The organism is Flavobacterium coralii, assembly GCF_019891545.1.
GTDB lineage: Bacteria > Bacteroidota > Bacteroidia > Flavobacteriales > Flavobacteriaceae > Flavobacterium > Flavobacterium coralii.
In genome coordinates this window covers 173,015-288,357 of sequence record NZ_JAHDIU010000002.1, presented here as the reverse complement: position 1 = coordinate 288,357, position 115,343 = coordinate 173,015, and the positions used below count along the sequence as shown (strand labels likewise).

106 protein-coding genes, 1 other RNA gene and 2 pseudogenes (1 of these 109 cut by a window edge) are annotated in these 115,343 nt (G+C 42.2%); 56 read left to right on the top strand and 53 right to left on the bottom strand.

The features are described from left to right. The 5 genes from KJK34_RS04055 to KJK34_RS04035 all read left to right on the top strand — a co-directional run. Positions 1–1,718 carry the 3' portion of an ATP-dependent Clp protease ATP-binding subunit gene (locus KJK34_RS04055; RefSeq protein ID WP_223052573.1) on the top strand. The gene continues 829 nt to the left of window position 1, outside the view, so only the last 1,718 of its 2,547 coding nucleotides appear in the window; the start codon falls outside the window, past its left edge; it ends in the stop codon at positions 1,716–1,718. A gap of 133 nt (positions 1,719–1,851) precedes the next feature. After that, entirely contained in the window at positions 1,852–3,243 is a 1,392-nt protein-coding gene (gene rimK / locus KJK34_RS04050) for a 30S ribosomal protein S6--L-glutamate ligase (protein ID WP_223052572.1), read from the top strand. Continuing rightward, positions 3,243–3,431 (top strand): GldL-related protein, encoded by a 189-nt coding sequence (locus tag KJK34_RS04045; RefSeq protein ID WP_223052571.1) that lies wholly within the window; start codon positions 3,243–3,245, stop codon positions 3,429–3,431. Before rimK ends, KJK34_RS04045 begins: the two co-directional genes overlap by 1 nt. Then, on the top strand, positions 3,428–3,820 hold the full coding sequence (locus tag KJK34_RS04040; RefSeq protein WP_223052570.1) for a hypothetical protein: 393 nt from the start codon (positions 3,428–3,430) through the stop codon (positions 3,818–3,820). The genes KJK34_RS04045 and KJK34_RS04040 overlap by 4 nt, the downstream gene beginning before the upstream one ends. A gap of 9 nt (positions 3,821–3,829) precedes the next feature. Then, positions 3,830–4,372, top strand: coding sequence for a GNAT family N-acetyltransferase (locus KJK34_RS04035; RefSeq protein ID WP_223052569.1), 543 nt, complete (start codon positions 3,830–3,832; stop codon positions 4,370–4,372). Between the two features lie 44 nt (positions 4,373–4,416). On the opposite strand, the gene KJK34_RS04030 is transcribed toward KJK34_RS04035, so the two are convergent. After that, positions 4,417–6,042 carry an ABC-F family ATP-binding cassette domain-containing protein gene (locus KJK34_RS04030; protein ID WP_223052568.1) on the bottom strand — a complete coding sequence of 542 codons (1,626 nt, stop codon included), beginning with the start codon at positions 6,040–6,042 and terminating at the stop codon, positions 4,417–4,419. A gap of 151 nt (positions 6,043–6,193) precedes the next feature. On the opposite strand from KJK34_RS04030, the gene KJK34_RS04025 reads away from it, so the two are divergent. Next, on the top strand, positions 6,194–7,582 hold the full coding sequence (locus KJK34_RS04025) for a TlpA family protein disulfide reductase (protein WP_223052567.1): 1,389 nt from the start codon (positions 6,194–6,196) through the stop codon (positions 7,580–7,582). An 89-nt stretch (positions 7,583–7,671) separates the two neighbouring features. Beyond that, a complete protein-coding gene (locus tag KJK34_RS04020; RefSeq protein WP_223052566.1) occupies positions 7,672–8,682 on the top strand; it encodes an aldo/keto reductase in 1,011 nt (336 codons plus the stop codon). 162 nt (positions 8,683–8,844) lie between these two features. Here the strand turns inward: KJK34_RS04020 and KJK34_RS04015 are convergent, their stop codons facing one another. Further along, entirely contained in the window at positions 8,845–9,546 is a 702-nt protein-coding gene (locus KJK34_RS04015; protein WP_223052565.1) for an SDR family oxidoreductase, read from the bottom strand. A 4-nt stretch (positions 9,547–9,550) separates the two neighbouring features. Next, on the bottom strand, positions 9,551–10,231 hold the full coding sequence (locus KJK34_RS04010) for a hypothetical protein (RefSeq protein WP_223052564.1): 681 nt from the start codon (positions 10,229–10,231) through the stop codon (positions 9,551–9,553). 188 nt (positions 10,232–10,419) lie between these two features. Here KJK34_RS04010 and KJK34_RS04005 point away from each other — a divergent pair, with 188 nt between their 5' ends. After that, the gene (locus KJK34_RS04005; protein ID WP_223052563.1) at positions 10,420–10,977 is read left to right on the top strand and encodes a helix-turn-helix domain-containing protein; all 558 of its coding nucleotides are present in this window, start codon (positions 10,420–10,422) and stop codon (positions 10,975–10,977) included. 12 nt (positions 10,978–10,989) lie between these two features. Further along, on the top strand, positions 10,990–11,436 hold the full coding sequence (locus tag KJK34_RS04000) for a response regulator (RefSeq protein WP_223052562.1): 447 nt from the start codon (positions 10,990–10,992) through the stop codon (positions 11,434–11,436). On the opposite strand, the gene KJK34_RS03995 is transcribed toward KJK34_RS04000, so the two are convergent. Continuing rightward, positions 11,437–11,673, bottom strand: a complete 237-nt coding sequence (locus KJK34_RS03995) for a hypothetical protein (RefSeq protein WP_223052561.1) — start codon at positions 11,671–11,673, stop codon at positions 11,437–11,439. It abuts the gene before it with no gap. Positions 11,674–11,900: 227 nt separating this feature from the next. Between KJK34_RS03995 and KJK34_RS03990 the strand changes: the two genes are divergently transcribed. The 5 genes from KJK34_RS03990 to KJK34_RS03970 are packed head-to-tail and all read left to right on the top strand — an operon-like array spanning position 11,901 to position 16,369. Next, positions 11,901–12,338, top strand: a complete 438-nt coding sequence (locus tag KJK34_RS03990) for a response regulator (protein ID WP_223052560.1) — start codon at positions 11,901–11,903, stop codon at positions 12,336–12,338. 5 nt (positions 12,339–12,343) lie between these two features. Continuing rightward, entirely contained in the window at positions 12,344–12,931 is a 588-nt protein-coding gene (locus KJK34_RS03985; protein ID WP_223052559.1) for a biliverdin-producing heme oxygenase, read from the top strand. 28 nt (positions 12,932–12,959) lie between these two features. After that, on the top strand, positions 12,960–15,230 hold the full coding sequence (locus KJK34_RS03980; protein ID WP_223052558.1) for an ATP-binding protein: 2,271 nt from the start codon (positions 12,960–12,962) through the stop codon (positions 15,228–15,230). After that, positions 15,230–15,775, top strand: a complete 546-nt coding sequence (locus KJK34_RS03975; RefSeq protein ID WP_223052557.1) for a Crp/Fnr family transcriptional regulator — start codon at positions 15,230–15,232, stop codon at positions 15,773–15,775. Before KJK34_RS03980 ends, KJK34_RS03975 begins: the two co-directional genes overlap by 1 nt. 57 nt (positions 15,776–15,832) lie before the next feature. Further along, positions 15,833–16,369 (top strand): DinB family protein, encoded by a 537-nt coding sequence (locus KJK34_RS03970; protein ID WP_223052556.1) that lies wholly within the window; start codon positions 15,833–15,835, stop codon positions 16,367–16,369. A 34-nt stretch (positions 16,370–16,403) separates the two neighbouring features. On the opposite strand, the gene KJK34_RS03965 is transcribed toward KJK34_RS03970, so the two are convergent. Continuing rightward, entirely contained in the window at positions 16,404–16,565 is a 162-nt protein-coding gene (locus KJK34_RS03965; protein ID WP_223052555.1) for a hypothetical protein, read from the bottom strand. A 210-nt stretch (positions 16,566–16,775) separates the two neighbouring features. On the opposite strand from KJK34_RS03965, the gene fumC reads away from it, so the two are divergent. Together fumC and KJK34_RS03955 are read left to right on the top strand one after the other, a co-directional pair. Beyond that, positions 16,776–18,176: a class II fumarate hydratase gene (gene fumC, locus KJK34_RS03960; RefSeq protein WP_223052554.1), complete on the top strand. Its 1,401-nt coding sequence runs from the start codon at positions 16,776–16,778 to the stop codon at positions 18,174–18,176. Between the two features lie 76 nt (positions 18,177–18,252). Then, positions 18,253–18,750, top strand: coding sequence for a GNAT family N-acetyltransferase (locus tag KJK34_RS03955; RefSeq protein ID WP_223052553.1), 498 nt, complete (start codon positions 18,253–18,255; stop codon positions 18,748–18,750). Here KJK34_RS03955 and KJK34_RS03950 read toward each other — a convergent pair. Further along, complete coding sequence (locus KJK34_RS03950) at positions 18,747–19,445, bottom strand: DUF1003 domain-containing protein (protein WP_223052552.1); 699 nt, start codon at positions 19,443–19,445, stop codon at positions 18,747–18,749. The genes KJK34_RS03955 and KJK34_RS03950 overlap by 4 nt on opposite strands. Further along, positions 19,446–20,528 (bottom strand): magnesium/cobalt transporter CorA, encoded by a 1,083-nt coding sequence (corA, locus tag KJK34_RS03945; RefSeq protein ID WP_223052551.1) that lies wholly within the window; start codon positions 20,526–20,528, stop codon positions 19,446–19,448. 71 nt (positions 20,529–20,599) lie between these two features. On the opposite strand from corA, the gene hutI reads away from it, so the two are divergent. Next, on the top strand, positions 20,600–21,835 hold the full coding sequence (gene hutI, locus KJK34_RS03940) for an imidazolonepropionase (RefSeq protein ID WP_223052550.1): 1,236 nt from the start codon (positions 20,600–20,602) through the stop codon (positions 21,833–21,835). A 192-nt stretch (positions 21,836–22,027) separates the two neighbouring features. Here the strand turns inward: hutI and KJK34_RS03935 are convergent, their stop codons facing one another. Next, complete coding sequence (locus KJK34_RS03935; RefSeq protein WP_223052549.1) at positions 22,028–22,381, bottom strand: hypothetical protein; 354 nt, start codon at positions 22,379–22,381, stop codon at positions 22,028–22,030. 249 nt (positions 22,382–22,630) lie between these two features. On the opposite strand from KJK34_RS03935, the gene KJK34_RS03930 reads away from it, so the two are divergent. From KJK34_RS03930 to KJK34_RS03915, 4 genes are all read left to right on the top strand, one after another. Then, entirely contained in the window at positions 22,631–23,812 is a 1,182-nt protein-coding gene (locus tag KJK34_RS03930; RefSeq protein ID WP_223052548.1) for an acetyl-CoA C-acyltransferase, read from the top strand. 22 nt (positions 23,813–23,834) lie between these two features. Next, positions 23,835–24,191: a DUF2200 domain-containing protein gene (locus KJK34_RS03925; RefSeq protein WP_223052547.1), complete on the top strand. Its 357-nt coding sequence runs from the start codon at positions 23,835–23,837 to the stop codon at positions 24,189–24,191. Between the two features lie 123 nt (positions 24,192–24,314). Then, complete coding sequence (locus tag KJK34_RS03920; RefSeq protein ID WP_223052546.1) at positions 24,315–25,076, top strand: C40 family peptidase; 762 nt, start codon at positions 24,315–24,317, stop codon at positions 25,074–25,076. Between the two features lie 79 nt (positions 25,077–25,155). Further along, on the top strand, positions 25,156–26,007 hold the full coding sequence (locus KJK34_RS03915; protein ID WP_223052545.1) for an alpha/beta hydrolase: 852 nt from the start codon (positions 25,156–25,158) through the stop codon (positions 26,005–26,007). 96 nt (positions 26,008–26,103) lie between these two features. Here the strand turns inward: KJK34_RS03915 and hutH are convergent, their stop codons facing one another. Both hutH and KJK34_RS03905 read right to left on the bottom strand, forming a co-directional pair. After that, a complete protein-coding gene (hutH, locus tag KJK34_RS03910) occupies positions 26,104–27,612 on the bottom strand; it encodes a histidine ammonia-lyase (protein WP_223052544.1) in 1,509 nt (502 codons plus the stop codon). A gap of 68 nt (positions 27,613–27,680) precedes the next feature. Beyond that, positions 27,681–29,180 carry an NAD(P)H-hydrate dehydratase gene (locus tag KJK34_RS03905; protein ID WP_223052543.1) on the bottom strand — a complete coding sequence of 500 codons (1,500 nt, stop codon included), beginning with the start codon at positions 29,178–29,180 and terminating at the stop codon, positions 27,681–27,683. Positions 29,181–29,333: 153 nt separating this feature from the next. Here KJK34_RS03905 and gcvT point away from each other — a divergent pair, with 153 nt between their 5' ends. The 7 genes from gcvT (at position 29,334) to KJK34_RS03870 (ending at position 36,360) form a co-directional block, all read left to right on the top strand. Beyond that, positions 29,334–30,416: a glycine cleavage system aminomethyltransferase GcvT gene (gene gcvT / locus KJK34_RS03900; protein ID WP_223052542.1), complete on the top strand. Its 1,083-nt coding sequence runs from the start codon at positions 29,334–29,336 to the stop codon at positions 30,414–30,416. Positions 30,417–30,421: 5 nt separating this feature from the next. Beyond that, positions 30,422–32,464: a S41 family peptidase gene (locus KJK34_RS03895; protein ID WP_223052541.1), complete on the top strand. Its 2,043-nt coding sequence runs from the start codon at positions 30,422–30,424 to the stop codon at positions 32,462–32,464. 66 nt (positions 32,465–32,530) lie between these two features. After that, positions 32,531–33,241, top strand: a complete 711-nt coding sequence (locus KJK34_RS03890) for a YebC/PmpR family DNA-binding transcriptional regulator (protein ID WP_223052540.1) — start codon at positions 32,531–32,533, stop codon at positions 33,239–33,241. 163 nt (positions 33,242–33,404) lie between these two features. Beyond that, positions 33,405–33,962 carry an RNA polymerase sigma factor gene (locus KJK34_RS03885; RefSeq protein WP_317196861.1) on the top strand — a complete coding sequence of 186 codons (558 nt, stop codon included), beginning with the start codon at positions 33,405–33,407 and terminating at the stop codon, positions 33,960–33,962. Next, positions 33,955–34,503 carry a hypothetical protein gene (locus KJK34_RS03880; protein ID WP_223052539.1) on the top strand — a complete coding sequence of 183 codons (549 nt, stop codon included), beginning with the start codon at positions 33,955–33,957 and terminating at the stop codon, positions 34,501–34,503. The genes KJK34_RS03885 and KJK34_RS03880 overlap by 8 nt, the downstream gene beginning before the upstream one ends. Further along, positions 34,484–35,536 (top strand): hypothetical protein, encoded by a 1,053-nt coding sequence (locus tag KJK34_RS03875; RefSeq protein ID WP_223052538.1) that lies wholly within the window; start codon positions 34,484–34,486, stop codon positions 35,534–35,536. The genes KJK34_RS03880 and KJK34_RS03875 overlap by 20 nt, the downstream gene beginning before the upstream one ends. Positions 35,537–35,637: 101 nt before the next feature. Next, positions 35,638–36,360 (top strand): head GIN domain-containing protein, encoded by a 723-nt coding sequence (locus KJK34_RS03870; protein WP_223052537.1) that lies wholly within the window; start codon positions 35,638–35,640, stop codon positions 36,358–36,360. Between the two features lie 232 nt (positions 36,361–36,592). On the opposite strand, the gene KJK34_RS03865 is transcribed toward KJK34_RS03870, so the two are convergent. From KJK34_RS03865 to KJK34_RS03855, 3 genes are all read right to left on the bottom strand, one after another. Then, entirely contained in the window at positions 36,593–37,897 is a 1,305-nt protein-coding gene (locus KJK34_RS03865; protein ID WP_236937582.1) for a glycosyltransferase family 4 protein, read from the bottom strand. Positions 37,898–37,900: 3 nt separating this feature from the next. Continuing rightward, positions 37,901–40,387 (bottom strand): YfhO family protein, encoded by a 2,487-nt coding sequence (locus KJK34_RS03860; RefSeq protein WP_223052536.1) that lies wholly within the window; start codon positions 40,385–40,387, stop codon positions 37,901–37,903. 136 nt (positions 40,388–40,523) lie between these two features. Next, the gene (locus KJK34_RS03855; protein WP_223052535.1) at positions 40,524–40,775 is read right to left on the bottom strand and encodes a DUF4834 domain-containing protein; all 252 of its coding nucleotides are present in this window, start codon (positions 40,773–40,775) and stop codon (positions 40,524–40,526) included. A gap of 125 nt (positions 40,776–40,900) precedes the next feature. Between KJK34_RS03855 and KJK34_RS03850 the strand changes: the two genes are divergently transcribed. Then, positions 40,901–41,899, top strand: a complete 999-nt coding sequence (locus KJK34_RS03850) for a transporter (protein ID WP_223052534.1) — start codon at positions 40,901–40,903, stop codon at positions 41,897–41,899. Positions 41,900–41,902: 3 nt separating this feature from the next. Then, on the top strand, positions 41,903–43,021 hold the full coding sequence (locus tag KJK34_RS03845; protein ID WP_223052533.1) for a GTP cyclohydrolase: 1,119 nt from the start codon (positions 41,903–41,905) through the stop codon (positions 43,019–43,021). Positions 43,022–43,074: 53 nt separating this feature from the next. On the opposite strand, the gene capB is transcribed toward KJK34_RS03845, so the two are convergent. Then, on the bottom strand, positions 43,075–44,340 hold the full coding sequence (gene capB, locus KJK34_RS03840; RefSeq protein ID WP_223052532.1) for a cysteate-C-fatty acyltransferase: 1,266 nt from the start codon (positions 44,338–44,340) through the stop codon (positions 43,075–43,077). Between the two features lie 249 nt (positions 44,341–44,589). On the opposite strand from capB, the gene KJK34_RS03835 reads away from it, so the two are divergent. The 6 genes from KJK34_RS03835 to KJK34_RS03810 all read left to right on the top strand — a co-directional run bounded on the left by KJK34_RS03835 (position 44,590) and on the right by KJK34_RS03810 (position 49,103). Beyond that, positions 44,590–44,934 (top strand): TM2 domain-containing protein, encoded by a 345-nt coding sequence (locus KJK34_RS03835; protein ID WP_223052531.1) that lies wholly within the window; start codon positions 44,590–44,592, stop codon positions 44,932–44,934. A gap of 4 nt (positions 44,935–44,938) precedes the next feature. Then, positions 44,939–45,349, top strand: a complete 411-nt coding sequence (locus tag KJK34_RS03830; protein ID WP_223052530.1) for a DUF2752 domain-containing protein — start codon at positions 44,939–44,941, stop codon at positions 45,347–45,349. Continuing rightward, positions 45,325–45,798: a magnetosome magnetite crystal formation protein family gene (locus KJK34_RS03825; RefSeq protein ID WP_223052529.1), complete on the top strand. Its 474-nt coding sequence runs from the start codon at positions 45,325–45,327 to the stop codon at positions 45,796–45,798. The genes KJK34_RS03830 and KJK34_RS03825 overlap by 25 nt, the downstream gene beginning before the upstream one ends. Then, the gene (locus tag KJK34_RS03820) at positions 45,799–46,371 is read left to right on the top strand and encodes a non-canonical purine NTP diphosphatase (protein WP_223052528.1); all 573 of its coding nucleotides are present in this window, start codon (positions 45,799–45,801) and stop codon (positions 46,369–46,371) included. 99 nt (positions 46,372–46,470) lie between these two features. Continuing rightward, a complete protein-coding gene (locus KJK34_RS03815) occupies positions 46,471–48,258 on the top strand; it encodes a DEAD/DEAH box helicase (protein ID WP_223052527.1) in 1,788 nt (595 codons plus the stop codon). Positions 48,259–48,338: 80 nt separating this feature from the next. Continuing rightward, positions 48,339–49,103, top strand: coding sequence for a carboxypeptidase-like regulatory domain-containing protein (locus KJK34_RS03810; protein WP_223052526.1), 765 nt, complete (start codon positions 48,339–48,341; stop codon positions 49,101–49,103). On the opposite strand, the gene KJK34_RS03805 is transcribed toward KJK34_RS03810, so the two are convergent. Further along, complete coding sequence (locus KJK34_RS03805) at positions 49,100–49,765, bottom strand: TrmH family RNA methyltransferase (RefSeq protein ID WP_223052525.1); 666 nt, start codon at positions 49,763–49,765, stop codon at positions 49,100–49,102. The two genes, KJK34_RS03810 and KJK34_RS03805, sit on opposite strands and share 4 nt — an antisense overlap. A 56-nt stretch (positions 49,766–49,821) precedes the next feature. On the opposite strand from KJK34_RS03805, the gene KJK34_RS03800 reads away from it, so the two are divergent. Genes KJK34_RS03800 through KJK34_RS03790 form a run of 3 tightly spaced genes read left to right on the top strand, consistent with a single transcriptional unit; the run spans position 49,822 to position 51,842 of the window. Next, positions 49,822–50,355 carry an RNA polymerase sigma factor gene (locus KJK34_RS03800; RefSeq protein ID WP_223052524.1) on the top strand — a complete coding sequence of 178 codons (534 nt, stop codon included), beginning with the start codon at positions 49,822–49,824 and terminating at the stop codon, positions 50,353–50,355. After that, the gene (locus tag KJK34_RS03795; protein WP_223052523.1) at positions 50,352–51,140 is read left to right on the top strand and encodes an anti-sigma factor; all 789 of its coding nucleotides are present in this window, start codon (positions 50,352–50,354) and stop codon (positions 51,138–51,140) included. The genes KJK34_RS03800 and KJK34_RS03795 overlap by 4 nt, the downstream gene beginning before the upstream one ends. A 6-nt stretch (positions 51,141–51,146) precedes the next feature. Next, entirely contained in the window at positions 51,147–51,842 is a 696-nt protein-coding gene (locus tag KJK34_RS03790; protein ID WP_223052522.1) for an SIR2 family NAD-dependent protein deacylase, read from the top strand. 63 nt (positions 51,843–51,905) lie between these two features. Here the strand turns inward: KJK34_RS03790 and yajC are convergent, their stop codons facing one another. The 4 genes from yajC to KJK34_RS03770 all read right to left on the bottom strand — a co-directional run bounded on the left by yajC (position 51,906) and on the right by KJK34_RS03770 (position 54,830). Further along, the gene (yajC, locus tag KJK34_RS03785; protein WP_223052521.1) at positions 51,906–52,193 is read right to left on the bottom strand and encodes a preprotein translocase subunit YajC; all 288 of its coding nucleotides are present in this window, start codon (positions 52,191–52,193) and stop codon (positions 51,906–51,908) included. A gap of 5 nt (positions 52,194–52,198) precedes the next feature. Further along, positions 52,199–52,681 carry a DUF1573 domain-containing protein gene (locus tag KJK34_RS03780; RefSeq protein ID WP_223052520.1) on the bottom strand — a complete coding sequence of 161 codons (483 nt, stop codon included), beginning with the start codon at positions 52,679–52,681 and terminating at the stop codon, positions 52,199–52,201. A 19-nt stretch (positions 52,682–52,700) separates the two neighbouring features. Further along, positions 52,701–53,606 carry a transcription antitermination factor NusB gene (gene nusB, locus KJK34_RS03775; RefSeq protein ID WP_223052788.1) on the bottom strand — a complete coding sequence of 302 codons (906 nt, stop codon included), beginning with the start codon at positions 53,604–53,606 and terminating at the stop codon, positions 52,701–52,703. 120 nt (positions 53,607–53,726) lie between these two features. Continuing rightward, a complete protein-coding gene (locus KJK34_RS03770; RefSeq protein WP_223052519.1) occupies positions 53,727–54,830 on the bottom strand; it encodes a Glu/Leu/Phe/Val dehydrogenase dimerization domain-containing protein in 1,104 nt (367 codons plus the stop codon). 194 nt (positions 54,831–55,024) lie between these two features. On the opposite strand from KJK34_RS03770, the gene KJK34_RS03765 reads away from it, so the two are divergent. Then, positions 55,025–56,785 carry an ABC transporter ATP-binding protein gene (locus KJK34_RS03765; RefSeq protein WP_223052518.1) on the top strand — a complete coding sequence of 587 codons (1,761 nt, stop codon included), beginning with the start codon at positions 55,025–55,027 and terminating at the stop codon, positions 56,783–56,785. A 71-nt stretch (positions 56,786–56,856) separates the two neighbouring features. Continuing rightward, complete coding sequence (locus KJK34_RS03760) at positions 56,857–57,228, top strand: PUR family DNA/RNA-binding protein (RefSeq protein WP_223052517.1); 372 nt, start codon at positions 56,857–56,859, stop codon at positions 57,226–57,228. Between the two features lie 72 nt (positions 57,229–57,300). On the opposite strand, the gene KJK34_RS03755 is transcribed toward KJK34_RS03760, so the two are convergent. Then, positions 57,301–57,837 carry a hypothetical protein gene (locus KJK34_RS03755; RefSeq protein WP_223052516.1) on the bottom strand — a complete coding sequence of 179 codons (537 nt, stop codon included), beginning with the start codon at positions 57,835–57,837 and terminating at the stop codon, positions 57,301–57,303. A 372-nt stretch (positions 57,838–58,209) separates the two neighbouring features. On the opposite strand from KJK34_RS03755, the gene KJK34_RS03750 reads away from it, so the two are divergent. From KJK34_RS03750 to KJK34_RS03715, 8 genes are all read left to right on the top strand, one after another. After that, positions 58,210–59,625 carry a T9SS type A sorting domain-containing protein gene (locus tag KJK34_RS03750; RefSeq protein ID WP_223052515.1) on the top strand — a complete coding sequence of 472 codons (1,416 nt, stop codon included), beginning with the start codon at positions 58,210–58,212 and terminating at the stop codon, positions 59,623–59,625. Between the two features lie 161 nt (positions 59,626–59,786). Continuing rightward, positions 59,787–62,591, top strand: coding sequence for a helix-turn-helix and ligand-binding sensor domain-containing protein (locus KJK34_RS03745; protein WP_317196860.1), 2,805 nt, complete (start codon positions 59,787–59,789; stop codon positions 62,589–62,591). A gap of 246 nt (positions 62,592–62,837) precedes the next feature. Continuing rightward, positions 62,838–65,894, top strand: coding sequence for a SusC/RagA family TonB-linked outer membrane protein (locus tag KJK34_RS03740; protein WP_223052514.1), 3,057 nt, complete (start codon positions 62,838–62,840; stop codon positions 65,892–65,894). 10 nt (positions 65,895–65,904) lie between these two features. Continuing rightward, positions 65,905–67,380, top strand: a complete 1,476-nt coding sequence (locus KJK34_RS03735) for a RagB/SusD family nutrient uptake outer membrane protein (RefSeq protein ID WP_223052513.1) — start codon at positions 65,905–65,907, stop codon at positions 67,378–67,380. Between the two features lie 14 nt (positions 67,381–67,394). Continuing rightward, positions 67,395–68,948, top strand: coding sequence for a PKD domain-containing protein (locus KJK34_RS03730; RefSeq protein WP_223052512.1), 1,554 nt, complete (start codon positions 67,395–67,397; stop codon positions 68,946–68,948). A gap of 7 nt (positions 68,949–68,955) precedes the next feature. Then, entirely contained in the window at positions 68,956–70,599 is a 1,644-nt protein-coding gene (locus KJK34_RS03725) for a glycoside hydrolase family 16 protein (protein WP_223052511.1), read from the top strand. Between the two features lie 89 nt (positions 70,600–70,688). Continuing rightward, positions 70,689–73,022, top strand: coding sequence for a beta-glucosidase BglX (gene bglX / locus KJK34_RS03720; RefSeq protein ID WP_223052510.1), 2,334 nt, complete (start codon positions 70,689–70,691; stop codon positions 73,020–73,022). After that, positions 73,000–73,767 carry a glycoside hydrolase family 16 protein gene (locus KJK34_RS03715; RefSeq protein ID WP_223052509.1) on the top strand — a complete coding sequence of 256 codons (768 nt, stop codon included), beginning with the start codon at positions 73,000–73,002 and terminating at the stop codon, positions 73,765–73,767. Before bglX (KJK34_RS03720) ends, KJK34_RS03715 begins: the two co-directional genes overlap by 23 nt. Positions 73,768–73,837: 70 nt before the next feature. On the opposite strand, the gene KJK34_RS03710 is transcribed toward KJK34_RS03715, so the two are convergent. Next, positions 73,838–74,251: a DUF6691 family protein gene (locus tag KJK34_RS03710; protein ID WP_223052508.1), complete on the bottom strand. Its 414-nt coding sequence runs from the start codon at positions 74,249–74,251 to the stop codon at positions 73,838–73,840. Positions 74,252–74,262: 11 nt separating this feature from the next. After that, a complete protein-coding gene (locus tag KJK34_RS03705) occupies positions 74,263–74,820 on the bottom strand; it encodes a YeeE/YedE family protein (protein WP_223052507.1) in 558 nt (185 codons plus the stop codon). 118 nt (positions 74,821–74,938) lie between these two features. On the opposite strand from KJK34_RS03705, the gene KJK34_RS03700 reads away from it, so the two are divergent. The 5 genes from KJK34_RS03700 to creD all read left to right on the top strand — a co-directional run bounded on the left by KJK34_RS03700 (position 74,939) and on the right by creD (position 79,009). Beyond that, positions 74,939–75,397 carry a 2-dehydro-3-deoxyphosphooctonate aldolase gene (locus KJK34_RS03700; protein WP_223052506.1) on the top strand — a complete coding sequence of 153 codons (459 nt, stop codon included), beginning with the start codon at positions 74,939–74,941 and terminating at the stop codon, positions 75,395–75,397. A 35-nt stretch (positions 75,398–75,432) separates the two neighbouring features. Next, positions 75,433–76,251 carry a 3-deoxy-8-phosphooctulonate synthase gene (gene kdsA, locus KJK34_RS03695; RefSeq protein ID WP_223052505.1) on the top strand — a complete coding sequence of 273 codons (819 nt, stop codon included), beginning with the start codon at positions 75,433–75,435 and terminating at the stop codon, positions 76,249–76,251. Positions 76,252–76,456: 205 nt separating this feature from the next. Beyond that, positions 76,457–77,104, top strand: a complete 648-nt coding sequence (locus KJK34_RS03690) for a DUF1361 domain-containing protein (RefSeq protein ID WP_223052504.1) — start codon at positions 76,457–76,459, stop codon at positions 77,102–77,104. Positions 77,105–77,128: 24 nt separating this feature from the next. Beyond that, on the top strand, positions 77,129–77,530 hold the full coding sequence (locus tag KJK34_RS03685) for a hypothetical protein (protein ID WP_223052503.1): 402 nt from the start codon (positions 77,129–77,131) through the stop codon (positions 77,528–77,530). Positions 77,531–77,635: 105 nt separating this feature from the next. Beyond that, complete coding sequence (gene creD / locus KJK34_RS03680; RefSeq protein ID WP_223052502.1) at positions 77,636–79,009, top strand: cell envelope integrity protein CreD; 1,374 nt, start codon at positions 77,636–77,638, stop codon at positions 79,007–79,009. A gap of 35 nt (positions 79,010–79,044) precedes the next feature. Here the strand turns inward: creD and KJK34_RS03675 are convergent, their stop codons facing one another. From KJK34_RS03675 to KJK34_RS03620, 12 genes are all read right to left on the bottom strand, one after another. Next, positions 79,045–79,452: a hypothetical protein gene (locus tag KJK34_RS03675; RefSeq protein ID WP_223052501.1), complete on the bottom strand. Its 408-nt coding sequence runs from the start codon at positions 79,450–79,452 to the stop codon at positions 79,045–79,047. 93 nt (positions 79,453–79,545) lie between these two features. After that, on the bottom strand, positions 79,546–81,207 hold the full coding sequence (locus KJK34_RS03670; protein ID WP_223052500.1) for an MFS transporter: 1,662 nt from the start codon (positions 81,205–81,207) through the stop codon (positions 79,546–79,548). A 52-nt stretch (positions 81,208–81,259) separates the two neighbouring features. Then, on the bottom strand, positions 81,260–83,020 hold the full coding sequence (locus KJK34_RS03665) for a family 43 glycosylhydrolase (protein WP_223052499.1): 1,761 nt from the start codon (positions 83,018–83,020) through the stop codon (positions 81,260–81,262). 9 nt (positions 83,021–83,029) lie between these two features. Then, positions 83,030–85,120: a glycoside hydrolase family 97 protein gene (locus KJK34_RS03660; RefSeq protein WP_223052498.1), complete on the bottom strand. Its 2,091-nt coding sequence runs from the start codon at positions 85,118–85,120 to the stop codon at positions 83,030–83,032. Between the two features lie 231 nt (positions 85,121–85,351). Beyond that, positions 85,352–87,592, bottom strand: a complete 2,241-nt coding sequence (bglX, locus tag KJK34_RS03655) for a beta-glucosidase BglX (RefSeq protein ID WP_223052497.1) — start codon at positions 87,590–87,592, stop codon at positions 85,352–85,354. A 6-nt stretch (positions 87,593–87,598) separates the two neighbouring features. Beyond that, positions 87,599–88,279, bottom strand: a complete 681-nt coding sequence (locus KJK34_RS03650) for a carboxylesterase family protein (protein ID WP_236937581.1) — start codon at positions 88,277–88,279, stop codon at positions 87,599–87,601. 29 nt (positions 88,280–88,308) lie between these two features. Then, positions 88,309–89,691 (bottom strand): glucoamylase family protein, encoded by a 1,383-nt coding sequence (locus KJK34_RS03645; RefSeq protein ID WP_317196859.1) that lies wholly within the window; start codon positions 89,689–89,691, stop codon positions 88,309–88,311. Positions 89,692–89,836: 145 nt separating this feature from the next. Beyond that, positions 89,837–90,775 (bottom strand): LamG-like jellyroll fold domain-containing protein, encoded by a 939-nt coding sequence (locus KJK34_RS03640; RefSeq protein ID WP_223052495.1) that lies wholly within the window; start codon positions 90,773–90,775, stop codon positions 89,837–89,839. Positions 90,776–90,802: 27 nt separating this feature from the next. After that, a complete protein-coding gene (locus KJK34_RS03635) occupies positions 90,803–92,263 on the bottom strand; it encodes a RagB/SusD family nutrient uptake outer membrane protein (RefSeq protein WP_236937580.1) in 1,461 nt (486 codons plus the stop codon). A gap of 27 nt (positions 92,264–92,290) precedes the next feature. Beyond that, positions 92,291–95,101, bottom strand: a complete 2,811-nt coding sequence (locus KJK34_RS03630) for a SusC/RagA family TonB-linked outer membrane protein (RefSeq protein WP_223052494.1) — start codon at positions 95,099–95,101, stop codon at positions 92,291–92,293. Between the two features lie 244 nt (positions 95,102–95,345). Next, positions 95,346–98,084 carry a helix-turn-helix and ligand-binding sensor domain-containing protein gene (locus tag KJK34_RS03625; RefSeq protein ID WP_223052493.1) on the bottom strand — a complete coding sequence of 913 codons (2,739 nt, stop codon included), beginning with the start codon at positions 98,082–98,084 and terminating at the stop codon, positions 95,346–95,348. Positions 98,085–98,156: 72 nt separating this feature from the next. Next, positions 98,157–99,371: an NAD(P)-dependent oxidoreductase gene (locus KJK34_RS03620; RefSeq protein ID WP_223052492.1), complete on the bottom strand. Its 1,215-nt coding sequence runs from the start codon at positions 99,369–99,371 to the stop codon at positions 98,157–98,159. A gap of 194 nt (positions 99,372–99,565) precedes the next feature. On the opposite strand from KJK34_RS03620, the gene ssrA reads away from it, so the two are divergent. Further along, positions 99,566–99,964, top strand: a transfer-messenger RNA (tmRNA) gene (gene ssrA, locus KJK34_RS03615). Positions 99,965–100,496: 532 nt separating this feature from the next. Here ssrA and KJK34_RS15365 read toward each other — a convergent pair. Next, positions 100,497–101,489 (bottom strand): annotated as a pseudogene (locus KJK34_RS15365) (recombinase family protein); the annotation flags it as partial. 26 nt (positions 101,490–101,515) lie between these two features. Next, on the bottom strand, positions 101,516–101,689 hold the full coding sequence (locus tag KJK34_RS03600) for a hypothetical protein (protein ID WP_223052490.1): 174 nt from the start codon (positions 101,687–101,689) through the stop codon (positions 101,516–101,518). Positions 101,690–101,797: 108 nt separating this feature from the next. On the opposite strand from KJK34_RS03600, the gene KJK34_RS15305 reads away from it, so the two are divergent. Then, positions 101,798–101,989 carry a hypothetical protein gene (locus KJK34_RS15305; RefSeq protein WP_223052489.1) on the top strand — a complete coding sequence of 64 codons (192 nt, stop codon included), beginning with the start codon at positions 101,798–101,800 and terminating at the stop codon, positions 101,987–101,989. An 18-nt stretch (positions 101,990–102,007) separates the two neighbouring features. On the opposite strand, the gene KJK34_RS03590 is transcribed toward KJK34_RS15305, so the two are convergent. From KJK34_RS03590 to KJK34_RS03515, 17 genes and pseudogenes are all read right to left on the bottom strand, one after another. Further along, a complete protein-coding gene (locus KJK34_RS03590; protein ID WP_223052488.1) occupies positions 102,008–102,805 on the bottom strand; it encodes a hypothetical protein in 798 nt (265 codons plus the stop codon). A 15-nt stretch (positions 102,806–102,820) separates the two neighbouring features. Further along, positions 102,821–103,615, bottom strand: a complete 795-nt coding sequence (gene traN / locus KJK34_RS03585; protein WP_236937588.1) for a conjugative transposon protein TraN — start codon at positions 103,613–103,615, stop codon at positions 102,821–102,823. 49 nt (positions 103,616–103,664) lie between these two features. Further along, positions 103,665–104,915 (bottom strand): conjugative transposon protein TraM, encoded by a 1,251-nt coding sequence (gene traM / locus KJK34_RS03580; RefSeq protein ID WP_223052486.1) that lies wholly within the window; start codon positions 104,913–104,915, stop codon positions 103,665–103,667. After that, positions 104,902–105,375 (bottom strand): hypothetical protein, encoded by a 474-nt coding sequence (locus KJK34_RS03575; protein ID WP_223052485.1) that lies wholly within the window; start codon positions 105,373–105,375, stop codon positions 104,902–104,904. Before KJK34_RS03575 ends, traM begins: the two co-directional genes overlap by 14 nt. Before the next feature lie 2 nt (positions 105,376–105,377). Then, complete coding sequence (gene traK / locus KJK34_RS03570; protein ID WP_236937578.1) at positions 105,378–106,001, bottom strand: conjugative transposon protein TraK; 624 nt, start codon at positions 105,999–106,001, stop codon at positions 105,378–105,380. Next, a complete protein-coding gene (traJ, locus tag KJK34_RS03565; RefSeq protein ID WP_262902042.1) occupies positions 105,998–107,164 on the bottom strand; it encodes a conjugative transposon protein TraJ in 1,167 nt (388 codons plus the stop codon). Before traJ ends, traK begins: the two co-directional genes overlap by 4 nt. Positions 107,165–107,207: 43 nt before the next feature. Next, positions 107,208–107,540, bottom strand: a complete 333-nt coding sequence (locus tag KJK34_RS15190; protein WP_236937577.1) for a hypothetical protein — start codon at positions 107,538–107,540, stop codon at positions 107,208–107,210. Next, entirely contained in the window at positions 107,541–107,837 is a 297-nt protein-coding gene (locus KJK34_RS15185; RefSeq protein ID WP_236937576.1) for a hypothetical protein, read from the bottom strand. Positions 107,838–107,839: 2 nt separating this feature from the next. Next, positions 107,840–108,451 carry a hypothetical protein gene (locus KJK34_RS03555; RefSeq protein ID WP_223052483.1) on the bottom strand — a complete coding sequence of 204 codons (612 nt, stop codon included), beginning with the start codon at positions 108,449–108,451 and terminating at the stop codon, positions 107,840–107,842. Positions 108,452–108,463: 12 nt separating this feature from the next. Continuing rightward, positions 108,464–109,144 (bottom strand): conjugal transfer protein TraI, encoded by a 681-nt coding sequence (locus tag KJK34_RS03550; protein WP_223052482.1) that lies wholly within the window; start codon positions 109,142–109,144, stop codon positions 108,464–108,466. Between the two features lie 6 nt (positions 109,145–109,150). Beyond that, positions 109,151–111,620, bottom strand: a pseudogene (locus KJK34_RS03545) (TraG family conjugative transposon ATPase). 6 nt (positions 111,621–111,626) lie between these two features. After that, on the bottom strand, positions 111,627–111,944 hold the full coding sequence (locus tag KJK34_RS03540) for a DUF4133 domain-containing protein (protein ID WP_236937575.1): 318 nt from the start codon (positions 111,942–111,944) through the stop codon (positions 111,627–111,629). 2 nt (positions 111,945–111,946) lie between these two features. Beyond that, positions 111,947–112,261, bottom strand: coding sequence for a DUF4134 domain-containing protein (locus KJK34_RS03535; RefSeq protein WP_223052481.1), 315 nt, complete (start codon positions 112,259–112,261; stop codon positions 111,947–111,949). A gap of 113 nt (positions 112,262–112,374) precedes the next feature. Next, on the bottom strand, positions 112,375–112,854 hold the full coding sequence (locus tag KJK34_RS03530; protein ID WP_223052480.1) for a hypothetical protein: 480 nt from the start codon (positions 112,852–112,854) through the stop codon (positions 112,375–112,377). Positions 112,855–112,988: 134 nt separating this feature from the next. Next, positions 112,989–113,678, bottom strand: coding sequence for a hypothetical protein (locus tag KJK34_RS03525; RefSeq protein WP_223052479.1), 690 nt, complete (start codon positions 113,676–113,678; stop codon positions 112,989–112,991). A 2-nt stretch (positions 113,679–113,680) separates the two neighbouring features. Beyond that, on the bottom strand, positions 113,681–114,535 hold the full coding sequence (locus KJK34_RS03520; protein ID WP_223052478.1) for an AraC family transcriptional regulator: 855 nt from the start codon (positions 114,533–114,535) through the stop codon (positions 113,681–113,683). Between the two features lie 51 nt (positions 114,536–114,586). Beyond that, a complete protein-coding gene (locus tag KJK34_RS03515) occupies positions 114,587–115,297 on the bottom strand; it encodes a hypothetical protein (RefSeq protein ID WP_223052477.1) in 711 nt (236 codons plus the stop codon). Positions 115,298–115,343: the final 46 nt, after the last annotated feature.

Here is a 115,343-nt window from a genome sequence, read left to right as displayed (position 1 = left end):
GCCTTGTAGCAGGCACTAAATACCGTGGCCAGTTTGAAGAGCGTATGAAAGCCGTTATGAACGAGCTTGAAAAGAATGACGATATTATTCTTTTTATAGATGAAATTCACACTATTGTAGGTGCAGGTGGCGCTACAGGCTCGCTGGATGCCAGCAATATGTTTAAGCCTGCTCTCGCACGTGGCGAAATACAATGCATTGGTGCCACAACGCTTGATGAGTACAGGCAGTATATAGAAAAAGACGGCGCGCTGGAGAGGCGTTTTCAGAAAGTGATGGTAGAACCTACATCGGTAGAAGAAACCATTACCATACTTAACAACATTAAGAATAAGTATGAAGACCACCACAACGTTATTTATACCGATGAGGCTATAGAGGCGTGTGTAAAGCTTACAAGCCGCTACATGAGCGACCGCTTTTTACCGGACAAGGCTATTGATGCGCTTGACGAAGCAGGTTCTCGTGTGCACATAACCAACATTAACGTGCCTAAGCAGATACTTGACCTTGAAAGGCAGCTTGAGGAAGTACGTGAGCTTAAAAACTCTGTAGTTAAGAAGCAGAAATATGAAGAGGCTGCCAAGCTTCGCGATGATGAAAAACGGATAGAGAAAGACCTTGCCATAGCCCAGGAGCAATGGGAAGAAGATTCTAAAAACAACCGCATTACCGTTACCGAAGATAACGTTGCCGATGTGGTAAGCATGATGACAGGCATACCGGTTAACCGTATTGCGCAGACAGAAAGCAACAAACTTGCAAAACTGCCTGATCTTATTAAAGGTAAGGTTATAGGACAGGATGAAGCGGTACTTAAAATTGCCCGCTCTATACAGCGTAACCGTGCAGGGCTTAAAGACCCTAACAAGCCGATAGGTTCCTTTATATTTTTAGGGCAAACCGGTGTGGGTAAAACACAGCTTGCCAAAGTAATAGCAAAAGAACTGTTTGACAGCGAAGATGCCCTTGTGCGTATTGATATGAGCGAGTATATGGAAAAATTTGCCATATCAAGGCTTGTGGGTGCGCCTCCGGGATATGTGGGCTATGAAGAAGGCGGACAGCTTACTGAAAAAGTTAGAAGGAAGCCATACAGTGTTGTACTGCTTGATGAAATTGAGAAAGCTCACCCTGATGTATTCAACATGATGCTTCAGGTGCTGGACGACGGTTACCTTACAGACAGCCTTGGCCGCAAGATAGACTTTAAGAATACCATCATTATAATGACATCAAACGTTGGTGCAAGGCAGCTTAAAGACTTTGGACAGGGTGTTGGTTTTGGTACATCTGCCAAAAAGTCACAGGCAAGCGAGCATGCAAAAGGTGTTATAGAAGCCGCGCTTAAAAAGACATTTGCACCCGAATTTCTTAACAGGGTTGATGATGTAATTGTATTTAACCCACTTGAAAAAGAAGATATTGATAAAATCATCAATATTGAGCTTGACAAGCTGTATGCAAGGATAAAAGAGCTCGGTTACAACATTACCCTATCTGATAAAGCAAAAGAATTTATTGCCGATAAAGGTTTTGATAAGCAATATGGTGCAAGGCCACTTAAGAGGGCGATACAGAAATATGTGGAAGATACCCTTGCGGAAGAGATAATTACATCTAAGATATCCAGCGGAGACGAAATTTTCATGGATCTTGATGAAGACAGCAAAGAACTTGTTGTTACTATTAAAAAAGCGCAAAACCCTGCGGAATAGTAACATAAGTTTTATTGATACTTTCTATCCCTGTGGCTTAAACACCACGGGGATTTTTTTTCTTATAAAATATTTAAAGCCCTTTTTTCATTAAAAAAAAGTAGTACTTTAGATTATATAATCTATTCTTAAAATGTTTGACAAAGTTATTGTAGGCAGCGAAGAGTGGTGCGCTTTTCCGCAATTAGGAATCCCCACCATTAAAGCCCGTGTAGATTCCGGCGCTAAAACATCAGCATTGCATGCCATCAACATTACACCCTTTCAGAAAGAAGGTGAAAACTGGGTTAAGTTTGATATTAACCCGATACAAAATAATACCAAAACGGTACTGCACTGCCAGGCTCCGCTTGTAGATAAACGTATCGTGAAGAGCTCCAGCGGCTATCGCGAAAAGCGATATGTTATAAAATCTGAAATACAGATTGGAGAGATACGCTGGGATATAGAGGTTACCCTTACCAACAGGGACTCTATGGGTTTCCGTATGCTTTTGGGCCGCGAAGCAATGAGCGGGCGTATATTAGTTGACCCTGAACAGAAATACCTGTTAGGGCAGCCTACATCGGAAAAACTGAAAGAATACTACGAAAAGAACGAAGAAACGAGAACAGGGCTTCGTATAGGCTTATTAGCAAGTAACCCTGATTTATACAGCAACAGGCGCATTATGGAAGCCGGTGAAGCGCGCGGGCACGAAATGCACTTTTTAAACCTGAAGTACTGCTACATGAAGCTGGATGCCGAAACCCCGGAAATACATTACAGGGGCGGCAGGGTACTTAATGATTTTGATGCCGTGATTCCGCGGATAAGGCCAAGCATGACATTTTATGGTTGTGCACTTACGCGCCATTTTGAAGCCTTAAAGGTCTTTTGCCTTAACTCTGCGGCTGCCATAAGCCAGTCGAGGGATAAGCTGTATTCACTACAACTTTTGCTTAACAGCGGTGTAGATATACCTACAACAGGCTTTGCGAACTCACCTCTCGACACTAACGACCTTATAAAAATGGTAGGCGGCCCGCCGCTTATTGTGAAGCTGCTGGAAGGTACACAAGGCAAAGGTGTAGTACTTGCCGAAACCAAAAAAGCGGCTGAAAGTGTTATTAATGCTTTTAAGAGCCTTAATGCCAACATACTGGTACAGGAGTTTATTAAAGAAGCAAACGGTAAAGACCTGCGCCTTTTTGTGATAGACGGTAAAGTAGTTGCGTCTATTCAGCGTGAGGCATTGCCGGGAGAGTTCCGCGCAAATATACACCTGGGTGGTACCGCATCTATAATCAAAGCAACCGCCGAAGAAAAGAAAATAGCCATTAAGGCTGCAAAAGCAATGAACCTTAAAGTAGCGGGAGTAGATATTATACGCTCATCTAAAGGGCCGCTATTGCTTGAGGTTAACTCCTCTCCGGGGCTTGAAGGCATTGAGGGCGCTACTGAAAAAGATATTGCAGGCGAAATGATACGCGCTATAGAAAAGAATTTTAAAATGAGGCGTACGCCAATAGTAACCAACCCATGATGATTGTAAGGATACGTTATATATTATCCCTGTTTATATTTGGCGCTTTGCTTGTTGTTGCAGGAGCTTTAATGAAACTTATGCACTGGCCTTATGGTACTACATCTATTACAGCAGGCCTTGTATTACAGGGAGTTGCAGGTATTATGGTAATTATAAGGCTTCTTGCAGAAAGAAATAAAAAATGAAAAAACTTTACACTTTTACTTTTATTATTCTTACTGCTGTATCTTACAGCCAGGCTGACTGCTCTAAATTCAGGAGCGGCACTTTTAAGTTTACCGACCCTGACAGTAAAAAGGTTTGTATAATTAACCGTGATGGTGATACACAAACAGAAAGGGTTGAAAACTCTGAGGAAATTTATGAGTTTTCCGTTACATGGACGGATAGTTGCACCTACACCATTTCGCCTACTTCATCAACCATACAAAAGAAGCCTGAAGTGCTTAAATTAGGCACAATGACGGTTAAGATAACTCCTGTAACAGATACTACTTATGTTCAGCACATAAGGGTAGCCAACAGCCCTAAGTTTAAGCGCAGGGATGAGGTAGTGGTGGTTCCGGACCTGTAATTATTCATTATGGATGCTCTCATTACAAACAGGCTGATACTTAAAAAACTTACTCCCGAAGTATATAAAGAACTTTTTGAGAGCGGGAATGATACAGCTATTACTGAATTCTTCGGGTTTACTACTGATGAAGCGCTTGAAAAGGAAAAGGATAACTATGCAAAAGGGATAGCAACTTTTAACCGGTCTTTTATTAATTTTTTATTACAGGAAAAAGAAACCGACAGCGTGATTGGCAGTTGCGGTTTCCATACATGGTATCCCAAACATCACAGAGCAGAAATAGGCTACTCACTTTATGATGATGCTCATAAAATGAAAGGATATATGACCGAAGCGCTTGCGGCAGTTCTCAGTTATGGCTTTGCTGTGGCAAAACTGCACCGTATTGAAGCCCTTATAGCTGAAGAAAATATAGCTTCCTACAAATTGCTGCAAAAATTCGGATTTCAGTATGAAGGGAGGTTAAGAGAGCATTATAACGTTAACGGTGTGATGGAAGATTCTATATTATATGCATTACTGAAGCATGACTTCCAAAATTTGAAGTAACATTGTCATATAAAAAAAGCCCGCAGTTACCTGCGGGCTTTTTACTATAAATTGTACATTTTCTTTCTCAGTTCCTTAATCTTGTCATCATCAAGATAATCATCAAAAGTCATATAACGGTCTATAACACCATTAGGAGTTAGTTCAAGAACCCTGTTGGCAACAGTCTGCGCAAACTCGTGGTCATGGGTTGTAAACAACACAGAGCCTTTAAAGTTCTTTAAAGAGTTATTAAATGCAGTAATACTTTCAAGGTCAAGGTGGTTGGTAGGCTCATCAAGCATCAGCACGTTTGCCCTTAGCATCATCATGCGAGATAGCATACAACGCACTTTTTCGCCTCCGGAAAGTACCCTGCCTGTTTTTAGGGCTTCTTCGCCACTAAAAAGCATCTTGCCTAAAAATCCGCGAACATAAACCTCATCACGCTCCTCTTCTGTTTTAGCCCACTGGCGCAGCCAGTCTACCAGTGTAAGGTCGTTCTCAAAAAACTCGTGGTTATCTGCCGGCAGGTAAGACTGTATCGTTGTGATACCCCACTCAAAAGAACCTGAATCAGGGGTCATGTTACCGTTCAGTATTTCATAAAAGGCAGAAGTAGCACGCGAATCTTTAGAAACAACTACAATCTTATCGCCTTTCGCCATGTTAAGGTCAACATCTTTAAACAGAACCTCGCCATCTATAGATGCACTCAGGTTTTCAACGTTAAGTATCTGGTCGCCTGCCTCACGCTCCTGTTCAAATATAATGGCAGGATACCTGCGGCTCGAAGGCTTAATATCATCCACTTTAAGTTTTTCAAGCATTTTTTTACGGCTTGTTGCCTGCTTGCTCTTAGCCACGTTAGCGCTAAAGCGCATAATAAACTCCTGTAGTTCTTTTTTCTTTTCTTCAGCCTTTTTGTTTTGCTGGGCACGCTGCCTTGCGGCAAGCTGGCTCGACTCATACCAAAAAGTATAGTTACCTGAATACTGGTTTATTTTACCAAAGTCGATATCGGAGATATGCGTACACACAGCATCTAAAAAGTGACGGTCGTGCGATACTACAATCACTGTATTTTCATAATTGGCAAGAAAGTTTTCCAGCCACGATATGGTTTCAAAATCCAGGTCGTTGGTAGGTTCGTCCATTATCAGCACATCCGGGTTGCCAAAAAGTGCCTGTGCCAAAAGCACACGAACCTTTAGTTTGCTGTCCATATCAGCCATCTGGGTGTAGTGGTGTTCTTCACCAATACCAAGGTTAGAAAGCAGGGCTGCTGCATCAGAGTCGGCATTCCATCCGTTCATCTCTTCAAAAATAACCTGCAGCTCCCCTACCCTTTCGGCATCCTTATCTCCAAAATCGGGCTTAAGGTATATTTCATCCATTTCCTTTTTAACCGAGTACAGGGTTTTATTACCCATCATAACCGTTTCAAGAACAGTGTACTCGTCAAACATATTGTGGTTCTGGTTAAGTACCGACATACGCTTGCCCGGTTCAAGATGAACGTGGCCTGAAGTAGGATCTATATCACCTGCTAATATTTTTAAAAAAGTAGATTTTCCCGCACCATTGGCACCTATTATTCCATAACAGTTACCTTGTGTAAATGAAGTGTTTACTTCATCAAACAAAATTCTTTTGCCGAATTGTACAGATAAATTTGAAACTGACAGCATTTTTTAATTTTTTTGCAAAAGTATAAAAAATAAGCCACTATACAGAGGCTTTACTTATAATGTAGTGGTTAAGCCTAATTTAACTGTATTTTAACAAAGTGAGATGTTTATAAAAAATACTTTTGCTTTTAGACTAATGTTTAAACAATTAATGTATACCACCTACAAAACCTTACTTATATTGCTGGTTATATCAGTTATTGTTGCATCGTGCAGTAACGAAAACAATGACTACAGCGCATACTTTGGAGGTGAGGTACAAAACCCGCGTACCGACTATATTGTTTTAAGCAAAGGGAACGATGTTGTAGATACTATTCCGCTTGATAAGAACAACCGTTTTTTTGTAAAATTTGATTCTCTTCCACCGGGGCTTTATACTTTCAGGCATGAGCCGGAATACCAGTATGTATATTTTGAGAAGAACGACAGCCTGCTAGTTTCTTTGAATGCGGATGATTTTGACCAGTCTATCGTTTTTAGCGGCAGGGGCGACAGGAAAAACAATTTCCTGATGGAGCTTTACCTGATGAACGAAGCCGACAGGAATGACAGCTATCGTATATATGAATATGATTACAGGAAATTTATTGCTGAAATAAATAAATCATATGCAGCACGTGAAGCTTTTTATAAAGAAAGTAAAGAAAAAATTGAGTGGAGCGAGGAGTTCGATTTTTATGCGCAAAACAGGCTAATGTTTAGTCAATACACAAAAAAGGAATATTATCCTTACCTGCATACCTGGCGCACGGGTAATAAAGCATCACTTCCTAAAGATTATTACAGCTACCGCAGCAAAATAGATTACAACAACCCAAAACTACTTCATTTTTCACCATTTCTGCGATATGTAAATGCCATGCTTACCAATATAAGTAATTTTAAGGGGGAACGCGGTAATAATATTGATGAGAACTCGCTTAACGACAACATAGAAAAGCTGCATATAGCAGACTCTGTATTTACAGATGAGAATATCAAGAATGAAATACTTGATAATATTGCATTTGCCTACCTGCTGGAAAACCAAAGCACACAGAATAACAAAAAGTTTATAGATCACTACATTAAACTCTCTACTAATAAAAATAAGGAGAATGAGATAATGAGGCTTGCCGCCTCTATAAAAAACCTTGAAGAAGGTAATGCCTTGCCGCAGGTAACCCTTGTTGATAAATATAACAAGCCCTACACGTTAGACAACACTAAAGGTAAAGAAACAGTTATCTTTTTCTGGACTACCTGTGCACCATCTCACTATAACCAGGCTAACGAGAAAGTATCAGGCCTGAAAAAACAATTTCCTGATATTAACTTTATAGCAATTAACGTAGATGAAATGTCTGACTGGGTTGATGCCGTAAAAAACCTGACCTGCAAAGATATTATACAACTCCGGGCAGATGACTTTAACCTGCTGCGGAAAAAGTGGGCTATAAACCAGCTTAACCGCACCATTATACTAAATGCCGACGGCACCATCAAAAACGGCTTTACCAACCTTACCGACGACCGCTTTGCCGATAATCTTAATTGATTGATTTTTGCAACTTTCTGTTTGATAGTTGCTAATCAAAATGCGCCTGTACCTTCTAATTTTGTATATCATCAAAATATAAAAGCTATATGAAATACAATTATTTAGGCAACACAGGACTATTAGTATCAGAGCTTTGCTTTGGTACTATGACTTTTGGCAGCCAGGGCATGTGGAAGGTACTTGCAGGTGTACAGCAGGACGAGGTGAACAGCCTTGTTAAAACCGTAGCCGATTCGGGCATAAACTTTTTTGATACTGCAAATGTTTACTCATTAGGAGAATCAGAAACCCTTCTGGGCAATGCCATTAAATCTTTAGGGCTAAACCGTAACGAACTTGTTATTGCCACAAAAGTAAGGGGCACAATGGGTGAAGGCCCTAATGAGCAGGGATTATCACGCTATCATATTTTTTATTCTGTAGAAGACAGCCTTAAGCGCCTTCAGCTTAGCCACATTGACATTTTATATGTTCATGGTGTAGATGCAAGGACTCCTGTAGAAGAAACCATGCGGGCACTGAACGACCTTGTAGTATCAGGCAAAGTGCGCTATATAGCCGTTTGCAATTGGCCGGCATGGATGGTTATGAAGGCACAGGGTATAGCCGAAAAGAACGGCTGGAACAAGTTTATAGGGCTGCAATACTTCTATTCGCTTGCAGGCCGTGATATTGAACGTGAAATAGTACCCATGGCAGAAGACCAGAACCTGGGCATAATGCCGTGGAGCCCGCTTGCCGGGGGTTTCCTTTCAGGCAAATATACCCGCGAAAATGAATCTGCTGAAGGACGCCGCGCTAATTTTGATTTCCCTCCGGTAAACAAAGAAAAAACTTTTGACATCATAGATGTTATTTCAGAAATAGCCGGTGCGCATAATGCTACTACAGCACAGGTAGCCCTTGCATGGGTAAGGATACAAAAAGGCATTACCAGCACCATTATAGGGGCTAAGAACGAAAAGCAGCTACAGGACAACCTTAAATCGGTAAGCATAACCCTATCTGAAGAAGAGCTTACCCGTATTGATGCTGTAAGCGCGCTTACTAAAGAATACCCGCAGTGGATGGTTGAGCGCCAGGCATACGGCAGGTAAAATACAGTATTTAAGATTAAAGGGGCTGTTTCAAAAGTGTCATTCTGAACGAAGCGATAGCGAAGTGAAGAATCTTAAATAATTGATTTAATTAAGATTCCTCCTATCCTCGGAATGACAAAATGCTGGTAAAAGCACTTTTGAGACAGCCCCTTTTGTTTTTTACCAGGGGTTAGTAGCCCATACAGAGGTATCGGGTATAAAACCTGTATCGCGCATGGTGAGCATACATGCTATTGTGTGTGCTATATCTTCAGGCTTGAGCTTATTCTCTTCATTTTTAATTTCAAAACCCGACTTTGTCATAAAATCGGTTATAACCTCGCTTGGGTTAACCTGCATTACCCGCACGTTGTAAGGGCGTAATTCGGCGCGCCAGCATTCCGTTAAGCCCGATACGGCAAACTTACTTGCAACATAGGCAGAACCGTTGGCAAAACCTTTTAATGCAGCCGTAGAGCCTATATTGATGATGTTGCCATACTTTTGTGCCTTAAACTGTTCGGCAGCGAGCTTGCCTGCCATAAAATACCCTTTTACATTAACCTCCCACACTTTTGTAAAATCATCGAGTGTAGTATCCGTTAAAGCAGAGAACTGCCCTATACCTGCATTATTGATAAGTACATTTATGCCGCCCATTTTACCAATTGCAAAGTCAAAAAGCGCTTTAATTTCAGCTTCGGTGGTAACATTTGCCTTAATACCGTGTGCCCCGGTTTCTTTTGCCGCACGCTCAACTTTAGTATTTTCGGTACCGCAAATAACCACATCGGCACCTTTGCTTTTAAGCAGCCTTGCTGTTTCTAAACCAATACCGCCTGTTGCGCCTGTTATTACTACTTTGGCATCTTCTAAATTCATGATGTTATTGTGTTTTTTGTTGTGTATTTTCATTGATAAGGTAAATGTACTGAAACATGCAAAAAGCCGCAACAGCCCCAAACACATGCCATAAAAAATGAGTACCGGCACTAAACCAACCCCAGCCATCGGCAACCCTGAAGGTTAATGCCAGCATAAAAGCCACGAGTGCAAACCCTACCCATTTGCCATTGACAAATTTCGATTTTATAAGGTAAGCCGTTACAGGCAGCAGCACAATGCCTGCCATTAATGCATAATTAATATTTATAAACAATTGCATATCGCCTTGCTGCATTAGCCTGTTACGGGCATAAAACTGGAAAGCTACATAGAGGACAACCAACAGTAAAGCATAATACCAACGTGTTATTTTTGCCAGGAAATACACCCCGGCCGAAAGGCAAAGCAGCATTATAGGCAGCCAGTCCATCATAATGAAGAAGCTCCACTGCCTTAAACCATGATAAATAGTGCCGCCAATACCGCCGATGTATAAAAGTATTACTGCTACAGATAAAAAAGTATGCTGCCGCCCCCTGCCCCACAGCCTGAACGTCCAGTAGAAGGCTATAAGCAGAAAGAAGCAGGATGTTACTGCATTTAATGGTTCGGGGAAAAAATTATCAAGATTGGTTTCTGTATATAACATACCGCCATCAGGCGGCATTTTATGAATTTGCATATTTATATTTTCTTCTAAAATAATATATTTTCTTACAGGTAAATAAATTTTAACTTATAGAAAACCAGCAGTCTCTATATTGAGGTAAGTTAATATTGCTAACATGCACCAATATCCCTGTAAGAATAAATTAGACGAATGTTAAGAAAAATTGTTATTTTTACTTCCGACAAAAGAAAACGAAAGGGATGGAACTTTACATTAAATATAATATTGACGTGATGTGTAAAGTTCTTTTGCAGCAGCAGCTTGATAAATTTAATATAAACTGCGTGGTAACTGAACCGGGTTATGTAAAATTCAGGGAAAATATCCCGATGGATACATACAAAAAATTCATTGCATCTTTAAGCGAGTTTGGTATTGAGATAGTAGATAACCAGAAAAGTATTTTGGTACAGAAAATAAAGAATGTTATTATAGAAATGGTATATGCCGATAAGGGCCTGCAGTCTATGAAAATATCTACTTATCTTTCTGAAAAACTTAACGAAAGCTACAGGACACTATCACAGGTATTCTCTGAAGTAACATTCATATCAATAGAAAATTTTATAATACTCCATAAAATCGAAAGGGTTAAGCAATTACTCCTTACAGAGAATTTGTCGCTGACCGAAATATCGTTCATGATGAACTACAGCAGCGTAGCCTACCTTTCGCAGCAGTTTAAAAACATAACAGGTGTTACCCCTACTTCATTCCAGAAAATAATGAAGCAAAAAAGATACTCAGAAGCTACTTAATTAATATAAATAATGCGTCCCAGCCCTTTACATATACTGCTTGCAGATGACGACGAAGATGACAGGTTATTTTTCAAAGAAGCATTTGAAGAAGTAAAAGTCCAGCATAGTATTACGCCATTTATAAATGGGGTAAAGTTAATGGATTACCTTAATGACCAGCACAATCCGCTGCCGGATATGATATTTCTTGACCTGAATATGCCAATGAAATCGGGTATGGAATGCCTTCGTGAAATACGAAAAAACAAGCGTCTTAAAAATCTGTCTGTAGCTATATACTCCACTTCATCTTCAGATCTGGATATAGAAGAAACTTTTGTAGCAGGCGCCAATGTTTATATTAAAAAGCCGAATGATTTCGGTGATCTGAAAAAGGTACTAAGCCATGTGGTGCATATAAACTGGCAGTATATACTAGACGGGCTCAACAAAGACAGCTTTATTTTAAGCGTTTAATTATATTTCCCTGTTAAATGTGTTATTGCGCCTTAAAAACCTGATTTTCTTTAAGAGCCCCATGTTCTCGGGCAGGGCAATTATAATGCCTACAAAACTGTTGCAGAGCAGTAATACAAGCAGTATAATGTATATCAATTCATTTACATCTTCAAACACCGGAACAAGATCCTGCATTAAAAAGTAAGCTGCTGCAATAAAACCTGTTACAGAAACTATTAACAGGCCCGTTTTCATCTTCCAATTCATTAAAAAGTCAGTTATATTGTGGCTTAACTGCAAAAATAATATTAGCCATAAAGAGAGGTTTTATAATATTCTACATTTTGTGTTATAAATTAACAGTGTTTTATTAAGAATTGTTTAAGCCTCAACTACTCATAAATATATCATAATATTGGAATTAGCACACTATTTTAAGCTTTTTTTAAATATATTTGTTACTAATCTCAAAACAAAAAGTAATGAACACCAAGTTCACGATATTTTACACTGATGATGACCAGGATGATTTGGAGTTCTTCAGAGAGATAGTTGATATTATTGATGATAATATAGAAGTTATAACCCAGACTAACGGGCAACAACTTATGCATGCTCTTGATAATCCACCACCAAATCCTTACCTCATCTATTTAGACCTGAACATGCCGGGGCTGAACGGCCTGGAAATTTTAAAGCGTGTAAGATCTTCATCTTCACACAATAAACTTCCTGTTATCATATTTTCAACCTCTAAAGACGAAATTACAATAGAACGCACAAGGCAGCTTGGCGCAAGCTATTACCTGCCTAAAACCGGTATATTCGAAAATCTTAAAAAGTCGATTGAGCATACGCTTAAAATGGACTGGGCCGGATTTATACCCAACAAAACTAATTTTGTTTATAATTTCAGTTGATATTAATGAAGGATGCCCTGTTAACCGAAACCTTTTTGCAAAGGTTGCGAAATACGACTGCCCAATCTCATGAGGCGCTTGAGAGCCTGCCTCTTTCAAAAAGAATAATTGATCCCGCGGTAACAAAATCTGAATATACTGCTTACCTCTCGTTGATGTACAGTGTGATTCGCGATACAGAAACAGTTATTTTCCCTTTACTTGAAAACACGGTACCAGACTTACAATCAAGGCGTAAAGCAGCAGCACTTGAAGTAGATCTTGTATTTCTTGGTGCTGCACTGCCGCATGCGCACAGCCCTTTAAAAAATGCTGCTCAGTCCGGTAATGTTGCATTTGCACTTGGCGTGATGTATGTTGTAGAGGGCTCATCCCTCGGGGGAAGGGTAATCTACAAAAATATAGAGTCTTCGCTGGGATATAACGAATCAGGCGGAGCGGCTTATTTTGCAGGTTACGGCGGCAGCACCGGAAGCAAATGGAAAAGTTTCATAGAAGTACTTACCCGCTATGCTGATGAGCACGGATGTGAAGACGAAATTATTGCAGGCGCCAATTTTGCATTTGATGCAATTAAAGATCATTTAAGTTAGTTTCCCCCTCAACAGCTTTTATTTATCTATGAAGATTAAGGATATTGTAAACAGAGATATTGTAAACCTTACAAACTGCGAGCAGGAGCCTATACATATACCCGGCAGTATTCAGCCGCACGGTTTTCTTGTGGCATTTAAAGAAGATAATTTTTTAATAGACTTTTGCAGTGCTAACAGCAAAGACTATACAGGCTTAAGCCATACCGATATACTTGGCAAAAGCTTTACCGAAGTTTTTGGTGAAGATGCTATCCAAAAGCTTCAAAAATATGTAGCGGACGATTTAATGCTGTCTTCTACCCTGCTGAGGCTGGAACTAAAAGGGAAATTATATTTATGTACACTCCACAAAAGCAATGGTGTTTTTATATTAGAGGCCGAGCCTGAAGATGCTGATCCGCAAAAGGTTAGTGAGGTATACGACCAGACGTCACAATTCCTTAGTTATATGCATGACACGCATACGCTTAAACAGCTATGCGACCTGGTTGCCAAAGGCACCCGCAAAATTACGGGTTATGACCGTGTAATGATTTACCGTTTTGACAAAGATTATAATGGTGAAGTATTTGCCGAGAGCTGCCGTGAAGATCTTGAGCCTTTTTTGGGGCTGCATTATCCGCATACCGATATTCCGGCACAGGCAAGGGAACTCTATATTAAAAACCTTTTACGGCTTATAGCAGATGTAAATTATACTCCTGTACCCATTTATACCATAGACGACACTCCGGCAGGTAAAAATTTAGATTTAAGCCTTTCGGTGCTTCGCAGCACATCGCCTATCCACGTACAGTATCTTCATAACATGGGGGTTTGCGCAACCTTAACCATATCGCTAATATATAAAAAGCGTTTGTGGGGCCTTATAGCATGCCACCATTATTCACCAAAAAACCTGAGCCCGGAGGTGCGACTTGCCGCACAGCTACAAGGGCACTTTATAACATCGCAGATAGATTTAAGGCAATCTAACGAAGAGTATGAAATTGCCCGAAAAGCATCTGCATCGCTTGATAAGGTTAACAGCTTTTCACTCAGCAACCAGAACGACTTTAAAAAGCTGGTAGAAAACCAAAGCTTGTTGCAGCTTTGCAATGCTGCAGGCGTAGCAATAGTTTTTAACGGTGCAGTATATAAAAGCGGGGTTGCGCCAACAGAAGATGATGTGCAGCATTTAGCAAATTATTTTGCTGCTTTTACCGGGAACAGCAGTTTCAGCACCCACAAACTGATTGAAACATTACCTGATTACCAGAACCTTTGCACCAAAACTTCGGGGCTTATCTACCATTCACTTAATATGGACAACAACAACTGTATTATGTGGTTCAGGCCCGAAACCAAAACAGAGGTTAACTGGGGCGGAGATCCATCAAAATCCATAATTAAAGATGAAAAAGGATTATCACCGCGCAGGTCATTCGAACTTTGGAAAGAAATAGTAGATTGTACTGCCAAACCGTGGCTGGAGCCGGAACTGGAAACAGCTCAGGCGTATGCCTACAGCCTGCAGAAACAGATTAACCTGCTAATAATAACACAGGAGGAAGAAAAGTACAGAAAACTGAGCGAGCTATTAAGGGAAACCAATTCAGAACTTGAGAACATTAACTGGATTAGCACGCACGACCTGCAGGAGCCGCTGCGCAAAATTCAGCTTATTTCTTCGCGCCTGCTTAGCAAAGAAGATAAGATACCCGATAGCGTACAGGACTCTATAATTCGCATGAATGCATCTGCCAGCAGGATGCAGACACTGCTAATAGATATTTTAAAATATACAAGGCTTAAACATACAGAAGATTCTTTTGAGAACGTTAACCTTAATGAACTTTTAGATGAGGTTAAAGCAGATTTACCTGAAGCGTTGGGAGATGTGCCGGCAGATATTATAGTGGAAGATTTACCAAAAATTCATGGTATCCCTTTCCTGCTTAAGCAGCTCTTCTCTAACCTGATAGCAAATTCTATAAAATATGCATCGCCGGAGAGGCATCCTGTAGTAAAGATAAGGGCGGAAGAAAACCTTATGAGCTACAGCCCTGCTGACAGTAACTTATATCAGGTAATTTATGTTGAAGATAATGGTATTGGCTTTGAGCAACAGTTTGCAGGCTCTATATTCAATATATTTACAAGGTTGCACTCCGCTTCAGAATATAAGGGTTCAGGTGTAGGGCTGGCGCTCTGCAAAAAAATCATGCAAAATCATAAAGGCTATATAAAGGCTTCGGGAAAGCCCGGAGAAGGCGCTACCATAAGTATTTATTTCCCCGTTAGTGATACCCTGTAATGGATGTTACCGCATTACTTTTAAAACACATTGAAGGCTACAGCAAGCCCCTGTGGCAGGATACAGAACTTGTTTTAAAGCGCGGCGACTTTTTGAGTGAGCAGGGAAAAGCAGATACCAATATATACTTCGTTACTGAAGGTGCACTGCACCTGTATCACGAAACCAATGCGGGCAGCAATACCATACGCTTTGCCTATAATAATTCGCTTTTTGCCCTGCTTGACAGCCTTATTACAGGTAACCCCACCGCATATACCGTAGAGGCTATCCGGAAGACAAAGTTGAGGGTAATGCATGGTGATGATTTCATGGAATTTATAAACAGCAGCACAGAAACTTTAAAGCTTTGGAATACTATTTTATCATACACGGTTATTGCCCAGCTTGAACGGGAGACCGACCTATTGAACCCCTCTCCAAAAGAAAGATATGAAAAAGTATTAAGGCGTTCTCCACAACTTTTTAAGGAGATACCTCACAAGTATATCGCTGCATACCTGCGCATGGCACCCGAAACACTTTCGCGCCTGCAAAAATCTTGACGTGAGTCAATATCTGTTAAACTTGATTGAAGGAAATTTGTAAGCAAATCATCAATCATGAAAACAGACAGTTATTTACTCTTAAACGAACTCAAGGAAATCACCAAACAAAACCTGCAACACGCTACAGGGTTTCAATCTTTAAGCAACGAAAAGCTTAACTACAAGCCTTCACCACAAAGCTGGAGCATACTGCAATGCCTTGAACACCTCAACTACTACGCAGCGTTCTATTACCCGCATTTAGAGAAAAATATTCTTGCATCAACTGCTGAAGCAGAAACTTTTAAGAGCGGATTTTGGGGTAACTATCTCGTAAAAATTGTTATCCCTAGTGGTAATTCCAAAAAAATGAAAACCTTTAAAAGCATGGATCCATCCCGTTCGGTTTTATCTGCGGATGTCTTAGAACGTTTTATAGAAAGTCAGGAAGAAATGCTGGATTTTATTGATTGGGCTTACAAAATAAACCTGAATAAAGGAAAGATACCCGTAACATTTACTAAGCTAATTAAGCTAAAAACATGCGATGCATTGCGGTTTATGGTTTACCACAACAAAAGGCATATTACCCAGGCGTTACGGTTAGTTTAATTGGAAAATAAAAAAGCTGCATTTGCAGCTTTTTTTATACCTGTTGGTTATTTTTATTTCGTTTCTCTTTTATAAGTTCTAAGGTTGCTCCTCCAACCCAGTAGAATACAAAACTTACAAGGAACATCATCAGCCAGAAGCCTATAGTAAGTATAGTTAAGAAAGCTAAAAATCCTAAGTATTGACCAAATTCCATTTTTCCGAGTTTTAAACTTCGCCAAAGATAAGCGTAAAAATTTTTATAACCAATAAATATGCAGCAAAAACCTTAAATTAATTAACAAAATCATTTTTTAAACGGGCGCATTATCCTTAATTTTGACAGGCTTTAAAAAACTGCCTGCTCATGTGCAGTACCTTAGCTGTAAAACGTACAAACAAATACAACAAATAAACATTCTTTACAATGGAATACAGGATTGAAAAAGACACCATGGGTGAAGTGAAAGTCCCTGCTGACAAGTATTGGGGCGCACAAACCGAACGTTCCCGCAATAACTTTAAAATTGGCGCTCCTGCCTCTATGCCGAAAGAAATCATAGAAGGCTTTGCTTATCTTAAAAAAGCTGCTGCCTATGCCAACCATGATCTTGGCGCACTATCGGCTGAAAAGCGCGATGCAATAGCACAAGTGTGTGATGAAATACTGGAAGGCAAGCTTGACGACCAGTTTCCGCTTGTTATATGGCAAACCGGCTCGGGCACGCAAAGCAACATGAACGTAAACGAGGTTGTTGCCAACAGGGCGCAGGTACTTGCCGGCCATAAAATTGGTGAAGGCGAGCCTGTACTTAAAGCCAACGATGATGTAAACAAATCGCAATCGTCTAACGATACCTACCCTACCGGTATGCACATTGCTGCTTATAAGGCTGTGGTAGAAACTACCATACCCGGTGTAGAAAAGCTTCGCGATACACTTAAAGCAAAGAGCGAGCAATTTATGGATGTGGTAAAAATAGGCCGTACACACCTTATGGATGCCACTCCCCTAACCCTTGGGCAGGAGTTCTCAGGTTATGTGGCACAGCTTAACTACGGACTTAAAGCGCTTAAAAACACATTAGCACACCTTAGCGAGCTTGCGCTTGGCGGTACTGCCGTTGGTACAGGGCTTAACACTCCTGAGGGATATGACGTAAAGGTTGCCGAGTATATAGCCAAGTTCACCGGCCTGCCTTTTGTTACAGCAGAGAATAAATTTGAAGCACTTGCCGCACACGATGCTATTGTAGAGAGCCACGGCGCGCTGAAGCAACTTGCTGTTTCGCTGAATAAAATTGCTAACGATATCCGTATGATGGCATCAGGCCCACGCTCCGGTATCGGTGAAATACTGATTCCTGAAAATGAACCTGGATCATCAATTATGCCGGGTAAAGTTAACCCAACACAGTGTGAGGCTATGACAATGGTTTGCGCACAGGTTATGGGTAATGATGTTGCTATAACAATAGGCGGCACACAGGGGCATTATGAGCTTAACGTATTTAAGCCTGTAATGGCAGCTAACTTTCTGCAATCGGCAAGGCTTATAGGCGATGCATGTGTATCTTTTGATGAGCATTGCGCACAGGGCATAGAGCCAAACCACGGCAGGATTAAAGAACTTGTAGATAACTCTTTAATGCTTGTAACGGCGCTTAATACCAAAATAGGTTACTACAAGGCGGCAGAAATAGCACAAACAGCACACAAAAACGGCACAACGCTTAAAGAGGAAGCTGTTCGTTTAGGCTATGTATCGCCTGAAGATTTTGATGCATGGGTTAAACCTGAAGATATGGTTGGTTCACTAAAGAGATAATCATTGTTAATCCCATATATAAGGCTGCCATTCGGCAGCCTTTATTTTTTATTTTTGCTCCATTATCATACTTTATATGGAAGCTACTATTCGTACTGCCACAGAAGCAGACCTGTCCGCCATACTCCGCATAATGAACCATGCAATATTACACACAACGGCAGTTTATGATTATGAGATAAAAGATGAGGCTTTTATAAACAACTGGTTTGCAGAAAAACAGCGCAGCAATTACCCTGTAATAGTAGCAACAACTGATAGCGAAATTGCCGGTTACGGCAGCTATGCACAGTTTAAAGCCAAAGACGGCTATAAATTTTGTGTAGAACATTCTGTGTATGTTGCAGAAGAATGGCAGGGAAAAGGTATAGGTAAATTATTGCTTTCAGCATTAATAGACAGTGCTAAAGCACAAGGCATGCACAACATGGTTGGACTTATAGATGCCGATAATACCATTAGCATTGCACTCCATAAAAAACTTGGTTTTACAGAGGCCGGGCTGTTACAGCAGGCGGGCTTTAAGTTTAACCGTTGGCTTAATGTGCAGTTTATGCAACTGCTGCTGGACTAAATTTTCTTTTCGAGCCTTGCTAAAATATCATTCATCATGTCTATCTGCACACGCTGAATTTCTATTAGTGCCTGTTCCTGGTGCAGTATTAAATGGTCAATTTTTTCATGCAGCATACGCACCTCAAGCTCTGATTTCAGGTTAACAAGGTAATCGTTCTTTGCCCTTTCCCTGTCCTTTTCTTCCTGCCGGTTCTGGCTCATCATAATAACAGGTGCCTGCAGGGCTGCAATGCATGACAGTATCAGGTTAAGCAGTATAAACGGGTAAGGATCGAAACCTTTATTGGCAAGGAAAGCTACATTTATCGCTATCCAGAGCAGCAGGAAGCACATAAACGAAATTATAAACGTCCAGCTGCCACCAAAGGTTGCAACCCTGTCGGCTATGCGTTGCCCAAAGGTTAGCTGCTGCATCTCATCTTCGAGCTTGTCGGTAAGCAGTGTTTTATTTTTAAGTGCCTCCAGCACTCTGTTCTCCATAACCGAAAGGTCGCCCATCTCCTTGACAAGAAAATCGGTAATATATTGCTCCCTGTAACGGTTAAGCTCACTCATGGCAAGACTGCAATTTTCATCAAATCCCGGATTTTCCTGTTTAATAACATCAAGTATAGGCGTGCGAACCAGTTTGCCGCTTATACGCTCACGATCAGGAAACTCTTTGCCGGATATATCACTAACGAATGTTTTCATTTAAAACCAGTCTTTAATTTTAAAGTATATTACCATGACCATAGTTATTAGTGCCATTGCGCCCAAAGCGTAGTAGTAGCCGTTTTCAGTATGAAGCTCGGGCATATTCTGGAAATTCATACCATAAACGCCAACTATAAAAGTAATGGGCATAAAGATAACCGAGAAAATGGTAAGCGTTTTCATTATCTGGTTCATCCGCTGGCTTTGTGCCGAGTAGTGGTAATTAGAAACACTTTCCAGCGAATTAAGGTCATAATCTACCTGGTCTAAAAGCTCAAGGCTTTTTTGGTACAGCCTTGCAAAATAGGAACGGCTGGTTTTGTGTATGCCTTCATACTGGTCGTCGTCCTGTATATTCTTTAAATTATACAAAGCATCTTTAAGCGGTAAAATACTTCGTTTAAGATAGCTGAGGTTTTCACGCAACTTTTCCACTTTGGCAATTATATCCGCTTTATAGTTTTTCTTTGCTTCTGCGCCAAGTTCTTCTATATTGCCTTCAAATTTTTCTATGGTAATGAAAAAGTTTTCCATTATAGCGTCAAGCATCAAAAAAAGCAGGTAATCGTTTTTTCTTTTTCGTATTACCCCCGTACCCGTACGGATGCGTTCGCGGATGTGGGTAAAATAATCACTCTTCTTTTCCTGGAACGAAATCAGCAGGTCATCCTTTAATAAAAAGCTTATCTGTTCTGTTTTTATGCTTCCCTCCTCTTCTTCAGGCAGTACTGATTTAACACTGAAAAACAATACATCATCAAGGTCTTCTACGCGTGTGCGGTGAGAAGTATTCAGAATGTCGTCTATAACATAAGTATGTACGTTAAGGCTTTCCCCAATGCTGCGGATAAGCTCTACATTATGAAGCCCGTGAACATTAAGCCATTTTACTTCTTCTGCCCCCTGATTAGCAAGGCATTTCCGCACTGCCTGCTCATGCCCTACGTTTTTAAGCTCTTCATATCTGTTTTCATTATATACAAAAAGCTGCATTTCTACAGGCACAGTTTTATGCATGCCGGTATATTCAAGATTATTGGGCTGCAGCTTGCGTACTTTCTTATACTTTATTTTTTTCACCTTGCATTTGTTTCCCTAAATATAGGAGTTTTTTAAAATCAATTCTATTTTTACAAAAAGTTTACAACCGGATGAAAATACTCATTAAAAATATTAAGGAATTACTACAAATACGCGGAGCGGAAACCATAAAAGTTTCAGGCGCTGAAATGGCAGTTTTGCCAAAACTGGAAAATGCATGGCTATTGGTAGAAGACAACATAATTGCTGATTTCGGCACAATGGAGGATGTGCCGCAGGTAAATGCTGATACCGTTATAGATGCAACAGGAAAAACAGTATTACCAACGTGGTGCGACAGCCATACCCATATTGTGTATGCCGGGAACCGCGAGCAGGAATTTGCAGACCGCATTAACGGACTGTCTTATGAAGAAATAGCTGCACGCGGCGGCGGCATATTAAACTCTGCTAAAAAGCTTAATGAAACGAGCGAGGAAGAGCTTTATGAACAATCGCGGGTGCGTTTGGAAGAAGTAATGCAGCTTGGCTCCGGTGCTGTAGAGATAAAGTCAGGTTACGGGCTAACAGTTGAAGGTGAAATTAAAATGCTGAGGGTTATAAAACGCCTGCGCGAAAACTATCCGGTAGCCATCAAAGCCACTTTTTTGGGAGCACATGCTTTTCCGTCTGAATTTAAGGAAGATCACAGTGGTTATATTGATTTGATAATAAACGATATGCTGCCCAAAATTGCAGAGGAAAAGCTGGCAGATTATATTGATGCCTTTTGTGAAACAGGTTATTTCTCTGTCGAAGAGACAGAGCGAATTATGCAAGCGGGCAAAGAATATGGCTTACATGCAAAAATTCATGTTAACCAATTTACTGCTATAAATGGTATAGAAGCGTGTGTTAAACATGAAGCATTAAGCGTTGATCATTTGGAGATTGTAACCGATGAAGACATCGAAGCTCTGAAAGGTACAGATACAATGCCTGTTGCATTGCCCACCTGCTCATTTTTTATAAGCATTCCTTACACTCCTGCGCGCAAAATGATAGCGGCAGGATTGCCGATTGCGCTTGCTACCGATTTCAATCCTGGCACAACACCCTCCGGCAATATGAACCTTGTTGTGGCTACAGCATGCATTAAAATGAAAATGACACCTGAAGAGGCCATAAATGCGGCGACCCTAAACGGGGCCTATGCAATGGGACTATCGGCCACACATGGCAGTATTACCAAAGGCAAACGCGCCAACCTTATCATTACAAAACCATTGTCATCCTACTACCAGTTGCCATATGCTTTTGGCAGTAACCTCATTGACAGTGTCATTATAGAAGGAAACCTGATATAAAAATACCATAAAAAAACACCCGCATTAAATGCGGGTGTTTTCTGCAATAGTTTCGGGGGTCAACCTAAAATAATAAATGAAACGAAGTATTAAACCACTATCGTAAAGGTAAAGCACCTCATAAGTAATTATTTATACTATTACCCGCATATTTTACAAGATTAAACAAAATCTATCAGTGTAAAATTAAACTTATGCGGTTGGCGCTGTTAAATCTGTTAATTGCAGTAGTACAGAATGCTTGTTTACAGAGTGTACTTTTGCGCCTGCTTCCCTTTTAAAGATTTTATTGTAAATAAAACGGTTTTTAATAATTCCAAGCCTGTCTTTTAAGTCGGCTGACCTTGTAGAAAATACATCTACCTCATTACGTTCGGGATGCGCAATAAGCTCCACCTGCTCTCCGGGCCTCAGGTCAAGGTCGTGCAGCAGTTTGGCATCCGACTCAATTTTTATCAGTTCTTTTGTTGGTTCTTTTTTATACTTGCCTACCAGGTAAACTACAAGCAGCACAACAATTCCTATGGCTATAATGGTTCCGAACATAACTTAATTTTTAATGGTTAGATTATAAAATTACAAAACCAAGTGCCGTGGCTGCCTTAAGCTAATGCCAAACATTTTTTAAAATAAGTGTGTTGTGTTTAGTAGTAATAATTTTACATACAATGAATAACAAAAATGAGCCATTATTAAAAAAATTGATACTTATCAATATTTTTTTAAATAGTTTGTTTTTATAAGCGGTAAAAATCAGTAATTTCGCAACATCAACCGTAATAACACAGTTTTAAAATGAACAATAAAAAAGTAGTTATAGTATCTGCAGCGCGCACGCCGATAGGCAGTTTTATGGGAGCATTATCAACTGTTCCGGCTTCTCAACTCGGGGCTGCTGCAATTAAAGGAGCGCTTAATAAAATAAACCTTGATGGCAACCTTGTTCAGGAAGTGCTTATGGGTAACGTAGTTCAGGCAGGTGTTGGCCAAGCCCCTGCAAGGCAGGCTTCAAGACATGCCGGGCTTCCTGACAGTGTTGTGGCTACTACAGTAAACAAAGTATGTGCATCGGGCATGAAAGCTGTTATGCAGGGCGCACAAAGCATTATGTGCGGCGATGCTGATGTTGTGGTTGCCGGCGGTATGGAAAGCATGAGCCTTATCCCGCATTATGTTCAGATGAGGAACGGCAGCAAATTTGGGCCTGTTACCATGATTGACGGATTACAGAAAGACGGCCTTACCGATGCTTATGATAATAATGCAATGGGCGTTTGTGCCGACCTTTGTGCAACAGAATATAAAATTAGCCGCGAAGAGCAGGATAACTTTGCAATAGAATCTTACCAGCGTTCTGCCCGTGCGTGGGATGAAGGTAAATTTGATAACGAAGTGGTTCCTGTAGCGGTACCTCAGCGCAAAGGCGACCCGGTAATGGTAACTAAAGATGAGGAATATACCAATGTTAAGCTGGACAAAATCCCTTCATTAAATGCTGTTTTTACTAAAGAAGGTACTGTAACTGCTGCAAATGCTTCTACCATAAACGATGGTGCGGCAGCGCTTGTACTTATGAGTGAGGAAAAAGCTAACGAGCTTGGACTTAAGCCGCTTGCTTACATTAAAGGCTATGCCGATGCAGAACAGGAGCCAAAATGGTTCACTACATCTCCTGCTAAAGCATTACCAAAAGCACTTGAAAAGGCAGGTATCACCAAAGAAGATGTTGATTTCTTTGAATTTAATGAGGCATTCTCTGTAGTGGGTATTGCCAATACTAAAATTCTTGGATTAGATCCCGCTAAAGTAAATGTAAATGGTGGTGCTGTATCACTTGGGCATCCACTTGGCTGCTCGGGCGCAAGGATAATAGTTACCCTGCTGAGTGTACTTGAGCAAAACAATGGTAAAATAGGTGCTGCGGCTATTTGTAATGGCGGTGGCGGCGCATCTGCCATAGTTATAGAAAGGGCATAAATTATAAGTAAGCAGTAAAGCCATGAAAAGTCACGATGAGCGTATGGCAAGTATGACATTTGCCTCAGTTTACCCACACTACCTTGCAAAGGTGGAAAAAAAAGGCAGGACTAAAGAAGAACTGCACCTTGTAATAAACTGGCTTACAGGCTTTACTGATGAAAAGCTGCAACAGCTTATAGATGAAAAAGTGACTTTTGAACAGTTTTTTAATGATGCCGACTTAAACCCGAACAGCAACCTTATAACGGGAGTTATTTGCGGTTATCGTATAGAGGAAATAGAAAATCCTTTAACTAAAAAAGTCAGGTATCTTGATAAACTTGTAGATGAGTTGGCAAAAGGCCGAAAGATGGAAAAGATTTTACGCGAAGCGTAAAACTACCTTGATAACTTATCTTAAAACAACAATAATGATTAGCGTTGCTTACGGAATTAACTACTATATTTGTGGTTAACCCGGAGCAACGTTTTTTAATAACTAATACTATATAAACCCATAATGTTTGGTATTTGTAACCTTGCTATTGTGCCACTGCGACTTGAACCCAGCGACAGAAGCGAAATGACATCGCAGGTACTTTTTGGCGAACACTTTAAAATACTTGAGCAAAACCAAAAATGGTCGCGCATAGCACTTGCTTATGACGGCTACAACGGGTGGATAGATAACAAGCAGTTCAGGAATATATCCGAAACCGAATACGGGCAGCTTGAAAAAGTTCCGGCAGTACTAAATGCCGACCTTATTGAGTATATTACCACTCCCGGAAATCAACTGATGCCCATACCCATAGGCGCATCACTTTCTTTTTTAGACCATCCTTCCATAAATACTGATAATTATACTTTTGAAGGGTTACGTGCTACAGGTGTAAGCGGAAAGCATAATCTTTTGCGTACAGCATTCATGTACCTTAACGCGCCCTATTTATGGGGAGGCAAAACACCTTTCGGGATAGATTGTTCGGGCTTTACACAAATGGTTTATAAGCTAAACGGCTACAAGCTGTTGCGTGATGCTTCACAACAGGCCACACAGGGAGAGGCACTAAGTTTTATAGAAGAAAGCGAAGCGGGAGACCTTGCATTTTTTGATAATGAAGAAGGAGCTATCATACACGTAGGTATTATAATGGAAGACAACTACATTATACATGCCCACGGCAAAGTACGCATTGACAGGCTGGATCATTTAGGCATTTACAATATTGATACCCGCAGGCATACGCACAAACTACGTGTAATTAAAAAGGTTATTTAGTTTGTATTTTATTTAACGATACCGGGCATAGTAATTGTTGTTATATGTATTGATTGTGTACATAACTAACAAAATAACTATGAAAAAGCTACTATTATTACCCCTGCTGCTTTTATTCCTTACTACGGGATGCAGCTCTAATGATGATAACAATTCTGATTTAACAGCGCCTCTTGCAGCCGAAGAGTTGTTTAATGTTGCCTATGGCAGCCATAATCAGCAAAAAATGGATGTGTACCTGCCGGAGAACCGTGATAAAGATACAAAGGTTATTATATTGGTTCATGGCGGCTCCTGGGTAGCCGGGCAAAAAGAGGATATGAATTTTATAATCCCCACAATTAAGTCAGAATTCCCCAATCATGCAATTGTAAATATGAATTACAGGCTGGCCTCTTCACAAAACCCTGCCTACCCTATGCAGATTGACGATATTAAAAGCGTTATAGAGCATCTTGAGGAAAGTGATTATGTATTGTCTGATGACTATGCTTTTGTAGGCATTAGTGCCGGTGGACATTTATCAATGCTTTACAGCTATAAGTATGATACCGATAATGATGTAAAAGCTGTTGTAAACATTGTAGGTCCTGCCGACTTTACCGACCCTGCCTATGCCGAGCATCCACTATACGAGCAATCGGCTATAACATTGCTGGGTACAGCCAACCCTACAGCAGAACAGATTGAGGCATTAAACCCCGTAGCTCACATAACTGCAGAAGCGCCCCCTACCCTTTCTTTTTTTGGCGGGCAGGACCCGTTGATACCCTCAACACAAGGACCTCTGCTTAAAGCTGCGCTGGACGAGGCAGGTGTATATAACGAATATAATTTTTATCCTGATGGCGGGCATGGTGACTGGAATATCCAGATAATGCAGGAAGTCTTTAGCAAGACAATAACATTCCTGTCAGACAGGTTTGAGTAATAATTATCAGATATATATTTGAATTCCATTTCGGGCGAAACAAAGTAAGCGAGAAATCTGATTTTCCCGATTACGCCCGAAATGGAATTTCTTTATTTATTCAAATACACTTTCGTCAAGCTCTAAATGCTGTATAAATGCAATGGTATTTTCTATATCATAATGCAGTATCCTGTCTTCCTCAACAAGCGGAACTTCCTCCCTGTACGATTTTATAAACGACTCTATAAATTCGCTTGATTTCAGCGGCCTCCTGAACTCAATTGCCTGGCTGGCATTCATAAGCTCTATGGCAAGTATGCGCTCCAGGTTGTCAATTACCTTAAGTGCCTTTGTTGCTGCATTAGCACCCATGCTTACATGGTCTTCCTGCCCGTTAGATGATACTATGCTGTCAACACTTGCAGGAGTAGCCAATTGTTTGTTCTGGCTCACAATGCTTGCAGCCGTATATTGCGGAATCATAAACCCTGAGTTCAATCCCGGGTTGCTCACTAAAAACGGTGGTAAGCCGCGCAGGCCTGATATAAGCTGATAGGTACGCCTTTCGGATATGCTGCCAAGCTCGGCAAGGGCAATAGCTAAAAAGTCAAGCGCAAGGGCAAGCGGCTGCCCGTGAAAGTTACCTCCCGATATTATTTCGTCGCTGTCAATAAAAATGTTCGGGTTATCGGTAACAGAGTTTATCTCGGTTCGGAATACTTTCTTTACGTAATCTATCGCATCTTTGCTGGCGCCATGCACCTGTGGTATGCAACGGAAAGAATAGGGGTCCTGCACATGCTTTTTATGCTGCGCAATAATTTCACTGCCCTCTAAAATTTCGTTCATACGCTTAGCGGTAACTATCTGTCCTTTGTGTGGCCTTATCAGGTGTATAAGCTCATTAAAAGGTTCTATCCTGCCGTCAAACCCCTCTAACGAAACAGCTCCTATCACATCTGACAGGTAACTCAGCTTAATTGATTTGATGAGTATATGTACCCCATATGCCGCCATAAACTGTGTGCCATTGAGCAGGGCAAGCCCTTCTTTCGATTTAAGCACAACCGGCTCCCAACTCATTTTAGAAAGTACCTTGTTAGCAGGCTGCCTGAAACCGTCGGCATAAACTTCGCCTTCGCCAAGCAGTGGCAGCGAAAGATGTGCCAGTGGTGCAAGGTCGCCCGAAGCACCAAGCGAACCCTGTGTGTAAACAATGGGCAGTATATCATTATTATAAAATTCGATGAGCCTTTCAACAGTTTGCAACTGTACGCCCGAATTACCATAGCTGAGCGACTGTATTTTAAGCAGCAGCATTATTTTAACAATAGCCAACGGTACTTCTTCACCCGTGCCGCAAGCGTGCGATTTTACAAGGTTTTCCTGTAGTTTGGAAAGATTGTCATTAGAAATTTTTACATTATACAAAGAACCGAAACCTGTATTAATACCATAAATGGGCTCGCTGTGTTCCTTCATTTTTTCATCAAGATAGGTGCGGCACTTTTCAATGTTTACCCTTGCTTCTTCAGAGAGTGCCAGTTTTTTATCCTGTGTAATTATATCTTTCAGTATTTCAAGCGATAGTATTTCGGAACTAATGTAATGTATGGTTTCCATTTTATGAATTGTTTGACAGGTCAAAATTCCTTAATCCATAACTAAAAAACAACTTTTTTATTAATTTTTCATTTATTTCGTGTATCGGTTTCAATTTCCATATACGCTTTGCCCAGGTAAGCTATTATATCTGAAGCTGTAAAAGCCTGTGCACTAATTTCTTTAACGGCGATATCTGCGGTACATCCGTGCAGGTAAACCCCGAAAACAGCGGCATTAAAAGGCGAATAACCCTGTACCAGCAGGCTTGTAAGTATGCCTGTGAGTACATCTCCGCTGCCGCCTGTTGCCAAAGCGGCATTGCCACTGGTATTTATATGTACCTCATCTTTATACGCCACAATAGTATGGGCATTCTTGGCAACTACAATTACATTATACTTTTTTGAAAAATCTTTAATTTTTTGCAGCATTTCAAAATCATCACTCCATTCCCCTGTAAGCCTTTGCAGTTCTTTCGGGTGTGGGGTTAGTATGCTTTGCGGAGGCAAAAGGCCAAGCCGCTCTTTATTTGATGCAAGTATATTAAGCACATCGGCATCTACAACTATGGGTTTGGTGTGTGCGCGCAAAAATTCGAACAATGCCTGTTGTGTTTGCGGCTCCTGCCCTAACCCGGGACCGATGCCCACAGCGTCAGGATTACTGTTGTAATGTATTTGCTCTATAAAGTCTTCTCCGTTTGTTACAGCCATTGCTTCGGGAAAATAGCCTTGTATAATGGTGTAGCCGCATTTAGGCAGTAAAACGGTTACAAGCCCGCATCCGGCTTTCAGCGCGGCTTTAGCCGAAAGGCACACGGCACCAATTTTGCCATAGCTACCGCCGATTATAAGTGCATGTCCCTGTGTGCCTTTATGCGCATAGGGCAATAGCGGCTTATAGAGTTTGGTAGCCGCATACCTTTCAGTAAGATAATAATCAGAATGTGTCTGCCTTAAATATTCAGCGTCCAGCCCAATATCCAAAATTATGGCTTTATTCACGAATTTATAATTGTCGGGCAGGTAGAAAGCAAGCTTGCCGCACTGAAATGTTAGTACATAATCTGCCTGTACTGCTATATCCGTCTTCCTGTCCAGGAAAAGCCCCGACGGTACATCTATGGATACCACTACAGCCTCACTATTGTTTATACGGCTTATAATAGCCTTTACCTCATCATCAGGTTCCCGCGAAAGCCCGATACCAAATATTGCATCTACAATTACTACCTTACCTTTGGTATAAGGCACCATCTGGTTATTGTTCTTTTCTATCCCTGTTTTTTTAACCATTTCAAGGTTAGCGGTAAAATCAGCTGTGGGACTGCCTGCGATTTCGGCAATATCCAAAACAACGTTGTATTTGTCTTCATGCAGCAGGCGTGCTATAACAAGGCCATCACCGCCATTGTTGCCCAGACCGCAAAATACATGAAACAGGGTTTCTTTATCAGGATAACTTTTTTTAAGCCAGAGGTATGCCTGAGTAGCTGCCCGTTCCATTAGGTCGAGCGATGATATCTGTTGGTTTTTTATAGTTAAGCTGTCGGCTTCCTTTACCTGTGCGGCAGTAAATAGTTTCATGTGGCGCAGATTTTAAAAAGTAAAGTTAGCAATAAATAAAGTCGGTTACAGTATGGGCTTTACCTAAAGTAATCCTAATTATTTTGCGGGATAAAAAGCGTTTTGCTAATTTTTCAATACTTTAGCGGTATCAAACAAAACAAACACAAACTAATGAAAAATACTGCGCTTACGCACGTTCACGAAGCACTGGGTGCTAAAATGGTACCGTTTGCAGGCTATAACATGCCTGTTCAATATGAAGGGGTTAATGCAGAACACGAAACCGTAAGAAACGGTGTTGGTGTTTTTGATGTATCGCACATGGGCGAATTTTTGCTTACAGGCCCTAATGCACTAAGCCTGATACAAAAAGTTTGCAGCAATGATGCATCTGTACTTACAGACGGGCGCGCGCAATACTCATGCCTGCCGAATGAAAATGGCGGGATAGTTGACGATCTTATTATATACCGTTTTAACGAAGAGAAATACCTGTTGGTAGTTAACGCCAGCAATATTGAAAAAGACTGGAAATGGATATCATCTAAAAATGATATGGGTGTAGAGATGCGTAACCTTTCTGATGACTACTCGCTACTTGCCATACAGGGGCCAAAAGCAGTTGAAGCCATGCAGGCATTAACCTCTGTAGACCTTTCGGCAATAAAGTACTATCATTTTGAAGTTGCCGATTTTGCAGGTATAGAGCATGTTATAATATCGGCTACGGGCTACACCGGCAGCGGCGGTTTTGAAATATATGCCAAAAATTCTGAGATTGAACAGATTTGGAACAAGGTGTTTGAAGCAGGTGTATCATACGGCATTAAGCCGATAGGCCTTGCAGCCAGGGATACCCTAAGGCTGGAAATGGGCTTTTGCCTTTACGGTAATGACATAGATGATACTACCTCTCCACTTGAAGCAGGACTTGGTTGGATAACCAAGTTTACTAAAGATTTTACCAACTCAGAGGCGCTGAAAAAGCAAAAAGAAGAAGGCGTAAAAAGAAAACTGGTAGGTTTTGAGATTACCGAACGCGGCATACCAAGGCACGATTATGAAATTGCCGACAAAGAAGGTAACGTGATTGGCAAAGTAACATCGGGTACTATGTCGCCATCTTTAAATAAAGGTATCGGTATGGGGTATGTACCTGCCGAATATGCAGCCGAAGGCAGCGAAATATACATCAGGATAAGGAAGAACGACGTGCCTGCAAAGGTGGTTAAGCTTCCTTTCTATAAAAAATAACGCTTATGAAAAATATCGTCGCAATTGCTTTACTGCTGTTTGTATCTGCAACAGCACAGGAACATAAAAATGCGTGCGATATTTTCTCTAAAATAAGCCATGTGCTGCAAACGCGGCATATACAGCCTAAACCGATAGACGACAGCCTGTCGGTTTATGTTTTTAATACAGTGGTTGAAGGGCTTGATGAAAATCATATTCTTCTCCTCCAGGAAGATTATGAAAAGCTCCTGGTGCACTGTTACAAAATTGATGATTACCTTAAAAACGGAGATTGCTCTTTTTTCAGCGACTTTATCACAACTTACAAAATGGCACTGGAGCGTAACAGGCAGATAGCTTCTGAGCTTTTTGAAACCGGGCTGCCCCTCAATACCACCGATACTGTTTTTTTCTCTAAAAGAGCTTTTCCATATAATAAAGATATTTCCGTAAGCAGGAAGTTTATCCGCAAAAAAATAATCCTGGATATACTTGAGGATGTAGCAAAACTGAGTAAAGACAAAGATTCTCTTGCAGCACATTTGCCAGAGCTAAGCATGCAGGCTAAAGATAAAATACGTGAAAACTATCTTTGCCGTGCCAATGCCCAGCTAAAACCGAAAGAAGGTTTTGAAAATAATATATACAACAGGTTCTATACTGCATTTTGCGCTTATTTTGACCCCCACTCCACTTATTTTAATTATGATGAAAAAGCATCATTTGTGTCAAGCCTGGTAACCGAAAATTATTCGCTCGGTATTTATGTTAGCCAAAACGATAAAAAAGAAATAATTGTGGAAGATGTGGTGCCGGGAGGGCCTGCCTATAAAACATCGAAAATAGACAAAGGCGACCAGATACTTAAACTTGCCGCAAATGATATAGAATATGCAGTGTCGTGTACCGATATGGAGGCCATTACCGATATTGTTTTTTCTGATACTTACCGTAATGTGGAGCTTACACTGCGCAAAAAAGACGGCACTATATATTCTGTAAACCTGGAAAAGACAATAATGAAATCTGATGATCACAGCGTTTACAGCTATGTCCTCGGAAATGAAATACCTGTCGGTTATATAAAAATACCCAGTTTCTATTCCGCATTTGATAATACCGGAATGAAAGGTTGTGCAGAAGATGTGGCTAAAGAAGTTACCAAACTTAAAAAACATGGTATAAAAGGCCTCATTATAGATTTACAATATAACGGGGGCGGCTCTATGGACGAGGCTATAAGCATGGCAGGCATGTTCATCAATTTTGGGCCTGTGGGCATAATAAAAGATAAAGACAATTATACCAACACCATTCAGGACTATAACCGCGGAATGCTTTACAATGGCCCTATGGTAGTATTAGTAAACGGCTTTTCTGCTTCGGCAAGCGAATTTTTTTCAGGGGTATTGCAGGACTATAACCGTGCGCTTATAGTAGGCAGCACCACTATGGGCAAAGCCAGCATGCAAACCATTTTACCACTCAGCGAAAACAGTAACAACCAGGATTTTGTAAAAGTATCTATAGACAAGTTTTACCGTATAACAGGAAAAAGCAGCCAATATACAGGTATATTGCCTGATGTAGAACTCCCACTTCTGTTTGAAAGTATTGTACCAAGAGAGAGCAGCCAGCCTACAGCAATGGTAAACGATAGCCTTGCAGAATCTGAAGAATTCAGGAAAATGCCCTTGCAAAATTTAGAAAAAGCTGCTGAATTAAGCCGCGGGCGGGTATCTGCCAATAAAGATTTTACTGAAATAAAAGCGCTTAATAGTAAAATTGATGCTCTATATAAAGGTACTAAAGCACCATTACCGGTAACTTTTATGGCTGTTTTTGATGATGTGCATGCTACCGACACACTGTGGCAAAAAATTAAAACTATAGCAGAGAAAGAAACCGCTTTAAACATAAAGGAAACTACTGCAATGAAAAGTAAGGATGAATTTTATGTGAGTATGAACGAATACAAACGTAAATCTATAAAGACAGATCTTTTTATAGCAGAGGGCGTTGCCATAATAACCGACCTTGTACACCTTTCGGGCGGGCAAAAATAAAAGCAGTTTTATATTTTTTGCAAAAACAGCGAATAAGTTTATTTTTGTGCTGCAAATAAAATAATTATGGGAAGAGCGTTTGAATTTAGAAAAGCCAGAAAAATGAAGCGTTGGTCTGCAATGGCCAAAACATTTACCAGGATAGGTAAAGATATTGTTATTGCTGTAAAGGAAGGCGGACCTAACCCCGAAACCAACGCAAGGCTAAGGGCGGTTATGCAAAACGCCAAAGCAGCCAACATGCCTAAAGACAATGTTGAGCGCGCTATTAAAAAAGCATCTGATAAAGATACTGCCAACTATAAAGAAGTATTGTTTGAAGGCTATGCGCCACACGGCATTGCCATACTTATAGAAACAGCCACTGATAACAATAACCGTACAGTTGCCAACATCCGCAGCTATTTTAATAAGTGTAACGGCACAATGGGTACACAGGGTTCAGTTGAGTTCATGTTCGACCATACCTGTAATTTCCGTATTCCGGCTGAAGGGCTTGATGTGGAAGAGCTTGAGCTTGAGATGATAGATTTTGGCGTAGAAGAAATTTTTGCTGATGAAGATGGTATTGTAATGTATGCCCCTTTCGGCAGCTTTGGCGCAATACAAAAAGAACTTGAGAACAGGAATATAGAAATACTTTCATCAGGGTTTGACAGGATTCCGCAGGTAACAAAAGAGCTGACACCTGAGCAGGTTGCCGATGTTGAAAAGCTATTGGAGAAAATTGAGGAAGACGATGATGTGATGAACGTTTACCACACTATGCAGGAATAAACCCTTGAAAATAAAACTATCAAAGCTGCCCGAACAAAGGCAGCTTTTTTTATGGCAAAAAAATAAAATGACTAGCCATCCTAAAAAAAAATAAAAATAATTTTATCAAACTGTAACATCAATAACACGAGTACAGTCATTATATCAAACCAACACAAAAAGCGTGATAGCTGCCACAGCAGAAACAGACCATTTACTTGCCCTATGTAAAGAAGGCAACCGCAATGCCCAGTTCGAGGTGTACAAGCGGTATTACAAACCTATGTACAACATAGCGTTGCGTATAGTTAAAGATGGGCACTGGGCTGAAGATATAATGCAGGAGGCTTTTTTGAAGGCTTTCACAAAGCTGGACAGTTTTAAAGGAGAAGTAACTTTTGGTGCATGGCTTAAGCGAATTGTAATAAACCACAGCCTGGACAACTATAAAAAGCTAAGCAAAGAGCCTGTTTGTGAGCTGGAGCCGGTGCTTTATAAAGTAGAAGATGAAAGCGATTATGCAAATACGGTAATTGATTTTACAACGCTTAAAGCAGAGCAGGTTAAAACAGCCATAAACATGCTTAAAGAAAGCTACCGTATAATTTTAACACTGCTGTACATAGAGGGTTACGATCAGGAAGAAATTTGCGAAATATTAAAGATTAATGCAGGTAACTGCCGTACCATAATAAGCAGGGCACGCGAGAGCCTGCTAAAAAAACTAAGGGAAAATGGATAATGATAAAAAACTGAAAGAACTTTTTGATGATCTTAAAGGGCAATGGGATACTGAGGAACCTGCTTTTAGTCACGAAAACAGGTTTTTGGCTAAGCTGGAAGGCAAACAAAAGAAAAAAAAGAATAGGCTTGCCACAATGTTTGCACCCGTTGCCGCTACTATAGCATTAATGCTCGGCATATGGTTTATATATAGCCAATCTCCGGCACAAGATGAAACCATTGGCAAGCTACCGCCTAAAGTTGCCCAAACGCAGGAATATTTTACCCTCGTGATAGAAAAAGAACTGGCAAAAGTAGAAAATGAGGACAGCCCTGAAACTAAACAACTGGTTAAAGATGCGCTTTACAGGATGTCGGTATTAGAAAAAGACTATGAAAAACTGACTGAAGAATTACTGAAAAAAGGCGAAAACAAAAAGATAATCCATGCTATGATTACCAACCTGCAAACAAGGATATCGTTTCTTGAAGAGGTGCTGACACAAATTGAAAACATCAAAAAAATAAAGGATAACTACAATGAAAACAATAACATTTAAATTTCTTGCCCTCTTTCTTCTGTTTCCCATAGCTTCTATAGCTTCGGGGCCTAAGGGTAAATACACAAAAGAACGGAAGATAAACAAGCTCTATAATGTAAACTCTTCGGCGCAGCTTGATGTGGATAACCGCTATGGTAATGTATATATTACTACATGGGATAAAAACCAAACCGCAATTGATGTTGTAATAACCGTGACAGGTAATGATGAAGCACTGGTTGTAAAGCGTTTTAATAGTATTGATGTTATTTTTAATGCATCACAAAACAGCGTTTCTGCTGATACGGAAATAAGAAACATCAGTTGTGAAAACGTTGGTATGGAAATAAATTATACAATAAAAATACCTAAGCGCAGCCCTGTAACTATTGAAAACGAATATGGCGGAATCATACTCGGGAAATTATATGCTCCGGCTAACCTCAACTGTAAATTTGGTGACATAAAGGCTGAAGAACTTAACGATGCCGACAACATAATTAAAATGGAGTATTGCGGCGCAAGCCGGATAGGCTACTGGAAAGGCGGAAATATCCTGGCTAAATTCTCAGGGCTTAATATTGAAAAAGGCGCAGAATTAAATGTAAATTCTGAATATACGAATATTACTCTCGGTGAGATAAACACCATTAAGCACGATTGTAAATATGGCGACCTGTATATTAAGAACGGTAACACTATTACAGGTACATGCGATTACCTGCAAATGAAGGTGGGAAATGTGAGCAGCCTGCTGAATGTTACTATAAAATTTGGTAACATCAACGTACAGCATGTAGAGCAGGCGGTTAAAGCTATATATATAAATGCTTCTTACACGGGTGTAAGATTAAATTATGATAAAAATTTTGCCTTTACTTTTGTGTTCAGCCTTAATTACGGAAATCTAAATGGCAGCAACGATCTGAAATTCACCGAGAAAAAAGAAAAAATGATGGGGGCTACATATAAAGGATATTATAAATCGGCTAATGGCAGCAGCGTAACAATACGTTCAGAATACGGCGATATAAATTTAAAAACAACATAATACAACCATAAAAGCTTTTAAAGCGTCTTATTAAAAACAATTATTAAGATCTCCCGCCGGGGAGAAACAATCATCAATCATCAATCAAAAAACGTTCAATCATGAAAAAAGCAATTTTATTTATTGCAGGGCTTTTCTTTGCCCTGTCTGCATCGGCACAACAACACAGCCTGCTTGTTGGCAACGGCAAAAAAATCAAACAATCAAAAGAAGTTGGCACATTCAACGCCATAGCCATAACAGGCCCTTTTGAAGTAAAGCTACAGGAGTCCTCATCATCCGAGATATTCATGGAAGGTTCTGAAAATATTCTTTCCTTAATAGAAATTACTATAACTGACGGTAAATTAAATATAAGGCTGCCAAAGAGTGTAAAGCTTCAGGCAAATAAAAACAACAGAGTGTCTATAAGAGTGCCTTATACTGCGTTAAATGATATATACCTTAATGGCTCAGGTTCTGTAACATCTAAAGATGTGTTTACCAACCCGGTTAATGTTTCGGTAGATGGCTCAGGAGAAATAAACCTAAAAATAAATACACCTCAGGCTAAAGCTGTAGTGTTAGGAACAGGCTCTATAAAGCTAAGAGGGGATGCAGCAACTTTAATCTGCAATGTATCGGGCTCGGGTGAAATAGATGCTAACAAAGTTAAGAGTGATATAACGGAAGCTTTGGTTTCCGGTAGCGGTAACATTAATGTGTGCTGTATACATACTATAAAAGGCCGCATAAGCGGATCTGGAAACATAGCTTTTGCAGGCAACCCGGAGCAGCAGGATTTAAAGAGGTCGGGATCCGGTGAATTCTGTATGTTAGACTAGTACAGGTTGATTTTGTTTTTTTGCTTTTGAAAACCATCTGTTTCAGGTGGTTTTTTAATTTAAAACTTTAACATCAATAGTAATAAAAAAAGTTACACTTATTCTAAGTTTGGCATGTAACTTGTACTATACAATATGAATCTCAGGATTACTTTTTGAGATTTGTTAATAATTGGTTGGTTGGTTTGTTAAGTCCCGTCTGTCCTTCATAAGAGGCAGGCGGGATTTTATTTTAAAGCTGTTTCAGCAACTCTGCCAGTTTAGCCGTGAGGTTTTTACGTGAATAGCCCTGTAAGCCAATAGCATTTGCTTTTAACTTTCCATCTTTATATTTATTGAAATACTCCAGTAATGTATCTTTTATCCTGTCTTTTTCAGTATAGGTAGCAAATACGCCTGTATTGGTAGCTTTAATTATTTCTGCCAGATCGGCACCTTCAGGGCCTATGGAAAGTATAGGCCGTTCAGCAGCCATATATTCGAAAAGTTTACCGGGAATAATACATTTCGTATCTTCAGAATTTATCTCTACCAAAAGTAAAACCTGAGATTTGCGTTGCTCTGCCAACGCTGTACTGTGCGACACATAGCCCATGTTATTCACAAAGCCTGAAAGCCCTGCCTGATTAATTGATGCTATCACCTCAGCACTTACCGCACCAATCAGCTTAAGTTGAAAAGCCTGCTTAAAGTCTTTATTTTCATTAATCAGTTCCCGTAATACCTGCCATAAAGCCAAAGGGTTGCGCTCTGAAAGAAATGAACCGATATGCGCAAGCGTGAATTTTTCGTCGGGTGTTTGCCTTTCTATGTTCTCTACATCATACCCATTGGTAATAACCGTTACAGGCCTGGTTGTTATAGCTTCAAATTCTTTTTTAGTGGTTGGGCTGGTAACAATAACGTGGTCGGCGGTATTCAATACCTCATGCTCCAGCTCTTTGTGCTTCTTTGCGGCAGCCTTGCCCAGCTTGAGCTCTTTATGATAGCCTATAGTCGTCCACGGGTCCCTGAAATCGGCCACCCATTTAACGCCTAACTCTTTTTTAAGCTGAAGCCCTATCAGGTGCAGGCTGTGTGGCGGGCCGGTAGTGATTACTGTTTTAATGCCGTGCTTAGCAATATAATCTTTGAGAAAAGCAACAGAAGGCTTTACCCACAGCACCCTTGCATCGGGAATAAAAAGATTCCCCCTAACCCACAACATAAGTCGCTGTAAAAGCGATTGCTTTTTCTTAACGGGAATGATACCCGAACTTATATCTTTAATACTTTTTTTAGAGAATGCAGATGCCCAGTTGTAAGGCTCTGTTATTCGCTTTTTAATAATAACAGCCTGAGGGTTTACTTCGTCCTGCAACCCTTTATCAATTAAAGGATAAGTAGGGTTTTCAGGAACATAAACAACAGGTTCTATACCAAAGCCCGGAAGGTATTTTACAAACTTAAGCCAGCGCTGTACCCCCGGCCCACCCGCAGGAGGCCAGTAATAACTTATTATTAAAACCTTATTGCTGTTTATATCCTTATCAGCCATACGTTACTCCTGTTTAGTTTCTTGAGGTTTACGTACTGCCATATAAATACCGCCAGCCAGTAAAAGTATCATGCCTATACTGCTCATTAATGCAATGTTACTGCCTGTTTTTACTACTTCCGGTTCAAACTTAAATTCTATAGTATGTTTGCCAGCAGGTACTTGCATTGCCCGCAGAACAAAATTTGCCCTGAAATGGGGCATCTCCTTACCATCTATGTATGCTTTCCAGCCATTTGTATAATACATTTCAGAGAAAACCGCTAAACCTTCGTTATCTTTATCTGTTGAATATTTAAGATAATTTGGCTTGTGTTCTTTTAATGTTATGGTTGCCGTACTATCAGCAGGATAGCTGGTTTTTTGGACAGCTTCAGGATAGTCTTTTTTATTGATTACCGCTACATTCCAACTGTCCAGCTTTTCAAGCGATTTGAGCTCTTCATCGGCAGTAGTAACCGGTTTTACGCTGTTGACGAACCATGCAGGCCCATTAGCATACGGATTTATGATAGGCACATTTTGCCCATCACCTGCCTGCAAAATCATGTACTTTATGTTGAGCAGGTTAAGCACAGGGAACGGCTTCCGTATTTCCATCGTTTCTGGGTTGATAGTATTTAAAACTGCATTAACCCTCGGATCTACTAAGTAATTAAATAGCTGGTCCATCCTTTGCGGCCTCACGGCACTATAACCACCAACAGAGTTATGGAAGTAAGATGTGCGTGCCTGTAGCCTGCCCTGAGGCTCATATACCCTGTAATAAGTTGTATCTTCTAAAATAAACTGGTCAGCTTCCGTTGCCTGGAAAGGTGCATCCATTTCGCGGGCACTTACAAAATCGTCATTGTTAACATAGTTGCGGTCAATCATATATAAATCTCCCACCATAAGCAGCCCTACTACCACTGTAGCCCACATTGCCGATAGCTTGTTTTTCATGTAAGCCCACAATATACCCGCCGCAGCCAGTATTAAAAGTCCGCTCCTAATCAGGTCGCCCGTGTACATGTCTTTACGCTGCTCCTGCAATGCTTCTACAAATGCCGGGCCTATGTCACCATACATCTCCCTAAGCTGCTCATCATGCATACCAACAAAGCTGAACATGCTCATAGAGAAGAATAATAATATAATTATACCCAAAGCTGTACCGCCTGCCAGTTTAAGGGCTTTTAGCTGCTCCGTTTTATCTGATGTAAAATAGGTTTGTAAGCCCATAACGGCAAGTACAGGGAAGCAGAGCTCCAGTATTACCTGAATGGAAGATACCGCACGGAATTTATCATACAGGGGGACATAATCTATAAAGAAGTTGGTGAGCACCGGGAAGTTTTTACCCCATGACAATAGTAACGACAATATAGCCCCTGCCAGAAAGGCATATTTTATTTTACGGCTATCGATGAAAAGGGCTACAAGTGCAAAGAAAAATACTATTGCGCCAATATAAGCAGGCGCTTCTACAATGGGTTGCTCTCCCCAATAAGTGGGTACTGTTTTTACAAACTCTTTTGCTTCCTGCGGGTTAGCACCAATATCGGATATAAACTCATACATTACAGAGTTTTCGCCTACATCTTCTCTTGCTCCACCGCCAAAAAGGCGCGGTGCAATCAGGTTAAAGCTTTCTGCTATGCCGTAACTGTACTCTGTAATATACTCATATTCCATTGCCGAATCAGTAGTATTTGGTGTGCCATCAGGATTTATGGTAAGTTCGCTTTTGCCCCTGATACTGAAATCAGTATATTCTGCCGTAGCCATAAGCCCGGTTGCGTTTACACCTACAGCAAGTAAAGCTGCACCTGCAAATACTGCCGAAAGTATTCCTAAATGCTTATATTCTTTAGTTTTAACTATCTCTATTACGTAATAGATGCCCAATACCAGCAATAATAATAAAAGGTAGTAGGTCATCTGGAAATGGTTAGCATTTATTTCGAGCGCGGCAGCTACCATAGTGAGCAGCCCTCCGGCTATATAACGCTTTTTAAACACCAGCAGCACCCCGGCTACCACCATTGGCATATAGGCTATGGCGTGGGCTTTTGCGTTGTGCCCCACACCCAGTATAATTATTAGATAAGTAGAAAAACCAAACGCCAGCGCACCAATAAAAGCTTTTAAAGGGCTAACCCTCAACACATACATCAGTATATAAAAACCTATGAAATAGAGAAATAAATAATCTGCAGGGCGTGGCAGGAAGCGCAAAACCGAGTCCAGTTTTTTTATGTAGTTATGCGGGTAATTAGCCCCCATTTGGTAAGTGGGCATACCGCCGAAAGCGCTGTTGGTCCAATAAGGTTCTTCGCCTGTATCCTTCCTGAAGTCGTTCTGCTCTTTGGCCATACCGGTATATTGCACAATATCCGACTGGTATATTTTTTTACCCTGCAAGACCGGGTAAAAGTATATAAGCGAAACTATTATAAAGCCGACAAGGGCAAACAGGTGCGGATAGAACTTATTGATATTCTTCATGTAGCGCTGTCTTTAAATTGATAAGTAAAAACGGCGTGAAGATACTTATTTTAGATAAAAATAATGGCACCCTATATCTTTTTATTGAGCTGCTGCCAATAAAAAAGCCCCTTGTAAAAGAGGCTTTGTATAGGTTTTAATCAATTTCTTCGTAGTCAATGTATTCGCCTACTTTTTTCTTTTCGGCAGCTTTTTCCTGTTTGTTGTTGGTATTATGTTGCTGCTGGCTGTATTGCTGCTGTTGCTGATAAAAGTTTTGTTCGGCTTTTTTTACCACCTGTTGTACTATAACGGGCGCAAAAAGGCGAAGCAGGAACTTAACTGCATAAAACACAAGGATTACTATTATAATTGTACGCAAAATACCTAAAAAAGATGCTTCTACCATATCATAAAGTTTTGTCAAAATTAAGCATTATCGGGTTTAAAATTAAATGTGTGCTCTTAAAATAATAATAAAATATACTATTTTTGAAGGAAACTAACTATCTGCAACCAATAAACGAGCCAAAAATGAAATTTGTCAGTACAATATTTTCAATTGCATCGCTGCTTGCCGCACACGCTGTTACCGCACAATATACAGACCAGATTAACACCAACAGGCCGGGAAGGTCTATGGGGGCTTTTGCCGTAGGTTTAAGTATATTTCAGGTAGAGACAGGGCTGTATGGCATAAAAGAAGAACACAGCATACTGAATACCGAAACCAAAGGGCTTGGCGCAGAACTGGCGGTAAGGTATGGCGCTTTTATGGAAGAGCTGGAGTTTATTGCCGATTTACAATATCAGGTGGATCAGCAGGAAGATATGATCTATACCTACAACAGGAACGATTTCAGGCAGGCAACTATAGGTGCAAAATACCTTGTTTATGACCCTGACAGGGGTTACGACCCTGAACCCAACCTGTATAGCTGGAAAGCAAACCACAAATTTAAATGGAGAAAGCTTATTCCTGCCATTGCTTTTTATGCGGGTGCTAATCTTATTGGCGGCAATAACCCATATACCTTTCCTGAAGACCATGTTAGCATTAAAGGTATGGCTATATTGCAGAACCACTGGGGCAAATGGGTTTGGGTAAATAATATTATTGCCGATAAATTTTTTACTGATTACCCTAACTTCGGTTATATTTCTACCCTTACACGGGGCTTTAATGAAAAGTGGTCAGGTTTTGTAGAATTTCAGGGCTATAAGAGTGATTATTATGCTGACATAGTAGGTCGTTTAGGTGCAGCACACCTTTTAAATGATGTAATGCAGATTGATGCCTCTGTTACCGGCAACTTTAAAGATACACCCTCAATATTCTATGCAAGTGTAGGCTTTTCATGGCGTTTTGATGCCAACTACCGTGACATAGTTATTGGTGGAAAAGGCTCCCGCGAAGATGAATATAATGAGGAGAAGAAAAAAGAAAAGGAGAAGAAAGAAAAAGAACGCGAAGAGCGCAAAAAGAAAAGGGAGCAGCGCCTTGATGAAGTACAACCCGAAGGAGAAAATTAATAAATGATAACCATTAAAGAAGTTACAACAAAAAAAGAACTGAAAGAGTTCATAAAGTTTTCTTTTACGCTTTATAAAAATAATCCTTACTGGATACCACCGCTTATAAGTGAGGAGCTTGAAACATTTGACCCCACTAAGAATCCGGCTTTTGAAAATGCCGAAGCTAAATTTTACCTCGCATACCGCGACGGGAAGATTGTAGGTAAAACAGCGGCAATTATAAACTGGCAGGAAGTAAAGCTGCTGGGTAAGAATAAAGTGCGCTTCGGTTGGTTTGATGTAATAGATGACATAACAGTTACAAAAGCCTTATTAGACAAGGTATATGAGTTTGGAAGTGCACACGGCATGGAGATGGCAGAAGGCCCGATGGGATTTTCTAATCTTGATAAAGTTGGAGTGCTTACAGAAGGCTTTGATAAAATTGGCACCGCGGTAACTTGGTATAACTATCCGTATTATAAAGAACACTTTGAAAAGCTTGGCCTTACAGTAGAAAAAGAATACCGGGAGAGCATCTTTTCTATGCGTGATGTAGACCCTGCCCCTTTTATACGCGGGAGCCAAATGGTACAAAAAAGGTATAACCTTACCCCTGTTAATTTTAAAACAACGGCAGAGATAATGCCTTATATAGATAAGATGTTTGCGCTTTTCAATAAAGCTTATGACAGGCTTTCGTCTTTCGTGCCGGTATCTGACGTGCAAATAGAATATTTTAAAAAGAAATATGTTGGGCTTATTAATCCGGAGTATATTAAGTTTATAGAGGATGCCGATAAAAATATTGTTGCTTTTACCATAGTGATGCCATCTTTTGCAGAGGCGCTAAAAAAAGCTAACGGTAAACTCTTCCCTTTTGGGTTTATACACCTGCTAAGGGCAAAAAAGCATAGTGAAGATGTGGCGTTTTACCTTATAGGCATAGACCCTGATTACCAGAACAAAGGCGTTACGGCAATAGTATTCGACGAATACTACAAGGTATTTAATAAAAATAACATCCGTAATTGTATTCGCACACCTGAACTGGAAGAGAACCATGCCATGAACAACCTTTGGAAAAACTTTAACCCTGTTGTGCACAAGCGCAGAAAAACATACAGCATAAAGCTATAACTAAAAAGCTCCGCAAATGCGGAGCTTTTTTATGAATATATTGTAGTATCTGATTATTCAGCAGAAACATCTACCGTTGTTTCTGCAGCTATCTTCTTATAAGTACCGTTTTCAAGCTTTTCACGAATTGCTTCATAAGCGGCAAGTGTTTCATTAATATCTTCTATAGTATGGCTTGCAGTAGGTATCATTCTTAGTAAAATTATACCTTTTGGTATAACAGGATATACTACTATAGAAAGGAAAATATTATAGTTTTCCCTTAAGTCATTTACCATTACCATCGCTTCCGGTATGCTTCCTTCAAGGTAAACAGGCGTAACGCATGTATTGGTATCGCCTATATTAAAACCACGTTCTTTAAGTCCGTTTTGCAGCGCATTTACATTTTCCCAAAGCTTATCTTTAAGCTCCGGCATGGTGCGCAGCATATCAAGGCGTTTAAGCGCACCTTTTACCAAAATCATTGGTAATGCCTTTGCAAACATCTGCGAGCGCAGGTTATATTTTAAAAAGTCGATTACATCTTTATCGGCAGCCACAAATGCACCTATGCTTGCCATAGATTTTGCAAACGTAGAAAAGTAAACATCTATACCATCCTGGCAACCCTGCTCCTCTCCTGCCCCGGCGCCTGTTTTACCAAGCGTACCAAAGCCATGAGCATCATCTACCAACAATCTGAAGTTATATTTCTCTTTAAGGGCTACAATTTCTTTAATCTTGCCCTGCTGTCCGCGCATACCAAAAACACCTTCGGTAATTACCAGTATGCCACCGCCTGTAGTTTCAGCCATATTGGTGGCGCGCTCCAGGTTCTTTTCAAGGCTTTCCACATCATTGTGCTTGTATGTAAAGCGTTTGCCCATGTGCAGGCGAACACCGTCTATAATACAGGCATGAGAATCTACATCATAAACAATAATATCGTTTTTAGAAACAAGGGCATCTATTATAGATACCATACCCTGATAACCAAAATTAAGCAGGTATGCCGCTTCTTTTTGCACAAAAGCCGCAAGCTCCTGCTCCAGCTTTTCGTGCCATGAGGTGTGCCCGCTCATCATACGTGCACCCATTGGGTAGGCAGAGCCATATTCCTGTGCCGCCTCGGCGTCAACTTTTCTTATTTCCGGGTGGTTGGCAAGGCCAAGATAATCGTTAATGCTCCAGTTAATCACTTCCTTACCGTGAAACATCATACGGTTAGATAAAGGGCCTTCCAGTTTCGGGAAAACATAATAGCCTTCAGCCTGAGAAGCCCATTTTCCCAAAGGGCCTTTGTTCTTTTGTATCCTCTCAAATAAATCTTTTACCATAATATCAAATAGTGTTTTTTAAAAACAGCATCAAAAGTAATTATTATATTGCTATCGTCATAATAATTTTAAAATCAATATTTGTGTACTTACCAAAAATTGATATATTATAGTCAGTGAGTTACAACTTTTTAATTCGATACACTTCATAAAACGTTAAATTTTTAACAACCACTAAAGAATTAAAATATTTCATTAGTTTTACCGCCATCACTAAAAACAATTAATAATTTAACCAAACCAATTAAAATGGACGCAAATTCGAATTTAAAGGCCGACATGTACCTGATGACCAACGCAAGGTTCTTTTTAGGGCACCACATTACTTTCCTTAGGGAGAAGCTTACAGGAATGCATGACTCTAAATGGCCACAGATTTTTTCATCAGAATTAAAAGACCCGTCTAACATCCAGATCGTATCATTGCTTGCAGGCGGTTTTGGTATAGACCGTTTTATGATTGGTGATACAGGCCTTGGTGTAGCAAAATTGTTAACCTGCGGCGGTGCCGGCATCTGGACAATTGTTGACTGGTTCCTTATCCAGGATGCCACGAAGCAGAAAAATATGGAGAAAATACAATCTATGATTTAATGGAATGAGCAGGAACAGGCTATACCTTATACTTACCCTTGCACTTACAGGAGGTTATGCATGGCTTGCCTGGGCGTTTTACCGCCACAGCACCGCCCCTGCAAACTTTTCGCCCTGCATTGTTAAGAATGTAACAGGCATAGCCTGCCCTTCCTGCGGTTCTACCCGCTCGTTAGTACATCTGCTTAACGGGCATGTACAGCAGGCGGTATTAGCCAATCCTATTGGTTTACTACTTGCTGTTATAATGGTAGTCCTGCCATTCTGGCTTATATTTGATATAGCTACAGGAAAAGATACTGTTTATAAAAATTACCGTACCTTCGAGAAAACAATTGTAAAAAAGTGGATTGCTGTTCCGCTGGTTTTATTAATTATAATCAACTGGATATGGAATATACAGAAGGGAATATAAATACTCAGGATGAAGCCATAGTTTACCCGCACGAGCATGAGCAGGCAGGCAATGCCTACCTTATGGCTATTGTGGGGCTTATAGCAGGCTTACCCCTGCCTATTGTAAATTTTATAGCATCATTGATATATTATTTCAGTAATCTTAAATCATCTTATTACGTGCGCTGGCACTGCATACAGGCGATGCTTGCACAATTAATTATTATGCCATTTAACAGTGTGGCTATCGGCTGGACTTTAAAGCTCATTTTTACTGATGATGAACCGGGCTGGTATTATGGCTTTTACATTTTTGGTGTAATTTTACTCAACATCTGCGAATTCGTAGCTGTAATGATTACCGCATCTAAAGTAAAAAAGGGAGAAAACGTGCGTTGGGCTGTAATTGCAGGCATTACAGACGCCCTTTGCAGCAAAAGAAAGACCAACAACAACTACTTAACATAAATGAAACTGGTATTTGCTTCTAACAACAAGAACAAGCTTAATGAAATTAAACTTAGGCTCCCGTCCGAAATTGAATTGCTGAGCCTTGAAGATATTGGCTGTTTTGAAGAAATACCCGAAACTGCCGATACTATAGAAGGCAATGCCATACTTAAGGCCGACTATGTAACCCAAAAGTATGGTTACAACTGCTTTGCCGATGATACCGGGCTCGAGGTTGAAGTCCTAAATGGCGCTCCGGGCGTACACTCTGCGCGATATGCAGGCGAGGCAAAAAGCGCCGAAGCAAATATGGAAAAATTACTTCATGAGCTTAAAGGCCAAGCAAACCGTAATGCCCGTTTTAAAACTGTTATTGCCCTGAATTTAGAGGGCAGCCAACACCTGTTTACAGGTATTGTAAATGGCGAAATTACTACTGAAAAAGTGGGGAGCGGTGGTTTTGGCTATGACCCTGTTTTTAAGCCTGAAGGCAAAAATGCTACATTTGCCGAAATACCCGCAGAAGAAAAAGCAGAGCGCAGCCACCGTGGCAGGGCTGTAAAACAGCTTATCGATTTTCTTTTCTCCTAAAGCACTGATTTACAATAGCAACAAAAAGTCAAAAGTCTCTTACAGTCATTAGCATATCTCGCTAATAAACAGTACCTTTGCAGCTATTTTAAATTTTATATGAAAAAATTCGAAGAATTAGGATTAAATGAGTCGCTACTGAGGGCGATAGGAGATCTGGGTTTCGAGACCCCGAGTGAAGTACAGGAAAAGGCGATTCCCCTATTATTGGAAAAAGATACCGATATTGTAGCGCTGGCACAAACAGGAACGGGTAAAACCGCAGCGTTTGGCTTTCCGCTTATACAGAAAATAGATGCTGATAACAGGAACACACAGGCATTAATACTTTCGCCAACACGCGAACTTTGCCTGCAGATTACCAACGAAATAAAGCTTTACAGCAAGTATATAAAGAGCCTGCATACTGTAGCGGTATATGGTGGTGCGAGCATTACAGAGCAGGCGCGTGAGGTTAAACGCGGTGCACAGATAATTGTTGCCACACCGGGCAGGATGCAGGACATGATTAACCGTGGCCTTGTAGATATATCAAAAATTGATTTTTGCGTGCTTGACGAAGCAGATGAAATGCTTAACATGGGCTTTTATGAAGATATAGTATCTATACTTTCTACAACGCCCGATGAAAAATGCACATGGCTTTTCTCGGCAACCATGCCGCAGGAAGTAGCCCGCATAGCTAAAGAGTTTATGCGCAAGCCGCTTGAAATTACGGTTGGCCATAAAAACTCGGGCTCATCTACAGTATCGCATGAGTTTTATATGGTAAATGCGCGTGACCGTTATGAAGCGCTTAAGCGCCTTGCCGATGCCAACCCTGATATTTTCTCGGTCATATTTTGCCGTACAAAACGTGATACACAGGTAGTTGCCGATAAGTTGATAGAAGACGGATATAACGCAGCTGCACTTCACGGAGATTTATCTCAGGCGCAGCGCGACTCTGTAATGAAATCATTCCGTAACAGGCAGATACAAATGCTTGTTGCTACCGATGTAGCTGCAAGAGGTATAGATGTTGACAACGTTACCCACGTTATTAACTATCAGTTGCCGGATGATATAGAAACCTACAACCACCGCAGCGGGCGTACAGGCCGTGCCGGTAAGCTGGGTACATCTATAGTTATTATAACCAAAAGCGAGATACGCAAGATATCTGCTATAGAAAAGGTAATTAAGCAAAAGTTTGAAGAGAAAACAATACCTTCAGGTATAGAGATTTGCGAAATTCAGCTTTTCCACCTTGCCAATAAAATAAAGGATGTAGAAGTTGACCACGGTATAGATTCTTACCTGCCTGCCATATATGAAGTACTCAAAGATCTTTCTAAAGAAGAACTTATCAAGAAAATGGTATCAGTAGAGTTTAACAGGTTCATTAACTACTACAAGAAAAACCGCGACCTTACCGCACAAACTGCCGGTAAAGACAGGAAAGATGCATCTGGCTTTAGCAGCGATGGCGGTGCAGTTCGCTACTTTATCAATATAGGTTCCCGCGATGATTTTGACTGGATGACCCTTAAAGACTTTTTACGCGACACACTTGGCCTGGGCCGTGATGATGTGTTTAAAGTGGATGTAAAAGAAGGTTTTTCTTTCTTTAATACCGATGCAGAACATGCCAATGCAGTATTAGATACACTTAACAGCATGCACCTTGAGGGCCGCAGGATAAATGTAGAGATATCTAAAAACGACGGTGGCTCTAACAACCGCCGCCGCGACCACAACAACAGGGGTGGCAGGAGAAGCGAATCTTTTGGCGGAGGCAATAAAGGCGGAGGCCGTAAAGAGGGTTCTTTTGAACGCAGTTCAAGAAGAGGCGAAGGTCGTGAAGGGCGAAAAGGCTCTGGCGACAGAAGGCCAAGAAGAGGATAAAATAAAATATTTCCTCATAATTGCATACTAACTACAAAATATCGCGTTTGTTTATTACTTTTACATTACATAAACATTCAATGAGGTATTTTGTAGTTTTTTTGCTTATGCTCGTTTCCGGTGCTGTTTCCGCACAGAAAACGCAGTCGGTTACGGGAACAATTGTTAACGATGGCACACTACTGCCCGTTGCCCATGTTAATGTAATCAATATTAATAAAGTTAAAGGTACTATTACCGACGACAGAGGTAATTTTACCATAGAAGCAACGGTTAATGACACGCTTCACCTTTCGCTTGCAGGCTATCAGTCACTTAAAGTAAGGGTAACTAACGACTGGATTAACAGTGCCACTTCTACAAAAATACCGTTTACAGAACGTGCCTATACACTTGAAGAGGTAGTCATCAACAAGTATGACCTTACCGGCTACCTGCAAATAGATGCCAAGCTCGCCCCTATCAAAGAACCTGATTACCGTTATAACATTTCCGGTTTACAACTGGGTTATGAGGGCGGAGAGTACTCTCCCGGAGCCTTTAAACGTATTTTAAGCTCAGTATTTAATCCCGCAGACCTGTTGCATAACACATTTGGCAAAAAGCCTACAGAGATGCGCAGGCTGAGAGAAATGAAAAAAGACGACACCGTGCGCAATGTGCTCGCCTCTAAATTTGACAGGGAAACCCTTGCCGCACTTCTTGGTGTCAGCAAAGATGAAATTGTCGAGATACTGGAGCGATGCAACTACTCCGAAGCATTTATAACCACTGCAAATGATTTGCAGATCATGGATGCTATAAGCGGGTGTTATGAAGAGTATAAAGCCCTTAACCGCAACTAAACTGTTTCAAGATATTTATGGGTAATATAATCTATATCCTTTATAGATTTACGGGTCCAGTCGATACGCTTTTCCAAAATTTCATCTTCAGTCAGTTTCCAGTCAATACCTGATTTTCGCAATCTACTTGTAAGGTTCTGTATTACTATGGCTGCAGAAGATGATATATTAATACTCTCTGTAAAACCCACCATAGGTATTTTTAAAAAGCCGTCGGCCTGTTGCATAACGGTATCGCTCAACCCCATTTTTTCTGTCCCGAAAAATATTGCAGAACGCTGGCTGATGTCAAAATCATCCATCAGGCAGGAATCATTATGCGGAGATGTAGCTATAATTTTATAACCCTGCTGTTTTAATGAGTCAATACAGGTTTGCGCGCTGGCATGCCTGTTAACATCTACCCACTTTTGCGCGCCAAGTGCAATTTCCTTGTCAATTTTTTTGCCGTATTTTTCTTCTATAACGTGCATTTGCTGAATACCAAAAACCTCGCATGTGCGCATAACAGCGCTTGTATTATGAAGCTGAAAAACATCCTCTATTGCTATAGTAAAATGCCTTGTGCGGCTTTGCAGTATCTCAATAAACTTATCCCTGCGGTTTTCGGTAATAAACGTTTCAAGATAGGCCAGGTATTCTAAATCAGAGGTATTTTTCATTTTAGGTGTTAATGTTAAAAAACTTTTCTAAATTAGGGGTTCTTAAAACCAACCTAATGACACAGGAAGAATTACTGGTGCAAATTTATAAAAAAGACAGCAATGCCTTTACCCTGCTGTATGATATGTACTCTAAAAGCCTTTACGGCATTATTTTTAATCTTATAAAAGATAAAGAAGAAAGCGAGGATGTACTGCAGGAAGTATTTGTAAAAATATGGAAAAACCTTGACAGCTATAATGACGGCAAGGGGCGCTTTTTTACATGGATACTAAACATAGCGCGAAATGCATCTATAGACAGGCTGCGGTCTAAAAGCCACAATAACAGCAAAAAAAACCTATCTGCTGATAACTTCGTACATATATTGGACCACAATACCTCCGTAACTAACAAGATAGACGCCATTGGCATCAAAGAGTTTATCAATAAGCTAAAACCGAAATGCATTAAGCTTATAGACCTTCTCTTTTTTAAAGGCTACACCCAGCAGGAAGCGAGCGAAGAGCTTGAAATACCGCTGGGCACGGTGAAAACGCAGAACAGGAACTGCATTAACGAATTAAGAAACATTTTACAGGTACAATGAACAGTGAAGAATTAATAGCATCCGGAACTCTTGAACTTTTTGTTTTCGGGTTGCTTACGGAGGCCGAAAACGAAGAGATACAGCAAATGGCGAAGCAGTACCCGGAGGTGCAGTCGGAAATTATTGCCATAGAAAAAGCTGTGGTAAACCTGTCTTACAGCATATCGCCAAACCTGTCTGCAGAAAACTACAACAGGATACGCGAAAAACTAATTGAAAGGGAAAATGGCGTGGTTACTATGCAAAGCAGGCGCAGCGTTGCGCCTTATCTTGGCTGGGCAGCCGCGGCAGTACTTATGTTTGGTATTGGTGTACAATATTACCAATATAGCAAAGTGAGCGAAGAAGCACAGCAGGCAAATGCAGAGCGTGCTAAGTTTGAACAAATGGTAGCAGGTTTGCAGCGCGATAACTCGCAAACCGAAAGAGCGCTTAATATGCTGCGTGCCAAAGAAAGCAAAGATGTATTGCTGGAGGGCCAGCAGATAGCACCCGATGCCTATGCAAAAGTATATGTTAACGATACCTATGACGAAATTTATGTAGATATAGCCGGGCTTCCTGAACCTCCTGAAGGAAAGGTATATCAGGTATGGGCACTAAAGCTTAACCCTATGACTCCTACCAGTATTGGCGTGCTTGATACTAAAGATGCCAATGCTGCCAAAGGAATATACCGCGTGGAGAACTTTGAAGGCGCCGAAGCGTTCGGGATTACACTCGAGCCTGCAGGCGGTAGTGTTGCCCCTACGCTTGAGCAGCTTTATACACTGGGTAAAGTATAATGGCAAATGAATAAAAAACTTGTAGTACTTAGTGGCGCGGGAGTAAGTGCTGAAAGTGGTGTTGCTACTTTTCGTGATGCCGGCGGACTGTGGGAAGGACACGATATTATGGAAGTGGCTTCTCCCGAAGGTTTCAGGAAGAATCCTGCACTGGTACTCGACTTTTATAATAAAAGGCGCAGGCAGCTTTTTGAAGTGGAGCCCAACAAAGCCCATAAAATTATTGCCGGACTTGAAAGTGATTTTGATGTTACAGTAATAACACAAAATGTTGACGACCTGCACGAGCGTGGCGGAAGTACAAACGTGCTGCACCTGCATGGTGAGCTGTTAAAAGCCAGGTGCACTACTAATGAATCTGCTGTTATTGACTGGAAGGAAGATATCATGCAGGGCATGATGCACCCTGAAACGGGAAAGCAGCTAAGGCCGCATATTGTTTGGTTTGGTGAAGCCGTACCCGCTATTATGCCTGCCATGGATATTGTAGCGATGGCTGATATAGTGATTGTTATAGGCACATCATTACAGGTATATCCCGCAGCAGGGCTTATAGATTATGCGAAACCGGAAACACCTGTTTTTTATATAGACCCAAAGCCTGCCCATATACCTAACCTGCGCAACCCACTTGAGGTATTGCCCATGACGGGTAGTGAAGGTATGGAGGTAGTAAAGGAAAAACTGAAAAGCTATTTGTAATTAGCAACTTTTATAAAATAAAACACCAGCTTAGCAGCTGGTGTTTTTTATAAGTACAAGAACTTATGCTTCTTTTTTAGCCGGGGCGTTAAGCTTTTGGCTTAGCTCAAGCGAAATAGCCGAACGTTCCATTTTTAGCCTTCCGGCCATTGTTTCTATAACTACAGTATCGTCGGCAATTTCCAGTATTTTACCGTGTATGCCGCTTTTTGTGATTATCTTATCCCCTACTTTAAGGTTCTTTTCAAATTCCTTTTCCTGTTTCTGCCTTTTTTGCTGTGGCCTTATCATAAGGAAATAAATAACCACAAACATTAAAATTAAAGGTAAAAAAGATTGTATCTGTTCCATTTAAATTATTTGGTTTTAGGAGAAGCGGCGCCTATACCTCCGCTTTTAGGCTTAACGTTAGCAGTAAAGTTTACTACTTCTGTACCTTTCTCGGTATTTGCTGTTATAGTAACAGATTTGTTCTGGTTTCCTGTTTTACCGGCAGAATTAAAAGATACTTTAACCTCGCCTGTTTCGCCCGGGGCTACAGCAGTTTTAGTATAGCTTGGCACAGTACAGCCACAGCTTGCTTTTGCATTGCTAATAACAAGGTCAGAGCTTCCTGCATTGGTAAAGGTAAAGGTGTGCTCTACAGTTTCACCTTCGTTAATATCGCCAAAGTCATGCTCGGTTTCATCAAACTTCATTACGGCCACCTTGCCTGCCTCTGCATGTGCAAGCTCGGCTTCTTTTGCTGTTTTGTCGTCAATGCGCAAAGCGGCATTATCTTTACACGATACCAGTACTAAAGATGCTATGGCAAACATAGCTGTTGTCTTTTTTAACATAGTTTCAGTTTTTTAAATTTTACATTAAACCGCGTCCGGTCTTTACTAATTTATTATTGTTCTGATAATCCTTTACAAGGTTATCGAGAATTCCGTTGATAAAAATACTACTTTTTGGCGTAGAATATTCTTTAGCTATCTCAAGATATTCATTAATAGTTACCTTTACAGGTATAGATGGGAATTTAAGGAATTCGCATATTGCCATTTTCAGTATTATGGCATCAACCTCCGCAATACGCTCTGTATCCCAGTTCGGGGTTTTATCTATAAACTCCTTTGCCAGCTCAACTTCGTTTAAAACTGTTTTACGGAAAAGCGCTTTTACAAAATCTTTGTCGTCTTCATCCTTATACAGCCTTGGCACAAAAAAGTTACCATCGGGCTTTATCATTTTAAGCTGTTTGGCTATCAAAGTATTTACCAGCGGAATATCATCTACCCATGTAAGCTTATAATCTTCAAGATACTCATACAGCTTTTCATCAGGTGCAATAACCTCAGTGTAAAGCTCAGCAATAAAATCCTTGTCTTCCTCAAAGTCATTTTCCCTGTTGTGCATGTATTTATTATACACTTCACTGTTCTTGATAGCATCCAGCAGTATTAGTATATAATCGTCATTCAGCTTCCAGTTATTAATTTTCCTGTCAGCCAATGCTATACTTAGTGAATTGTTTTCATCCAGCAATAACAAAACCTTATTGTTGATAAACTTGCGGTTAGGATTACGCTCCTGTGGTGTGGCAAGGTGCTTTTTAGAAGATTTTTCGATGTAATCTTCTTCGCTGTTCCTTAGCTCTACGAGCGCTGAAAGCAATATAAGATACAGGTCGCGGATGTTTTCTATGCTTTGAAACAAGAATTTTTCCTCTTTTTCCAGATTGTCTGAATCATTTTGATGCATGGCATAAATAGACTGCATCACCTTAACCCGAATATGTCTCCTGTTTAACATCCGACTGAAAGAACTGTTTAAAAATTAAAGAAGCGAAAGAGATTTTCTTTCGCTTCGCAAAATTATAAATAAATATTTTTATAGCTGTTATTTAGCCATTTCTTTTTTCCTGTCATCTACCCTCTTTTGGGCAACAGACATTGCAGCCTGTTGGGTAGTTAAGCCGTTAGCCTCTGCAAAGTGGAATATTTCAAGCGTAGTGTTGTAAATATTCTCAGTCCTTTTTATTGCTTCAGCTTTATCATAGCCAACAATCTCTGCATACACATTTATAATACCACCGGCATTGATAAGGAAATCAGGCGCATAAAGTATACCCTTTTCCTGAAGCAGTTTGCCGTGTACTTCTTCGTTGGCAAGCTGGTTATTTGCAGCACCGGCTATTACTTTAGCTTTCAGCCTTTGTATTGTTTCATCATTTACAGTTGCACCAAGCGCACACGGAGCGTAAATGTCAACATCGGCACTGTAAATATCTTCGCCTGTATAAACATGCGCACCATATTTACCGGCTACATCCTGCATTTTTGCTTCGTTAATATCTGTAACATAAACTACAGCGCCTTCCTGAGTTAGGTAGTTTATCAAGGTTTCGCCAACGTGGCCTGTACCCTGTACCAATACTTTTTTGCCATCAAGCTTATCAGTACCAAACTGGTGCATTGCAGCAGCCTTCATACCCATATAAACACCGTAAGCCGTTACAGGCGACGGGTTGCCTGAGCCACCTTTAGCTTCAGATATACCTGTTACATAAGGAGTAACTTCCCTTATAATATCCATGTCAGGTGTAGTTGTACCTACATCTTCTGCAGTTATATATTTTCCGCTTAGCGAGTGGATGAACTGCCCGAACCTGGTCATCATCTCAGGTGTCTTGTCAGCCTTGGCGTCACCGATTATCACAGCTTTACCGCCACCAAGGTTTAACCCTGAAATAGCAGACTTATATGTCATCCCTCTTGAAAGCCTTAAAACATCATTCAGCGCCTCCCATTCATTCGCATACTTCCACATCCTGGTACCTCCAAGTGCCGGCCCTAAAACCGTGTTATGGATACCGATTATTGCTTTTAATCCAGTATCTTTGTCATGACAAAAAACGATTTGCTCGTGGTCATTAAAAGAAGCCTGGCCAAATACAGGATCAGCTTTCGTAAGGTCGTTAGCTTTAATAACTTCTGCTATCATGATAATAAGTTTAAATTGAAATTTATTCAAAAACAGGATACAAAAATACACATATATTTAAGTTACAGCAATATAAATGCGTTTTTTTGTATATTCTATAATTTGACACGTGCTTTAAAGAAGTTATAAAGACGAGACAGTTAATTATAATTTAACAATAATTTAATATTTTAAACCGATATTAAAAAACAACAATGAAAGAACTTCAGTATTTAAACAAATATTTTGTAAAATATAAATATCAATTTTTTCTAGGGATATTCATTACTATAATTGCACAGATATTCTCCTTATTTACTCCGGAGCTGATTGGAGATTCGATAAAAGCGATAGAAGAATACCACCAGCAGGATGCTATCAGTGCAGACGCTATAAAGAGTGAGCTATTAAGAAACATCCTCCTTATTGTAGCAACCACGCTTATTGCGGGAGTGCTTACTTTCCTGATGCGGCAGACACTAATAGTAATGTCGCGCCACGTGGAGTTCGACCTGAAAAATGAAATTTTTTACCATTACGAAAAACTTTCCCAGAGTTTTTACAAGCGCAACCGTACGGGCGACCTTATGAACCGCATTAGCGAAGATGTGAGCAAAGTGAGGATGTATGTTGGGCCGGCGGTTATGTATGCTTTGAACACCATAATCCGTTTTGCGGTGGTAGTTACACATATGTACATTATATCGCCTAAGCTTACGCTTTATACGCTCCTGCCCCTGCCTGTATTATCATATAGTATTTTTAAAATCAGTACCGAGATAAACAAGCGCAGCACACTATACCAGCAAAACCTTTCTAAGCTATCTACTTTTACTCAGGAGATGTTTTCGGGCATACGGGTAATAAAAGCCTATGCGCTGGAAGGGCAAAAGCAAGCTGATTTTACTGCACTATCACGTGACAGTAAAGACAAGAACATGAGCCTTGCAAAAGTAAATGCCCAGTTTGGCCCGCTAATGATATTGCTAATTGGTATCAGTAACCTTGTGGTTATTTATGTAGGCGGAATGATGTACATTAACGGCAGCATTCCTGATATTGGTGTAATTGCCCAGTTTATTCTTTACATTAACATGCTTACCTGGCCTGTAGCGTCTTTAGGGTGGATATCGAGCATGGTGCAGGAAGCCGAGGCTTCTCAGAAAAGGATTAATGAGTTCCTGAAAACTGAACCTGACATTAAAAATAATACCGAAACACACAGCCCCGTAATGGGCGAAATTGCCTTTAACAATGTCACCTTTACTTATGAAGATACCGACATTACAGCCCTTAAAAATATATCTTTTAATGTAAAAAAAGGCGAAACGCTTGCTATCTTAGGCAAAACAGGCTCAGGAAAATCTACAGTTCTGTCACTTATCAGCAGGCTGTATGATGTGCAGCAGGGCAGCATAACCATTGATGGGGAAAATATAGAAAAAGTAAATCTTAACGATCTGCGAAACAGCATCGGGTTTGTGCCACAGGATGCATTTTTGTTTTCTGACTCTATAAAAAACAATATTAAATTCGGCAATGAAATGGCTACCGATGATGAAGTGGTGGCTGTTGCAAAGCAGGCTGTTGTACATCATAATATTGTGAGCTTTACCAAAGAGTATGAAACCATACTCGGCGAAAGGGGCATAACCCTTTCGGGCGGGCAAAAACAAAGGGTATCTATAGCGAGGGCACTTATAAAGGATGCTCCTATACTATTGCTTGACGACTGTCTTTCGGCTGTAGATACAGAAACAGAGGAAGCTATATTAAATAACCTGCTGGATATTTGCAAAGACAAAACCACGATAATTGTGAGCCACAGGGTGTCATCAGCTAAAAATGCTGATAAGATCATTATTTTAGAGGACGGAAAGATACTTCAGCAAGGCACTCATAATCAACTGGTAAATGAAACCGGTTATTATAAAGAGCTTTACCTTAAGCAACTTTCTGAAAAAGAAATAGACTAAATTGTTGGATTATTTAGATTTTTTTTAGATTTTTGGTTGCTACATAAACCATATAAAAGAAACGAAGGATTATGAGAGAAAATGATATGCTTGAAAAGGAAGAAATCTTTTCTAAAGTTTTAAGGGCAGGCAGAAGGACATACTTCTTTGATGTAAGAGCAACCAAGGCTGAAGATTACTACATTACAATTACAGAGAGCAAAAAATTTACTGAAGAAGACGGCTCTTTCCACTTCAAAAAGCACAAAATCTACCTTTATAAAGAAGATTTTGCAGCCTTCAGGGAAATACTTGACGAAATGACATCTTACGTTTTAGAACATAAAGGCGAAGAGGTAATTTCGGAAAGGCACCAAAAAGATTTTCGCAAGTTATTTGGCGATAAAGCTGAAGAAACGATAGGTACAGAAAGCTTTACAGATGTAAGCTTTGAAGATATATAAATCAAAAAATGATTTACAAAAAGCCCGGTTTATAATAAACCGGGCTTTTTGTTTACTATTATTTCTTTGAATCTATAAAATATCTGTTTGCTGCTTTTTAAAAGTATAGCTTATAGAACCATTGGTTAAATGTATTCTGCCTCCTTGTGCAGTATCGGGCAGGTCAGCTAATACATACCTTAAATGAAGACCTTTATTATCCCTGCAGAACATTAAGTTTTGTTCCTCGCCATCTTCGTCGGTGTAAAAAGCTATTATAAGAGCTTCATCTCCATTTTGCTGCTTTGCTTCCCACCTACCTTCATACGTAAATTCAGTACAATTATATTTCCCTTTATCTGCATCTGCTTTACTGCATACATACAAAAAAGAACCATTATCACTCAATACAATCCTGCCTGAACTATAGCAGCCAGATTCAGATAACAAATCAGTATTTTTTGCACCATCACCATTTATATCCACTGATACGCCTGATATAACAGATTCAATACTGTATACTCCCGGTATTATATTGTCTGTCGCTATTGATGAGGCATCCGCAACAGCACCTGTATCTGAACAGGAAAAAAGAAAAGAAATTATAAACAGGCAGAAAAAGCTTTTCATATCGGTATGTTTTTTACACTTCAGCAAAGCTATTTACATTTTGAAACGCAATATTTTAAGGATTAGTTAATTGAATTTTATTTAACAAATTGATTAAAAAGATTTCATGTTAAGTCGTAATTAATAAAAATCATTCCCTCAACAATTGCCGCATATTAGCTTATTTACCTATACATTACTACAACATTGAAGTGTAAAAGGTTTAAATTGATGAAACAACAATTATATATATCTTAATAAGAAGGCTTAAAACATAAGCATTCATCAATCATTTAGGTGAATAATTACGGTATGTAGAGTTTCTATATAGGTTTATATAATTACAACGATTTCGTTGTTTGTTAATTTTATAAAAACTTAAAACTGTCACTTATGAAATTAAAATTACCTGTAAACAAATTTGCAACAGCAGCGGCAATTTTAGGATTGTCGTTAATGGGTTATACTGCAACAGCCCAAACCAATATAACTGTTGATGCGGAAGACGCCTGGGTTGGTGGTATGAATGTATATAACCTTGATGGTACTTATGCATTTTATAATGAATGGGGCCTTGCTGATGTAAAAACTGAAATTAACGTTGCTGAAAATACCATCAGTTTATTTCCTAACTACAACACTTATAATACTGCCGACCCGTACTGGACGAATCCTGACGGAAGCGGTAATAAAATTACCGAAGGGCTTACAATGATTATTAATGATGCTCTTGTAGGTGAAGATGTTACTTTTAGCGGGACTGTAGTTAGCAACACTCTTGTCAGCGGTTATGAGGCAAAAGCTTTTGTAAAAGTATTAGATGGTAACTGGCAAACTATTGCTGAAGATATTGTTACACTTTCTGAGCCTGGAAACTTCACCCTTGAACTTAATACTTCAGATTATCCTGCAGCAGTACATTTTCAGTACGGTTTTATGGTAACAGGTGTTAATGCCAATCCTGCGGATATGGAGGCAAACGGATTTGTTGTTGTTACAGAAGGTGAACCACAAATTACTGAGCCGGAAACCGTAAACGTAACATTAGCTCCGAACACCACCCAGACCATTAATGCTTATGCTAACTGGTACCAACTTGACGGTACTACATACGAAAGCGGAAACATATGGAGCCTTGAAGAGCTTAAAACGGAAATTGATACTGAAAATAATACTTTTATATTATACCCTAACTTTAATACTTACGGAGACGGTACAGATCCTTACTGGGCAAACGGCGAAATAGGTAATAAAATTTTTGAAGGTAACACTTATGTGGAGGATAACACCCTTTTAGGCCAAAATGTAGTATTTAGCGGATATTGTGTTAGCAACACACTTGCAGACGGATATGACGGTGTTGCTTTTGTAAAAGTAATGACGGCTGATTATCAACTTCTTAATTTTACTCCTACTGCGCTTGTTACAGGAGAGTCTTTTAATATTAATGTGGATATTGCAGATTTTCCAACGGCGGCATTTGTACAGTATGGTTATGCTGTAACAGGTCTTAATGCAAACCCTGATCAAATGGAAGCTTTAGGCAATGCAATTGTTTCTGCCGAAGCACTAAGTGTTAATGAAGTAGTTAAAAACAAAGCTGTAATTTATCCTAACCCAACATCAGGTACACTTAACATTGCTGTAGATGGCACTGTAGAGAAAGTATCAATATTTAATATGATGGGGCAAAAGGTAATGGAAACATCCGGTAATATAGTAGATGTTACTGCACTAAACAGCGGTATGTATGTTATCAGCACCACAGTAAACGGTAAAACTGCTACATCACGTTTTGTGAAAAAATAAAGAGTAATTGTTTTTCATGCTAATGTTAAAACCGCCCTGTGTAGTAAAGGGCGGTTTTTCTTTATTGTTAAGGTACTGTTTTGCAAAAACAAGCAGTACTGTCTTAAAATTCCGATTTTTCGGGTATATTCGTAACTATATTGCTAATAAATTGTATCGCTTTGTTTAAAAGACTTTTTTACATACTTGCTCTATTCGGTTCATTAACCCAAACATTTGCGCAGGACCTGCCGCCTATAATTAAATATAATACCGGAATATATAATGCTGCTAACCAGAACTGGATGATAACCCAGGACAGCCAGCAGTATATGTACTTTGCCAATAACGATGGGCTGCTGGAATATAATGGCAATACGTGGACGTTATACCATACACCTAACGAAACCATTATGCGTTCGGTAAAGGCAATAGGTAACCGCATTTATACAGGGTGTTATATGGAGTTTGGATACTGGGAAAGGCAGCCTGATGGTACACTCAGGTACTTTTCTTTAGGAAAGAAAATCAAAAAAAACATACTGGATGATGAACAATTCTGGAATATAGCACAATATGACCATTGGGTAATCTTTCAGTCATTAAACCAGATATTTATCTACAATACTAAAGATGAAAGCTTCAGGATAATAAAATCAGAGGCGGGTATCAACAAGGTATTTACCGTTGCCAACACCATACTGTACCAAACATTCGGCACCGGGCTGTATGAAATAGAAAACGGCAAAAGCAGGCTGGTTTCTGACCATCCTGACATTAAAGGGAATAAAATAGTAAACATTTTTTCGCGCAATGAATGCCTGCTGCTGCAAACACAGTATAACGGTTTTTTTGAGTATTGTAATGGCATTGTCACCCCCTGGCAAACCGAAGCGGACTTTGCGCTTAAAAACAGCAGCATATACAGCAGCCAAATGCTTAGTGATGGTACCTTTGCATTAGGTTCAGTATCAAACGGTATCTTTATATTGGGGCGCAACGGCAGCATAAAATACCACATCACGCAAAACAAAGGGCTTAGTAATAATACTGCCTTATCATTATATGAAGATCATGACAAAAACCTATGGGTAGGCCTTGATAACGGCATAAACTGCATTAACCTGCAATCACCGGTAAGAAGCTTTGTAGATGATACCGGCTTTTTAGGAACTGTATACGCTTCTGCCTATTATGACGGATTACTTTATATAGGCACCAACCAAGGGCTTTTCTATAAACCCTATGCCTCTGAAGAAGACTTCAGGTTTATAAGCGGAACCAAAGGGCAGGTATGGTCGCTGTTCACGCATAATGGCTCCTTGTTTTGCGGACACGATTCGGGTACTTATGTAATTTCAAAAAATACGGCGAGGCACGTGTTTACGGCTTCAGGTACCTGGAAGTTTGAAAAGCACCCATCTGACCCAAACCTGTTGCTGCAGGGTAATTACCACGGTATATCTGTACTTGAACTGAGCAACGGCAACTGGAAATTCCGTAACTGGATAAAGGGCTTTGATTATTCCAGCAGGTATTTTGAAGTTGGCACCGGCAATAATATTTATATCAGCCATGAATATAAGGGAGTGTTCCGTGTCACCACAGATGAAAATTATACAAAAGCAAAGCAGTTTTATACCTACACATCTCCCACCAAAGGCAAAAATGCAAGCCTTTGTAAATATAACGGCAATATTTACTATGCATCAAAAGACGGCATCTTCAGGCTTGATACCAGGAAAAGGGAATTTGTAAAAGATAAAAGTCTTTCTAAGATATTCCTGAAAGATGAATATACATCGGGCAAGCTGACTGCTGATAATTCTAACAGGCTTTGGTTCTTTACAAAAAACTATATCAACTATTTTACAGCCGGTAAGCTTAACAGCGAGCTTAAGCACAATGTAATACCCATACCCTCTACTCTTACCAACTCTATGGTCGGGTATGAGAACATCACACAAATATCACACAATACCTATCTTATTGGTACTACAGATGGTTATTATACTATTAATCTTAACGACCTCAAATTCAATTCTTATAATGTAGCTATTACCAATATTGCCAGCAATGCACTAAACGAAAATGCGCGGCATGTACCAATTACAAACAATGGCAGCTTTGGTTATAAAGAGAATAACTTTACCATATACTATTCAGTCCCTGAGTATAACAAGTACATAAATGCAGAATTTCAGTATATGCTGGAAGGCATGCAAAACCAGTGGAGTGAATGGAGCACGAGGCCTTTTATTAATTTTAAAAACCTGCCGCCCGGCAATTACACCTTTAAAGTAAGGGCCAAAACAGGTAATTCGTTATCGCCGAACACAGCGCAATATCAATTTACTATTAACAAACCGTGGTATGCTACAAACGTTGCCTTAATTATATACCTGATTCTCGCTGTAATAGCCGCTTATTTTATCAACCGGGCGTATAAGAATTACTACCATCGCCAAAAAGAAAAACTTATTGAAGAAAACAGGCGCCAGCTCGAAATTAAAGAACTTGAGAATGAGCAGGAGTTGATGAAAATTAAAAATGAACAGCTACAGCAGGAGTTTGAGAACAAAAACCGTGAGCTTGCTGTATCTACTATGAACCTCATCAAAAAGAACGAGCTTCTTTCGATGATAAAGGATGACCTTAAGAAAACAAATGATGGCGACAGGAACATAAAATCGGTTATCTCGACCATTAATAAAAATATTAATGAAGATGATACCTGGGATATGTTTAAAGAAGCATTCAATAATGCAGATAAGGACTTCCTGAAAAAGGTTAAGAACCTTCACCCTTCACTTACCCCGAATGATTTAAGGTTGTGCGCCTATTTAAGGCTGAATTTATCTTCAAAAGAAATTGCTCCGTTGCTTAACATTTCTGTAAGAAGTGTGGAAATCAAGCGATATCGTTTGCGCAAGAAAATGGATCTCCCTCACGAATTAAGCCTTGTAGAGTATATTTTGTCGCTCTAAGCAACTACAACATTTAACATTTACACCTATACATTACCTATACAAAGTATAGTTTTACAAGGTTTTCGTAAGGATTTAGTATGCTGAATTTAACAGCTATTATCCTTGTCAATCCTCATGTACAAGCCTTCTTCATAAAAATATATTAAAAAATTACAGGATGTATATTTTTTGTAAAGGTTGTTTTTCAATCATTAAAATTATATAAGCCTAATTTTAAAATATCACAAAAAACAATTTATCTATATGAAGTCAAAACTATTCTTAATTGCCTTTCTGTTGCTCTCGGCATTTGGGTTTGCCCAAAATGCAGAGATTACCGGAACGGTAAATGAAGCGGCAACCGGATTGCCTATGCCCGGGGTTAACATAACCGTAAAAGATGCTACCATCAGTACCGTTACTGATATAGATGGTAACTTCAGCATTTCGGTACCATCGGGTTCTACCCTTGTATTTAGCTTTATTGGCTTTAATACACAGGAGCGGGTAGTAAACAACAGCGAAAACCTTACCATTTCGCTTACTGAAAATGCAAAAACACTTGATGAAGTTGTACTTATTGGTTACGGCTCCCAGAAAAGAAGAGAAGTAACCGGTGCCGTGGGCGTAGTAGATAATGAAGTTATAGAAGACCTTCGCCCTGTTAAAATAGAGCAGGCATTACAGGGTACTGTTAGTGGTGTAAATGTAACTACACAATCGGGCGCTCCGGGTGCAGGCCTAGATATCCGTATTCGCGGTATCGGCACCAACGGCGATGCTGCTCCGCTTGTTTTAATTGATGGAAACATTTCAAGCCTTAGTGATATTAACTTTACTGATATAGAAAGTATAACGGTACTTAAAGATGCCCAGACAGCTATATATGGTGCTGCCGGTGCAAACGGTGTTGTTTTGGTAAAGACAAAACAGGGAAGAAAAAATACCAAACTAAGTATAAGCTACAATGGTTACATTGGTATGCAGGAAACAACACGAAAACTGCCTTTGCTTAATGCTACCGAATATGCACTGTTATTAAATGAGGCTTATGCCAACAACGGGCAGCCGCTACCCTTCCCTAACGTTTCAGGTCTTGGCAGAGGAACCGACTGGCAGGACCAGGTTTTTGATAAAGGTGTTCCAATCGTTCAGCATGACATAACGATGTCTGGTGGTGGTGATAAAGTTACCTACAGTATAAGTGGTTCTCACCTTGACCAGGATGGTATTGTGGGAGGCAGCAAATCGCACTACGACAGGAATACTTTCCGTATTGGTATGACAGCCGACCTGCTTGACAACCTTAAACTGAACACTAACGTAATATATATTGACATAAACAGGCAGTCGTTTAACGAGAACACATTGGGTTCTGTGCTGTTTAATGCCATAAATACTCCGGCTATATACAGCCCTTATGATGCAAACGGAGATTTTACAGTATTGCCAACAGGTAGTGCTGATGTACCGGGAAGTAACCTTGGTAACGAGATCATCAACCCGCTTGCACAGATAGCAAACACATTTAACGATTATGACTCGAAAAACTTTAAAGGTGTTTTTGAGCTTAATTATGATATTATCACCGACCTTACTGTTACAGGCCGTATGGGTTTTGATACGAATGAAGGCCGCGGAAGGACATTTAGCCCGCAGGTAAGCTATGGCGGTAAAGTATTTGACAACGTAAGAAGCCGTGTAGACCAAAACTCAATAAATGACAACAGCTACACTTTTGATGCTTACCTTACCTATAAAAAAATGCTTGCAGAAGCGCACAACTTTACTGTAACACTCGGTACTACTGTGTATAAGCAATTTGGCGAAGGTTTATTTGCAACCGGTTTTGATGTACCAAACAACTCCTGGGAATTTGCAGATATAGGCCTTACAACAGGCTTTACAGATGCAAAGACAGCAAGCTCATATAAATATGACGAAAGAAGGCTATCACACTTCGGAAGGCTGCAATATGACTATAAAGGACGCTACCTGGTGTCAGCAATGCTAAGGAGGGATACCTCAACTAAATTCGGCCCGGAAAACAGGGTGGCTTACTTCCCTTCCGTTACAGGTGGATGGATCATTTCCGATGAGCCTTTCTATGGCGAATCAGCAATACTTAACTTTGCCAAGCTAAGGGCAAGTTATGGTTTGGTTGGTAACGACAGAATTGGCGATAACGGCTATGTAAGCCTTCTTAACGGTGAGGCAACATATGTTATTGACGGACAACTTGTTAATGGTACTGCCGCCGGTGTGCTTGCAAACCCTTTCGTACAGTGGGAAGAAGCAAGAAAATTTGACGTAGGTGCCGATTTAAGGCTGTTTAGCGACAAGTTAGAAATAGTTGCCGATTATTTTGTAGATACTCGAAACTCGTTACTCGTACAATCACTTCCTGTATCTGACATTGTAGGTACGGGTGCACCGGGTAGTGGCTACCCAACTGTTAATGCCGGTAATGTTAGGAACAGCGGCCTTGAACTTGGCTTTACTTATAAAGACCAAATAGGCGAAGACTTTAATTTCAGGGCCTTTCATAACGTAACGTTTATAAAGAATGAAGTAACCGAAATAAACGGTACCGAATTTTTACAAGGTGGTGCTTTTGGTGTGGGCCAGCCGGCTCCTGTACGCATGCAGGTTGGTGAACCTCTTGGATATTTCTATGGTTATCAAACAGATGGTATCTTCCAGAATCAGGAAGAAGTTAACGCACACCCTTCGCAGGCTGCGCTTGGTGCAAATGCACAACCCGGAGATATCAGGTTTGTAGATGTTAACGGAGACGGTGTTATCAATGCAGATGACCGTACTAATATTGGTGACCCTATACCGGATGCTACAATGGGGCTTAACCTTCAGTTAGAATATAAAGGGATAGATTTTACAGCCTTTGTTTTTGCATCGCTTGGTAATGACATGGTGCGTAACTATGAGAGGAACCTGACTGACATTAACAGGATGAACTATGTACTTGACAGGTGGACCGGACCGGGTACCAGTAACTCTGTACCACGTGTAACTACAGGTGCGACATCAAATAATGTATTTTCAGATTATTATGTAGAGGATGCCTCATACTGCCGTATACAGAATGTGCAGCTTGGCTATACTATAAGCCCTGACTTTACTAAAAAAGCAGGTATTGATAAGTTAAGGGTATATGCAGGCGTTAATAACCTGTACACTTTTACAAAATACAGGGGCTTTGACCCGGGAGCTTCAAGTGGTGCCCCTCTTTCATCAGGTATAGACTACGGTTTTTACCCTGTACCAAGAACCTATATGTTTGGTGTAAACGTTAAATTCTAAAAAAGAAACAATGAAAAGAAAGATAATAACAGCCATTATGGCGTTCAGCATCATCTCGATGACCACAGTATCATGCGGTGATGATTTTATTGAAAGAGATCCGGTTTATACCATAGGCTCAGAAAACTATTTTAACTCCGAACAGGAATATTATAATGCACTAATAGGTGCTTATGACCTTTTGCAGTCAACTTATGCCAATGCCATTTTAGGTGAAATAGCGTCTGATAATACATTTGCCGGCGGTGAAAGCGCAACCGACGTTATCGGTTGGCAACAAATAGACCTAATGGCGCACACATCTGTTAACTCAAATCTACGTGATATCTGGAGGTGGATGTTTGCAGGCGTAAACAGGTCGGCTTATATACTGGAATTTAAGGACAAGACGGAATTTGAAGGACGTGAGCAGATTGTTGCCGAAGCACGTTTCCTGCATGCCTATTATAACTTTGAGCTTGTGAAATGGTTCGGTGCCATTCCGCTTAAAGGCGATGCAAGGTTTAAGCTTGGAGATGAAAAAACAGTACCGCGTTCTCCGGTAGATGAAGTGTATGCAAGCATAGAGTCAGACCTTTTAATGGCGATAGAAGACCTTGCACCTGAAGCCATACAGGTAGGCCGTGCCGATAAAGCAGCAGCACAGGCGCTTTTAGGCAAAGTGTACCTGTATCAGGGTAAATATGCAGAAGCAGCAGCTATCCTGGATAATGTAATAATGGATTACAACTTTACCCTTGTGGATGATTATGCTTCTATTTGGGAAATGGCAGGAGAAAACGGCCCTGAATCTGTTTTTGAAGTGCAATACACCGATGTTGAAGGTGCAGGCTTTGGCTGCCTTCAGTGTAGTGAGGGTAACGTAGCAGTAGGCTTCAGTGGCCCGCGTAACTACGAAGGGCCTCTTTATACATCAGGCTTCAGTTTTAATGTACCAACTCCTGAAGGAGCAGGCATTTTTGAAGAAGGCGACCTTCGTGAAGATGTGACTATACTGGACATGCAGGAGTGGAATGCTGAAACCGGTGCTACATATGGTCCGGGCTACAACGACACAGGCTTCTTCAACAGGAAGTACATTCCACGTACAAGAAGTGCAGATGCTGCAGGCGACCTAAACCTTACAAACCCTAACAATTACAGGGCTATACGCTACTCTGATGTATTGCTTATGGCTGCCGAAGCATATAACCGTGTAGGCAATGATGTAAAAGCAAGAGAATATCTTAATGAGGTAAGACGCAGGGCTTTTGGTGATACCAACCATGATATAACAGCTTCGGGCGAAACGCTTTACAGCTTTATACTGGAAGAAAGAAGAAGGGAATTATTTGGAGAAGGCCACCGCTTTTTTGATCTTGTAAGGACACAAAGAGCCGCTCAGGAAATAGACGGCTTTACGGCAGGTAAAAATGAGGTATTCCCTATACCAATCGAAGAAATAGAATTTTCTAACGGAAACTGGGAGCAAAACCCCGGCTATTAATAAAATAAAATGATATGAAAAATATAAAGTTTCTTTTCAGCATACTGTTTGTTACGTTACTGGCAGGGTGCAGCGATGACGACAGCGATGCATCTTTTATAGATGATGCGGCGGCACCGCAAAACATTTCGGCACTGTTTACAATTACACAGGATAATTCAGGGCTTGTTACCATTGCGCCCCATGGCGAAGGCGTAGCCGGCTTTGATATTTACTTTGGCGATGGCACTGTTGAGCCCGCGGCTGTAGGTGTAGGGCAAAAAACTACACATACCTATGCCGAAGGAGAGTATAACGTAAAAGTTGTAGGTGTAGCGCTTAATGGCAAAACATCTGAGGTTACATTGCCATTAACGGTATCATTCATAGCACCTGAAAACCTTGAGGTTAGCATTGCAACTGTAGTAGGAAGCCCGCTACAGATAAATGTTAGCGCAACAGCAGACTACGAAACCTATTTTGAGGTAATGTATGGTGAGGATCCTGCACAGGAACCTGTACAATTCAACCAGGGAGATGTAGTAAACCACACCTACAGCACAACAGGTACTTATACTGTTACTGTTACGGCATTTAGCGGTGGCGCTGCTACTACTTCTTATTCACAGGATGTAACTATAACCAACCCGCTGTTACTGCCAATTACATTCGAAAATGCATCTTTAAATTATGAATTTACTGATTTTAACGGTGCAGTTTCGGCTGTTATAGATAACCCGGATGCTTCCGGCATTAACATGAGCGCAACCGTAGCTTCTATGACTCCGGGCGGTGGCGCATGGACAGGCGGTTTCCTTACCCTTGACAGCCCTGTAGATTTTGCAGACGGCGCTTATTTCAGGGTTAAAGTATGGTCGCCTGCGACAGGTATACCGGTACTCATGAAACTTGAAAACCTTACCGATGGTGGTATTTTTGCAGAACAAATTGTATCTACAACAGTAGCTAACCAGTGGGAAGAGCTTGTTTTCAACTTTGCAGGTGCTAACCAAAACCAGGAATACTCTAAACTCGTATTTTTCTTTAATGCAGGTAACCCGGGTACAGGCGATACCTACTACTTTGATGATATATCACAATCAAGCGCAAGCGATGCTGTACAGCTGCCGCTTACATTTGAAAGTGCCATACAGGAACTTACATGGAACAACTTTGGGGGTGCTTCCGGCGAGCGTATAGCCAACCCTGACGCCTCCGGCATTAACACAAGCGGTTTTGTGGGCCAGTACTTTAAAAATGCAGGTGCTGAAACCTGGGCAGGTATTGCCATACCAATGGATAACCCGATTGATTTTTCGACACTTCAAAAAGTAAAAATGAAAGTATGGTCGCCTGTTGCAGGTGCTACTGTGCTAATGAAGTTCGAAAACATGGATCCGCACGTAACCTCACAGGATATCGAAGTATCTGCCACAACCACTGTTACTAACCAGTGGGAAGAGCTTACTTTCGATTTTACAGGCATAAACAATGCAAATGGCTACCAGATGCTGGTGCTGTTCTTCGATTTCGGACAGCCGGGCACAGGTGCAGCCTATTATTTTGACGATGTACAACTTACAAATTAAAAAGATTATGAAAAAGATTTTAAACAACACGGTTAAGCTCCTTATGCTGCTTGTGCTGGCAACAGGCTGCCAGGACGACGATAAATCGTTCGGAGACCTTGACGCACCGGCAAACCTGGAAGCATCTTATGAAATTGTAGGTGTAACCCCCGAAATGCCAAACGGAGACGGATCAGGTAATGTAATCCTTACCGCAAAAGCAGATAATGCCATCAGCTATAAATTTATTTTCCCTGATAATACCAGTGCAACGGTATCAGGCGGTATTTACACCAAACGGTTTACTACAAACGGCATCAACTCTTATGAAGTTACTGTAGTGGCCTATGGCAGGGGCGGTAACGCAACGAGCACTACCCTTTTGGTAGAAAATGTGTTCAGCAGCTTTAACGACCCTGTAACTGCAGGCCTTTTAACAGGATCAGGTTCTAAAACATGGTACTGGGCGGCAGCAACAGCCGGTCACCTTGGCGTAGGTCCAAATAACGCATCGGATGGTAATAACACCGCGCCGATATGGTATGCGGCAGCACCTTTTGAAAAAGCAGGTTCGCCATCAAGCAGCTGTATTTATGAAGGCGAATTTACATTTACACTTGAAGGTGAAACAATTAAGTTTACACAGGATAACGGAGGCGCAACATTCTTCAACGCCGGTTACACAAGCGTGGGCGGTGGCAACCAGACAGAAGATACCTGCTTACCGTATGATACATCAGGTGAAAAAGTAGTACTTCTTGGCCCTGCGGAATCTAACGTTCCTGAAGGAGTTAGTACAGGCACTCAAATGACTTTTGCAGATGGCGGCTTTATGGGCTACTATATTGGCACAAGCACTTATGAGATAATGGAGATTACTGAAAACAAAATGGTTGTAAGGGCTGTTCAGGGTAATAACCCTGCACTGGCATGGTACCACACCTTTACTACCCAGCCTCCATACTCTGACGATGAGCCGGTTTATGATAACCTGATATGGAGCGACGAGTTTAATGTTGACGGTGCACCGGACAGCAACAACTGGAATTATGAGTACGGCAACAATAACGGATGGGGTAATAATGAACTACAGTCATATACCGATAGCCCTGAGAATGTAAAAGTACAGGGAGGAAACCTTGTAATAACAGCTAAAAAAGAAGGTAACGGTTCTTATACATCTGCAAGGCTTAACACGCACACCAAATTCGACTTTACCTACGGCAGGGTTGAAGTAAGGGCAAAACTGCCATCTGGCGGTGGTACATGGCCTGCCATCTGGATGCTTGGATCTAACTTCCAGACCAGTATATGGCCTGCATGTGGCGAAATAGATATTATGGAACACGTGGGTAACCAGCAAAATACTATACACGGTTCATTACACTACCCTGGTAACTCTGGTGGTAATGCCAATACATCTTCAACAGTGGTAGAAGGCGTATCAGAAGAGTTCCACATCTATGAAGTGTACTGGAGCCCTAACTTTATAAGGTTTTATGTAGATGGCAACGAGTTCAAAACATTTGCAAACACTAATGCAGTGCCATTTAACCACGATTTCTTCCTGATTGTAAACATTGCCATGGGCGGTAACTTCGGCGGAAGCATAGACCCTGCGTTTACACAGTCTTCTATGGAGATTGACTACATCAAGGTGTATCAGGAATAAGGTTTTTAGCATCTATTTAATTTCACATTTCATTAATCGGGAGGGTTAGCCTTGCTAACCTTCCTTATTATTGATTTTTAAAGATTATAATGAAATATAATTTACCTAAATATGCTTTTGCAGCCTTACTGGCCATTGCACTTGGATGCAGTACTGCAAAGCAGGATAAAATTGTGCAGGCAGGAGCACAACAAAAAACACAACTACCAATAGACCGAAAGGTTGACTCGGTTCTCAACCTAATGACCCTCGAGGAAAAAGTGGGACAAATGAACCAGTACAACGGTTTTTGGGATGTAACCGGCCCTGCCCCGCAGGAAGGTTCGGCAGCTCGTAAATATGAGCATCTTAAAAACGGCTGGGTAGGCTCTATGCTCAACGTAAGGGGCGTTAAAGATGTAAAAGCACTACAAAAAATTGCCGTAGAAGAAACCCGCCTCGGTATACCCGTAATTTTTGGGTATGATGTAATTCACGGCTATAAAACCATAAGCCCCATACCACTTGCCGAAGCCGCAAGCTGGGATATGGAGGCAATAAAGAAATCGGCAGAGATAGGTGCGGCAGAAGCTGCAGCATCAGGCCTTAACTGGACATTTGCACCTATGGTAGATGTAGCGCGCGATGCCCGTTGGGGCCGCGTTATGGAAGGTGCGGGCGAAGATCCTTACCTTAACAGCCGTATAGCTGAAGCGCGTGTAAAAGGCTTTCAGGGTGACTTAGGCGAATTTAATCTTGCTGCCTGTGCCAAGCACTTTGCAGGCTATGCGTTTGCAGAAGCGGGGCGCGATTATAATACTGTTGATATTAGCGACAATACCCTGCACAATGTAATACTGCCACCTTTTAAAGCGGCTGCCGATGCAGGTGCATTAACGTTTATGAACAGCTTTAACGAGCTGGAGGGTATTCCTGCAACAGGTAATGCTTATTTGCAAAGGGAAATATTAAAAGGAGAATGGGGCTTTCAGGGATATGTGGTTTCTGACTGGGGTTCTATGGCAGAAATGATGGCCCACGGCTATGCCAAAGACCTTAAGCAGGCTGCCGAGTATGCCGCAAAAGCAGGCTCTGACATGGATATGGAATCTTACGGATATGTACAGCACCTTTCAGCGCTTGTAAGGGAAGGACGTGTTAGCGAAGAAACCGTAAACGAAGCAGTAAGGCGTATTTTAAGGGTTAAATTTATGCTTGGGCTTTTTGATGACCCATATAAGTATTGTGACGAAACCCGCGAACAGCAAACCATCGGTAAGAAAGAATTTCATGATGGGGTGCTGGATATGGCCAAAAAGTCGATAGTGCTTCTTAAGAATGATAATGATCTGCTTCCGCTTAAAAAGCAGGGACAAAAAATTGCTGTTATAGGCGCACTTGCCACTGATAAAACCAGTCCGCTGGGTAGCTGGCGTATAGGAGCTGACGATGGCACTGCCATATCTGTAATGGAGGGGCTACAGCAGTATAAAGGCAATAACCTTACTTATGCAAAAGGTGCCGATGTTGCTCTTGGCGAGCCTAAATTCACTACACGTACTGATATAAACACTACCGATAAAAGCGGTTTTGCTGAAGCAGTGGCCGCTGCCAAAAACGCTGATGTAGTAATCATGGTTTTAGGTGAACATGGCCTGCAAACCGGTGAAGGCCGCAGCCGCAGCGATATTGGTTTACCGGGCGTACAACAAGAGTTGCTGGAAACAGTTTATAAGGCTAATCCTAATATTGTTTTAGTACTTACAAACGGAAGGCCACTTGCAATTCCGTGGGCGGCAGAAAATGTGCCTGCAATTGTAGAGGCATGGCACTTGGGCACGCAAAGCGGTAATGCTATTGCACAGGTATTATATGGCGACCACAACCCGGCAGGAAAGCTGCCTATGAGTTTCCCGAGAAATGTGGGTCAGGTGCCAATTTATTACAACCATAAGAACACAGGAAGGCCGTCTAACGAAGACCCTGACAGTGTTTTCTGGTCGCATTACACCGATGTTGAGAACAGCCCCCTCTACCCTTTTGGGTACGGTTTAAGCTACTCAAAGTTTGAATATGGTAATCTTAGGTTAAGCAGCGATAAACTTTCAGCTAACGGGAAAATAACGGTAACTATAGATGTAAAGAACACCAGCAACCGTGATGGCAGAGAAGTAGTGCAATTGTACCTGCATGACTTATATGCTTCTGTTACACGCCCTGTAAGGGAACTTAAAGGTTTTGAAACAATAGATATTAAAGCGGGACAAACCAAAACGGTAATATTTACTATCGACGAAAAAACAATAGAATTCTATACTGCCAATAAAAAATGGGAAGCTGAACCGGGCGACTTTAAAGTTTACGTAGGAGGAAGCTCAGACGCTACGCTTAACGGCAGTTTTACCTACACACATCAAAAAAATGAAAAAGACACTATTGATTAGCCTCTTCTGCACGGCAGCAGCCTTTGCACAGGTTAAGAATAAAGGAAAGTTACTATGGGAAGAGAACTTTGACGGCAACAAGCTGGATGAGTCGGTATGGAATTATGAGCTTGGCGACGGCTGCCCCAACATTTGTGGCTGGGGTAATAATGAGCGCCAGATATACACACGCGATAACCATACTGTTGCCAATGGTATGCTTACCATAAAAGTTGAAAAAGAAGGCGACAGCTATACCTCTACCCGTATAACCACAGCAGGTAAAAAAGAGTTTAAGTATGGCTATATAGAGGCACGTGCCAAAATACCTACCGGACATGGCATATGGCCTGCATTCTGGATGCTGGGTTCAAATATTAAGCAGGTGGGCTGGCCAAAAGCCGGTGAAATAGATATACTGGAATATGTGGGCAAAGAGCCGGATATGGTGTTTACTTCTTTACACACACAGGCAAGCCATGGTAATACCATTAACACCAAAAAAACCCGCTTTGAAGATATTGAGGAAGGCTTCCACACGTATGCTATTGACTGGACGAAAGACAAAATTGAGTTTTTTGTTGACGGAGAGTCGGTTTACACGTTTGCGCCAAAACATAAAAGTGTAGATGTATGGCCATATAACCAACCTTTCTATTTTATATTAAATGTGGCTGTTGGCGGTAATTTTGGCGGCCCTGAAGTTGATGATAAAATATTTCCGCAGGAATTTGTTATAGATTATGTTCGGGTTTACTCGAACTAAGTTTTGCTTTTTATTGTTTAAGTTAGTTTACTTGAAAGGATGCCGGGGAGGGCATCCTTTTATTTTTTTATTAATGCGGCAGTTTATCTTTTAAAATACCATACAGATAGGTTCCCAGCAAAGCTCCTATAAATACTATACCAATACCTATAAAACCTGCTCCTACTAATATGAAAATAGGTCCCGGGCAGGTACCTACAAGCCCCCAGCCCAAACCAAATATGGTTCCGCCGATGATATAATTTTTCCAGCCTTTGTCTTTATCAGGAATGCTTATTGGCTGCCCTGTTATATCTTTTGTTCCTGTGCGCTTTATTAGCTGTACGCCAATTACCCCTACTATAACCGCTGTCATTATTATGCCATACATATGAAACGACTGGAAATGAAACATTTCATAAATGCGGTACCACGATACTGCTTCAGATTTGGTAAGTACAATCCCGAAAACTATCCCTACCAGTAAAAATTTTATAAACTTCATAGTTTCTTTTCTTAAAAAATAAGCGGCAGTAACAGCCACGACATGATAAGCCCGCCAATAAAAAATCCTATAACCGCAATAAGCGAAGGCAACTGCAGGTTGCTAAGTCCCGTTATGGCATGCCCCGATGTGCATCCGCCGCCATATCGTGTCCCAAAGCCTACAAGAATTCCGCCCAACAACAATATGGTAATAACTTTAGGCGACTTTAGCGCTTCATAGCCCACAATAGCATCGGGTAGTAATTTACCTTCGGGTGCATCTATACCCATTGCTGTGAGTTCTGTAACCGTGTCCGGATTAAGGTTTACACCACTACCGTCGCTCATATAGTGGGTAGCTATAAAGCCCCCAATCATGGCACCAAGCACTACCACAAGGTTCCATCGCTGGCTTTTCCAGTCGAAACGGAAAAAATCGCAGTTCTTACCTGCCCCCACAGCAGAACAAAGTGTGCGAAGGTTGGACGACATCCCAAATGTTTTTCCGAAATAAATGAGCAGCAGCATTACTGCGCCTATAATAAAACCTGACACATACCAGGGCCAGGTACCATAAAAGCTATACATATCGAACTAATTTGTGCAAAAATAGCAATTATAGATTGCAACCTTGCCAAATGCAATAAATAAACACCCCATGCAGCTTATTAAATTTTACTACTTTTGAGTAATTATTACCCGCATTATGAGAGAAAAAATAATATTGTTCGGATTACTTATTGCAACGGCAACATCATGCATCAGCACCCGCAACACCATTAAAAATATAGATGATAAAGCACCTATGCCCGCTTTATCGGCAGACAGAAACTTTATACTTACCGAAAAAGCAACCGATACAAAGTATGGTTATGACCCTGATTATCCTGTAAACCTTGGCTTTATGCCGGTACAAAGTGCCGAAATAAATGTAAAGCGGTTCTTTGGAGCATTAACAGGCCCTGAAGGGCAGGAAGTATCCTACAGGCTGGTGGATAGCTGCTGCCCCTTCCCTTCCGGAAAAAATAATATGGGCGCCGGCCTGCTTGATATTTATGAAGTGACATGGCATGGGCTTAAAGAGCCAAAGCGCATACACATTAACCTGTATGAACGCGGCAGGATTATGGCTCCCGCAGGATTTGGCATTAAAGAAATTAAGTAAAAGTTTATTGTATCTTTGCAGCTAAACAGCATAAAATGGATATTAATAACATACCACAGATAAAACATACAGAGAGCGGCAATTTCTTTCTGCTTGCAGGCCCTTGTGCCATAGAGGGTGAGGACATGGCACTACGCATAGCCGAGAAGATCGTAAACATAACTGACAATTTACAGATACCCTACGTTTTTAAGGGTTCTTTTAAAAAAGCAAACCGTTCGCGTATTGACAGCTTTACCGGAATAGGTGATGAAAAAGCGCTTAAAATACTGCAAAAGGTATCACAGACTTTTGGAGTGCCTACTATTACTGATATACATACCAATGAGGATGCCGCAATGGCAGCGCAATATGTTGATATATTGCAGATACCTGCCTTTTTGGTAAGGCAAACTGACCTTGTGGTTGCCGCAGCCGAAACAGGAAAAACTGTTAACCTGAAAAAAGGTCAGTTTATGAGCCCTGAAAGCATGAAGCATGCTGTACAAAAAGTGCTGGACTGCAACAACCAAAATGTTATGGTTACCGACAGGGGTACTATGTTTGGTTATCAGGATATGATTGTTGACTACCGGGGCATTCCTACCATGAAGCAGTTTGCCACAACCGTGCTGGATGTTACCCACTCATTACAGCAACCCAACCAGACAACAGGCGTTACAGGTGGCAGACCCGATATGATTGAAACTGTTGCAAAGGCCGGAATTGCAGTGGGTGTTGACGGTATTTTTATTGAAACACACTTTGACCCTGCTAATGCCAAAAGTGATGGCGCAAACATGCTGCACCTTGATTATTTTGAAGGGCTAATGAAAAAACTGGTGGCAATACGAAAAACAATAAATGAATTTTAAATAGAAAAAGGATAGCAGAAGCTATCCTTTTTTAGTTTTTATACCTAAATACTTCCCAATACAAAATTTTCCATAAAAATTGATTTAGCCTTGCAAGATTAAAAAACATTATTTTACTTTGCATCTCAAAGAGCTTTATAAAATACGACGGCTCTTTTTAAATAACTTTTTACTTTGAAATTCAAAGAACTTTAAATAATATTTTATGAGTATAATCAGGAACACTATTACCTCAACTTTCAGGCAGCACTACGCTTTGCTTTACCTTGCCTTATTCTGCGTATTCACTTTGCTGGTAAGGGTAAAAATTACACATTCGGTATTTTACCTTTTTCTGATGTGGAATTTATTTCTGGCCTATGTCCCACTGCTTATATCATCGGTAATGATTAATAATCCGGTTGTAATAGAACGCAGGCGCTTCTTCTACCCGATGATGATCGTGTGGCTTTTATTCCTTCCAAACGCACCATACATTATTACCGACTTTATACATCTTAAAAAAGACAGCTCGGTACCGGTATGGTTTGATGTACTGCTGCTCATATCCTTTACCATTGCAGGAATACTTGCGGGACTCACTTCTATGAAACACATGTTCAATATGCTGAGCATAAAATTTAACCCGCTGCTGGCTTGGGTAAGCATCGGGGTTATCTGCCTGCTCTGCGGGTTTGGCATATATGTTGGCCGGTTCCTGCGCTACAACAGTTGGGATGTGCTAAAAAGGCCGCTATCACTTACGGCTGATATGCTCACATCCTTTACACAAAGTACACCTTTGGGTATCACCCTTGGGTTTGGGTGCTTTTTGTTCCTGTTATTCAATATGTTCTATTCAGCAGAAAAATAAAAACTCAACAATAAAAATCATATCATGAAAACATTATCAGGCAAAAGACAAAAACTAAGTATGGACGACCTTATACGCTACCCAGAAGGCAGCCTGGGCTTTAACCTGGGGCAATACCTGCACAGCAACAGCATAGAGCCCGACCCGGTTCCAGACAATGAAGATATATTAAGAGTGTTATTAACGCGAAATGACAGCTTTACAGAAGAAATCGGGATGCATTACTACTTGTTTGGCAACGGCGGCTTAAGCATACGTATGCTTTTTATAATGGCATCGGGTTTGGTTTTGAGTCCGCTTTCAGTTAAGTATTTCTATAAACGCTACCGCGATGGCAAAAATGCATTGCGCTTTTACGACATCAATCACTTCGGCCTGCTGCAACTACCTGTTGCGCGTATTAAAGATGCTTTTATGATTCGATAATAATAGCCTTATTAAATAGTACAGCAGCCTGTTTGTATCCATCCAACATCAATATATAATTCTTTAGTTGCTGTATTTTATGCAAACCTTTTAAAACTTAAACCAATGGAAACCAATCAACACGGGTATAACAACCCACAACCGGAACAAAAACAGGGCTTTTTACACTCAGCAACAGCAAAAATTATTATGGTGGGGCTACTTACACTAATACTGCTTATACCGTTACAGTATGTAAAAAGCCTTATATGGGAACGGGCAGAAAGGCAGGAAGATGTTGTAACCGAAATAAGCGACCAGTGGGGCGGCAGCGTATATTTATACGGCCCGATCCTTAAAGTACCTTATACTGATTATGAAATTACAGAGGTAACCGACGAAAAAACAAAACGTGTAACCACCACAAGAACAGCCAGTACATATTATGCCTATTTCTACCCGGAGCAGTTAAAGGTTATCAGTAATATAGACACACAGCCACTGCACCGTAATAACTATGAGGCTACGGTTTTTAATGCAAAAGTTGCTGCAAATGGTAAATATATTGCACCTGATTTCAGCAGCCGGAAAATTGATGCTGAAGCTATAGAATGGGATAAAGCCTCATTGGTGCTTAAATGCAATAACCTGAAAAATATTGACGGAGCAGCAAATATAACTTTTAACGGAAAAGAGTATTCGCTTGAGCCCGTTGCAGGTAATGAAAACGATTCGCTTTCTGAACTTGAAACGGAAGCAATTGACCTATCAGCGCTTAAAACCGGAGAAATGCCGTTTAGCATCGGTATCAATTACAAGGGCAGCAAGCAGCTTAAAATAGCGCCTATTGGTAAGCAGACTGTTGCCGAAATGAAATCGAACTGGCATACGCCGAGCTTTACCGGAGGTTTTATCCCGAACAGCAAAACAATAACCGATAACGGCTTTAGTGCTTCATGGAGTGTTTCTCATCTTAACAGGCCATTTGCACAGCAACATTTTGGCAGGCTGCCCGATATAGACAGCTATGCATTTGGAGTAAATTTCCTGATACCTGTAGACCAGTACCAGCAAAATGAAAGGGCTGCAAAATATGGTTTTCTTGTTATAGGGCTTACATTTTTAATATTTTTCCTGATACAGGTAATGAGCAAAATCAACATCCATATCTTTCAGTACACTATGATAGGATTGGCGCTGATAATGTTCTATACGCTGCTGATCTCTATTACAGAACACAGCTCTTTTGCATTGGCATATATTGTTGCAGGCGCATCTGTAGTGGCAATGATAACGCTTTATTCTGTTTCCATACTGCGCAATATAAAGTTCCCGCTATTTATAGGGACATCATTAACAGCATTGTACAGCTTTATTTACATTATAATACAGCTTGAGAATTATGCTTTGCTTGCAGGAAGCATTGGCCTGTTCCTGATACTGGGCGCAGTGATGTTTGTATCGCGCAAAATTGACTGGAACCAATCACGGTTAGGTTAATGACGAATACCCGGAAGCTTAAGTTCCGGGTATTACTATTTTAGTGAAGTTACTTTTATAAGCACATCATTTTCTATGTGTGTAACCTCGCCTGTAACAGTAATATCATCACCCACGTTTACCTTACGATAATCTTTAGGGTTAGCCATGTTGGGAATACTTATAGTAGCCGAATATTGTTCGCCTGTCGGTAAATAAAGTCTTGCAGTATAGCCGTCTTTACCCATGATGATTTCAGTTACCTTACCGTTTACGGTTATAATGTCGCCATCAGCCGGAGTAGTTACAGCAGGCTCAGGTACGGCAACTTCGGTATTGTCGGTAGCAGTGGTATCTACATATTCTATAACTGCGGGCTCTTCAGTAAAATCGCCTTTCTTGTCTTTGCACGCTGTTACTGCCAAAGCCGAAACTACTGAAATCGTTAAAAGTACTTTTTTCATAATGTGTGTTTCTTTCAAAGATACGCGCTTTACAATTAATAAAAAACCCGCTATGCATTCAGCAAAGCGGGTTTTAGTTTATAAGAAGGTTTATTAATGTGCTCCTCCCATTTCTACTTCTCCCGCAATACCCTGCTTTTTAAGTATCTTAACTACATACCAGCCGTAGAAGGCTATATATGCAAAGCAAATAACAGGTATAAAATAAGACTCATGTATGCCTACAATATCGGCAATCTTACCCTGTAGCGGCGGGATAATACCACCTCCCAGAATCATCATTACTAAAAATGCTGAACCCTGAGAAGTATATTTACCAATACCGGCAATACCAAGTGAAAATATAGACGGCCACATAATACTACAGAATAAACCACCGCTCATAAAAGCATATATTGCTGTTATACCCTCTGTAGAAAGTCCTATAAGCATGGCAATCATACCCATAATACCAAATATCATAAGTGTTTTTGCAGGATGGTCCTGCCCCATAAAGAAGCCTGCTATCTGTATGGCTACAATACCTGCATAAGCATATAAAGGTGTTATATCCTGTCCTGAAATGGCATTAGCCGCCAAAACAACGCCGTAGGCAATATAAGGAACAATAATAAGCAGCACCTTCCTCATAGTATTAGATGGGTTAAATACTGATATTGCACCTGCCCATCGCCCAATCATAAGCGAGCCCCAGTACATCGAAATATAAGGCGCAATAGCAGAGCCCTCCAGCGAGCCGAATTCAGGTGTACCTAAAAGCTCACCAAGGTTACTCTGTATGGTTACCTCTACACCAACATAAGTAAAGATACCCAGCATACCCAATACCAACTGCGGGTAACGCATAGCGCCCCAGCCTTCCGGTTTTTTCTGGGCTGCAACGTTTGCGTAAAGCAACCCGAAAACAATTACCAGAAGCGTACAGACAGTAAGCCCCAATCCAAGATAGTCTTTGCCTTTATTAGTAATAAAACGCTCTATAAATTCAGGGTCTTCATAGCGTGAAAAAATGTAGGCAAAGATACATATCAGTATCAGCGTAATAGTTAAAAGCGTACCAAGCGCTTTTTTGGCAGGCTCAAAAACTGATTCAATCTTACCGGAAGGTAATTTTTTTGAAAAGAAGAACAGTCCTGCCGCGATAAGGAACAAACCGCCTACAAACATGTAGAGTATCTCCATCATATCAAGCGATTCAGGCCTTTGGGCAAACTTTTCAATGTCTATACCTGCTGCTACACCAAAAAGTGCAAATGAAACTACAATAGGCCCTATAGTAGTACCCAAAGAGTTTATACCACCGGCAAGGTTTAGCCTGTTACTGGCAGTGTGCGGCTCTCCCAATGATGTGGCAAACGGCTGTGCGGCAGTTTGCTGTAATGAAAACCCAAGCGCCACAATAAATAAAGCCCCTAAGATTAAGTAATAGTCGCCCGATTGCACGGCAAATATCATTGTAACCGCACCAACGGTACTGATAAGCAACCCGTTGATGATGCCCTTTTTAAAGCCCCAGGAGTTAAGGATGTCTTTCCTGATAAGCGTACTAAAAACAAATAATAACAGCGCCCCCATGTAGTAAGCGCCATAAAATGCAAAATCTATAAGCTGGCTCTGGAACTGGTCCAGCCCGAACTTAGCCTTGCAGAAAGGGATAAAAACACCGTTTGATGCCCCGATAAACCCCCAGAAAAAGAAAACTGTAATCAGGGTATACAGAGCAGGATAATTGGTTTTTGTCTGTTCTGAACTCATGTTTGTTAAAGGTTAATGTGAATAATGTGATTATAAAAAATAGAATGATGCGTTACTTTGATTCTTTAATTTCGGAAAGCGGGCCTATACCGTTGTTATTGAATGCTTCAATGCGAAAGTAATAAGCATCGCTCCTGTCCAGTCCGCTAAAATAGTATTCATTTTTGCCATATACCATAATAGAACCATATAATTTATCGGGCGACTTACCAAAATAGATAACATAACCATCCGCATTGGGTTCCTGCTGCCATTTAAACCACACATTCCTGCGCTCGCCCTTCTTTTTAGGCTCTGCACGAAGCGGGACAAAATCCTGTACCGTACCCGGTTTCTCTCCGTTGCCCTTACCAAAAATACGCAATCCGCTTATCGCGAATTTACCGGTTGGCATCTGTATATTTTCAAGTTTCAGGTAACGTGCCTTTACAGATGTTTTAAGTTCTATATAATCATGCGGCACATCTTTGGTATTTTTACTTTTATCAATGAGTACCTTCCACTTTTTGCCGTCGTCTGAAGTATAGAGTATATACTTATGCCCTGTGGTGGTTTCAGGCTTGCCCATAAAGGTGACATCCTGGTCGGCATAATTTATCTGAATCGCATTTATGGTGCTTATTTCTCCTAAATCGGTAATAAGATATTCACCTTTGTTGGCTGTTTTGGCAGACCAATAAGTTTTAATATCCTCATCTACTGCAAAATTGGGCTGAAATCCGCCTAACGTAGAAGAGACCTGTACAGGCTTATTGTAGTTAAGCAGCATCCAGCCTGTAAAAGATAATAAACCGGTGTGTGCTTTACTTTCTGATGGCAGGTAAGTGGGGTAATCGCCATAGGCAGTATTAGAGTACATAATGTCATCCTTATCAAAACCGGCAGGCCATATACCTATGCGGCGTTCAAAGTTATTTTTAACGGATATCACCGACGTGGAAACATGCCAGTAACTGCCTTTGGCATCCTGATAGGTAGCGCCATGACCTGCTCCCCTTGCAAAACCGCCCGGCTTATAGCTGAACGGGTTAAAGTCCTGATAGGTGAAAGGGCCAAGTGGCTTATCACTAACATAAACACCATCAGCATAAACACTGAACTCCGTACCGGGTGCGCCATACTGCAAATAATATTTGCCATTGTATTTAGTCATAAAAGCGCCCTCTGTAAATGGTTGCAAGAAAGTATTATCGTTATACTCACCAAAGCGCTCCCAGCCATGTTCGTCGTCATTTAGTGCCACAACAGGAACAGGCTCGCCTTCCGGCTGAAATGTTTTGCGGTTCAGCTTTACGCCATACAGCGGATACATATTACTGGAACCATAATACAGGTAAACCTCATCAGTATCCTTATCCCAGAAAATTTGCGGATCCCATGCACCGGCCTCAAACTTATGTACCAGTTCTTTCCAGTTATCAACCTGCGGGTTAGTGCTCATCCATATCGGGAAATCTTTTCCATGCGTAGAGCCAACTACTAAAAGAGTATCATTTACATAAGATAAAGACGGGGCACAAAGCTCGTCATAAACTTTGTGCTCGGGCCTTAAAAATTTGCGGGGCACAAAAGTCCAGTCAGCCATATCGCTGCTGTGCCAGTAGCCCCACTGGTTAGTAGAAAACAGGTAATACTTATCTTTAAAATAGGTAATAACCGGGTCGGCTGTTGCCCTGTGTTTACCCTTAGTTACAAAATTGGGTATGGGGCAATAGCCGTAATCAACATTTATTGGGTTGCAGTATGTTCTTTGCTGGGCATCTGCCCATGTAAAAAACAAAGTTGCTGCAAGTAATAAAATGATTTTGTTCATAATAAACAATTAGTTAACAGGCACAAAGCTTATGGCTGTACCACCGCCTGCTGCCAGTTTAAGGTTCAGCTTGGTTTTAGATGTTACCTCCACTGTTTTAACCTCATAGTTAATTGGGTCGTTCTTCCAGTGTGCATTTTTGCCATCTTGGTAAATAACAGCTTTATATTTTTTACCCGGTGTAAGGAAATTTAATGTAATGGTTGTGTTCCTTGTATTTTCATCTGTAATGGCGCCTAAAAACCATTTCTCGCTGCCTTTTGCTTTACGGGCAATGGTAAGGTAATCTCCCGGTTCGGCCTCAAGCACTTTGGTATCCTGCCAGTCGGCGGCTACATCTTTAATAAACTGGAATGCATCCGGATATTTCTCATAATTTTCCGGCAGGTCGGCAGCCATTTGCAACGGGCTGTACATAGTAACATAAAGCGCAAGCTGCTTGGCAAGGGTTGTATGTACCTGCTCTGTTTTTGATGGGTCGTACACGTTCATTTTTATCTCAAATATTCCCGGTGTGTAATCCATCGGGCCGCCTAAAAGCCTTGTGAACGGCAATATGGTTTCGTGCATTGGCGGGTTACCGTCGCTCCAGCCGTTAAACTCATTGCCGCGTGCAGCCTCGGCGGCTATGTAGTTAGGCCACGTTCTGTGCACACCCGTAGGGCGCGATGATTCGTGGCTGTTTACCATTACTTTATATTCGGCAGCACGCCTTGGCACATAATTAAAATGGTTTACCATTGCCTGCCCATCGTGAAACTCGCCACGCGGAATGATGCGGCCCACGTACCCTGTTTTTACAGCGCCATAACCATAATCTCTCATAAACTTATACGCCCTGTCGAGCCTGCGTTCGTAATTAGAAACTGAGCCTGAAGTTTCATGGTGCATTATCATTTTAACGCCTTGCTTTTTGGCATATTCGGTAACTTCTTTAATATCAAAATCAGGGTATGGGGTTGTAAAGTCAAATACTTCTTCTTTCCAGTTGCCAAACCAGTCTTCCCATCCTGTATTCCAGCCTTCTACCAAAACACCGTCAAAGCCATGTTTCTTGGCAAAATCGATATAACGTTTAGTATTCTCGGTTGTAGCGCCGTGCGGCTTGCGGGCATTTGGCTTCTTTTGGCTGGCATCCTGCGTGCCGCTGTAATCCCATGTAGATACTCCCACATGCATTTCCCACCATATACCCACATATTTCATCGGCTTAATCCATGAAGTATCTTCTATTTTAGAAGGCTCGTTAAGGTTAAGTATCATTTTTTGCGCTACAATATCGCGGGCATCATCACTAACCATAACGGTACGCCACGGCGTAACGGCCGGCGCCTGCAAATAAGCCATATCGCCTACAGCATTTGGCACAAGCTGAGATGTAAGTTTAAAGGTTTCCGGATTCAGGTTTAAATGCATAACCGGATAGTTTACCACGGCTGCCTCAAATATGTTAATGTACAGGCCTGATTTAGATTTCATCATCAAGGGCGACTGCACAATATACCTGCCTCCTATAGATTTTACTGCAATACCGTTATTAAGGTTCAGTTTGTCATTATCAACCTGAGAAAGTGCAGTTTCATTATAAACATATTCCTGACTGTCATAATCGCCCGGTATCCAAAATGTTTTATGGTCGCCCCTCAGGCTAAACTCTGTGTTTTCTGAAGCAATAACAAAATAGTTCAGGTTATCCTGCTTGGGGAATTCATAGCGAAAGGCAATGCCTTCATTAAATGCCCTGAAGATTATGTTTAGCAGCCTTCCTGACTCTTGCTGACGCAGTGACACTGAAAGCTCATTATACTTGTTCTGTATAACGGCAACCTCACCTAAAACAGGTTTCCAGCTATCGTTTACCACTGCCGATTTTGTGCCTGCAATGGTAAAGCCGCTATTAAATTGCCCGATGTCTTTCAGGTTAAAGCCCATATAGCTTTTGGTAACTACAGGCTGGTTTTTAAAGTTAACTGTGTAATAAGGGCGGCCTGTATTATCGAGTTTAAATTCGGCCACAATTTCGCCTGAAGGCGACTGTACAGACTGGGCAGATGCGGTACCCAGGCATAACAGCATAAGTGTAACAAATAGTTTATTCATGTGATTTTAAAATTTCATAAATATACATATATCTGTTTTGAGAGGTATATATAAAAATGACAAAAAAAGTATATGAAAATCTTCAACCGCTCAAGAAATTACAATCATTGGCAGTTAATATTAATAATATAACAATTACAAAGCAAAAACCGCCTCATTGCGAATCCTTCTAATAAAAAACCCCCGCCATCAGCAGGGGCTTTCCATCGAAGATCACAAAAAAATGAAAACTCACTTAACTAACACAAACTTGTCTTGTAAGCCACTTGCAGAGTTGCCGCCAACAGTAACTTCAAAGTCGCCGGGCTCCGCAGTAAATTGCATGTCTATATTATAAAATTTTAAGTCTTCGGGGGTTATTGTAAACTCAACGGTCTTCTTTTCTCCTTTTTTAAGCATTACTTTTTCAAAGCCTTTAAGTTCTTTAACCGGCCTTGTAACGCTTCCTACATTATCCTGTATGTAAAGCTGTACTACTTCGGCAGCATCATAATTACCTGTGTTGGCAACATCTACGCTAACTTTTATACTGCCATTCATATTCACTGTTTTTGAAGACAGCTTAAGGTTTGAGTAGCTGAATGTAGTATAGCTTAAGCCATAGCCAAACGGGAACAACGGACTGTTATCTACATCTATGTAGCGTGATTTATATTTCTGCTCAGGGTCAGTCGGGCCCAGGTAAGGCCTGCCTGTATTTTTATGGTTATAGTAAATTGGCACCTGCCCCACATTTCTCGGGAAGGTCATCGGCAGTTTGCCGCTTGGCACGTTCATGCCATAAAGCGTTTGCGCAATGGCATCGCCACCCATAGTACCGGGGAACCATGCCTCCAATATGGCATCCATGTTTTCGTTCTCCCAGTTAAGGGTAAGCGGCCTTCCGTTCATTAACACAAGTACGATTGGCTTATTCAGTTTTTTAAGCTCTGCCAAAAATTCTTTTTGTATGCCGGGAAGATCAATGCTGGTGCGTGATGCCGCCTCACCGCTCATGTTTTCAAACTCACCCATTACCGCCACTATAACATCGGCTTTGCGGGCATTATCAAGGGCAGCCTGCATCATATCCCTGCGGGGATCAACTATCTCAACACCTTTATCAAAAGTTACTTTGCCTTTATCGGTTACAACTTTATTTACACCTTCCTGAACGCTAACAGCATAACCATAACGGTCGCCCGAAGCAGCCCATGAACCTATAATGTTCCACTCATCGTTAACAAGCGGGCCTACAAATGCTACTTTCTGCTCTTTGCGCAATGGCAATACATTGTTATCGTTCTTTAAAAGTACCATCGATTTTTTTGCCACATCAAGTGCAGCTTCAAGGTGTTCTTTTTTATAGATTACCTCTTTCTCCCTCTTTTCGTTGTTATAGCGGTACGGGTCATGAAACAGCCCAAGGTCATACTTTGCCTCCAGTACCCTGCGGCAGGCATCGTTAATCTGAGCCTCGGTTACTTTGCCTTCCTGCAATAGCTTTTTAAGGTTTTTCATAAAAATACCACCTACCATGTCCATATCTACACCGGCACGCAACGCCAATTCTCCTGCATTGGCAGAATCTTTTGCAAAACCGTGAGGGATAAGCTCATTAATAGCCGTATAGTCAGTAACTACAAAACCGTTAAAGCCCCACTCCCCTTTCAGTACGTCACGAAGCAGAAATTTACTGCCCGTTGCCGGCACTCCTGATATTTCGTTGAACGATGTCATGAATGTGCCCACACCGGCATCTACTGTAGCTTTAAACGGGGGCAGGTAAGTTTCCCTTAGTACCCTCTCGCTCATGTCAACTGTGTTGTAGTCGCGGCCTGCTTCGGCAGCGCCATAGGCAGCAAAATGTTTGGTACAGGCAAGCACGGTATTGGCAGCCATAAGGTCGTTACCCTGAAAGCCCCTTACCCTTGCCACTGCCATTTTAGAACCCAGATAGGTATCTTCGCCCGAGCCTTCAGAAACACGGCCCCAGCGCGGGTCGCGGCTAATATCTACCATTGGGGCAAACGTCCAGTGCACGCCTGCTGCGGCTGCCTCTTCGGCAGCCACGCGCGCAGAAAGCTCTACGGCTTTCAAGTCCCAGCTTGCGGCTTCGCCAAGCGTTATAGGGAATATGGTTTTATACCCGTGTATTACATCATAACCAAATAGCAACGGAATTTTAAGCCTTGAATTCTTAAGGTTTAACTCCTGAAGCTCACGGGTATATTTTACAGATGTGGCGTTTAGTATAGAGCCTACATTTCCTTTCTTTATTTCTTCTATATAATTTATGCCTGTTTTTGGGCCTGTAACTGTACCATCGGCAGTGTACTGTACCAACTGGCTTATTTTTTCATCAATTGTCATTTTCGCCATAAGCTCGGGTATGAACTCATTGCGTGGCTTAATTTTTTTATCGCTGCTTTTTTGCGCATACAGGCTAAAAGAGCAGGCTAATAGTAAAAGCAGTGCCGTATTGTGTTTCATCAGGTTTTATTCTTGGTTATTATTTTTTCTCTGCTGCATCATCCATTCATATATGGCTGGGTCATCATATACCCTTGTCCAGCTATCATGGTTGGCATCATCAAAAATGGTAAGTTCTATATCAGTACTACAGGTTTTCAGCTTTTTATAGATGTTTACAGAATAGCTTACATCTACCACATCATCCATAAGCCCATGAAATATCCTTGTAGGTATATGCTGTATCTTACAGTTTTCAATCATGGGTACCCTGTCTACAAACCCGGCTATGGGCACAAGGGCAGCAAACATATCGGTGTGGGCAAAGGCAAGGTTCCATGCGCCCCATGCGCCCATGCTTAACCCGGTTAGGTATACCCTGTTAGTATCTACTTTATTTTCTTTTATTATCTTTTGTATAAGACTGTAAAGCACTTCTTCATCCCAATACTCATTTTCCGGGCACTGGGGTGCCAGTACATAAGCATCAAGCTTATGATCTTTTAAATATTTAAATGGGCCGTGTACCTTAACTTTTTCGAGATCATTGCCTTTTTCGCCCGAACCGTGCAAAAAGATAATAAGCGGCTTTGGCTGGCGCGTATTATCAGGTTTATGCAACAGATAGCTAAGTTGCTTTTTAACCGTTATTTCGGTAGAAAAAGAACCGCCTTCCGCCTTTTGAGCGAAAGACGGTAATGAAAACAAAAAAATTGCTATGAAAATAACCCTTAACATTAAATTCCGTGTGTTGAGGAGCTAAAGCCAAGGTCAACAAGCCCCTGCCTTACTTCGGGTGCCTGCATAAACAAATTCCATAACAGCTTGCTCCTGTGGTTTTCTATCATTGGTACAATAGTACCCTGGTCTATTGCAAGGTACCTGCGTGTTACCCAGTCATAATGCGGTGCAAAAGCATCATAAGGCCCTGCAACACCAACAAGCTTCTGCCTGTTCTTTTCATACAGGTATCGTAAAAAGCTCATGCACTCTTCCGGCATATACGGGAATGAAGACAATGCAGCAGTAGGTGTTATAACCCCCTTGTCATTGTTTGGCTGGTGTGCAGAGTAACCTACAGTGCCATTAGCGTTACGGCTGTAGCTTGCGGTAAGCCCCCAGCAATCATCTCCATATCCTTCCCACTGGCGGGGGTTGGTAACACAATACTGATACATAATTGCAGTATGGTTGTGCACAAGGTCCCAATAATTGGCATACTGGTCTATAAGCCCGCGGGGGTCTAAACCAAGATATGAGTAATGTGCCCAAAACATCGGGCCTACATTGCCGCTTGCCCCGTTATAGTCAAATATTACCGGGATATTATAACGCTGCCCGCCATTAACAATACCGCCGTTTCTTGCCCATCCCTGATGGTAAGCCTTTGCACTTACAGGGTGGGTAGGCGATGCCGCCGCCATAACATAAGTGATAAGGCACTCGTTATAGCCCTCCAGCTTAAAGTTCATTTCCCATTCATATTCGGGAGACCAATGCCAGTACAGGGCGTTTTCGCCCCCCTTGGTGTACCAGTCCCACTCTACACCTTTCCAAAGTTCATCTGCCTGCTGTGCAAGCGCCTGCTCCTCCTCATTCCCTTCTTTAAAATATTCGCGCAGGCATATAAGTGCCTGGCACAAAAAAGAGGTTTCTACAAGGTCGCCGCCGTTATCTTTAGTGCCGAAAGGTATTACATCACCATTAGTGCCGTTCATCCAGTGCGGCCATGCACCGTGAAAGCGGTCGGCGGTTTCAAGAAAATCAAGATTGGTCTGAAGCCTTGCCACTGCTTCTCCCCTTGGTATAAAGCCCCTGTCTATACCTGCTATAATTGTCATTATACCAAAACCCGAGCCTCCTGTTGTTACTATATTGGCATCGTTAGAAGGATCATCTGTATGATACCTTTCACGTGCCAGCTTAGAGTTTACCTCAGCATAGTCCCAAAAATACTTTATAGCGTCTTTTTGGACCATATCAAGGAGCTCTTCATCGGTAAAGGTTTCGGTTACCGGCGGAGTATCGTCGGTAGTTGTATCATTATCATCATTTTTTGTATCGCATGATGAACATGATATGCAAAAAGTAAGGATAATGATTAATTGTAAAATTTTCACTGTAAATGTTCTTTTAGATTGATGCGTAATTGTATATATTATATATGCAGTAAGATTGGGGGAAACTGCAATTGCCGGGTTGGCAAGTTTTAAGATACTCCCGGCGGCATGCGCCGGGAGTGATAAATATTAGGTGAATTATAAATTACCTTCCTGCTTTTTCAAGCTCGTAAAGAGAGTTTATATCTGCAGAAGAAAGCATTTTTTTCCAGATACGAACCTCGTCAAGGCCACCTGTAAGTGGTTTGTTCCATGCGTCGCTGTTAGTACCATCAACAAATGAAGCAAGAGCACCAAGTGTTACACGAGATGGTGTAAAGAAAGCCATTGGCATAGCGTTGCCCTGGAATCTTACTTCCCACGCAGGGTTAGATATTTTAGTACCGTTTACATAAAGCCTTGCAGTACCTGTAGCACCTTCCCAAGTGAAAACTACATGTGCCCACTGGCCACCAATTTTGTTAGCAAATGCAGCGTGCTGCGGCTGAACGCCGTTAGCGTTATCATCTATCATCCACTGCTCCATCTTAGTCATGTTAACAGCATCACCTCCAAAACCTGTTCCTTCAGGGTTTTTAAAGAAATACTGTGCCTTCATCTGGATAGAGTCGCTTGAAGTTAAACCGTGTGTATTACCAAAAATAGCAAGGTTACCCACTACGCTCTCAGCACCCGAGAAAGAAATTAGCGGAGAAATCCAGCTTTCTGCATCAGGGGCTGTTTTAGTATTAGATACTTTAGCCCAGCAGCTAACTGTAAAGTTTCCTGTAGTTGGCTGTATAGCCGGTATAGCAGGATAATCTACATAACCGTTTGTAAGCATAAGTCCGTTACCTTTTGCACCTGCTGCATAAGTAGCGCCAACAGAATTGCTTGGCATAGTACCCGAAATTGATTCTTTACCATCTGCGTTAAGCGGGAAATAAGCAAGAAGGTCGGCAGCGCCTACTTCATCAGCACTGTTGTAACCGCCTATTGGTGGTAGTGGCTCTCCTCCGTCTCCGTCATCATCGCTTCCGCAAGAAGTTAATACAATTCCCGATGTGATCATAAGGGAATAAGCAAAAAATTTAATTGTTTTCATAGTAAAAAAATTTAAATTAAGTTAGAATTAGTATCCGTTATTCTGAATTAGTCTTCCGCCACTCACGGCAATCTGGGGATCCGGTATAGGGAACACTTCATGCTTGCCCGGCACAAACGTTTTTCCGTTTGCAGCCATTGCAGCCTGAGCCTGGCCTGTGCGCACAATGTCGAACCATCTTTCGTGCTCCATAGCCATTTCCCACCTTCTTTCGTTATAAATCTGTTGTAGTGTAATACCCGAAAGCTCTCCTAAACCGGCCCTTAGCCTTAGCGGGTTTATCATGTTCTCAACCTCATCGTTCATGCCAAGATGAAAACCGGCCTCTGCCCTTATGAGCATTACATCGCTGAATTTTAGCAACCTTAGGTTCTTGGCTGTTTCTGCCTTGTTACCATTCCATGATTCGGCAATACTGCTGTGGTAAGCTTTATAATTGTAGCGTGGGTTATTCCACGTTGTAGGAGCGATAAAACCATCCCAAAGTACTGATGGCACATACAAAATTGTAGCTTCCCTGCGTACATCGCCATCTTCATAAGAATTGGATAATCCAAGTGACGGCGTATTAAAGCCCCAGCCTAAATCGGGTGTACCGCGTGGACCCTGCACATCTGTATATTGTATAAGCCCTTGTGTTAGTGTGGCCTGTACCTCGAAAATTGATTCTTCCTGATTTTCGCCTACTTCGCGCCAAACGCTTGCATAGTCGTCCATCAGGTCATACTGACCTGACATGATTACATCTCCTGCAAGGGCATACGCCTGATCCCATTCCTGCTGGTACAGGTGCACTTTTGCTTTTAACGCCTGTGCTGCACCTTTTGTGGCACGGCCCAAATCGTTAAGCGGATAATCTGATTTTAGCGGAAGCCTGTTAATAGCATCCTCAAGGTCGGCTTCTATCTGTGCATATACGGCTTCTTTGGTAGCTCTTGTAAATACCAGATTGTTTATGGCTTCGCCATCATTAAGGTCTATATTACCCACCACCAGCGGAACACCACCAAAACACCTAACCAAATCAAAATACCAAAAGGCACGCAGGAACTTCACTTCGCCTATAAGCCTGCTTTTAAGCGACTCATCTATCTGGAACTGCTCTAGGTAAAACAATGCGTTGTTCGTCCTGTATATACCATCATAACGCCCTTTCCAGACTTCATTGAACGATATGTCCGAAGCATCAAAGGTCAGGTTATCAAGTTTATGCTTATCGGTACCTGTATCACTTGGGGTAGAGCCTTTATCGGCATCATCTGACGTTATACTTGTAATACCTATCCACGGAAACGAGTACATATTATAGCTTAACATCTTGTTATATACCCCGTTTACCATTTTTACTGCATTGTCAGGGTTTTTAAGCAGGTCTTCTTCGCTGATGTTTTGCCTTGGGTCTACATCAAGTTCGTCATCACACGAGGCAAAAATTGCCATCAGTGCAAAAACAGCAGCAACAGAACCATATTTAAATCTATATTTCATAACCAATATTTTTCTTTATCCGATTTATTAAAATGCCACATTAAGTCCGAAAAGGAACGATTTGTTTGTAGGGTAAGCGTCAAGCTCTATACCTGCATTGCCAAGGGGATCACCGTTGTTACTACCACTAAGCTCAGGCGAGAAGCCGCTGAAATCGGTAAACAGGAACGGGTTAACAGCAGTAGCATAAATACGTACCTTATCTACGCCTTTAATCATTTCGGGTAATGTATAACCTAACGTTATGTTATTGATGCGCAGGTAATCACCATTTTCAATGTAGTAGGTAGAAGCGCGTGGCACATCATTATTCGGCTTAGGGTTGGTAGCGTTTGGTGTAGATGGTGTCCAGAAACTGTCTAAAAGTGCCGACTCTATGTTTTCACCACCAAAGCGCTGTGCTTTTTTACCGTTGTACAGCTTGTTACCGGCAACACCATAAGCATCAACAGAAAAGTCTATGCCTTTGTAGGTAAGCCCAAGGTTTATACCATAGGTTGTAGTTGGTATGTATGTACCTGCCACTACCCTCTGGTCGCTGTAGGTAAATGCACCATCAGAATTAAAGCCTGTAGTTTCATATACATAGAAACTGCCCAGCGGCTGCCCTAACAATACCTGTTTTGTGTATTGCCCGTTGCCGAGTCCGCCGCCTATATAATCTCCAAAAAGCTGCGGGTTATATATTTCTTCAAGCTCATTTTTATTGTAAGACATGTTACCGCCTATCCAGTAGTTTATATCTTCACCTATCCTGTCCTGCCATTTAAGTGTAACCTCTACACCTTTGTTAGATACCACACCACTGTTTAAGAATACAGAGTCAGGTGAAAGAACTTCAGGAACATCTATAGGCAGTATAAGGTCTTCATTTTTACGGTCATATACATCTATTGTACCCGATAGCCTGTTGGTTAACATTGCGAAATCGATACCCAGGTCATATTCTTTCATGGTTTCCCATGTAAGGTTACGGTCTATCTGCCCGGGGTTGAACAAGCCAGGATTAATTGACTGATCAGGCCCAAATGCATAATTACCGTTGCTGAACTGTACTGCGTTAAGTGCAATTGAGTTAGCGTTACCAACTTCTCCGTAGCCACCTCTAATTTTAAGGTGGTTTAAGAAGTTTACATTATCCATAAAACCTTCGCTGGATATAATCCATCCCGCAGATACCGAAGGGAAAACCGCATTTTTCTTATCTCCTTGAAATATGCTTATACTCTCTCTCCTTACAGAAGCAGTAAACAGGTATTTATCATTATACTCATACTCTAACCTGCCAAAGTACGCGAGGTTAACTATTGGCGTTCCTGTTTCATTTTGCACTACTGAACCCGGTGCAACCTCTTCATTATTAGAGGATAGGTTAAGGCTCCAGTAATTGGACTGTTCAGGCACATCAAAACGGGTTGCATTAAGGTATTCCCACACGCCAAATGTACTCCTTGAATAACCTGCCACAGCCACTACTTTGTGTGTATCGAAATACTTGCTGAAGGTTACAAAGTTGTCCCAGTTCCACCTGTAGTTAGAGCTTCTGCGCTGGTCTAGCCTGTTGATTATGGGGTTTTGTGCATTTTGCGCAATATACTCGTCTATAGTACCTGTTGGGTTGGCAGCAAGCCAAAGCTCGCGCGTTGGAGTGAAAGTATAGCCCCTTACCCATTCTGCAGTAGCACCAAAATTTGAAGTAAATGTCAGGTAATCCAATATTTCAAGTTCAGCTTTTATAGAGCCGGTGAGCAAAACATTCTTGCGCTCTTCATTGTAATAATATAACTGAGCTACCGGGTTGGCAACGTTGTTATAACGCTGGCCTGTTAAATCATTAAAACCAAGTTCATTAACCAAAGGTGCTCCCCACCTGCCGTTAGGATACCTAACCGGCATAATAGGCGCCTGCCTGTAAGCATTGGTAAAAGCACTTAGCGGCTTTGGTGTTGTGTTAGCATTAGATAAGTTTATGAAAGGTGTAACTTTCAGTTTGTCGTTCAGCATCCTGAACTCATTTTTCATGACGATACTTGTCCTTTCAAATGCAGTACCGTTCAATATACCGCGTTCCTTATAGTTAGACGCACTTAAGTAATAGTTTGCATTATCGCTCGCACCTGATATAGAGATGGTGTTATTCATCATCTCACCTGTACGGGTTATGGCATCCAGCCAATTGGTATTATAAGGCTGAGAATCAAGGTTAAAATAAGATGATGAGCCTAAAGCGGTATTATTGTAGTAGGCATACCTGTAAGAACCTGCCATATCTACATCTCGCTGAATGAATTTCTGCCCGTAGTAACCATCATAAGTTACTTTAATATCCCCCCTTTTACCGCGTTTTGTAGTTATAAGTACCACACCATTGGCTCCTTTTTGCCCGTATATGGCAAGAGATGAAGCATCTTTTAATATATCTATAGTCGCAATGTCATTGGGGTTAAGCCCTGTAATATTGGTAGTCTCTACACCATCTACCACATATAGCGGGTCGCGGCCTGCGGTAATGGTACCAAGCCCCCTTATACGGATTGTTGGCAATGCACCCGGCTCATCATTAGTAACGATATTAACACCCGCTGCCCTGCCCTGTATAGCCTGTATAGGAGACTGTGAAGGTGTCCTTACTATGTCTGCTGCTTTTACCTGTGCAACAGAACCGGTTATCGCTCCGGCTTTTTTAGATCCGTAACCAATAAGTACAACTTCCTCCATCTGGTTATCAAAAAAGATAGAGTCATTAGGAATAATAGAATCTAACGGTGTTGGTGGTACCTGAGCAAATGCCGAAGCACCAACAAGGCAGAAACTAATATTAAGTAATGTTTTCCTCATGGGATTTTATTTGATTAAAATTAACATTACTCAAAATTAAAAACTATATCGTTATAGTAGCAGCGTGAGAAGCCTATCTAATCTACATCAAAATCGTATAAATACATTTTAAATTATTGATTTACATAAATTTATATACTATAATATTACATCAATATTTAGCATTATGATGTAGTAATGATGTAGTATATATCATTAATAAAAATGTGAAAAAGATAATATTATGATAATATTTAACAGGAATTCAAATAGTAATCATATACTGAGAAAGGTTCTCTTCGGTACTGATATCAAGTTTTTTTCGTAGCCTGTAACGATGTAATTCGACTCCGCGATAGGATATATTCATAAGCGGGGCAATTTCTTTAGAAGAAAGGTTCATCTTTAAATAGATGCATAACTTAATGTCCTTCGGGGTAAGTGCAGGATATTTTGCAGTAAGCCTGCTCACAAAATCTTCATGGCTTTTTACAAGGTTCTTTTCAAAACTCTGCCATTCGTTTTTACTTATAGAATTCGTTTTTATAATCTTGCTTATACGCGTTTTTAACTCATCTGAACCTGTAACGCTTTTAAGCGCTTCCTGTATGCTCTCTATCATTTCACTGTGTTTGGCAATTGAAAGCGATTTACCCGCAACTTCAGATGCCTTGGCCTGTACTTCTACTTCAAGTATATGTTTTTCATACTCCTGCTGGCGCAGTTTTTTCTCCGCTTCCAGTTCAAGCTCCATAATTTCACGCCTGTGCTTCAGCTCTTCTTCATTAAGCCTGATCTTTTGCAGGTAGCGTACTTTATTCCATCGGTAGTACAGGAAAAATATTCCCGAAATAACTGCTATATAAGCTAAAATCATTAACGTAGAAAAGTACCATGGCTTGGATACCTTAAAGTTGTATGCCGCAACCTGCTGATAAGTGCCGTTATTATTGCGGTAGATATCTACTGACTGGTTGCCGCTGCTAAGGTTATTGAGTATTATATTACCTTTTATAATTGGCTGAAGGGGTTCAGCATTCAGCCTGTAAAAAAGGTCGGGCCGATTATAGCCGTAATATCCTGTTATAACATTAAGCTCTACAGACTGGTTGTATTTAATATGTGTATCTTCATCAATAAGCCTGCCCATATAAAAAGCTTCTATAGATACGGGAGCTTCTTTTTTGCTGCTACCCTCAATATTATAAGACATAAATCCGTCATCAAGATTTATAAGCAGGCTGCTTCCGTTTTTATATACCTGGGTATTCTCCATAATAAGCCTGCCCTGGTAATATTTTTCATTAAGCAGCTTTTCTGAAAACTTGTCCCCTTTCCGGGTAATAAGATAGAGCAAACCGCTTCTTATGATTATGAAATTATCATCATCAACCGGAACAATATCCGAGATTCCGGAAAACCTTTCGGTAAAAGCTTTATTTTCTTCAAGCTTGTCCTTAATGCTGTTATAGGTGTACCACTTGCTGTTGATGTAGAAAAGCACTTCTCCCCTAAACGGGAATAGCTTTACACCATAATCGCTCTTTATGTTGTTTTTTTGGGAAACATTCTCTACACGCTTCACATTAAAATTTTCATCATATAGAACCCTGTAGAGGCTTCTATAGCTGTCAGCCGCCCATAATTCGCCCGGCCTTGTCTGGGCAATATTACGGATTGGCTTTACTATACTGTCAAGGGTTTTATAAACCCCGAGATTATCGGTATTGGTATAAACCGCTATACCCGAATAATTAGCCTGAAAGTAGGCCCTGTCAAATTTGCTTTTCAGGAATTTCCATCCCCCGTTAACCGGATTAGCTTTTTTAAGCTGTCCGTTATAAGTATAAGTACCGTCATTATGCCCTATTATGTAGTTGTCGCCTGATTTATATACATCCCAAGCCTGCCCCTGAGAGTTTGGAATTGTATTTAAGCCCTGTTGACCATAGCTAAAGACACCATGATTAGAGGCAAAAAGGTAACCACTTTCTGTGGGCGCAATGCTATATACCGAACCAAGCAGGCCCGAATTATCTGTAAATAAAGATACGGGCGAGTTTACCTCAACATGCGATATACCATTGTCCAATCCAAGCCAGAGGTCTTTTTCAGTGTCCAGTGCTACAGAAAGTACTGCATTGTTTTTAAGGGCATTATTCCTGTTGATAACTGTAAAGCTGTTATCGGTAAGGTTAATGATATAAATACCTTTGAGTGCCGTACCAATAGCAAGCATGTTATTATTTATAAATGCTGCGGAGAGGATGACAGCATTTTTAAGCAGGGAGTTTATATTACTATCCCAGGGCTTTACCCCTTTGGCATCACCCTTAAAAACCCCGTTATTCTTGGTAAAAATGTAGATGTTACGGCCATTTTTCTCCATGCCGTGCACAATGTTATCTTTCAGTTCAGGCCATGCCGTTATCTGCTGAAATTTACCTCCGTCGAATACATATACTCCGTTTCGGGTGCTTGCTGCATAAATAGTATTATCTATAACATAACAATAGGATATTTGCGAAGGAAACCTGTAAGTAGCTATAGTTTTTCCGTCATAAGCATACATGCGGTGAAAAGTCTGAAAATAAATTTTATCTGCATGCTTAAATATTTTCCATACCTCTTCATTGTCACTGTCGGAAAAATAGTTCTTACCCGTAGTAAGAGATGTATATTGCATTATACCTTTTACCCTCTCCCAATAACCAAACTCCCTGTAAGAACCACAGTAAATACGGCTGCCATCAGCAAATACCGACCTGATAATGGTTTTATTCGGCAGTGAGTAGCGCTCCCACTTAACACCGTTATATCTTAAAAAATAATGATTATTGGCGAAATAAATTGTGTTATCATCAGCCTGGGTTATATTCCAAACCTGGTTATCACCCGAGTACTCCGATTTGGTAAAGTTCTCTACAAACGGCAGGAGTTGCTGGGCATTTAATTGTAGCGCCAGCAAAATGCAAAAAAAAGTAACTGTATTTTTAAGTGACATCTGTAAAGTTTAATTCACAAATTTACTCAAACTTATTATAACAAAACACCCTGCCGCCGGCAGGGTGTTTTGTTATAATTCTTTTACACGTTCTTCAACATATCCCTCCAGATATTTAAAACGCGGGGCAAGCTTTCCGTTTTCAGTAATCATGGCACGTTTCAGTATGCCGTCTTTATCGCCATTAAAAAAGGCAGGTATAACATTTTTGAGGAACATATCGCCAAAACCCATACTTGCATCTTTTGGTAATTCGCATGGCAGGTTATCTACTGCCATTACCACAATTGCGGCAGGATGGCGGTAATCTACCTCTTTATCTTCAGACGGATGATAGCCATATAAAGGCTCTGCTATGGTACTCGCCCTGAGTGTGCAGGCTACGGGGCCTTCTACATCACATGAAATATCAGCAACAACTTTTATCTTATTATCTTTAGATTTCAGCATTTCACGTGTTAATATGGCAGGTGCACCATTACCATAAAAGTGCCCCGCAATAAACATATCAGAAACCTTTGTAAACCTTTCAAAATCTGATTCATATTCTGACGGGTTAGCATAAAAATCCTGGTTATCTTTTACCGAACCGTCTTGCCTGCGGTTATAGTCCAAAACATCAATATGGCAATAAACGGGATGCGTATATGATTTTGTAAGGTAATCTGCTACCGATACCTCCTTAATTTTCATGGCGTCTAAAATTTCTTTAGCGCCCATGCCCACCTTACCTTTTCCTGTCAGTACAATTTTTACGGGCGGTACAATTGCTTTTCTTAATCTGGCAATAAGCGCTTCTTTATCTGAGAGTGTTTCTGCTTTGGGCAGAGTGAATAACTCATATTTTAAACCCAGTGCCCTGAATGCATTATAAGCGCCCACTATGCCCGCATACCTGCCAAAACCGATGAGCCTCCTGATAGAAGCATCTACAATGGTTTCGTGATCATATAGTGTTATATTCTTATCCAGTATCGCCTGTAACAGCTTTTGGTTGTAAGGCTGTTTTTTTATAGTATGCGAAAAGAAGAAATATTTTTTATCCGGTATCAAAGCATCTACAGGCACTTCTTTCACCCCTAACAGCACATCACACTCTTCCATTGCAGCACTAACTTCAATACCCTGCTCCCTGTATTCGTCATCAGAAAAGATCCTGATATCCGAAGGCTCTACCCTGACAGATGCTTCAGGGTATTCTCTTACAAGTTCTGAAAGTTTTTCCGGAGAAAATACCACACGCCTGTCGGGCGGGTTTTTACGTTCTTTTATGATTCCGAATTTCATGTAGTGTGTCTTAATAAATAGGTTTTTATTTGTTTTACAACATATTAGCTAATCTGTTGTAAAAACTTTAAAACAGGTTTGTTTATCTGCTTCAAATATACAGGAATTTTAACGAGCAATAAAATATAAAGCTGTATCTTTGTGCCTTTATTTTTGGTACCGTTTTTGAAATAAACATACCAGAACTTACTCATGGGGCCGACTGGTTTTGACAGCAGGTCGAATTGAATGGTAAGCACGCCGGGAACGGGGACATATCCCGTAAATAATGTCTCAAACAATTAAACGGCGAAAATAACTACGCTCTTGCTGCTTAATTCTGAATTTATAGTAAGAATATAGCCACGTCCCTGCAAGGCAGGGAGGCGGGATCCTTCTGAAAAGCCCTGGTTTATGGCGTTTCGATTAGAAGGACCGTAAATATAGACCTGGGGACAGTTTTGCTCTGCGGCTGTCCCGAGACTTAAGGAGCTAAGTGGTGTGTGGCAGTTTCCGGCCTTGCACACCAACGAAAACCCAAGCGGAAACTAAGCGTGTAGAAAGCTCTTGAATTGCCTGTTTGGACCCGGGTTCGATTCCCGGCGGCTCCACTTGACCGGAAAGGAACGCAGATTTGTGTCCTTTCCGGTTTTTATTTGAATATAAGTCACTGTTAATCATATAGATAAGTCTTGCTGCTTCGTTAAGCTTAGGTGTTCGATATTCTTTTCCGTCAAAAACGATTTTTTGGGGAAATATCGAACCTATTAGCTCCCTTTTCTTACTTACCGGCAAATTTCCGTAGTGGGTATCCAGTCTCGAAAGCGTGCTAATGGCTTTATCCATAAGCTTTTCCAGCTTAGCCTGTGAAGGTTTATTTGTGCCTATGGTGTTCAATAATCTTTCGGCCTTCTTGATTTCGTTTTCCGCCTCATCTTTCAATGCCCTGTAATCTTCTGCATCAATCACATCGGCTAATAACAAGTTTCTCGCTTTCGATATTTTTTGGCTGAGCCTGTCAATTTCATCCGAAATTCTTCTTCGCTCATCATTTTCCGGTTTGTTGAACTCCGAAAACAGTTTACTTACAATTACTTTATACAACTCCTTTATGGCGGGATGGGGAATAAATTTTCGTAATTCACGTTCGAAGATTTCGTGTACTTCCTCGGCACGGTGTCGGAATTTGCAACCAGGCTGGCAATGATAATACGAGTAATACTTTGTTTTCCCTTTGGAAGAACTTGCGGTAAGCATACCTCCGCAGTTAGGGCACTGAAGAAAACCCCGTAGCGGAAAATTCTCATCTACCTCGTATTTTGCTTTTGACTTTACTTTTCGTCGTTTACCATCAAGCACATCCTGAACTTCATAAAAAAGATGTTCAGAAACCAAAGGTTCATGCTGCCCTTTGACAAAAGCGGCTTCCTCTTCCTTATATGCGGGTATAAAAACTAAACCGCAATAGACCGGATTACGAAGCAATGAATAAAAGACGGAACTTCCGCACTTTAATCCCATTCTATTTACTTCCTTTCGTATCTGGTCTGCAGCTTTAGCCCCTCTTGAAATTTCCTCAAAAGCCCATCGGATGTATGTGGCCTGAGGTTCCTGTACACCAAAATATTTTTTGCCGTCTTCTGTGATACGGTTTTTATAGCCTATGGGCGCTATTCCCAAAGCCCTTCCTTCCTTTTTGGCACGTCTCATGCCATGAAAGACATTGAGGGCGCGGCGGTCGTTCTCAACCTCGGGTGTCGCAAGATACAGGGCCAGCATAATTTTATTTTCAGGGATACTGAAATCAAGGGGCTGCTCAATGGCTTGCGGCTCTACGCCAAACTTCCTGAGAATATTGATCATCTGGTAGGCATCCCCCGCATTCCTGCTGAAACGGTCCCATTTGGTAAACAGCACCACCGATGACCTGATTTTAGAGCTCTTTAGTATTTGCAAATACTGATTCCACTGCGGGCGGTTAAAGTTTTTTGCCGAGTGGTCTTCAAAAAACACGTGCCCAATCTGTAGATCATTATTTTCGCAATACCTTCTCAGTACTTCTTCCTGATTGCGTTGCGAATAACCTTTATCTGCCTGCTCATCAGTACTTACCCTTATATATAAATCTGCTGTCTTCATCATCCTGCTTTTGTTTGTGCAATGTACTACTTTTGAGGCAATTTCAGGTAAAAAGCTACCGCTTCATTTGCCATTAAATATAATAATTCCATTACTATCCGAACCTGTTCATCGGAGAGCTCCAAGCCTCCCTGTCGCAGGATCTTTTTTGCGTGTTCAGTAGGGATATACCCCGCTTCTGCCTTTATTCTCCTTCTCATAACTGAACTAAATTAAAAAAGCCCTTTCGGGCTTTATGTTTCTAAAAATTTAATCCTGCTGGCCAGGTTTTTCTTTTTTGAGGGCTCGTAACTCAAATACCCATAGGCATGGAGGTCCTGCATACAGCGGCTGTAGGTTTTCAGGCTGGATATCCGGGCTATTTTCATGATCTCGTAACTGTAGGCCCGATAGGGATTGATATGACCCCTGTCAGCACTGTATTGCACAAGTGCGGCAAAGACCCCGATATGGGTGCTGCTGATACGGTAATCGTTCAGGCTGCCTCGCAGGAAAACTGACAGGGGATTCATACTGAGTTACATGGATTGTGCCTTACGGCGTTGTTTCTTTTGCTGCGCCTCTCCGGCAGCGTCCTCATCATTGCCTTTGGCGGATTGCCCGCGACCCTGCTTGGCCGATTGCCCCTGTTTCTCGCCCTGCTTCTGCTCTTTACCCTGGCGCATGTCCAGCCTGTTTTTTTCCGCATCATAGACATTGACCGTCTTAAACTGCGGGTTGGCTTCCAGGTACTGCTTCACCTCCTGCCCGTCCTTGATAAAGGTAGTCGACTGCAGGTTGCCCTTTTTCAGGGAATTTATCAGGTCTTCCTTATGCGACGCATTATCCAGCTCTTTGATAGGATGTTTGCCCACTGCCGCCTCAAGGTCATAGCCGTAATTCTCGTGGTAGTGGTTAAGCCTGAAGTTGCCGTTATTGTCGGTATCTTTGAAGTCCAAAGAAACCCACGCGTTATACACTTCCCCTTCCCTGCTGGTCAGGTCCTTGTTCACGGCCCTGCCCTCCATAAGGTTGTAGGCTTCCTTAAGGGTAATGTTGTTGCCCTTATTGATGTAAAAGGTCTGCTCCAAGGATTCCGGCCTGCCCTCCTTCTGAAGGCTAACCTTGTAGGAGTTGAAAAAATACAGGTCGGTCTGCTCGGATTTCCTGAAACTCAGTTCCGCACTCACTTTATCCTCGCCGTAAAAGGCATCATGCTTCAGGCTGAAAGTAGGTTGCTGCTTTTCCATCTGCTGCTTCAGTTCGCCCTCCAGGGCTTCCCCGAAGCCTGTGTATTTTACCTGGTCTTTCAGGTAATCATAATTACGTTCGTTCATAATACATCATTTTAGTTATTCATTAAAAGTCGGAAGCGGTACCACCTGCGTTGCTTTGCGGTTGCGCAGCTTCAGTTGCAGGTGTCGGCCACCGGATGCCTCGGTCAGTTCCACAAACAGGTTCTTTTTATCCGGTATGGTGAACTTGGGCAGTACCACCACAAAGGTCTTCAGGGCATTGGGCGGTACTTTTTCAGTAGGCTCCCACACCATAATGGGAGTAATCTCAATGTCCTGTGAGGCGGTGCGCCTGCTCCTTTTCTGATCGCGGATCAGAAAGCGAAGCCTGTCTATGGTATAGCTGATATTAGTAGCGTTCTCTATGGTAATCCTGTAGAAGAAATACTCCTCTTCCACAAACATACCGGTAACCGACAGTGTGATGCCATTATCGCTTTCATTTAGTCGGATACGGTGCCGGTCATGACAAGCTTTCGAAGCCAGGGTATCAAGAAGTGCGGCATTGTCCGTATGCTCCGCCACGACGGCTCCCATGGCCTTGCCCGTAAAGTCGTAGGCACTATAGTAAGGACAGGCTTCATAGTAGACCAGGAAATTGTAGAGTTTCCCGTCCGCGGTGACGACCGTCAGGTTCGACTCTGGGAATTCTTCCTGCACCGCCTTGATCTGCAAAATATTCTCAAGCCCTTTTGGTTTTTGGGCCAGTATGTCCCTACTGCCCCTGTCCACGCTTAGGATACGGTACGGAAACAAAAGGCTGGTAGTCTGCTGTTCGGAAATACCGATTTCCCTATTAGCCGGCAGGGCCGAACCGCTGTACTGTGCCCAAAGGCCAACAGGCAGCAGCATAAGTAAACATCTTAAAATAAACGTTGTCTTCATAGTCTGATTATTTGGATTACTCGTCTTGTTTTTCATCTTTAAGCAGGATACGGTAGCCTTTTTTAAGGGTCACTTTCACCAGCTTCACTTTCTTGCTGAAGAGCCCCTTGGCCGCTTCAATACCGGCACCTGCCGCCTGCGCACTCCAGGAATCACTCAGGGTGGTGACCCCCAGGGTCTGCATGGAGCGGTCTGCCGAGGCTTTGGCAACGGCCCTGTTGATGGCTCCGGGTATGTAAATACCGTTTAGCCCGTCCAGATCGTAAACGGCCAGTTCCACCGGGAATAAGGAATTGCCGTGTCGGATGCTCTGTATTTGGATGGTCAGGCGCTCCCCTTTCAGGGAAGCGGTACCCACCACAAAAGTGCCTTTCGGGATTACCTGACCGTTAATGTAGATTTCCTGGGCCAGTTCCATTTTAACCGTAGCGCCGTTGACCACAGTCTGTGTCTCGGCAATGACAGCCGATACCGCATGATTCTGAACGGTTTCCGTGGTCACTTCATCAAGGCCGTAGAAACCGGTATGGAGAGCAGTGGGTGCAAAGGCGACCTTATGTGACTGTTGTGGTGCTATGCTGGATACCACCTGCTCTTCTTGCTGTGTGGCAATGCCGTAAACCCTGCCCCTGTTGCTTTTGGACTGCTCTCGCAGTTTCTGCTGCACGCGCTCGGGGTATTGGATATCCAGTATACTTTCCAGCATACCTCCTATCTGTGCCAGTTCGGGGTCCGGCTCCGATACTGTTTCCATGGATTGCAGCATCTCTTCCAATGCCCTGCTCTGGCTGTTAGTGGCTACAGGTAGCTCAACAGAGGTTTCAGCAGGTGGTGCTTTTTTGTTTTCGGGAGGTGTACTGACAGCACGTTGCAGTGCTTCCAGGCGCTCATAGACTTTTTTCTCCTGAGGGCTTTGGAAATTGCTTATGGAGAGCCCGCTGCGCTGCCTGCTCCCGGTAACCGAATCCGTCGTTTCGTTAAGGGTGTCATACGAGTAGTTCGGATCTTTTTTCCTCAGGTTATTGATCTTGTTGGAATCCTGAGCAGCCCTGTCATAATACTGCATCTTGTCAAAGGATGCTTCATCTTCCAGGTTGGCAGCAGGCAGCTTCAGGTTAAAGCCGCGTTTGGGCTGTCCCTCGGCAGTGGTCGGTGTTCCCCCTCCCATAGCCCAAAAGAAGAGCGTGGTAAAGGGAAGCAGTAAAAGCGGCAGGAGCCAGAGGATCTTTCTTTTCCTGCGCATCGGTGCGGGTTCATTTTTTTTCATCAGAATCGTGTTTTTGAGTTGCGATTAATTGTTCGCCTATGCGAATGCTGTCGAGCAATCCGGGCCGGGCCTGCACCAAACTGTCGCGGGTCTTTCGTCCGGATGCGTTTCTTGAAAGGCTGTCCCAGTAGTGATGGAAAATAGCTAGCCGTTCCCGCAGCACGGAATCATCAGGTGCCACTTTGGGGCTGCTGATCCGCGGGGCAGCAACACTGCGGATAGCATCCGCTTTTGTTGTAATACCTAGTATATTGCCAAGGCCTCCGAAGAGCATCAGTGTGCAAAAGCCTGCGGATACGACTATAAAAAGGCCTAAGGACAGGTACTGCCCTTTTCGGGAAAGGCGGGCTGCCTTGGCTTCCATCCATTCCACCCAGGCCAGCTGCGTTCGGAGCCGCAACGCATATAGCTGCTGTAGCAGGCTGGGCCTGACTCTTTTATTTTCATTTTTATCTTTCATGGCTACTGGCGGTTTTCGGTACCAATATCTTTATTGTCCAGGGTACGCCATCGCTCGATCAGGAAACCGTGCGGGTTGTTATCGCTGCGCGATACGTTCCTCAGGTTACCTTCAGTAAGCAGGTTGCGCTTGAGTATACTGGTCGGCCTGACGATCTGCTGCTTGGCATAGCAGCGGAAGTAATAGGGATAGTTCTCGAGGCTCACCACGATACTGTCCATGGTGATGCCCTGACTGATGTTCCCCGAGATGATACCGGAGTAATACCCGCCTTCCTTAAGGTCGTCGTACACCCGTTTTGCTGAGTTGTCTGCCAGGTATAGTGCCTTTGCCACGTTCTCACGGATGACCTTGTCATCCGGGTCAAGGGTAAAGAAATAGTGATGGAAATTGCGCACGTGGTCGCGCGCTTCCACCGCGATATTGTCCCTCCGGTCCGAAGCATAGGCTTCAATGGCCTTGCCGTTGGCCAGCACATAAATCTTATCCTGCAGGCGGTGTACCGTTGTATAGCTCTGGTAGAGGGCGAAGACACTCACCAGGGCACTGGCCACCACTACCACCATGGTAAAGGTTTTTACATGGAGGAAGGCGGTTTCAAGGTTGTCAATTTTTGTGAACATCATGATTCATTACCTTTTACTTTATCTTTCATATAATTGTCGTTATCGAAATAGGGGCCGCTGCTCCCGTGACCGGAATAGCTTCCCGACATCCTGCCTACAGCATCCCCAAGCCCGTCGGCTGCCATACCGGCACCCATGGAGGCGGTACGTGCTGCAGCTGTGGCAGTACCCCCGAAAATACTGGTTACTTTCTGTCCAAAAGCCCCGCCCCCGCCGGCGTGTACGATGTAATTGGCGACTGAGGGTACGGTAAAGTAACCGATGATACCGATGATCATAAAGACCAGGTAGGCAATATCGGTCCTGCTGAAAAAGGTGTCACCGTACTCGTTGACCTGTGCAATGTCGACCTGCAGCATCTTTTCCTGTATCTTGCCGATGATACCTCCGAAGATGTTGGCTACGGGCAACCACAGGAATACGTTGATATAGCGGGCCAGCCAAACGGTCAGGGTATGCTGGAAGCCGTCAAAGACAGACAGCCCGAATACCAGCGGTCCCAGTATCGCCAGGACAATCAGCTGGAAGGTACGCAGGGTATCGATGCACAGGGCCGCAGCCTCAAAAAGGACACGCAATATCTCGCTCATCCATTCCTTGACCGAATTCCTGAAATTGTAGGAAGCCTTGGCCATGGCAAACTTGATGTCGTTGCCAATGCTCTCGATCAGCCCTTCCCCCGATCCGGAATCCTCCTCGTGGGTATATTTGTACCAGCGTTCCCGGTCGCCACTGCCGTCTTCCCCGACGTACATCTGCCAGGCATCGGTGGTCTTAATAGCTTCCTCCTTCTGGCGTAGCAGCTCCTCGATAGCGGCATTGGAATTCTCCACCATACTATCGGTAGCGCTGACCGCGGGTTTCATAATACCGTTGATAATGGCAATGACCAGCGGAAAGGAAAGAATGCAGAAACCAATCACAAAGGGACGGAACAGCGGATAGAAATCGATGGGCTCCGCATTGGCCAGGTGCCGCCATACCCTTGAGGCGATATAGAACAGAGCCGCAAACCCCGCAATACCCTGCGATATCCCGATAAGGTCGCTGCACAAAGGCATCATCTCATCGTACAGCTGGTCCAGCACACTGTGAAGGCCGTTCATCTCTTCTGCCATGGACTGGCTGTAGCCTTCAGCGGGAAGCAGCAGTAGTGCTGCCATGCCCCATAGTTTATTTTGACATTTAATAGCCATAACAATCAGTTTAAGGGTTGGTTTGGGTCAGTAACCTGAGGGCTTCCACATCTTCCCTGCCGCGTTGCAGGGCGAGTATCCCGGTCTGCGAATTGAAATCCATTACGAAAAGGCATTTGTCCTGTACCGACAGATAGATCCTGTCGATGGCCGCGAGGCGTTCCTCATCCGACATGCGCAGCTCCCCGGCGGTCAGTACCGCCGTCAGCTCTTCCAGATCGCGCAGGCTCTCCCTAAAGATTCGGTCGTATACCTGCACGAAATAGTCGAGTTCGTCTGGGGCAAAAAGCCCGCTGGACTGCAGTTTGTTGCGGTGGCGGCCCGAATTTCCAACCAGCTCCACCTAGTAATCGATGATCTCCCCCACCCTTTTGTAATTGCGTACCGCAGGGCTGACCTGCAGCAGGGCATCCAAAAAGGTCTTGTGCAGGTCGAAATTCCCTTGTGTCAGGTCCTTTACGGTGTTGTACCCCTTGCTCAGTATCTCATAGCCTTCCTTCATGTCTTTGAGTATGGCCCTGAACTGCGCCAGTTTTTCGATATTCAGTGCGAGCTGCTTGAGTTCCTGTACCTGGGCGTTGCCCTGGACGGTAATTAAAAACATTAAGCTGGCAAACAGTAGTTTTCGAAGTGCTTTCATAATTATGGATTTGGGTTGGACAGGCGTTCACTTTGTCGCACGTTTCGGGCTTCGCGTGCCCTGGCGTTTACCAATAGCATGCACTGATCGTAAAAGTCCCGGGCAAACCGATAGCGGTCTTCGGTATTAGCATAAAGCGCGTCGATACGGTCAATGCGCCCGGCATCAGTAGCTGTGTAGCCGCTTTGGGAGAGCACGGCTTCCAGCTCCTCAAGGTCATCAGCACAACCCTCTAACACGCGCGCGATGACCCTTCGGATATAGTCTTTCTCATTACCGTAGAAAAGGGCATCGTCAAGCTGGCCGGAAAGTTTTTCCTGTAGCTCCGTAATACGCGTGTTCAGCGTGACAATGGCACCTGCTTTGGGGTAATCCTGCACAAAAGGGCTTACGTTATCCAACCCCTCAAAAAATAGGCTGTGCAGGTTCAGCTCGCCATCCTTCAGGTCTCCGATAAAATTTAACCCGTCACGGGCGATACGGTAGCCTTTTTTCAGGTAACTCCCATAGGTCTTAAGGGCTGCGATCTGCTGTAGCATAACCCGGTCGCGGCTTGACTGCGCAACCAGTACAAAGGACAACAGCAGGGCGGTTATGGTCAATAGTGTTTTCATCGTGGTATTGTTTTAGTGTACACTGCCGTACAACCTGCGTAATTGCTCCACTTCTTTCGAGGTCTTGGCACGTTGCAGGCTCAGAAGCACATTCTGCCCGTTAAAGCGTCTCAGGTCATCGTAGTTGCGGTCAATCTGGTCCGCTGTCTCATTGATCAGTTCCAGGCGCTGGGCGTCACTCATGCTGGTGGTATAGGATTCGATAATCGAAAAGATCAGCTCCATGTTGTAAAGGCTCTCGGCAAGGATGCCGCTATATACCTGCTCCATATAATCGAGTTCATCCCCTGTAAAATGCTCGTCCTCCCGGAAGAGCTGCCACCCGCGCTGGTATTCCGAGAGCAGGCGGGCCTGTTTGTCGGTAATGTCTCGGATGCGCTGGTACTGGGTGATAATGGACTTGACCGCTTTGAGCTCATCGTAATACTCCTGGTACAGTTCCTTCTGTTTTTTGGTCCAGTCGGAGATCTCATCCAGTTTTACCTTCGAAAGGGTATTCTCGATTTCCTTTTGGGCGTTCTGCAGCCAGATGGTCTTGTTCTGCAGTTTCTGTATCTTAAGGTCCATCGCCTTGATGGCCCTGACCACGGCCTCACGAATCAAAGCCAGTATGGGCGGTGCGGAGGTCGCCGGGCGCGCCTCGATGCTGCTGAGAAGCAACAGGCACACCATTATTTTTGCAATTGTTTTCATAGCGTTTCATTTAGGTTTATTCTCGTGTAGTTCCTGCACCAGGGCCGCAATGCCGCGGCGCACATCCCCGCCGAATCGGGCGGCGTATTGATGCACCCTGACCTTTTCGCTTTCTTCGGTGGTATAGGCATAATATTCCTCCGGGGAAACCTCGGTGCGGTAGACCTTGGAAAGTACCCCGCCAAGGGAAATAAACACCTCCTTATAATTTTTGTCGGGGTCGTTGGCCTTATTGACTGAGAGCACCAGTGCCTTTTCCTTTTCGGTCAGCCCCAGGAGTTCCTGTATCTGGTCAAACTTATTCTGGTATTTGCGCTGGTCCAGCAGGATCTTGCAATCACTGTTGTTGATAATTGCCTGCTTGACCACGGGGGAAGAAATGATGTCCTCCACTTCCTAGGTCACCACTATGGCTTCCCCGAAGAATTTACGCACTGTCTTAAAAAGGTATTTGATGTATTCGGCCATGCCTTCACGGGCAATCGCCTTCCAGGCCTCCTCAATCAGGATCATCTTTCGTATCCCTTTCAGCTTGCGCATCTTGCTGATGAACACCTCCATGATGATGATGGTCACCACTGGGAATAGTATGGGATGGTCTTTGATGTTGTCCAGCTCAAATACGATAAAGCGTTCCTGCAACAGTTCCAGGTTGGCCGTAGCATTCAGCAGGTAATCGAATTCACCGCCCCGGTAGTAAGGGCGCAGCACATACAGAAAATTCCCGATATCAAAGTCGCGCTCCTTCACCTTATCCTGTTCCAGTATGGCGGTAAAATCATCCCGCAGGAATTCGTAAAAGGAGTCAAAGCCGGGAAAAAGCGCCAGATCAGCATCCAGTTTCTCGTAATACAGTTGCAACGCATTGGAAAGTGCCACATACTCGCTGCGGCGGAAAGTCTCCGTATCCTTTTTCCACAAGGCGAGCAGCAGGGTCTTGATGCTTTCCTTCTTCTCGGTATCCAGCCGGTCGCCTTCCCCGATATAAAAAGGATTGAACCGGATGGGGTTGTGCTCCTCATAGGTGAAGTAGTACCCGCCCACCATATCGCAAAGCCCTTTGTAGCTGTGCCCCACATCCACCAGTACCACATGGGTACCCTGCTCGTAATAGCTGCGAACCATGTGATTGGTAAAAAAGGATTTGCCGCTGCCGGAAGGACCGAGTATGAACTTGTTGCGGTTGGTACCAGATGCCCATTTTCATAGGCTCATCGCTGATATCCACATGCACGGGACGTCCGGTCAGTCTGTCGCCCAGACGGATGCCCATCGGACTGGTAGAGCTGCGGTAGCCGGTTTCCAGGTTAAGGAAACAACAGGCCTGTTCGGCAAAGCTGTCAAAGGTGTCGTTCATGGGAAATTCCGCGGCGTTGCCCGGCAGGCCTGCCCACCAGATCTGTGGCGCCCCAACGGTCTCCTGCTTGGCCACGGCATCCATTTGGGCAAGGGCTGAAGAGACCTTGTTCTTCAAATCGTTCAGCTCCTCTTTCCGGTCGGTCCACACCAGTATATTGAAATGTGCCTTTACCGGGAGGCGCTGTTTGCTGATGGCCTCGTTCAGGAAATCATTGGTGGCATCCCGGGCTATCAGGTTCTCGCGGCTGTAGGCCGAAAGGGATTGCAGGCGGAGCCTTTTGCTTTCCATGCGTTGCAGCGTTTTGGCACTGTCCTCAAAGAACAGGTATTGACTGTACAGGTGGTTGCACGAAAGCAGCTGCCCCAGCGGTGAGGCAAACCCCACACTGAAAGGCGTGCGGTCGGTCGAATAACGGTCGTAGGTAATTCTTGGGCCACACAGTGAGGGCAGGTTCGCGGCATCCCCCAAGGTATACAGCTGGGCGTATTTCCCGTTGATCAAAAGCCCTTCATCAAAGGCGACATCACCGTACAGGTACTCTCCTTTGCTCTTGCTCAGGGTACAGTACTGTTCCAAAAGCCCCACTTTATGGGTTTCGCTGTAGATATCGTTATCCCCTAAGGGAAACATTCTGACAAAGCCGCTGTCCTGTAATATCCTTTGGAACTGCCCGCAGGCATCCCTGAAATCCTGCAGGGCCTGTGCCCCCAGTGTTTCTTTGGGAAGCAGCGAAGGGCGCGTAAGGCTGGAAAACAGCGAGGTCGCATTTTTCCTGTCGGCCGGTTTTTTGGTCAGGTACAAATAACAGCAGTGGTCAAGGAAGGGGCGCTCGTTAAAGAAGCGCTCGCTGCTGCGGTCCAGAAAACTCTCCTTTGCAAAATCCGGGGTATGCCCGCTGTGTATGAACCAGTCCTGTTTGCACAGTACGGTATGCTTAGGCAGCACGCGGAAGGCTTTCAGCCATGCCTGGTGGAAGGCCTCATATTCCGGATCCGATAAGGTAAAGAGCTCCGGCAGCTCCACACGGAACCCCAGGGTAGCATCGCCCTGTTTGGATATGATGATGCCCTGCCGCACATCCAGAAGCGGCAGCAGTTGTTCAATTGTTTTCTCCATGACATATTATTTGGATGGTTGCATAAAAGCCTTGCGGCTGTAGCATTTGAGCATTTTGGGAAGCTGTTTCCGGGCCAGGGCTTTCATCATGCCATGCTCGCCGTACCTGCGGCTCATCGCATAGATCTTGACGACCAGTACGGTGCCCAGTATCCCTACCATTCCTACACAGACCAGCGAGGGAACACCAAGGATAAAGAGGGCAGCAAACACAATCATCAGAATGATGACGCCCCCGCCGAGGTACCAGATGTACTGTGCCTTAAGCCCCTTAAATTCAATGCTCTGGTTGATCCCCTTATTGACTTTGTACAGGCTGCCCATGATCAGATCCCGAAAAAGGATTGGATAACCGTGGCCACTACGACCAGGAAGACACAGCTGCCGAACCAGGCGGCCGCCACTTTTCCGGTATCCGGATCACCTGCGTTCCATTTCTGATAGACTTTTACCGCGCCGATCAGCCCCAGTATGGCGCCTACGGCATACATAAGGTCGGTTCCCGCATCAAAATAGCTCCTCACCTGCTGGTTGGCCTCGTTGATACCGGCAACCCCGTCCTGCGCAAAGGCAGTATATGGGAATCCCAGCACCACAACCAATACGCACAGCGGTAGTGCCCTGTTGATATATGTTTTCATAACGGAAGATTTTTAGTGGAAAATAAGCGAAGGCCATCCGCCGTTGCCATCCCTTCTCTCTGTCACCTCCTCTTACTGCTGCGGGACGAACAGGGGTATAGCCTTCGCTATGATTATGCTTTCTGCCAAAGGGTTTCGGCCAGCGTTTCATTCATAAAGGTGAAACCGTGCTGCTGGCTTTCCGTGGCAATAAACTCGTTAATTGAGGGGCGGAAGGTCGATTGGCCCAGGACGGGATAATCGTTTACGATGGCTTTCAGGCCGTTTGTTACGGTCTGCTGGTCTGCCTTGCTCTCAAAAGCCTCTATAAGCTTCTTTTTGACACGGTCTACCAGTTCCTCGATAATCTCATAATCGGTAACCGGCTGTTGGAATTCCCCTGTCGGGGTCAGGTTGCCCCCGCCCTCCATAATGGCGGATGTGGCGTTGGGCTCGGCCGGGCCCGGATTTCCCATGGAATGGAAAGGTGCACCTGCACCGACGGCGGCCCTGATCTGCGGAAAGTAAAATTTCAGCAGCAGGATGGTGTAGTAGATAAAAAGTGCGGCGGCTGTAACCCTCAGGTAGGCAGCCCATGTAATTTCCGTAAACATAAGCGTTGTTTTTTTCGTTCAACATTCATCATCTTCATTGCGGCAACACCGCTAAACTCATTTTACAATACCGAAATTACATGTTGGGATTGGCCTGTAAAAGAACAACTTTCACTTGTGCCCCAAGTTGTTCCTCAGTAGTCCTTAATTTTCCGTATCATATTTTGCAGGGCATTGATGCACGCTTCCCGGTCCGGTTCCTCGGGATTGTAGGCTTTACTGCGGATGGCATCGGCGGAAAGTTCATTACGCTGGGCAGTTGCCAGGTGCGGGATTATAGCTTTGAAGACGGCATTCATCGAGCGGGCTTTAAGCACCTGGGCCTCGTCGGCAGCCCGCAGGATCAGCGCAATCTGGTCACCGGAAAGGTTACAAAGTATCTTCATGCGCTCTAGGGATGGTTTTGCGTGAGTTGCGGGGTGTTCAGGTGTGTCCTGCTGAGATGGCGACAGGTAATTAGAATAGCGCTGCTCAATAAACGTAAGTAGGGTACTAAGGGAGCTCACGATACGCTCCTCCAGTTCCCTAAACGGGTCAGAGCCGGCAGCAGGCTCCCCCTTTAGATAGCCCATAGCCTGTTCTTTCAGGTGGGTCAGGGCGGTATGGTATTTTTGGACGAGATGGCATACCTGGCTGTCTTTATAAAGGGCAAATACCTTATCGTTGAGCTCGTGCTCCACCTGCTGGCTTTCCACGGAAACCTTCTCCAGCAAAAGGGCAATATCCTCCGCGCGCAGTTCCCTACGGTACGGCCGTGCGGGATTAAGGGTGACCGAGATCAGGGCATCCAGCCATTCCAGTGAATAGGTGCGCGCGGTACTCATGGCTATCGGTTTTTTCGGTTACGGTAGGCTTCAGGGGTTAGCCCGGTGTGGTGGCGGAAAAAATTGACAAAGGCAGACGAGGAACCAAAATGAAGCGCCTCGGCAATACCGTAGACCGGTGCTTCGCTGCCGTCCAGTAGTTCCTCTGCCAGACGGACAAGGGCTTCCGTAATTAGTGCCTTCGGGCTTTTTCCGGTGACCTGCCGCACGGTTTTGGTCAGGTTGCCCCGCGTCATGTAGAGTACATCAGCATAATAGCCAACGTCATGGTGCATGCCGGCCTGCTGTCCCACAAGGCGTAGAAAGGTGATGGTCAGTTGCTCTTTACGCTTGACAGCATTCGTGAACCGGGATCCGGTATGCTCCCGCAATTCCAACAAACAGTTCAGCAGCAGGTTAAAAGTAAGGGTTGTAATAGTTTCGGCGAGCTGGGATGTGCCCTGCTTCTGGTGTTTCTCCAGCAATAACAGCAACTGGCAGATGACCTGAAAGTGGAATTCATCGGCTTTGAGGCAATACAGTTCCTCTCGCTCCAGCAACACGGTAAGTGTAGTGTTGCGGGCAGTATAGAGTGTCTGTCTCAGGTAGGTTTCGGTAAAACGGACAAGCCAGACCATTACCGTCTGTCCGCCTGCACCTTTCATATAACTGTCCGGCGGTACTACACAGACATCCATCGCTACGGCTTTTAAGCCTTGAGTATCGCTGTTTATCTGAAGCTGTCCCTCGGTTACCACAATGATGTGGTAACGGAAATACTGCACCCCGTAGAGAAAAGCCAGCGTAAAAGCATCGCCTCGCAATTGCAGGCGGCGTACCTGAACTCCGGTATCCATAAAAGCTGTAATCAGCACCATGGCAGTAATTTTTTAATAAAAAACCCGGAAGCGAACCTCCGGGAGCAACAGTCAGTCGTTATACAGATCGGTCACAAAGGACAGTAGTAAGGCTTGTGGGGATGATTCCAGTGCAGCATTGGCAGTGGCAGCATAGTGGCCGGTCATCCACTCCCAGTCCCGGTCCCTTTTCCTTTTTCGCCCGTCCTCATATACGGCATTGCGCATTATGGAAGACGCCATCAGCATGGCATGGCGTTCGGTTGCAGTAAGGTTAGTTGCGGCATTAATCAATGCCTCGGTCGCCATGATAGCCTCACAGGCTTCCTGATAGGTCCCGTCATTGGCTTTGACCGCCGTCAGCTCGGCAGCCAGTGCTACATAAAGGTCTTTGGCAACGGTGCTGTACCCGGAAGAAAGATGGGAACGCAGGTCGGCTGCATCGATGTTCTGGTAGGACTGTACATCAGCGACGCCGATCGGATCATAAGCCGAAAGGTCATCAAGGGCAAGGAAATCAGCATTGGCCCAGGCAAGCGTCTCACCCTGCTGTATCAATAGCGGTATGGTGGCAGGTTTGATGTTTAAAAGCTCATACTCCTGTAGCAGTTCGCTATACAGGGTTCCGATAAAGTCCTCGGGATTGGACGGGTTTGCCGGCAAGGCAGTCGCATTTTTATGCAAGAGGTCCGGGGCGGATAATTCCTGTTGTGCAGGTGCAATGCCGTCAGGGCTGCAACCCGCCAGTATCAGCAATAATGTAAGTGAAGCAAATACCTTCATAATGTAACGTTTAATGTTCCTGAATCAGTTATTCAGTTCCATTCGC

Excerpts from the sequence above, each read along its gene's own strand:
- KJK34_RS03520 (WP_223052478.1), bottom strand. The coding sequence starts at position 114,535 with ATGGTGCTGATTACAGCTTTTATGGATACCGGAGTTCAGGTACGCCGC.
- KJK34_RS03975 (WP_223052557.1), top strand. The coding sequence starts at position 15,230 with ATGGATGTTACCGCATTACTTTTAAAACACATTGAAGGCTACAGCAAG.
- KJK34_RS04025 (WP_223052567.1), top strand. The coding sequence starts at position 6,194 with ATGTATACCACCTACAAAACCTTACTTATATTGCTGGTTATATCAGTT.
- KJK34_RS04045 (WP_223052571.1), top strand. The coding sequence starts at position 3,243 with ATGATTGTAAGGATACGTTATATATTATCCCTGTTTATATTTGGCGCT.
- KJK34_RS03985 (WP_223052559.1), top strand. The coding sequence starts at position 12,344 with ATGAAGGATGCCCTGTTAACCGAAACCTTTTTGCAAAGGTTGCGAAAT.
- KJK34_RS03995 (WP_223052561.1), bottom strand. The coding sequence starts at position 11,673 with ATGAAAACGGGCCTGTTAATAGTTTCTGTAACAGGTTTTATTGCAGCA.
- KJK34_RS03765 (WP_223052518.1), top strand. The coding sequence starts at position 55,025 with ATGAAAGAACTTCAGTATTTAAACAAATATTTTGTAAAATATAAATAT.
- KJK34_RS03875 (WP_223052538.1), top strand. The coding sequence starts at position 34,484 with ATGAAAACAATAACATTTAAATTTCTTGCCCTCTTTCTTCTGTTTCCC.
- capB (WP_223052532.1), bottom strand. The coding sequence starts at position 44,340 with ATGGTAAAAGATTTATTTGAGAGGATACAAAAGAACAAAGGCCCTTTG.
- KJK34_RS03920 (WP_223052546.1), top strand. The coding sequence starts at position 24,315 with ATGTTTGGTATTTGTAACCTTGCTATTGTGCCACTGCGACTTGAACCC.
- KJK34_RS03880 (WP_223052539.1), top strand. The coding sequence starts at position 33,955 with ATGGATAATGATAAAAAACTGAAAGAACTTTTTGATGATCTTAAAGGG.
- KJK34_RS04005 (WP_223052563.1), top strand. The coding sequence starts at position 10,420 with ATGGAACTTTACATTAAATATAATATTGACGTGATGTGTAAAGTTCTT.
- KJK34_RS03750 (WP_223052515.1), top strand. The coding sequence starts at position 58,210 with ATGAAATTAAAATTACCTGTAAACAAATTTGCAACAGCAGCGGCAATT.
- KJK34_RS03860 (WP_223052536.1), bottom strand. The coding sequence starts at position 40,387 with ATGAAGAATATCAATAAGTTCTATCCGCACCTGTTTGCCCTTGTCGGC.
- KJK34_RS04015 (WP_223052565.1), bottom strand. The coding sequence starts at position 9,546 with ATGAATTTAGAAGATGCCAAAGTAGTAATAACAGGCGCAACAGGCGGT.
- KJK34_RS03800 (WP_223052524.1), top strand. The coding sequence starts at position 49,822 with ATGACACAGGAAGAATTACTGGTGCAAATTTATAAAAAAGACAGCAAT.
- rimK (WP_223052572.1), top strand. The coding sequence starts at position 1,852 with ATGTTTGACAAAGTTATTGTAGGCAGCGAAGAGTGGTGCGCTTTTCCG.
- nusB (WP_223052788.1), bottom strand. The coding sequence starts at position 53,606 with ATGCAGTCTATTTATGCCATGCATCAAAATGATTCAGACAATCTGGAA.
- bglX (WP_223052510.1), top strand. The coding sequence starts at position 70,689 with ATGAAATATAATTTACCTAAATATGCTTTTGCAGCCTTACTGGCCATT.
- KJK34_RS03715 (WP_223052509.1), top strand. The coding sequence starts at position 73,000 with ATGAAAAAGACACTATTGATTAGCCTCTTCTGCACGGCAGCAGCCTTT.
- KJK34_RS03620 (WP_223052492.1), bottom strand. The coding sequence starts at position 99,371 with ATGAAATTCGGAATCATAAAAGAACGTAAAAACCCGCCCGACAGGCGT.
- KJK34_RS03890 (WP_223052540.1), top strand. The coding sequence starts at position 32,531 with ATGGGAAGAGCGTTTGAATTTAGAAAAGCCAGAAAAATGAAGCGTTGG.
- KJK34_RS03685 (WP_223052503.1), top strand. The coding sequence starts at position 77,129 with ATGAAAACATTATCAGGCAAAAGACAAAAACTAAGTATGGACGACCTT.
- KJK34_RS03950 (WP_223052552.1), bottom strand. The coding sequence starts at position 19,445 with ATGAAAACATTCGTTAGTGATATATCCGGCAAAGAGTTTCCTGATCGT.
- KJK34_RS15305 (WP_223052489.1), top strand. The coding sequence starts at position 101,798 with ATGGAGGTCCTGCATACAGCGGCTGTAGGTTTTCAGGCTGGATATCCG.
- fumC (WP_223052554.1), top strand. The coding sequence starts at position 16,776 with ATGGAATACAGGATTGAAAAAGACACCATGGGTGAAGTGAAAGTCCCT.
- bglX (WP_223052497.1), bottom strand. The coding sequence starts at position 87,592 with ATGAAACACAATACGGCACTGCTTTTACTATTAGCCTGCTCTTTTAGC.
- KJK34_RS03905 (WP_223052543.1), bottom strand. The coding sequence starts at position 29,180 with ATGAAACTATTTACTGCCGCACAGGTAAAGGAAGCCGACAGCTTAACT.
- KJK34_RS03855 (WP_223052535.1), bottom strand. The coding sequence starts at position 40,775 with ATGGTAGAAGCATCTTTTTTAGGTATTTTGCGTACAATTATAATAGTA.
- KJK34_RS03990 (WP_223052560.1), top strand. The coding sequence starts at position 11,901 with ATGAACACCAAGTTCACGATATTTTACACTGATGATGACCAGGATGAT.
- traM (WP_223052486.1), bottom strand. The coding sequence starts at position 104,915 with ATGAAAAAAAATGAACCCGCACCGATGCGCAGGAAAAGAAAGATCCTC.
- KJK34_RS03980 (WP_223052558.1), top strand. The coding sequence starts at position 12,960 with ATGAAGATTAAGGATATTGTAAACAGAGATATTGTAAACCTTACAAAC.
- KJK34_RS03690 (WP_223052504.1), top strand. The coding sequence starts at position 76,457 with ATGAGTATAATCAGGAACACTATTACCTCAACTTTCAGGCAGCACTAC.
- KJK34_RS03820 (WP_223052528.1), top strand. The coding sequence starts at position 45,799 with ATGAAACTGGTATTTGCTTCTAACAACAAGAACAAGCTTAATGAAATT.
- KJK34_RS03935 (WP_223052549.1), bottom strand. The coding sequence starts at position 22,381 with ATGTTCGGAACCATTATAGCCATAGGAATTGTTGTGCTGCTTGTAGTT.
- KJK34_RS03630 (WP_223052494.1), bottom strand. The coding sequence starts at position 95,101 with ATGAGGAAAACATTACTTAATATTAGTTTCTGCCTTGTTGGTGCTTCG.
- KJK34_RS03955 (WP_223052553.1), top strand. The coding sequence starts at position 18,253 with ATGGAAGCTACTATTCGTACTGCCACAGAAGCAGACCTGTCCGCCATA.
- KJK34_RS03930 (WP_223052548.1), top strand. The coding sequence starts at position 22,631 with ATGAACAATAAAAAAGTAGTTATAGTATCTGCAGCGCGCACGCCGATA.
- KJK34_RS03970 (WP_223052556.1), top strand. The coding sequence starts at position 15,833 with ATGAAAACAGACAGTTATTTACTCTTAAACGAACTCAAGGAAATCACC.
- KJK34_RS04030 (WP_223052568.1), bottom strand. The coding sequence starts at position 6,042 with ATGCTGTCAGTTTCAAATTTATCTGTACAATTCGGCAAAAGAATTTTG.
- KJK34_RS03635 (WP_236937580.1), bottom strand. The coding sequence starts at position 92,263 with ATGAAATATAGATTTAAATATGGTTCTGTTGCTGCTGTTTTTGCACTG.
- KJK34_RS03895 (WP_223052541.1), top strand. The coding sequence starts at position 30,422 with ATGAAAAATATCGTCGCAATTGCTTTACTGCTGTTTGTATCTGCAACA.
- KJK34_RS03795 (WP_223052523.1), top strand. The coding sequence starts at position 50,352 with ATGAACAGTGAAGAATTAATAGCATCCGGAACTCTTGAACTTTTTGTT.
- KJK34_RS03780 (WP_223052520.1), bottom strand. The coding sequence starts at position 52,681 with ATGTTAAAAAAGACAACAGCTATGTTTGCCATAGCATCTTTAGTACTG.
- KJK34_RS03925 (WP_223052547.1), top strand. The coding sequence starts at position 23,835 with ATGAAAAGTCACGATGAGCGTATGGCAAGTATGACATTTGCCTCAGTT.
- KJK34_RS15185 (WP_236937576.1), bottom strand. The coding sequence starts at position 107,837 with ATGAAAGCACTTCGAAAACTACTGTTTGCCAGCTTAATGTTTTTAATT.
- KJK34_RS03710 (WP_223052508.1), bottom strand. The coding sequence starts at position 74,251 with ATGAAGTTTATAAAATTTTTACTGGTAGGGATAGTTTTCGGGATTGTA.
- KJK34_RS03670 (WP_223052500.1), bottom strand. The coding sequence starts at position 81,207 with ATGAGTTCAGAACAGACAAAAACCAATTATCCTGCTCTGTATACCCTG.
- KJK34_RS03815 (WP_223052527.1), top strand. The coding sequence starts at position 46,471 with ATGAAAAAATTCGAAGAATTAGGATTAAATGAGTCGCTACTGAGGGCG.
- KJK34_RS03730 (WP_223052512.1), top strand. The coding sequence starts at position 67,395 with ATGAAAAATATAAAGTTTCTTTTCAGCATACTGTTTGTTACGTTACTG.
- yajC (WP_223052521.1), bottom strand. The coding sequence starts at position 52,193 with ATGGAACAGATACAATCTTTTTTACCTTTAATTTTAATGTTTGTGGTT.
- KJK34_RS04000 (WP_223052562.1), top strand. The coding sequence starts at position 10,990 with ATGCGTCCCAGCCCTTTACATATACTGCTTGCAGATGACGACGAAGAT.
- hutI (WP_223052550.1), top strand. The coding sequence starts at position 20,600 with ATGAAAATACTCATTAAAAATATTAAGGAATTACTACAAATACGCGGA.
- KJK34_RS03725 (WP_223052511.1), top strand. The coding sequence starts at position 68,956 with ATGAAAAAGATTTTAAACAACACGGTTAAGCTCCTTATGCTGCTTGTG.
- KJK34_RS03965 (WP_223052555.1), bottom strand. The coding sequence starts at position 16,565 with ATGGAATTTGGTCAATACTTAGGATTTTTAGCTTTCTTAACTATACTT.
- KJK34_RS03665 (WP_223052499.1), bottom strand. The coding sequence starts at position 83,020 with ATGAACAAAATCATTTTATTACTTGCAGCAACTTTGTTTTTTACATGG.
- KJK34_RS03700 (WP_223052506.1), top strand. The coding sequence starts at position 74,939 with ATGAGAGAAAAAATAATATTGTTCGGATTACTTATTGCAACGGCAACA.
- KJK34_RS03590 (WP_223052488.1), bottom strand. The coding sequence starts at position 102,805 with ATGAACGAACGTAATTATGATTACCTGAAAGACCAGGTAAAATACACA.
- KJK34_RS03770 (WP_223052519.1), bottom strand. The coding sequence starts at position 54,830 with ATGATAGCAGAAGTTATTAAAGCTAACGACCTTACGAAAGCTGATCCT.
- KJK34_RS04040 (WP_223052570.1), top strand. The coding sequence starts at position 3,428 with ATGAAAAAACTTTACACTTTTACTTTTATTATTCTTACTGCTGTATCT.
- creD (WP_223052502.1), top strand. The coding sequence starts at position 77,636 with ATGGAAACCAATCAACACGGGTATAACAACCCACAACCGGAACAAAAA.
- KJK34_RS03850 (WP_223052534.1), top strand. The coding sequence starts at position 40,901 with ATGAAATTTGTCAGTACAATATTTTCAATTGCATCGCTGCTTGCCGCA.
- kdsA (WP_223052505.1), top strand. The coding sequence starts at position 75,433 with ATGGATATTAATAACATACCACAGATAAAACATACAGAGAGCGGCAAT.
- KJK34_RS03600 (WP_223052490.1), bottom strand. The coding sequence starts at position 101,689 with ATGAGAAGGAGAATAAAGGCAGAAGCGGGGTATATCCCTACTGAACAC.
- KJK34_RS03705 (WP_223052507.1), bottom strand. The coding sequence starts at position 74,820 with ATGTATAGCTTTTATGGTACCTGGCCCTGGTATGTGTCAGGTTTTATT.
- KJK34_RS03740 (WP_223052514.1), top strand. The coding sequence starts at position 62,838 with ATGAAGTCAAAACTATTCTTAATTGCCTTTCTGTTGCTCTCGGCATTT.
- KJK34_RS03790 (WP_223052522.1), top strand. The coding sequence starts at position 51,147 with ATGAATAAAAAACTTGTAGTACTTAGTGGCGCGGGAGTAAGTGCTGAA.
- KJK34_RS03540 (WP_236937575.1), bottom strand. The coding sequence starts at position 111,944 with ATGGGCAGCCTGTACAAAGTCAATAAGGGGATCAACCAGAGCATTGAA.
- KJK34_RS04035 (WP_223052569.1), top strand. The coding sequence starts at position 3,830 with ATGGATGCTCTCATTACAAACAGGCTGATACTTAAAAAACTTACTCCC.
- KJK34_RS03640 (WP_223052495.1), bottom strand. The coding sequence starts at position 90,775 with ATGAAAACAATTAAATTTTTTGCTTATTCCCTTATGATCACATCGGGA.
- KJK34_RS03515 (WP_223052477.1), bottom strand. The coding sequence starts at position 115,297 with ATGAAGGTATTTGCTTCACTTACATTATTGCTGATACTGGCGGGTTGC.
- KJK34_RS03825 (WP_223052529.1), top strand. The coding sequence starts at position 45,325 with ATGGAATATACAGAAGGGAATATAAATACTCAGGATGAAGCCATAGTT.
- traJ (WP_262902042.1), bottom strand. The coding sequence starts at position 107,164 with ATGGCAGCACTACTGCTGCTTCCCGCTGAAGGCTACAGCCAGTCCATG.
- KJK34_RS03835 (WP_223052531.1), top strand. The coding sequence starts at position 44,590 with ATGGACGCAAATTCGAATTTAAAGGCCGACATGTACCTGATGACCAAC.
- KJK34_RS03760 (WP_223052517.1), top strand. The coding sequence starts at position 56,857 with ATGAGAGAAAATGATATGCTTGAAAAGGAAGAAATCTTTTCTAAAGTT.
- KJK34_RS03675 (WP_223052501.1), bottom strand. The coding sequence starts at position 79,452 with ATGAAAAAAGTACTTTTAACGATTTCAGTAGTTTCGGCTTTGGCAGTA.
- KJK34_RS04020 (WP_223052566.1), top strand. The coding sequence starts at position 7,672 with ATGAAATACAATTATTTAGGCAACACAGGACTATTAGTATCAGAGCTT.
- KJK34_RS03525 (WP_223052479.1), bottom strand. The coding sequence starts at position 113,678 with ATGAGTACCGCGCGCACCTATTCACTGGAATGGCTGGATGCCCTGATC.
- gcvT (WP_223052542.1), top strand. The coding sequence starts at position 29,334 with ATGAAAAATACTGCGCTTACGCACGTTCACGAAGCACTGGGTGCTAAA.
- KJK34_RS04010 (WP_223052564.1), bottom strand. The coding sequence starts at position 10,231 with ATGCAAATTCATAAAATGCCGCCTGATGGCGGTATGTTATATACAGAA.
- traN (WP_236937588.1), bottom strand. The coding sequence starts at position 103,615 with ATGCTGCTGCCTGTTGGCCTTTGGGCACAGTACAGCGGTTCGGCCCTG.
- KJK34_RS03735 (WP_223052513.1), top strand. The coding sequence starts at position 65,905 with ATGAAAAGAAAGATAATAACAGCCATTATGGCGTTCAGCATCATCTCG.
- KJK34_RS03550 (WP_223052482.1), bottom strand. The coding sequence starts at position 109,144 with ATGAAAACAATTGCAAAAATAATGGTGTGCCTGTTGCTTCTCAGCAGC.
- traK (WP_236937578.1), bottom strand. The coding sequence starts at position 106,001 with ATGATGTTCACAAAAATTGACAACCTTGAAACCGCCTTCCTCCATGTA.
- KJK34_RS03865 (WP_236937582.1), bottom strand. The coding sequence starts at position 37,897 with ATGGCTGATAAGGATATAAACAGCAATAAGGTTTTAATAATAAGTTAT.
- KJK34_RS03625 (WP_223052493.1), bottom strand. The coding sequence starts at position 98,084 with ATGTCACTTAAAAATACAGTTACTTTTTTTTGCATTTTGCTGGCGCTA.
- KJK34_RS03660 (WP_223052498.1), bottom strand. The coding sequence starts at position 85,120 with ATGAATAAACTATTTGTTACACTTATGCTGTTATGCCTGGGTACCGCA.
- KJK34_RS03530 (WP_223052480.1), bottom strand. The coding sequence starts at position 112,854 with ATGTTTACGGAAATTACATGGGCTGCCTACCTGAGGGTTACAGCCGCC.
- KJK34_RS03915 (WP_223052545.1), top strand. The coding sequence starts at position 25,156 with ATGAAAAAGCTACTATTATTACCCCTGCTGCTTTTATTCCTTACTACG.
- KJK34_RS03830 (WP_223052530.1), top strand. The coding sequence starts at position 44,939 with ATGAGCAGGAACAGGCTATACCTTATACTTACCCTTGCACTTACAGGA.
- KJK34_RS03755 (WP_223052516.1), bottom strand. The coding sequence starts at position 57,837 with ATGAAAAGCTTTTTCTGCCTGTTTATAATTTCTTTTCTTTTTTCCTGT.
- KJK34_RS03845 (WP_223052533.1), top strand. The coding sequence starts at position 41,903 with ATGATAACCATTAAAGAAGTTACAACAAAAAAAGAACTGAAAGAGTTC.
- KJK34_RS03555 (WP_223052483.1), bottom strand. The coding sequence starts at position 108,451 with ATGAAAACACTATTGACCATAACCGCCCTGCTGTTGTCCTTTGTACTG.
- KJK34_RS03810 (WP_223052526.1), top strand. The coding sequence starts at position 48,339 with ATGAGGTATTTTGTAGTTTTTTTGCTTATGCTCGTTTCCGGTGCTGTT.
- KJK34_RS03805 (WP_223052525.1), bottom strand. The coding sequence starts at position 49,765 with ATGAAAAATACCTCTGATTTAGAATACCTGGCCTATCTTGAAACGTTT.
- KJK34_RS03535 (WP_223052481.1), bottom strand. The coding sequence starts at position 112,261 with ATGAAAACATATATCAACAGGGCACTACCGCTGTGCGTATTGGTTGTG.
- KJK34_RS03870 (WP_223052537.1), top strand. The coding sequence starts at position 35,638 with ATGAAAAAAGCAATTTTATTTATTGCAGGGCTTTTCTTTGCCCTGTCT.
- hutH (WP_223052544.1), bottom strand. The coding sequence starts at position 27,612 with ATGGAAACCATACATTACATTAGTTCCGAAATACTATCGCTTGAAATA.
- KJK34_RS03575 (WP_223052485.1), bottom strand. The coding sequence starts at position 105,375 with ATGAAAGATAAAAATGAAAATAAAAGAGTCAGGCCCAGCCTGCTACAG.